Raw genomic sequence first — 115,343 nt, forward strand, 5'->3', positions numbered from 1 at the left:
GCCATGGAAAGTAAGACGGTGGTCTTTAATTTGAAAGTTCCAGCGTTTTTCTACAATACTTTCTACATCTTCCAGCAAGTCTTCCTGTATTTCATCCACTGCCCCACATTCCAGGCACACAAGGTGGTGATGGAAATGCGCGGCACCTTCCTGGCGCAAATCATAGCGTGATACGCCATCACCAAAATTTATTTTATCGACAATTTTTAATTCAGTTAATAGCTCCAATGTCCGATAGACCGTAGCCAGCCCGATTTCCGGTGCGATATCCTTCACTAATAGATAGACGTCTTCTGCACTTAGATGGTCCTCTTCATGGTCTAACAAAACTCGAACTGTCGCTTCGCGCTGTGGCGTCAACTTATAGCTCGCAGCATGTAGTTGCTTTTTGATCCGATCAATCCTGGTTTCCATGCGACGCCCTCCCTCAAACTGACTCCATTATATCAAATGTCAGTTCTCAATTACAAGGATACATGCCGCGATTAATTATAATCATTATAAAGTGCAAATCATACTAATTCTCATTTGATAATCGTTGTTTAGCCCACAAGACTGCAAACGCGGTCTTAGCGTCATAGATCCGGTTGTCCTGCATCATTTTTTCCGCTTCTTCAATTGATACTTCCATCAATTCGACGAACTCATCCTCATCAAGTGCAGCTCCTGACTCAGCCTTTCGCAACCCTTCAGCAAAAAAGAGGTGCACAACTTCATCCGCAAATCCCGGAGAAGTCGAAAACGACTGAATCAATTCGAGTGAATCCGCGGTATATCCGGTTTCTTCTTCCAATTCCCGCATCGCAGTCGTTTCAGGAGACTCCCCTTTTTCAAGTTTGCCAGCAGGAACTTCAATGATTGAACGCTCTAAAGCTTTTCTATATTGCTCCACCATGATGATTTTCTTTTCGGGAGTAATTGCGAGTATTGCTACTGCGCCCGGGTGTTCAATTAATTCGCGTTTGGATGTATGTCCATTCGGCAATGTTACTTCATCCACTTTAAGGTTAATGATTTTTCCTTCATAGATCCGTTTTGAACTGATTGATTTCTCTTCAAATTTTTTCATGAGGCGCCTCGTTTCATTTGTGGTTTTTCTACCGCAAAGTATACCATAGAAGGAACATGATTCTAAAATGAGGTGAGGCAAATTGAAGAAGAGAAAATTAGGTAAAAGCAGTCTTAACGTAAGTGAAATAGCGCTCGGATGCATGTCTTTGCCGAAGGATCCAAAAGAAGCTCAAGCCATCGTAGACCAAGCGCTTGATTTCGGGATAAATTATTTTGACACCGCCGATCTGTACGGCAAAGGACAAAACGAAGAAATTGTGGGGCATTGTCTCGGCAGCAAAAGGAAGGACATAATTTTAGCAACCAAGGTCGGTAATCAGTGGGATCCCCACACAGATGAGGTCACATGGAATCCGTCTGCTGATTATATCAAAGACCAAGTGCATAACAGCCTCCGAAGACTGAAGACTGATTACATCGATTTATATCAGCTGCACGGCGGAATGATTTCAGACCCTTCCGATGAAACAATCGACGCATTTGAATCACTGAAAAAAGAAGGCTTAATCCGGGAGTACGGCATTTCTTCCATCCGGCCAAACGTCATTAAACGATTTTTGAAAAAAAGCGCAATTGCTTCCATCATGATGCAATACAGTCTTCTTGATCGACGGCCGGAGGAATTACTTGAAGAGATCGGTGCTGCAGGCGTATCAGTGGTGACTCGAGGAACACTGGCGAAAGGTTTACTGACTTCTGAAGCTTTAATCCGCACTGAAAATACTGATGGTTATATGGATTATAGCCAGTCGGAACTGGTAACGGTCCTCAAAGAACTCCTTTCTGTTGAAACCAACTTAAACGCACTTGCCCTTCATGCGGTGCTGCAAAATAGAACTGTGGCTTCAGTAGCGGCAGGCGCGAGTTCACCCGATCAAATCCGCGGTACCATCGACGCTTATAATACTGCCGTCTCACTCGAGCAAATTGAAGCTGCAAAAAATATCACTAAAGAGTCTCAATATAAAGAACATCGGGAGTAAGTTAAATAAATTATTTTTCAAACCAAATAAATGCAGAGGGCAGATACGATTTTAATTGTATTTGCCCTCTTTTTATAATAGACTGAATAGTAAGAATTATCCGAATAATAGAAAAGTAGTAGTTCGAAAGTTACTTGGTTTCAATTCATATGCATGTTGTAATGGTATTAGTCCCTGCCTCTCAATAATTAAAGCACGATGTATACATACAACCAGAAAATATCCAGCCACCCCAGATAAGCTGAGTGTAAAAAATTATCGATAGAAAGGTCAGCATATCTAATGAAACTAACCCAACTTATTGAAGGACTTATAATCCAAAACAACATAGCAGATGATTTAAATGACCTAGTTATAGAAGGTTTAGCTGACAGCTCCCAGGAGGTCGAAGAGGGGTTTGTTTTTATTGCCATAAAAGGCTACAAAGATGACGGCCACAACCATATTCCACATGCCATCCAAAAAGGTGCGGCACTGATAGTCGGCGAACAGCCGCTGCAAGATTTGCCGGTCCCCTACCTCCAGGTTGAAAATGCGCGGATAGCATTGGGGATCCTTTCCAAAAACTTTTACGGCAACCCTTCAAACCGCAAGTTGATGATCGGCATTACCGGTACAAACGGCAAGACAACAACCAGTTATCTTGTAAAACATCTTCTTGAGAAAAATGGTATTTCATGCTCTGTCATGGGTACAATCCAAAATATCGTCAATGGAGCTTCGATAAAAAGTGCCAATACCACTCCCAGTTCGCTGATTCTTCAAAAATTGCTCGCAAAAAGCACAGACGATGCGGTCGTGATGGAAGTTTCTTCACACGGACTAATCCAACATCGCATTGAAGGAATTGAATTTGATGTCTGTCTGTTTACGAATCTTCACCACGAACACCTCGATTATCACGGGTCTATGGAAAGTTATTATGAAGCTAAAGCGATTCTGTTCGAACATTTGAAGCCAGAAGGAACAGCAATCATCAATATTGATGATGAATGGGGTGAAAAGCTGGACGGTGAGCTTAGGGCAAAAGGCAGAGATGTCTGGAGCATCGGTGAGAATCATGGCAGTAAACTCCGCATAGAATCTTTTGACACGGAACATTCTACCCTGCGTTTGGCAGACGGGAAGGAAACCATAATCCAGTCGCCTATGGCAGGCATCCATAACATTTATAATTCCTTAATGGCATATGCAGCCGCCTTGTCTGTCGGCATAGACAAAGAAGCCATCCTATCCACTATCAAAGAATTCCCGGGTGTTGAAGGAAGATTTGAAACGTCAAAAACAGAAAACGGGGTTATTATTATCGTTGACTATGCGCACACTCCTGATGCTGTATACCATTGTCTTACGACCGCTCAAGAAGCGGGTGCCAACCGGATCACACATATTTTCGGTTTCAGGGGCGACCGGGATTCTTCAAAAAGGCGGGAAATGATTGAAATCACTTCAAAGATGAGTGATCGGTACATTATCACCACTGATGATTTGAATTCCGTGCCTGCTGCCGAAATGCGTTTACATTATGATGAACTGAATGACCGGTACGGCAACGAAAAAGGGATCATTCAGATGGACCGCACAAGAGCGATTAAAGATGCGATAGACAGCAGTTCAGAAGGCGATTGGGTCGTCATTACCGGCAAAGGGCATGAAAAATACAGTCATCAATTTGAAATGCCAACTGAATCCGACAAAGAAACGGTAAAGTTAATGGTCGAGCCACCAAAGGCTGATTGAAAGCTTGTACAACTAAAAAACCGCCGCGGCAAGAGGAGTCAACCTGCTCTTGCCGCGGCGGTTTATTCATTTCTCCTGGATTCCACCAATCAATACACCTTATCGCCATTGAAAATCGAATTTTTAACGATTACATAATCAACATAGCGGATGGCTTCCAATTTGTCGCCCCCCGCATACGAGATGGATGATTGCAGATCCTGCTCCATTTCAGTCAATGTGTCCTGCAGCGATCCTCTGTATTCCACATACATCCTCTTACCTTCCACATTCTTCTTTTCCCCTTTTTGGAATTCAGAAGCGGATCCAAAATATTCTTTGAATAAAACACCATCTTTTTCCACTGTTTCTCCTGGAGATTCTTCATGTCCCGCAAACAGTGACCCAATCATCACCATAGAGGCTCCGAAGCGTACAGATTTTGCGATATCACCATGCGTACGGATTCCTCCATCGGCGATAATCGGCTTGCTGGCCGCTTTAGAACATAGTCTCAATGCAGCCAGTTGCCAGCCTCCGGTTCCAAAGCCTGTCTTGATTTTTGTAATACACACTTTCCCAGGTCCAATCCCGACTTTCGTGGCATCAGCCCCGGCATGTTCCAACTCTCTGACTGCCTCCGGCGTACCAACGTTACCTGCAATCAGGAAACTATTCGGCAGCAGTTCTTTTATGTGTTTGATCATATTGATGACCGAATCGGAATGGCCGTGCGCCACATCAATCGTAATATATTCCGGCACCAATCCTTCTTCAGCTAACTGTTTGACGAAGCTGTATTCTTCCTCTTTTACGCCTACACTTATTGACGCAAAAAGATTCCGATTCTGCATTTCCTTTACAAAATCAATGCGCTGTTCAGGCTTGAACCGGTGAAGTATATAAAAATAATCATTTTCCGCAAGGTAAATCGCTATTTTTTCATCAATGATCGTCTGCATATTGGCGGGCACAACCGGCAGTTTAAAACTGCGGCCACCAAACTTTACTGATGTGTCACATTCTGAACGACTATTAACAATCGCTTTTGCAGGAACTAACTGAATATCTTCGTAATCAAATACATTTTCCATCATTAACACTCCTATACACGAACATTTGATTTAAATCCATTGGTAATCGTACGTTATTTAGAAATACTTTGCAAGTGTTCTATGCCGAAAATTTTTAGTCATCAAAAAAATCCCGGAGCTGCAGATGCATACTCCGGGACAATGGATTGATTATTAATATTTACCGCCTTGGTCGCCGTGCTTTTCTAAAAGTTCAGCGAAAGACATATTTTTCTCACGCTGTTTCTTTTCAAAAAGTCGTTTGGCATCCTCTTCTTCCCGTCGCTGCTGTTCTTCAGCCTGCAACGCTTTTTTAGTATCTTTCAGTTTCGCCAGTACTTCATCATTAAACAATAGGTTGTCCTGACTTTCCTTTTTTGCCAATAGAACCAACTCCTTAAGGGCGTTTTACGATTGTTGCAACTCCTTGGCCCCCGCCGATGCACAAGGTCGCTAATCCCGTTTTTGCGTCACGTTTCTGCATTTCGTGCAAAAGTGTAACAAAAATGCGCGTTCCACTTGCTCCAATCGGATGTCCAATTGCAATAGCCCCACCGTTGACATTCAATATATCGTGATTGAATTTCAATTCGCGGTCAACTGCTATTGATTGAGCGGCAAATGCTTCATTCGCCTCGATCAATTCGATGTCTTCCAGTGCCATATCTGCTTTTGCCAAAGCATTTTTGACAGCCTGAACCGGTCCAATACCCATAATTGCCGGATCTACTCCCGCATTGCCATTTGCCACAATAGTTGCGAGAGGTGTCAAACCAAGTTCATCCGCTTTCGCTTTTGTCATTACGACAACTGCGGCAGCACCATCATTAATGCCAGAAGCGTTTCCAGCTGTCACACTGCCATCCTTTTTAAATGCCGGGCGTAATTTGCCGAGTTTTTCTTCTGTAGAAGAAGCTTTGATATATTCATCTTCCGCAAAAACAATAGGATCCCCTTTGCGCTGCGGAATTTCCACAGGTACTATTTCATCCTGGAACCTGCCCGCTTCAACCGCTGCAGCTGCTCTAGCCTGCGAACGCGCTGCGAATTTGTCCTGCTCTTCTCGTGAAATTTCGTACATATCACAAAGATTTTCAGCAGTATTGCCCATATGGTAATCGTTAAACGCACATGTCAGTCCATCTGAAATCATACTGTCGACAACTTTCTGATCGCCCATGCGGAAGCCGCCGCGCGCGTTTTCAAGCAGATAAGGTGCACGGCTCATATTCTCCATCCCGCCGGCTACAACGATTTCCGCATCGCCGGCAAAAATTGCCTGGTAAGCCAAGTGGATCGATTTCAGGCCGGAACCACAAACTTTATTGATTGTCATCGATGGGACCGTTTGCGGCAAACCGGCATTGATGGCCGCCTGGCGCGCAGGGTTTTGGCCTAAGCCCGCCTGCAGAACGTTACCCATGATTACTTCTGATATTTGATCAGGTTTCAAACCTGCACGATTTACTGCTTCTTTTATAACGATAGCCCCGAGTTCCGTGGCCGATACATCTTTCAAACTCCCCTGGAATGCTCCAACAGCAGTTCTCACTGCACTTACTATAACGATTTCCTGTGACATTTTCCTTTTCCCCCTTGTTTGATTGAAACTGGTTGCTCTTTTATCCCCCGCATAGATACAATGGAATCAGGGGGGATACTATGTTAAGTTTACCAAAAAAAGTTACGATTATCGAGGTCGGACCGCGTGACGGTTTACAGAATGAAAAGCAGCTTGTGGCCACTGAAGATAAATTGCAGTTTATCGAAGGACTTCAGCAAGCCGGCGTGGAAGAAATGGAATTGACTTCTTTTGTGTCACCTAAATGGGTGCCGCAAATGGCGGATTCAAAAGAAATCGTGGCCGGCACCAAAAAAATGGGCCGTCAATTTGTGCTGACACCGAACGAACGCGGCATCGACGCTGCCCGTGAAGCTGGTGCCGACGCACTTGCCGTTTTTGTCGGCGTATCCGATTCTTTCAATAAGAAAAATATCAATAAATCCACAGCAGAAAGCATGGAAGCGTTAAAACCGCTGATCCTTAAATTAAAAGAGGAGGGTATTTTTGTCAGAGCCTGTATATCTACCGCGTTTTACTGTCCGTTCGAAGGCGCCGTAAAGCCGGAAGATACCATCCGTTTATGCCGTCAGTTCGTTGACTGGGGTGTCGATGAATTGAGTGTTGCCGATACGATCGGCATGGCGAACCCGTCTGAGAGCTATTTTTTGTTCAAAAAGCTGAACGAAGAATTTCCGACAACATTGATTACTGCCCATTTCCACGACACACGTAAAATGGCATTGGCCAATATTTTCGCCGCGCTGCAATCAGGTGTCGACCGCTTCGATACATCAGCCGGAGGTTTAGGCGGCTGCCCATTTGCGCCAGGCGCAACCGGCAATGTCGCCACAGAAGATGTAGTCAATATGCTTCACCGCATGGGTATTGAAACCGGAATAGACTTAGATCTGTTGTCTAAAGCGATTAAAAAAATCGAACCCCATGTGTCAAATCCGGTTAATACGGGAATGTATACTTTATACAAAAACCGGACTTAAAGGAGCTTTGGCTATGAGAAAACGAATTCTTCAGGTATCAGCTGCAATTTCAAGCACGTTTACAATATTGGCGACTGCTGCAGGAATCCTTGCCAGCAATCGGCTTATGTATGTAAAGAAAAAGGATGAAGAGCTGATACTGGAGCGTGAAACCTCAGCCAAGCGTTACGATGAAGTTTGGTATGCCAATGTAAAAAAAGAAGAACGCTGGATTGAATCAGAAAACGGCTACAATGTACATGCTATTTTCCTCGAACCTCATGACACCAAGCATTATGTCATCATCTGCCATGGTGTGACTGAAACAAAAGTGAACTCATTCAAATACGCTCGCATGTTTGAGGAAATGGGCTTCAATTCGGTGGTCTATGATCATAGGCGCCACGGCGGTTCAGGCGGCAAAACGACCAGTTTTGGACATTACGAAAAGTTTGACCTGAAAGCGGTGGCCGATATGCTGAAAGAGCATGTAGGTCCTGACTTGGTCTTTGGCATTCACGGGGAATCCATGGGAGCCGCAACCACTCTGCTTTATGCGGGAATGCGGGATGATGCAGCGTTTTACATTTCCGATTGCGGCTACTCGGATATATCAGAACAGGTGCTCCACGTCATGCAAACGACAACACCGTTGAAGACACCGCTCGCTTTAAAGCTGGCCGGATTTTTCATGAAATTGCGGGACGGCTATCATATCAGTACCGTTTCTCCGCGTGAAGCAGTCAAACTAATCGAAAAGCCTGTTCTTTTCATCCATAGTTTGCCTGACGATTTCGTCCTTCCGGAAATGAGCATCGAGATGCACGAGATAAAAGAAGGTCCGAAAGCTTTGAAGTTGTTCGAAAAAGGCGCACATGCCCAATCGTTCAATGAAAACCCTGCCGAATATAAGGAAACTGTTTCTGAATTTCTCCGTGACCATGGCATCAACCCTGCCGGAAAAATCTCGGAAACTATCATTCCTACCACAGTGGAATAGCTTAATAAAATGATAAAAGAAAACTTCTGAGAGCAGGAAGTTTTCTTTTAAATCATTTATAAGTAGACATAATATTATTATATATAAATATTCCATACAAAAAAAGCACTCGGCTGAGTGCTTTTATTTTTTAGCCGTTTTAACTTTTTTATCAGGCTTAGTAGATGCTTTATTCATTTGAGTCATCATTTGATTGATTTTCTTTTGTGATGGTTTTTGTCCCATTTGCATCATCATGATGCGGAGCATTTCTTCGTTAATCGGTGGATTGTCTTGCAGATATTTCATCATGTAACGGCGTGCGATGAAGAATCCAAGAGCAACACCTGCGAGCAAAGCGAAAATCACGATTACGATCCAGATCCATGTATCCAAATTTATTACCTCCCTCGTGTTGCTTAAATATAATAGTACACCCAGAAAATTATACTATAAAAAAAGCTTACTGACCATAACAAGAAAAAAAGAAAAAGCGGGAGCAATATCGCTCCCGCAACTTATTATTCATTGATTAACTTTTTGACTTTAGCTGCCACATTTTCCGGAGTAAATCCGAACTCTTCCATAATGCGCTGCCCTGGAGCACTTGCTCCGAAACGATCGATTGCAAGGACATCACCTTCATCTCCGGTATAACGATCCCAGCCGAAAGACGAGCCCATTTCAATAGCAAGACGTTTCTTGACAGTTGGTGGAATAACGGATTGCTTGTATTCCTTATCCTGCTTCTCGAAGCGGTCCCATGATGGCATGGAAACAACAGATACGGAAATACCTTCTTCCGCCAATTGTTTTTGCGCTTCAACAGCAAGGCTCACTTCAGAACCTGTCGCAAGCAATAAAGCTTGTGGATTCTCAACGCCTGAAATCACATAAGCGCCTTTTTCAACGCCTGACGCCGAAAGTTCCCCAGTCTGTTCCAGTACAGGAAGATCCTGACGGGAAAGAACCAGTAATGTAGGGTGGGATTTAGCTGTAAGAGCCAATTTCCATGCCTGTTTTGTTTCGTTGGCATCAGCTGGACGAATTACATTCAGATTCGGCATTGCGCGAAGCGATGCCAATTGCTCAACAGGTTCGTGAGTCGGACCGTCTTCACCAACAGCCACGCTGTCATGCGTAAATACATATGTGACAGGCAAGCCCATTAAAGCTGACAAACGGATTGCCGGTCGAACGTAGTCGCTGAATACGAAGAACGTTCCGCCGAATACGTGCAATCCTCCGTGAAGCGCCATACCATTCAATGCTGTTCCCATTGCAAATTCACGGACACCGAACCAAATATTGCGTCCTGATGGGTTTTCCGCATCAAAATCGCCGCCGCCTTTGATATTCGTTTTGTTCGAACCAGCCAAATCGGCACTTCCTCCGAAGAAGGATGGCACAGTTTTAGCGATCGCGTTGACCATATCACCTGATGAAGAACGAGTCGCTTGTTTCTTCCCGACTTCATATTCAGGGAATTCCGCTTCAAAGTTTTCAGGAAGATCTCCTTGAATGGCCGCTTTCAACTGTGCAGCCAATTCCGGATGCTCTGATTCGTATTGTTCGAATAATTTATTCCATTCAGCTTCCGCTTTGCCGCCAAGTTCATCTGTGGCTTTTTCGAAAGTTTCATATACTTCTTCCGGTACATGGAAGTCCTGGTCGAAAGTCCACTCGTAATATTCCTTAACAAGTTTCATCTCGTCTTCGCCCAGCGGAGCTCCGTGAACATCCGCTTTACCGGATTTATTAGGTGCACCATAACCGATTACAGTTTTCACTTCAATCAATGTCGGTTTGTCGGAAGATTGTTTAGCTTTCGCAATGTTCTCTGACAAGTCGTCCAATTCATTGCCATCTTCCACTCGAAGATAATTCCATCCGTATGATTCGAAACGTTTACGGATATCTTCTGAAAAGCTCATGCTGAGGTCTCCATCAAGTGAAATGTCGTTGCTGTCATAGAGAACAACTAATTTGTTAAGCTTCAAGTGGCCCGCTAGTGAAATCGCTTCACCTGCGACGCCTTCCATCAAATCTCCATCTCCGCATAAAGCGAACGTATGGTGATCGACTACATTCATATTACCTTTATTATAAGTAGCGGCTAAATGTTTTTCTGCCATAGCCATACCAACAGCCATGCCGATTCCCTGTCCAAGTGGACCTGTAGTCGCTTCTACCCCGACAGTATGGTGATACTCCGGATGTCCTGGAGTTTTAGAATCCCATTGACGGAAATTCTTGATTTCATCCATTTCAAGACCGTACCCGCTTAAATGAAGCAGGCTGTATAGTAGCATTGAGCCGTGTCCTGCTGATAAGACAAAACGGTCACGGTTGAACCAATCCGGGTTTTTCGGATTATGGTTCATGTGTTTCGTCCATAATGTATATGCCATTGGTGCTGCGCCCATCGGCAAGCCAGGATGGCCAGAATTTGCTTTTTCAATCGCATCAATAGATAGTGTGCGAATTGTTGTTACTGCTAGTTGATCTGTATGGTTCGACATCGTAACATCCTCTCTGATACAAAAATTTACTCCCTTTCTAGTTTAGTCAACAATAGAAAAGAATACAACGAAAAAGAGAATAAGTATTAATTCAAATACTTATTCTCCCGGCTATTTTTGACCTTTTCCGGAGTTACATCGTTTCCGTTAGGATCTATTACTGTTACGTTTTCAATTGTGCCTCTCATCGTCTTACGGAATGTTTGAAGATATTCCTGTCTTAAAGCACTTTGTTCTTTGGCTTCTTCTATTGATAAGCCGTCAGTTTTCGACTTTTTGGCAAGTTCATTGATTCGGTTCATTTTTTCAGGTATTAACATATACATCCGCCTTTCTTCTTTCATAATGGTATAAAAATTGAAAGGCAGTTGCAAGAAATTAGTTTTGGGAGATTTTCTGAAACTCCCTGTAACGTCTGTGGACAGTAGCTTTACTGGCCTTATAGCCAAATCCCTCAAGAGTCACCGCAATTTCATGGAAAGTCAGACCGCTGTTCTTCAGGCTGACAATCTGGTCCAACGGAAGTTCGAGCCTCTCCCTTCCCTGGGGATTGCCCTTGCCTTTCAGATTCTTCTCAGGCTTGTAGCCGTTTTCGACCGCCCGCCTCATACCACGTTTAATCTTGGCGTTATGTATCTTCCGTTGGTATTCTTCGACGATGGCCAGTATTTCCAGCACCATATCATCCATATCATTCAAAGCAATCTGCCCTTTATCTGATAAGGTATAAACTTCGACGCCATACTTTTTCATGACATGAAGCAATGCGATTCTGGCATGGCCTCTGCCAAGGCGTGTTTCATCCTGTACAAATACAGCATCCAATTTTTCTGTTTTGATGCTGTTCAGCATTTCCAGCAAACCATCCCTGTCCATTTCATATCCACTGTGCTGATCGCGGAAAACCCTTTCCACTAAATAGCCTTGTTCGAACGCAAATGTAAGCAATTCCTCTTCTTGCCGGTCAAGCGAGGTTTCCTGTGCTTCTTTATCCGTGCTCACACGGCAATAAATAAAAGCTTTTTTTGTCATTCGGAATCACTCGCCAGTTTATAGGTGCCGTCCGGCGCATAATCCAGCTGCCCATCAGGAATTTTTATTGTTTGTCCTGCTGTGATGACCGGTGCACTCAATTTATTCTCTTTCATTATTTCATCAATCCATTCGTGATGTGGTATATTGCCGCTGTATTCATCGGCAAGCGTCCATAAGGTGTCCCCTTGTTCGATTTTAAGCTGGACCATATGGGCTTCTTCACTATTATGGGAGAGTGCGGAATAAAATGAAAGGATAAGTACCAAAGTGAAAAATAGGAAAACAAATGAATTTCTACGAATGTAAGCCATTAAAATCTCCTCCTAGAATATGTGTTCGGAATGTATGTTCTTATAATAATGCGAACACGTGTTTTTGTCAAGGCAAAATTCGAACCTATGTTTGCATTTCATTACCCAAGTTGATATAATAAAATTAGAAAAATAAGAAGTTCAAATAAAAGAGGTGAAACTGTTGAAGAAAGTATCGAAACGCCAGGAAGATATCTTGACTTTCATTAAAGATGAAGTGCGTGAAAAGGGTTATCCACCCTCCGTCCGTGAAATCGGCGAGGCAGTTGGACTGGCATCAAGTTCTACAGTCCATGGCCATTTGGCCCGGCTGGAAAGCAAAGGACTGATCCGCCGTGATCCGACAAAACCAAGAGCTATTGAAGTTATATCCACTGATGAGGCGCTTATCGACAAAAGCCCGGTGCTGCACGTTCCATTAATTGGTAAAGTAACTGCCGGCCAGCCAATCACAGCAATTGAAAATGTTGAGGAATATTTCCCCTTGCCTCAGTCCTACGGCACCGATGACGATCATATCTTCATGCTTGAAATCATGGGTGAAAGTATGATTGAAGCCGGCATTCTCAACGGTGACTATGTAATCGTCAAGCAGCAGCAAACTGCTAACAATGGTGATATCGTTGTTGCGATGACTGAAGAAGATGAAGCAACAGTCAAACGCTTCTTCCGGGAAGAAAATTATTTCCGCCTGCAGCCTGAAAACTCTTCTATGGATCCAATCATCGTTGAAACTGTATCCATCCTTGGAAAAGTTGTAGGCGTCTACCGCCAGATTCAGTAGTCTAATTGAAACACTAATGATTAATCCATAGCCATTAAAAAGGAGCCAGAGGCATTTGCCCTGGCTCCTTTTCTGTGTATAGAGTTATTGAAAGCAGCTTTATCCTTTCACGCATGAAAAGACCAGAATGATTGGAATACGTTTACGGCGTTCGTATTCCTTTTCTTCAACAAAGTTCGCTCTTTCAGGATTTCCTTCCTCTAATGCTTCAATCCTAAATCCCGCAGCTGTCAAAGCTCTAAAGTATATTTCGATTGTACGGTGATATTTTACAACCGTTTTTCCAATCCACGGTTCCTGTCTCGCACCTTGTTCGAAGTAATCATCCACAATCCAGTCGCTCCGACGTTCACCGCCGCTTTTACTTTTAAATGAAGCTGTGGTTAAGGGATGCTGAACACTGAATAGAAATTTCGCTCCGGCTTTCATTGCACGGCTGACTGATTTGAACAAAGAATCAATGTCTTCTATATAATGAAGCGCCATCCTGGAGACCACTATGTCGTACTCATTTTCCGGAAAATCAAAGTTTTCCATAGTTGAATGGATAAGAGCCGTATCGGTGCCAGTTAAATTTTGAATAGCCAAATCGATCATTGCAGAAGACCCTTCTACGCCTGTGTAACCTGTCGCCCCTTTTTTCATAAGCTCTTTACCGAATTGTCCATCACCACACCCTAAATCCAGTATATGCGCAAATTCGGGATCGCCAAGAAGCCGATTGATTATGGGCTCTTCTATCGCATTATTCGGGCTGTCCGGACGAGAACGCCTCTTCAAATAACTATCCAAAAAATCCTGTTCCTCGTAAGCAAGTGAACCCTTAAATTCCATTCTGCATCCCTCTTTCAATATTCATAGTAGTATATACAAATTTCAGCCATAAAAAAGCGCTGCAAGCAGCAGCGCTCCACCAGAAAATATTATAATTCTGAAACAATAATATATTTCACCAGATTAATAGTAATGCGGTACACATTTTTGTCTTCTTCATCACGGAATTCATATGTGCCATTCGTAGGTATGCCGCTCAACGCGGAATCTTTGCTGGTAGCTTTAACGGTATGGGTTAATGTGTTTCCCTGGTCAAAATAGAAGTCGATTTGGAAATTTTTCATGGTATTGCCTCCCTGTCATCTGTATCCTTCTCACTATAACAGTTTATCATAAGTCGTCTGAGGAACCGAACTTTGACCGGCAACCTCAGATTAAAGACAAGAAACCCCGCTGCCAGCCTGCATTGCAGGCAACTGCGGAGTTTCAAGTATAACCCTATTGAATTTATGAATCTGTTTTCCTTTGCATTTCCACCCACCATTTAATATGGGCGCAGTCAAACACAATCACATTGCCATATGGCTTACTATGAGGGATTTTTCTTGCCAGTAAAAAATCATTGATCTGCTGTTCAGACAGCGGGTATCCCACTGAATCCAAGTAAACGAGCAGATTTTGTATCCCTTGAATTTTGCCCATTTAATCACCTCCCACAAAATCCTCCTGCTTCTAAAAGAAGATTCAGTACGAGTTACTAAAATTTATAGCATATATCATTATACCCAAATTTTATTTATTCTTAACCACCAATGGAAAGAATTAATTTATAACCCTTCTTATATCCATTAACAATAGGATGCTCACGTAAGCATTTATAACCAATTTATGGTATAATATTAGTAGTAGCAAGTATGAATATGGATTCCTAGAGACTTTACTTAGTCACTTTCCATACAAGGAAAGGGGCTTATTTATTGTCAATTGATTATATTGTAAAGACACTTGAAACCATGCGCTTTTTTGAGAAAGCTTCCATTTCCGAAACCTTCAGCAACGGAGGCCCGGAAACATATACAGTCCGTTTTGTGACCGGTAAGCATCAATTCGAAGTGATGTCATCCGCAAACACAGACATTAAAATATTCAACTCTTCTGAAACCGCGGCAGAATGGCTTCACCAAAAAGTTAATTCTTCAATACCACAAATATAAATCCATTGAAAAAGCCTGGCAAATTGAAGCCAGGCTTTTATTTATATAATGTTATATCGTCAATTTAACTCCAGTTCCCTGTATTCCATCTTTTTTTGCTTGCCACAATTCTTACAAATAAAAATCGCCGATAAAGAGTCATCCTCAGCTTTCTCTTTGCATAATAGGTCGAAGTCTTCCAACCCACACGCTTCACAGGCATTTGAAGCATCGTCGCCACGGTTGAACATCGCCTTAAATTCTTTCCAGCTCTCGAACACGATCTATTCCCCCTATAATCTCCTTAAATCTTCTCTACCGATTACTGAATTCTATTTCACTTTAAAGCTTGCGGCAATGTGCTATACACTTGGATGTCTTTAAAATCAATCCCTAATTCTACAGCTGTTTTCGCAATGACAGGACTTATGCCGGATAACGCTGTTTCAACCCCGATCAACTTCAACCCACTGATCATCTGAAATATTTGGTTTGCAACCATAGTATCGATAACAGCTACCCCGGAAATATCGATAAAGAGTTTCTGGATCGAATAATCAGTTGCCTGGGCCATGGCGTTTTCAAACATCGCTTCTGCCCGGGAAGAATTGATTTCACCTACAAGAGGAAGCAGCGCTGTATCTTCAGAAATACGGATGACCGGAGCACTGATTTGATCCATTAGAGCTTCCTGCTTCATCCAGCGACGGCTTGCGGCTTCATTGCTCTTCACTGTATAGTCCTGAATAATTTTACTGATGATCTCTACAATCGCTTTATACCACACTGCTGTTTGTTCGTGGGTAATCGTATGTTGATTTTCCACCGCAAATTTACCTACTAAATCAATATACTGGATCTGTGTACGGAAAAATTCTTCTATGACTGAGGGTAAGGGGGTATCAAGATGCGCATCGTCATTTGTCACCTCAGCGATCCACCCTTCAAATTCCTTCAAGAAATCTTCCTGCTCCTTCTCAAACATAGAACAAAAATGCAAATGGAATCCGCGATTCTGTTCCTTCAACTTTTCTATCTCACCAGGATCCGTCTTACCGTAGACCCCATCTTTGCTTTTATCGAGTGTTGCATACCATTCTTCTGTAAGTTCGTCAGTCTTGCTGCAAAGATATTGATGCAGTTCTTTATTTATCAGCATATTTTTACTCCTTTTCATGCACTCAATTCTATTTCAGGTTGGAGAATAAGCGGTAATAAAGCCTTCTCCATATAAAATACAATACAATAATTTTCTGAAAATAGCATTAAAATTTATTTTAGTTATATTTTTGTAATTTTTTTCTATTATTATTTTCCATCAAAAGTTTTATAACAGTTTTGAACTGATACAGTTTTCTCTTTACTGTAAACATTTATACCCTTCCAGACCAAATAAAAACCGCTAAAGCAAAATGCTTTAGCGGTTTTCATCTGTTCTATTAATACATCTTCAAATATTGCTCACGTTCCCACGGATGTACAGTGGTACGGAACATATCCCATTCGATTTCCTTCGCTTCAACGAAGTTTTTAAGAATATGTTCTCCTAAAGAATTCACCATTACTTCATCAGCCTGCAATTCCTGCAACGCTGCATATAAAGTGCCCGGCAAATCTTCAATACCTACAGCCTGGCGCTCTTTTTTGTTCATCGCATAGATGTTGCGGTCGACTGGTTTTGGAGGAGTCAATTTACGTCTGATTCCATCAAGACCGGCTCCCAAAAGGACAGCCATTGCCAAGTATGGGTTAGCTGCAGGATCGACTGATCTCACTTCAACACGAGTCGAAAGACCACGTGAAGCTGGGATACGGATAAGCGGGCTGCGGTTCTGACCTGACCATGCTACGTAGCATGGCGCTTCATATCCTGGCACCAATCGCTTATAGGAGTTTACTGTCGGATTCGTTACAGCTGTAAATCCTTGAGCGTGTTCAAGGATTCCCGCCATGAACTGGAATGCCGTATCGCTAAGTTTCATATCGCCATCTTCATCAAGGAAAGCATTTTCCTTGCCGTTGAACAATGAAACGTTCATGTGCATACCGGAGCCATTGACACCGAATAATGGTTTCGGCATGAATGTAGCATGTAGACCGTGTTTTCTTGCGATCGTTTTAACAACCAGTTTGAATGTCTGGATATCGTCACAAGCTTTGATGGCATCGGCATATTTAAAATCGATTTCGTGCTGGCCTGGCGCCACTTCGTGGTGGGAAGCCTCAATTTCAAAGCCCATTTCCTCAAGTTCAAGAACGATATCGCGACGGCAGTTTTCACCAAGGTCCATCGGAGCAAGGTCAAAGTATCCACCGTGGTCATTCAGTTCAAGAGAAGGTTCTCCTCTTTCATCCAATTTGAACAAGAAGAATTCCGGTTCTGGCCCAAGATTGAAATGAGTGAACCCAAGTTCTTCCATCTCTTTCAGAATGCGTTTAAGATTCGTGCGGGGATCTCCGGCAAATGGAGTTCCATCTGCATTATAAATATCACAGATTAAACGTGCTACTTTCCCTTTACCTGTAATCCACGGGAATACTACCCATGTATCGAGATCCGGGAAAAGATACATATCCGATTCTTCTATACGGACAAAGCCGTCGATTGAAGATCCGTCGAACATCATTTTATTATCCAGCGCTTTTTCAAGCTGGGAAGTCGGAATTTCTACGTTTTTAATAACTCCTAGAATATCTGTGAATTGAAGGCGGATAAAGTTTACATCCTCTTCTTTTACTAACCTTTGAATGTCTTCTTTTGAATACTTGCCCATGCTCTTTTCACTCTCCTATAAGTTTTATATGACCCGCTTTTAATGATAGAAACGGGATAAATCACCTTGTCTGAGGCCATGTCTGTCATGCGGTTTCCCAGGCATCATTTCTTCTCTGAAAATCCTTCGCAAGTCATCGTCGCTGATGGTTTTGGGTTCAGCCATGACATTCTGCGGCTGGTTTTTCAGTTCAAACATTTTTTTGATGCCTGCAATGTTAAGGCCCTGATCCAGGAAATCTTTGATTTCAAGAAGGACATCGACATCATTCAGCGAAAACATGCGCTTATTGCCATCTGTCCGGGCAGGGCTGATCAATCCGTGTTCTTCGTAATAACGGATTTGACGAGCAGTTAAATCTGTCAGCTGCATAACTATGCTGATCGGCAAAATCGGCATAGTCCGTCGGACGCGATTCGTCATATTGTTCACCCTTTAACTTGTACTTCATTTATAAGTATAAGACATGTTAGGTTTCCTGTCAAACTAATGTTATATAATCTTACATAAAAATTCCACTTAAAGTAATTGTTTCTTTTTCAAATATTCTACTGCGTTCAGCACGGCGATTTTAACATGCTCATACGTTAATCCACCTTGTATAAACGCGGTATATGGCGGACGGACTGGACCGTCTGCGGTCAATTCAATGCTCGAGCCCTGAACAAAGGTGCCTGCAGCCATAATGACATCATCTTCATAGCCTGGCATATAGGCGGCTTCCGGAAGGAATTGAGCGTTAACTGGTGAGTTCGCCTGTATGGTGCGGCAGAAGGTGATCATCTGCTCAGCTGTCTCAAATGAAACGGATTGGATCAAGTCTGTTCGATTATCCTTATAATGAGGTGCCGTTATCATTCCCGCCTCTTCAAGGAGCGCTGCTGTAAAAACCGCACCTTTCAGTGCTTGAGAAACGATATGCGGTGCCATGAAAAATCCTTGATACATATCCGGCAAGGTATTAAGAGACGCACCTGCCTCTCCCCCTATACCCGGAGAAGTCATACGATAAGCGCATTTTTCCACTAAATCATGACGCCCGGCAATATAACCGCCGATTTTTGCCATACCACCACCTGGATTTTTGATAAGTGAGCCGGCTATCAGGTCTGCTCCTGCTTCAATAGGTTCCCGCTCCTCGACAAATTCTCCATAGCAATTATCGACAAAAATTATCGCATCTTGCTTAAAGCCACGAACTTTCTTTATCATTCCTTCGATTTCATCCACTGTAAATGAAGGACGGGTATCATAGCCTCTGGAACGTTGGATGGCAATCACTTTCGTTTTGGACGTGACCGCATCTTTAATTTCATTCCAGTCAGGCTGATTGTTCGCATCCAAGTCGATATGGCTGTATCCGATGCCGAAATCGCGCAAAGATCCAGTGTCTTTTTCACCGCCGCTGACGATCGACTCGAGAGTGTCATAGGGTTTCCCTGTAATATAGAGGAGTTCATCTCCCGGCCGCAGGATACCGAATAATGAAATAGTGATGGCGTGCGTTCCTGAGATAATCTGCGAGCGTACAAGTGCAGCTTCAGCTTTAAAAACTTCCGCATAGACTTTCTCTAACGTATCCCTTCCTTCGTCATCATAGCCATAGCCAGTGGAAGGGTTGAAATGGTGGTCGCTCACTTTCTGGCTGTGAAAAGCCGCCAGCACTTTCTGCTGGTTGAGCAGTGCGATATCATCAGCAAGACTAATTTGATCTTGTATTTTCTGTTCGATCTGTTTTATGTAATTCAGCATGGTAATCCCCATTCTTTCTTTTATTTATTCTATTATTGCCGTTAGCTTGAAATTGCGTCAAATTCTGCTACAATTCATAGAGTTGAACATTGCGGGAGGGAATTTGAATGGCTTGGGAAGTATTAAGTGCGATTGGTACCATCGCTTTTGCTATATCCGGTGCAATCATCGCTATGGAAGAGGAATACGATATATTCGGAGTCTATCTTCTGGGCGTGGTTACAGCATTTGGCGGAGGCGCCGTCCGCAACCTTTTAATCGGGGTGCCTGTTTCGGCTTTATGGGAACAGGAAATGATGTTCCAGCTCGCGTTGGTGTCAATCACGCTGGTGTTTCTATTCCCTCATCGCCTTTTAGGGCAATGGAACCGCTGGGGCCATTTTTTTGATGCGATCGGTTTGTCGGCTTTCGCAGTACAAGGCGCTTTATACGCCGTTGAACTTAATCTGCCAGTTTACGCAGTAGTAGTGGCCGCGGTGCTTACAGGATCAGGCGGAGGCATCATTCGCGATATGCTGGCGGGCAGAAAGCCGCTCGTGTTAAAAGCGGAAATTTATGCCGTATGGGCAGCAATGGCCGGACTGCTGATCAGTGTTGATCTGATTAGAAACGACTTGATTCTTTATATTTTATTTACCGTTATAACGGCGCTGAGAATTTTATCTTACACTTATAAATGGCGCTTGCCTTCCAGAAAAATTACATCTGCATGAAAAATGCCGCCCGGTTTTTATAACCGGGCGGCATTTTTGATAGAACCCACATCTTAAGCCTGTGTTTCGCCATTCCAGTTTAACATGCCGCCTTCAACATTCGTGACGTCGACTCCCTGTTGCTCCAGAAATTCTGACGCCCGTCCACTGCGCGCTCCTGAACGGCATACCATATAATATGGCTGGTTGCTTTCAAATTCACCTGCTCTATCTGCAATTTCCCCCAAAGGAATATGCTCAGCTCCCGGAATCATGCCAGCAGCAACTTCATCCGCTTCACGAACATCGATGATGCGCAATTGCTCACCGGATTCGATGCGGTTCTGTAATTCATCAGTCGTAATCTTTTTCATAATTCGCTCCTCCAAATCATTAGTTTCCTAATAAAATCCTATAGGGTAGATAAGTTGCTGTCAATTAAAAAGCCGGCCATTTGTATGGCCGGCTTCCCGTATCAATTCACTCTTGGTGTTCAATCGAAACCGCTTTTGCGGGTGAAAATGTGGAGATTGCATGTTTGTAGATCAATTGCTGTTTGCCGTCTGTTTCGACCAGCACCGTAAAATTATCATAAGATTTAATGGTCCCCTTCAATTGGAAGCCATTTAGTAAAAAGACAGTAACAAAAATATTATTTTTACGAAGCTGATTCAAATAGACATCCTGGATATTTACTGGTTTCATGATAATCCCCCTATTTCCCCTATTCTGGTTTTTGTTCACCAATTAACTCAATTCGACGTCCACGATTGTTTTCCTGCATGATTTGTCGAATGTTTTCAATATTATCCCCTAAGTCACTCCGGCCGTCAATCCAGAATACCGGAAGTTTATTGCGAAAGTATGTCAGTTGCCGTTTCGCGTAGTTGCGGGAATTCTTTTTCAATAACTCGATTGCTCTTTCAAATTCCACTTTTCCGTCCAGATAAGCGTATATTTCTTTGTAGCCGATTGCCTGTATAGATTGAACATCTTTGATTCCCCGTTCGCGCAGGGCTTTGACTTCCTCTATCAAGCCTTCCTCCATCATTCCATCAACTCTTCTGTCGATCCGCTCATATAAGAGTGGCCTCGGCATATCGATGCCCACAATCAATTCATTGTACATCGGCTTCAGCGCCAATGTCCGGTCAACTTTTTGTTCGCTGCCAAGAATGATTTCCAGCGCACGAATCACCCGCCGGGTATTGTTTGGATGAATATCGATTTCAGGATCCAGCTCAAGCAGCTTGTCATGCATGTGTTCCGGACCGAATTTCTCCAGCTCCGCGTAGAGTCTATTCCTTAGCTTTTCATCCACCTGCGATTCGGAAAAACGGTAATCGAATAAAACTGCCTGAATATACAAGCCTGTGCCTCCGACGATAATCGGCAATTTACCGGTTTGTTGTATTTCTAAAATTTTATCACGCACCAGCTGCTGATATTCAGCAACTGAAAACGGCTCTTCCGGATCTTTAATATCCAGCAAGTGGTGAGGCACTCCCGCCATTTCTTCCTCTTTCACTTTTGCGGTGCCAATCGACATGTCCCGGTAAATCTGCATGGAATCCCCATTGATGATTTCACCGTTAAAAGCTTTAGCAAGCTCAATGCCAAGTGCGGTTTTTCCGGACGCCGTCGGACCGACGATGGCCATTACATCAATCATGAACAGCCATCCAATCAGCAAACACATTAAAATAACGCTTCTTATCCACTTCATGGAGAAGTTCATGGCGTGCTTCTTCCCCTAAATAGACCTGCACTTCCTGAATGCCTGCTTTTTTATATTGTTCAGCTGCAGCGAACAGGTCTTTTCCTTTATGCCCCACCGGATCATTTGAGCCGCTGATTAACAGAATCGGCAAATCATGACGGATTTTAGCGATTTCCTCTTTTTTATTGATCAGCAGCATTCCTTTAAATAAATCGGCGAAAAACTGATTGGTGGAAACAAATCCACTCATCGGATCGGCTTCGTACTTCGCGACTTCAGATGAATCACTGCTAAGCCAGGCAAAAGCTGAGCCTTCATCTTTGAAATCCTTGATGAAAGGACCAAATACAAGCGAACCGATCGTCTTGCTCTTTTCGTCTTTGCCGTTCAGTTTGCCATTCAGCCTTGCCAGAAGAATCCCCAATTTCCCAGCAACGCCTGGATTTCCGCCTGTGCCGGAGAAAACAGCACGGGAAACTTTATCGCTGTGCAGCTGGACATAGCGTCGCCCGACAAATGAACCCATACTGTGTCCAAGAAGTACAAGCGGCATGTCATCGATTTGATGCTGGATTTCTGTAATAACTTCATCGACATCTTCCACCACTCGATTGAAGCCATCTTCTTTCGCGAAGAAACCTTCCACCCCATTCCTTTCCGCCGTGCGTCCGTGCCCTCTTTGATCATGGCCCGATACAATAAATCCGCGATTTGTCAAAAACCGGATGAATTCTTCATAGCGGGCTATATGTTCCGCCATTCCATGAATAATATGGACGTGGGCTGTCGGATTTTCCGGAACATATACTTCATAATAAATTTCATGTTTATCCGAAGCTCTTATAAAATTTTTTGTGATCTTCACTGCGGCATTCCCCTTCCAAAGCGGGTAGCTTTATCGATTTCGTCGAGCAGCTCCTTGCGGTATTGCTCTTTTTGCTCCTCACTGTAATTCAAATGCTTGCCCATATAGTCCAAAACCTGTTCCTTATATTTCATCACATCGGCTATATGAAAATAAAGATCTCCAGTACGCCTGATGAAGAAATCAGCCGGTGTCATGGCCATTTCGTCTTCCATAGCATAAGAGACGACTGCCGCCAAAACATCCGGCAGACCATCCCTATGCGGTTCTGCTGACCGGTTCCAATAATGTTCGAATACTTTCCCGGCATTTGTTCCGAAGAATTGCGCAAACATCCGTCCCTCTTCCGGTGCCAGTCCAAATTGTTCAGATTGAAGCGCCATTGAACTAACAAATCGAGGGTAGTTTTTGGAACCCCCAAAATCACCGCCGGACAGCGGTAATTTTTTGGTGACCGATTTACCATATTTTTTCTGGCCGTCTTTTTCCAATGATTTTATTACCCGATCTGTGATGGCTTCAGCCATTTTCCGGTAACCGGTCAGTTTGCCGCCAGCGATTGAAATCAACCCATTTTCCGATTCCCACACTTCATCTTTCCGGGATATTTCCGATGGGTCCTTGCCTTCCTCGTAAATCAGCGGTCTTACCCCCGCCCATGTCGATTCCACATCGGAATGCTCAAGACGGGACGAGGGGAACATGTGGCTGATCGCTTTTAACAGGTACGCCACATCTTCTTCCGAAGCCGAAGCCTCTGAAGGATTTCCTTCATAAAATGTATCCGTCGTGCCAATATAGGCTTTGTCGTCCCTTGGAATCGCAAATATCATACGGCCATCGGGTGCATCAAAATAAACCGGCTGGCGCAGTGGAAATGTTCTGCGGTCGACGACAATATGAACGCCTTTTGTCAAACGGATCTGCTTTTGGGCAGCTGTTGAATCGATGTCACGTATATCATCCACCCACGGACCGGCGGCATTGACTACTTTTCTCGCTTCGATTTGCACTTTAGTTCCGTTAACAGTATCTAATGCTTCCACTCCGGAAACCTTGCCATTTTTATAGCAGAAATCCTCCGCTTTTACATAGTTCAGACATAGAGCACCCAGTTCATCGGCTTTTTTCAGGATCTCCAATGTGAGCCGCGCATCATCTGTGCGGTATTCCACGTAATATCCTCCACCTTGAAGCCCTTCACTTTTAAGGAGAGGCTCTTTTTCCAAGGCCTCATCGGCTGACAGCATCTTGCGGCGCTCCCCTTTTTTGACGCCCGCCAGGTAATCGTAAACCCGCAGTGCGACTGAAGTGGTCAATGGCCCGAAAGTGCCTCCTTTATGAAATGGCAAAAGCATCCACTGCGGTTCTGTAACATGTACCGCATTTTCATAGACAACTTCACGCTCCCTGCCGACATCACGCACCATTTTCACTTCAAATTGCTTCAGGTAGCGAAGCCCGCCATGGATTAATTTAGTGGATCTGCTTGATGTGCCTGATGCGAAATCATTCTTTTCGATCAATGCAACCGATAAACCGCGCGACACAGCATCCAGTGCGATTCCCGCTCCCGTAATACCGCCGCCGATTACCACCAAGTCGAATTGATAAGTACGCAGCTGTTCAAGTTTTTGCTGTCGAAGTTTGGCTGAAAACATTTAATACACCCCTTATCTACTAAACTCCCGGGTAGCGGCTACCGCCTTTTTCCACCCTTTGTATAGATCGTTTCTGTTTTCTTCTTCCATTTTCGGCTTATATACTTTCTGCGTCGAATCCAGCTCTTTAATATCGTTTAAATCTTCCCAAAAGCCTGTCGCTAGGCCAGCAAGATATGCTGTACCAAGCGCAGTGGTTTCATTAAGCCGTGCAAGTTCCACATTTTTTTGCAGAACATCACTTTGGAATTGCATCAAAAAGTCATTGGAAACCGCACCGCCGTCAGCTCGGAGCATTTGGATCTCTATTCCTGAATCCTGTTCCATACAATCGAGCACATCCTTCGTCTGATAGGCGAGCGATTCCAAAGTCGCACGGATGAAATGTTCTTTCTCTGTACCCCTTGTCAATCCAAAAACGGCTCCGCGGGCTTCGGAATCCCAATAAGGCGTCCCCATGCCGACAAAAGCAGGAACTATATATACCCCGTCGGTTGATGGCACCCTTTTTGCATATGCCTCCGAATCCGCAGCGTTTTTCAGCATGCGCATACCGTCCCGCAGCCATTGAATAGCAGAACCGGCGACGAACACACTGCCTTCAAGCGCATAGACCACTTTACCGTCCAGTCCCCATGCAATAGTCGTCAACAGCCCATTGGCAGACTTTACCGCTTCTTCTCCTGTATTCATCAGCATAAAACAGCCAGTGCCATATGTATTTTTGGCCATTCCTTTTTCTACGCAGTGCTGGCCGAAAAGCGCGGCTTGCTGATCACCTGCGATGCCTGCAATCGGCACTTTCTGTCCGAAGAAAACGCTGGGATCTGTTTCACCGTAAATTTCAGAAGACGATTTCACTTCCGGCAGCATCTCCATGGGAATACCGAGTTTTTCGCATATTTCCTCATCCCATTTTAAATCGAAGATATTATAGAGCAAAGTTCTTGAAGCGTTTGAATAATCGGTTACATGCACTTTGCCGTCTGTCATCTTCCAGATCAGCCACGTATCGATTGTGCCAAACAGCAAATCACCCTGTTCGGCTGCTTCTCGTGCGCCTTCCACATTATCGAGTATCCATTTAACTTTCGTTCCCGAAAAATACGGATCAAGCAACAGCCCCGTTTTTTCACGGAACCATTCCTCTAGCCCTTCATTTTTCAAACCATCAATAATTGATTGCGTCTGGCGCGACTGCCAGACAATCGCAGGGTAGACCGGCTGGCCGGTGTTTTTATTCCATACCACAGTCGTTTCCCTTTGATTTGTGATGCCGATGCCTGAAATCTGGGTCTGTAAAATCCCGCTTTCGGTCAATGCAGCGGCAAGGACCGATAAGACCGTCCCCCAAATCTCATTGGCATTGTGCTCGACCCAGCCTGGCTTAGGATAGGATTGCTTGAATTCTTTTTGCGAACTGTGGACCAATTCCCCCTGCTTGTTGAAAAGAATCGCTCGCGAGCTGGTCGTCCCTTGATCAATGGATAGGATATAGCTTTCCAAAACAGCATACCTCCTCTAATTCATAACTCTTTTGAACATCTTTTCGACATCATAAGTTCTGAAATGGATGATTACCGGACGCCCATGCGGACATGTAAAAGGCTGTTCCGCATTCTTCAAATCTGCCAGCAATTGTTCCATGTCTTGTTTTTGAAGATAATGATTCGCTTTTATCGACCTTTTGCAGCTCATCATAATGGCTGCTTCTTCGCGCAGTTTCTTGACGTCCGCGCGGTTTCCCCTCAATACCTGTTCAATCAGTTCTTCGACAATTTCCTGTTCAAAACCTTTCGGAAACCATGTCGGGTGCTCACGCACAATAAAAGTTGAATCACCGAAAACTTCTAAAAAGACACCTGTTTCTGCAAGGCTGTCCAGATTATCCTGCAGTCTCAGCGCTTCATCCCGGCTGTAATGGAATGTCAGCGGCAACAGCAATGACTGCCTTTCCATCGCATCCGCCTGTCCGACTCTTTCACGAAAATATTCATACTTGATACGTTCCTGTGCAGCGTGCTGGTCAATCAGATAAAAGCCATCTGAACTTTGAGCCACGATATAAGTGCCGTGAATCTGGCCGACCACTTCCAATTCAGGAAATTGCGGACTTTCTTCTATTCCCTCAACTTCATGGGAATATTCCTTTTGCGCGGCAATCTGCTGTGGAAATTCTTCCCTTTCCGTCGCCAGTGTATTATCGATTACTGGTTCGGGTTTATTGAAGACCGGTTTTTCAACTGGTCTATGTTCATTCACTGTTGTGGAAGTCTTCCAAAGATCCATCTGCATTGAAGGAGCAGAAACCTGTTTTTTCGGTTTCGGTTCATCGATGACAGGTGCCCGCACCGCAGTGCTCACAGCACGACGGATAGTCTGATAAATAAGTTCCATCAATTCTTTTTCCTTGCTGAGGCGTATCTGCTGTTTCGCCGGATGGACGTTAACATCCGTTAAATAGGGATCCCCTTCAATATTCAGTACGGTTATCGGCTGGCGTTCCAGCGGCAGGAATGTATGGTAGGCCCGGTGGACAGTCGTAGCGATTGCATAATGTTTTACCCACCGCCCATTCACGAATAAAGAAATGTAATTTTTATTGGCACGTGTGATTTCCGGCAAAGATGTATAGCCGGAAATTTTATAATCCTGAGATTCCCCTTCAAATGGAATCATCTTTTTCGCGATGGCTACCCCGTAGATATCCGCCAAGACCCGGCGAATCTCTCCGCTGCCGGAAGTCTGCAGGATCGTTTTGCCGTCGTGTACCAATTTAAATGCGACTGACGGGTAGCTGAGTGCAAAACGGTTCATCAGATCAATTGTATGCCCGAGTTCCGTCTGCAGGGTTTTCATGTATTTGAGACGCGCTGGAGTATTGAAAAATAATTGTTCAATTTTTATATCAGTTCCCTGACGGAGGGCATTTGGCCGGCTTTCAATCATTCGTCCGCCTTCTAAGTGGACATAAGTTCCGTCCGCACCGTCGGAAGTCTGCAATGTCACTTTTGATACTGAGGCAATACTCGCAAGGGCCTCTCCGCGGAACCCAAGGGTCCGGATCCGGAACAGGTCATGCTCATTTGCAATTTTGCTGGTGGCATGACGGGAAAAAGACAGTAAAGCATCTTCACTGTCCATTCCCGCTCCGTTATCGATTATGTGTATCGATGTCAGTCCTGCTTCTTCAAGGAGGACCTCTACCGCATTGCTGCCGGCATCGATGGCGTTTTCCACCAATTCCTTAACTACTGAAGTCGGCCGTTCAACAACTTCACCCGCAGCAATCTTATTTGATAAGGGTTCATCCATCAATCGGATTTTTCCCATAGAATCACTCCTTCCGGCTTAGCTTTAATTGCAGATCATTAATCATCTGCAAGGCTTCAAGCGGGGTCATCGTAGATATTTTAGCGTCTGCGATGGCTTGAACCACTTCTTCAGAATCTGTATCGCGTTCATCAAAAAATGATAATTGTTCGATATGCTGTGTCTGCTGCTTCTTCTCTGCTTCAAAATTCTTCAGCAATTCGCGGGCACGCATGAGGATTTGCTGCGGCAGATTGGCCAGTTCCGCTACATGTATGCCGTAACTTTTATCCGCCGGCCCTTGTTTTACTTTATGAAGAAAGACAACTTTTCCGGATTGCTCCATCGCGGCGACATGTACATTATTCAAGCGTTCAAGTGATTGGTCAAGCGCAGTCAACTCGTGATAATGCGTTGAAAACAATGTGTTCGCTCCGATGTTTTTATGGATGTATTCAATCATTGATTGTGCCAGTGCCATGCCATCGTAAGTGGAAGTGCCCCGGCCGATTTCATCGAACAGCAACAGGCTTCGTTCTGTCGCATGGGTAATGGCGTATTGGGATTCGAGCATCTCGACCATGAATGTACTTTGACCTGAAACAAGATCATCCGCCGCTCCTATACGTGTGAAAATCTGATCAACGATCGGCAATTTCGCGGACTCCGCCGGCACATAACTGCCGACTTGTGCAAGTACGATCGTCAACGCCACCTGGCGCATATATGTACTTTTACCCGACATATTTGGACCGGTGATCAGGAGCATATTACTGTCTTCAGTCATTACGCAATCATTAGGCACATAATGCTGCCTGTTCAGCATCTTCTCCACAACCGGATGCCGGCCTTCAAGAATTTGGATTTCACGGCTGTCGGTAAACTCAGGCTTGGTAAAGCGGTATTTTTCCGCAACATCCGCAAAGCTGAGAAAAACATCAAGCGCACTGAGAGATGAAGCAAGTTGCTGTATACGGGAAATATATTGTTTCACTTCATCACGGATCACTGTAAACAAACGGTATTCAAGGTCCAGACTTTCTTCTTCGGCTGTCAGGATCAAGGTTTCCTTCTCTTTTAATTCTGGAGTGATATAGCGTTCGGCATTCGCTAATGTCTGTTTGCGTTCATAACGTTCCAAATCGGCCAGATGCATATTGGCCTTTGAAATTTCGATATAATAGCCAAAAATACGATTGTATCCGATTTTCAAGGATTTGATGCCTGTTTTCTGGCGCTCCTGCTGTTCCAGCTGCGCAATCCAGTCTTTGCCGTTCCGGGAGGCATCCCGGAATTCATCCAATTGCTTATTGAAGCCTTCACGGATGACACCGCCTTCTTTCGCTGACAACGGCGGGTTGTCACTGATCGCTTCAAGCAGTTCACAAACTTCGCCGCAGCGATCCAGTTTTTCGGCAAATTCAATCAGATGCACATTGCCGGATCCGTTTAGTTCATCAATGATTGCCGGTACTTTCTCAAGTGAACTTCTCAATTGCGCAAGATCTCGGCCGCTGGCGCTGCCAAATGCTACGCGGCCGCTCAGCCGCTCCAGGTCATAAACTTCCTTCAGCGCATTCTGCAGCTCGACACGGGTAAAATAATGTTCGATAAGCGATTCGACCATCTGCTGGCGCAGTTCGATGCGGCTTCTGTTGGCCAGTGGCTGGTGCAGCCATTGTTTCAACTTGCGGCTCCCCATTGCCGTGACCGTTTCATCCAGCAGCCATAGCAGTGTTCCTTTCGTTTCGCCGCCGCGGATTGATTGGAGCAACTCCAGATTCCGCTTCGAATGGAAATCGATGCTGAGCAATTGCCCCTCTTCGCTGTATACAAAAGGCTGAATGTGTTCAAGCGATTGTTTTTGGGTGCGGGCAATATACGTCAGCAAAAGATGGCTGCTGCCTGTAAGATCCGACGGGCAGTCCTTCACAAGGGATGTATCCAGTTCATACATAAATTCCATCGGTTCGATGGATAACAGCAGCTCCTGTGCATCCTCATTCAGCAACAGAAACAGTGAATCCGATACTACCAATTCACGGATCCCAAGTGACTGCAATTCTTGAAGCAATGCTTTTCCCTGGTCCATTATATATGTGGCTGTCGATTCGCCTGTTGAGATGTCTATATAGGACAATGAAAAACCGCCCGGCAATTCCTCGGCTGCAGCGATAAAATGATTCGACTTCGAATCCACACTCTTGCCTTCCGTGTGGGTGCCGGGTGTTATAAGCCTGACTACTTCACGTTTGACGACACCTTTGGTTAATTTCGGATCTTCCACTTGCTCACAGATAGCCACTTTATGGCCTTTAGCAATCAATTGATCTATGTAATTTTTCGCTGCGTGATGCGGTACGCCGCACATTGGAATGCGTTCATCCCCATTGCCGCCCCGGCTCGTCAACGTGATTTCGAGCAATTGGGAAGCCTGCAAAGCGTCATCAAAAAACATTTCATAAAAATCGCCAAGCCGGAAAAAAAGGAATGCGTCCTGATAATCCGCTTTTACTTGTAGATATTGCTGCATCATTGGTGTGGTTGCCATTTTAAAACCTCTTTCGGAATCAATTCTTCGTTTCTCCATTATAGCAAAAATAAGAGAATAAAAGAAAAAACCGAAAGAGCATTCAGCTCTTCCAGTTTTTCCTATATCGCTTTTCAATTAAATTGTTTATGAACAGCTGCTGCCGCCTTTGTTAGCATCTGCTTTCACTTTTGATCCTGTTTCACCGCGCAGCAGGTCACCTTCTGTATCAGTGATGATATTGTTCGTCACCTGGTTGGCGATTGCAGTCGATACCATTTGAAGCAATGAATTGACGTCGCTTTGAGATTGTTTGAATTCCTGGACAATCGGCACAGAATCAATTTCTTCTTCAATTTTTTGGATTTTTCCTTCAATCAATGCCAGGGCGCGTTCTTTGCCGTAATGCTGGAAATTGACCGCTTGTTTCTGAAGGCTTTTCAGACTTGCGATTTTTTCGCGGATCTGCTGGTTTTCATTGATCTGTGCTTCCGCACGCTTGAAAAAATCCACTTCTTCGGTTTCGGCGATCATGTCCGCCACTTCACGCGCTTTTGCTACGATTTCATCTTTTGAATAAGTCATCTATTGGACACCCACTTCTTGGCCGGCGGCAACTTCAATCAGTTCTCCGTTCAGCGACCATGTTTTAGTTTCAGTTATCTTCACTTTGACGAGTTGGCCGACGATCGTCTTCGGCCCGGCAAAATTGACCAGTTTGTTTTTTGCTGTGTAACCGGATAAGACATCGGGATTTTTCTTGCTTTCCCCTTCAACCAGCACTTCCACCACTTGCCCCTGGTAAGACTGCATAGCGGCCAGCGCCTGCTCCTTGACCAGCTCATTGAGACGCTGCAGGCGTTCTTTTTTCACTTCCATCGGAATATTGTCCTCCATCTTCGCAGCCGGAGTCCCTTCACGCGGAGAATAAATATAAGTGAACGCCATCTCGTACCCGATTTCCCGGAATAACGACATCGTCTCCTCGAACTGTTCATCGGTTTCATTTGGAAAGCCGACAATTATATCGGTTGTTAATGACACTGTCGGAATTGCAGTCCGTATTTTTCGGACCAATTCGATATATTGTTCCCGCGTATACTTGCGGGCCATAATCTTCAGCATACCCGTCGAACCTGATTGTACAGGTAAATGGATATGGTCGACAAGATTTCCGCCTCGAGCCAGCACTTCAATCAGATGATCGTCAAAATCACGTGGATGGCTCGTGGTGAAGCGTATGCGCGGAATATCAATCTTGCGCAATTCTTCCATCAAGTCACCCAGCCGGTATTCGAGGTCTTCAAAGTCTTTGCCATATGCATTGACGTTCTGCCCCAGCAATGTAACTTCCTTATATCCTTGCGCAGCCAAATGGCGCACTTCCTGGATAATATCCTCCGGCCGCCTGGAGCGTTCCTTGCCTCTCGTATAAGGCACGATGCAATACGTACAGAACTTATCACAGCCATACATGATATTGACCCATGCTTTGATATTGCCTTTGCGCACTTTCGGCAGATTCTCGATGACGTCCCCTTCTTTGGACCAGACATCCACGACAATCTCTTTTGATTTGTAGGCATTATCCAGAATTTCCGGAAGACGATGGATATTATGGGTCCCAAAAATCATATCGACTTGATCGTAAGTTTTCAGGATTTTATTGACCACTGATTCTTCCTGCGACATGCAGCCGCAAACACCGATCAACAAATCGGGATTTTCGAGTTTTAAAGGCTTGAAATGGCCAAGTTCGCCGAACACCTTATTTTCCGCATTTTCCCTGATGGCACAAGTGTTCAGCAGGATGATATTCGCATCCTTCACCGAGTCGGTGATTTCGTAGCCCAGTTCCATCAGAATACCGGCGATTACCTCGGTATCATGCTCATTCATCTGGCAGCCGTATGTGCGGATGTAGAATTTGCGGCCGCGGCCCATGTTTTCAAAAAGTGGATCGATCGCAAAGTTATCTACATAGGATACCTGCTCTTTTCCTCGCTTTTTTGCGTCTTTCAATGAAGGCGCGGTATAGACATTTTGAAAGTATTGGCTGTAATCCTTTTCGGATTTTCTTCCCGAACCGGAAGCCGATATTTGGCTTGAAAGTAAACGCTGGTCTTCATTCATGGAAAAACCCCTTTCAATCATACCGCTATTATACTGAAATCAAAGACAATCCTACAACCCGATTGGAGGAATTGTCGGAGAATCGTCACCAACTGGCAATTTAACCACGGAATGGGTAATCTTCATTGATGTAAATCCGTTCGCAGGATATGGCTTTGCCTGTTTCATCATCAATTTCTGTGAAAAAACCGCTGACCACAGACCGCCCGCGTTTTGGCACTTCAAAACGGGTCGGCATATTGGTCTTAAATCGGTAAAGCACCGAATCTTTGCTCATCCCAAGAACTTCGTCATAGGGCCCGGTCATCCCGACATCCGAGATATAGGCAGTGCCGCCCGGCAGGATACGTGAATCCGCTGTTTGGACATGCGTATGTGTACCGACCACTACAGATGCCCGGCCATCAAGATGCCAGCCCATCGCAATTTTTTCACTCGTTGCTTCCGCATGAAAATCTACGAATACAAGTGGTGAAACAGCTTTAGCTTCTGCCAGAAGTTCGTCCGCTTTGTGGAATGGATCGTCGTGCGGCGGAAGGAATACACGGCCGTGTAAATTGATCACTGACAGCGTTTTGCCGTTTTTCGTCAAGGTTGCCATTCCGCGTCCAGGGGCTTCCGGCGAGAAATTCGCAGGGCGGATCAAGTAATCCACTTCATCAATAAAATCAAAAATCTCTTTTTGGTCCCAAGTATGATTGCCCATCGTTACCATATCAACGCCCATGAAGAGGAGATCTTGATAAATTGCTTTTGTGATCCCTCTGCCTGCAGCAGCGTTTTCGCCATTCGCAATTACTGCGTCTGGCTTATATTTCTTTTTCAGTCGCGGCAAATACGATTCCAATGCATCACGTCCAATAGACCCTACAATATCTCCAATAAATAAAACTTTCATGCTCTCACCTTTTTCCATAAGAAAAAGGCTTCTTTGAATAGACATTCATCGAAGCCTTTATCCTATTATTTTGCGTATTCAACTGCTCGAGTTTCTCTGATTACGGTCACTTTGATATGTCCCGGATAATCAAGCTCTTCTTCAATCCGTTTACGGATGTCGCGAGCTAAACGGTGTGCAGTCATATCATCAATCTGTTCCGGTCTGACCATGATGCGAATTTCACGTCCTGCTTGGATGGCGAATGATTTCTCAACGCCTTCGTAGGACTCTGAAATCTCTTCAAGTTTTTCCAGACGGCGGATATAATTTTCCAATGTCTCACTTCTCGCTCCCGGACGTGCCGCTGATAGGGCATCCGCTGCTGCAACGATTACTGAAATAATCGATGTCGCTTCGGTGTCGCCGTGGTGGGAAGCGATACTGTTGATAACTACTGGATGCTCTTTATATTTGGTTCCAAGTTCAACCCCGATTTCAACATGGCTGCCTTCCACTTCATGGTCGATCGCTTTACCGATATCATGAAGCAATCCCGCGCGCCTTGCCAAGGTGACATCTTCGCCAAGTTCCGCTGCCATCAAGCCGGAGAGGAATGCAACTTCCACTGAGTGCTTGAGGACGTTCTGTCCGTAACTTGTACGATAACGCAGACGGCCAAGAATTTTGATCAAATCGGGATGCAGATTATGTACCCCAACGTCAAATGTGGTTTGTTCCCCAATTTCACGGATTTGCTCATCTACTTCGCGTCTGGACTTTTCAACCATTTCTTCGATCCGTGCCGGGTGAATACGGCCATCTGACACTAATTTTTCAAGTGCCAGTCTCGCTGTTTCACGTCTGATCGGATCGAACCCTGACAGAATTACCGCTTCCGGTGTATCATCGATGATCAAATCGATGCCTGTCAATGTTTCAAGCGTCCGGATATTACGGCCTTCACGGCCAATAATACGGCCTTTCATCTCATCGTTAGGCAAGTTGACAACAGATACAGTTGTCTCTGCCACATGGTCCGCCGCAAAACGCTGCATCGCCAACGATAAAATGTTTTTCGCTTTCTTATCGGATTCCTCTTTGGCACGGGCTTCGGTCTCTTTTACCATCACTGCAATATCAGTTGAAAGTTCGTTTTCAACTTGCTGCAGGATGATTGACTTGGCTTCTTCGCGCGTCAAGGAAGAAATCCGTTCCATTTCGGATTGCTGCTGTCGAACCAATTCTTCAGCTTTGCTCTCCATCTGTTCAATATGCTGTTGTTTTTCAGCGAGGGCTTCATCTTTTCGTTCAAGTCCCGCTTCTCTTTTGTTTAATGCATCATCCTTGCGATCTAAATTTTCTTCTCTCTGCAACAACCGATTCTCCTGTTTTTGAAGTTCTGATCGGCGTTCCCGAATTTCAGATTCTGTTTCAGTACGCAATTTGTGATTTTCGTCTTTTGCTTCCAAAAGTGCTTCTTTTTTCAGTGCTTCTGCTTCTCTCTTCGCATCTTCTATTACTTGCTCTGCAGAGTTTCTCGCACCTGCCATTTTGGACTCATTTGATTTTTTCATTACAAAATAACCAACAAACACACCGACGAGGATACCAAGCAAAGCGAAGATGATCACGTATTCCATTCGGACACCTCCTCTTGCTATTCGTTTTAATGTTTCAAAAATAAATTAAATTTTCGTGCTTCTCAAACACTGTAAAAAATATAAAATTATACAGTTTTAATTGTATAGATGGACGTTTAAAGTGTCAACCCGGTGACAAGCCTTTAAAATAGCTTTGCCAGTGGATAAGACATAGTTTTTCGATGCCATTTCTGTGACAGAAACCCGCAAAATATTAAGAGCCGTTGGAACAAAGCACATGCTTTGTTCCAACGGCTCTCCTATTCAGACTTATTCGTCGTCCTCATCGATCAAAAGGTTGAACTCTTCCGGCTCCTCTTTAGAAGCAGCAATTGTATAGGATGCAGCGGCCATACCGTATTGTTCACGGATTTTCCCTGCAATCTCATTGCGGATGTCTTCGTGGTCACGAAGAAATTGCTTCGCGTTTTCACGGCCTTGTCCGATACGCTCTTCTTTATAAGAATACCAAGAACCGCTCTTTTGGATGATTTCAAGTTCTGCACCAATATCGACGATTTCACCTTCACGTGAAATCCCTTTACCGTACATGATATCAACTTCAGCTGTGCGGAATGGCGGCGCAACTTTGTTTTTCACGATTTTGATCTTCGTTCTGTTACCGATGATATCGTTGCCGGACTTCAAAGCTTCGGCACGGCGCACTTCCATACGGATAGATGAATAGAATTTCAATGCGCGACCACCAGTTGTTGTTTCAGGGTTACCGAACATAACACCGATTTTTTCACGGACCTGGTTGATGAAAATGACAATCGAATTCGATTTATTGATGATACCGGATAATTTGCGGAGAGCCTGAGACATCAGACGGGCTTGAAGACCCATGTGTGAATCGCCCATTTCCCCTTCAATTTCCGCTTTTGGAACAAGTGCTGCTACTGAGTCGATTACAACGATATCAACCGCTCCGCTTCGTACTAATGCTTCAGCAATTTCCAAAGCTTGTTCACCTGTGTCCGGCTGGGATAACAGCAATTCATCGATGTTCACGCCAAGGTTCTGCGCATAGACAGGATCCAATGCATGCTCAGCATCGATAAATGCCGCTGTTCCGCCAGTAGCCTGGACTTCCGCAATGGCATGCAAAGAAACAGTCGTTTTACCTGAACTTTCAGGACCATAAATTTCGATTACACGGCCACGTGGATATCCGCCTATACCAAGTGCAGAGTCAACTGCCAGTGAACCACTGGAAACAGATGAAATATTCCGGTCACTCTTTTCACCCAATTTCATAACTGAACCTTTACCAAATTGTTTTTCAATTTGTTTTAACGCAACATCTAACGCTGCTTTACGATCGCTCAAAAGAAATCCTCCTCTTAATAAAAACCAATTTTTCTACCTGTTTCTAGTATACTAGGTTAATGAGAAATACACAAGAAAAAAGCGAACGTTTATTCGTGTTCGCATTTAAAATTATAATTTTGAAGCCTCTATATTGAGCATATCCGTTTTTTGAAAAGGAAAAACACGCAAAAATAAATTTTGCGTGTTTTTTTTATCGTGAAAGTGTTCGTATTAAATAATGCAATGCCAATTTTACAGTGCGGATCCGATTTGTATTTCGCATCCCCGATAATTGCAGTCTGTAGGCATCGCTGCCTGACTCCGAAGAGATGCCGATCCACACTGTGCCAGCCGGTTGGCCCCCGTGCGCATCAGGGCCGGCGACTCCTGTCAATCCGATGCCGAAATCAGTGCCGAATTTACTGCGTACATTTTCCGCCATTGCCAATGCCGTCTGTTCGCTGACAACTCCATAAGTTTTCAGAAGTTCAGCGTTGATATCAAGCTGGCTGATTTTGATTTCTTCATTATAAGCAATGACGCCACCCGCAAGAACGGCGCTGGCCCCAGGCACAGAAGCCAGTTCTGACTGAAACAGGCCAGCGGTGAGGCTTTCTGCGGCTGAAATAGTCATGTTCTGTGCTTTCAGCAAATCAACTGCACGGGAAGTCAGTGAATCATCGTCGTAGCCATAGAGATATTCGCCGACAACATCCAGAATCTCTTCCTTCGTTTCATCGATCAATTTCCAGGCTTCTACCGCTGTATCCGTTTTTGCTGTAATCCGCAAAGTCACTTCGCTGGCGGATGCAAGAGGTGCGATTGTAGGATTGGTCTGTTTCACAAGTATATGATCCAACCGGTCTTCGAGTTCCGCTTCCCCGATACCGTAGAAACGCAGGACATGTGAAATGATCACATTTTCCTTGTTTAGCATCCGGATTAACTTCGGTTTTGCTTCAAACTGGAACATCGGCTCTATTTCATGCGGCGGTCCCGGCAACAATATATAGACTCTTCCTTCATGCTTATACATCATACCGGGGGCCATTCCGTTGTCGTTGACCAGAACATCACTGCCTTTAAGAATCAAAGCCTGTTTCCTGTTATTTTCAGTCATCGGCCGTTTAGCCCGCTCGAAAAAAGCTTCTATCGACTCCATCGCCAAGTCGTCCATTTCAAGTGTCGTGCCGAGATGCCTGGCAATGGTTTCTTTTGTCAGATCATCTTTTGTAGGACCCAATCCCCCGGAGAAAATTATAAGATCAGCACGGTTTTCCGCAATTCTGATGGCCTGTTCAAGACGTTCAGGATTGTCACCGACAACTGTATGATAGTAAACATTAATGCCGATTTCAGCCAAATGCCCAGATACAAAACGTGCATTTGTATTCGTTATTTGTCCGAGCAGCAATTCTGAACCGACTGCTATGATTTCTGCATTCATCAGCGCAACCACCTTTCAACTTTTAAAGAAAGTTTATTTAGAAGCCAGCAAGCCTTTCCGGTTTGCGTAAAAATAGTCCCAACCGGACCATACGGTGAAGATCAACGCGATGTAGAGCATGATCATTCCAAACGGAAGTCCGATCAGCGTGAAAATCATATCATATAGAAGCAATGCGGATATCGCCAAAATTTGAGCTGTAGTCTTGATTTTGCCAAGGCCGCCAGCTGCAACCACTTCTCCTTCACCTGCCAACACTAGGCGCAGCCCAGTCACCGCAAATTCACGGCTGATGATGATGATGACGATCCATGCTGGGGCAAAACCAAGTTCCACAAGAATGATCAAAGCTGCCGAAACAAGCAATTTATCAGCAAGCGGATCAAGGAATTTTCCAAATGTCGTTACAAGATTGTATTTCCGGGCATAATAGCCGTCAACCCAATCCGTCAATGATGCGAATATAAAAATCAAACCGCCGATAAAATGGCTGATGGGCAATGTTGCTCCAAAAAGAGTCATTTCTCCCCAGCCGAAATCAATCAGCATAAATATCATAAATACCGGTATTAAAAGAATGCGTGAAACTGTTATTTTATTTGGTATGTTCATAATGTTTCCCCTTCCTGGCTTTCAATAAAAATAGCCATCTGTATAGATGGCTATTCAGCGTCTGTAAAATCGATAACGATGTTCTGGGTTGTCAGATCCTGCTCATACTCGATTGGTTCACCATTCAGTGAAAGCACCACGTTCGGCGTTGCACCAAGGCGGATCCGCACTTGTGAGGCTTCTGACACATCCAGTGTTTCACTTTGCCCAGACTGCATCGTAGCAGCTGTCATCAGGTTCTCGCCGTTTTCATCCGTGGCGGCAACCCATGACGGACCTGAAACTTCGATAAGAAGCTCCCGCTCTGCCGGGCCTGTCCACTGATAATTAGTAGTTTGGCCGTCTGTTCCGGCAACGGAAATCTCAGTTTCCGGTTCAGCCGGTTCTTCTTCTTCAGGCTGTTCTTCTGCAGATTCATCTTCTGCAGGTTCATCTTCCTCGGTTGCTGGAGGGGAGTTTTCAGAAGGGGCTTCATATTGCACGCCATCGTCATTTTCGGCTACTTCATCGGTTGGATCGTTCTGTGCCAGCATATTATAGAAGAACCACATCACGAATATAATCAAGACAATGAATAATGCAACAAGAATCATCGGCATCTTTTCATTTATTCTGTTGGATGACGATTTTGACATCGACTGTCTGCGTGACCGGGCTGGCGCAGCCATCGGTTTGCTGACTTGCTCTTTCGTTGTCTCCGGCATTTCAGCTTTATGCTGTTCAAGCAGTTCATCAGCATTCAGCCCGACTGCATCGGCATATTGTTTTATAAAAGCACGAACATAGAATTGACCCGGCATCATGCTGTAATTGCCTTCTTCTATTCCCGCCAGATAACGTTTCTGTATTTTGGTTACATCCTGTAAATCTTCCAGGCTGTAGCCTTTAGCGATTCTCGCTTCTTTCAGGCGAGTACCCATTTCATTCAACACGATCACCTGCCTGCCTAAAAATTAAATCCTCCGCCAAACATATCATCCACTTGGCTCTTATCATTCACAAAATTATTTTTCTCCATCACTTCATAAGTGATTTCCTCATCCGGGTGATGGCGCAATTCGATAATATAATCAAAGTCTTCAATGCTGTATTCGGATTGCTGGATGAACATATCCGGATGCTCCACCACTTTAATAGTAGGCATTCGCATCATTTCCCGGACCAGCTGCATATGGCGCTCATCATGTGCGCGCCTTGTAACGATGCCATCAAGGATGAAAATATTATTCTCATTGAATTCGTCACCCATAAGCTGGTTTCTGACAGTCTGCTTGATCATAGTCGAGGAAAGGAAAATCCACTTTTTATTGGCACTGACGCTCGCAGCTACAATAGATTCCGTCTTTCCAACCCTTGGCATGCCGCGCAGTCCGACGAGTTTATGGCCTTCCTGCTTAAAAATCTCGGCCATGAAATCGACCAGCAAGCCCAGTTCATCTCTGACAAACCGGAACGTATTCCGGTCATCCGCATCCCTTTGGATATATCGTCCGTGGCGAACCGCGAGGATATCACGCAATTTGGGTTCACGGAATTTAGTCACGGCTATCGTTTCAATCGTGGAAACGATTTGTACGAAACGTTCAAGCTGCACATCGTGCTCCGCTCGCAGCAGCATACCGCGGCGTCCCTGGTCTACACCATTGATCGTGACGATGTTGACACGCAGCATCCCAAGCAGAGAAGCTATATCACCCAGCAAACCCGGTCGGTTCACTTGGATTTCGTATTCAAAATACCATTCTCTCATTAAGCGTCCGACCTTTCGCTGTCAATTTCTTATTAATTCCCTACTCTCTATAATAGCTGATTTAATGCTGCAAGAAAAGGGTTCCTCAAAAGAATAAACTTAAAAGCGCTACATATGCCAGCCGCCATTTACACGCAATGTCTGCCCGGTCATATAATCCGCTTTGCCGCTGACCAGAAATTCCACCATATCCGCCACATCCTGAGGCTTGCCAAGTCCCAACGGAATTTCCTCACGCAGCGAGTCTAACTCCTCTACTGAAAAATCATTGTTCATTTTAGTCATGATAAACCCGGGTGCAACAGCGTTGACCCGGGTGCCGGAATAGGCCATTTCTTTGGCATAGGCTTTAACAAAAGCCAATTGTGCGCCTTTTACTGCTGAATAGGCCGTTTCCATGGAAGCACCTATTTCACCCCAGATGGAAGAAATGAAAACAATATAGGAATGAGAATGGCGCCGGAACTTCGGTGACAGCTGCCGAATGACCGATAGCGGATTTTTGACGTGGACCAGCCATAGCTTATCCATTTCTTCGTCTCGGGTATCCTCCAGCATTTCCACCAATGCATGCCCGCTTGCCACAATTACACAAGATACATCAAAAAGCTGTTCAGTAAGTCGATCAGCGGCATTCGGCAAAGAAAGATCAGCGTGGACTTCGATAAATTCCGATTGCGGATAAGCCTCTCTTAAGTGGGACGCCAAAGTGTCCGCCGGGTTCGTATTCCAATGAAGATAAAGTGACCAGCCAGAAGCCGCAAGTGTCCGAGAAATGCTTTCACCAAGTTCTCCGGAAGCCCCCATTACAAGGGCGAATTTCTTCACTGCGCTTCCTTCTTGTCAGGAGACAGAATTGAGAACACGGATTGCTGGCTTTCCGCACTGACCAGCGAAAACGCTGCTTGCAGATCAGCTACTTCGATTCCTTCGAGAGTCGGTACAACATCAAAAAGATTCATGCCATTGAATGTATAGCGCGTAAACTGATTGGCGATATACTCAGGTGAATTCAATGCCCGAAGGAAAAAGCCGATTTTTTTACGGCGCATGCGGTCTAAATCCGCCTGCCCAAATGGCCATTTCTCAACAGCATTCGCGATCGTGTGTTTTATTTCAGCGGCAAGCGTTTCAGGCTGTGCTGTATCCGAGCCGATGATCGCATAGCCGAAGCCATTTTCCAAGGAATAATCGAATGAATAGGATTCGTCGATCCAATTCTTTTCGTATGCATGGTGATAGAAATCGGAAGTACGGCCAAACAGCAACTCAAATGCCAGCTCCGCTGCAAGTTCATGCTTCAGCATTTCTTCACCTTGCAGATCCATTTTCTCAGGTTTAATGCCGACAAAGACTTTAGGCTTTTGCACACTCATATTCAAAACACGTTCCTTGATGGCCACTTCCAATGGCTCTTCAGGAAAAATGCGTTCGATTTCCTGTGCGTCTTCAAACGTTTTCCGGTCCTGGTTTTCTTTAATGAATTTCATCATCCCATCCGGATCGACAGCCCCCACTACAAAGAGCACCATATTGGAAGGATGGTAGAACGTGTTGTAGCAAGTATATAAATGCTCGGCTGTTATATCCTGTATCGAATCCACTGTGCCAGCGATATCGATTTTAACCGGATGATTTTTGTACATGTTTTCGATAATGCCGAAATACAAACGCCAATCGGGCTGATCATCATACATCGTGATTTCCTGAGCGATGATTCCTTTTTCTTTTTCCACCGTTTGTTCAGTGAAATAAGGTTCCTGGACAAAATCCAACAGCGTTTCGATGTTTTCATTTATTTGGCCGGTTGCTGAAAACAGGTACGCTGTGCGTGTAAATGAAGTATACGCATTTGCGGACGCACCTTGCTTGCTGAACTGCTGGAAAATGTCCCCTTCTTCTTTCTCGAACATCTTATGCTCAATGAAGTGCGCGATGCCATCCGGCACTTTAATCGCGTCTTTTTCGCCGCGCGGAACAAAATGATTATCGATTGATCCGTATTTAGTCGTGAATGTGGCAAAGGTCTTGGAAAAACCTTTTTTTGGCAAAATAAAGACTTGCAGTCCGTTTTCCAGTTTTTCATGGTATAAGGTTTCATCCAATTGTTCGAATTCCACTTTATGCATCAATTTCACTTTCCTTTCCTGACAGGAAATAAGTCATTTCCAGGCTTAGTTGTTTAGCTGCATCAGCTATGTCATCTTTAGTGATTTTATTCCATCTGCTGATCAGGTAATCAGGTTCAAAATCCTCCGTCAGCTCCATGTATTGATCGTAAATATCGATTTGTCCGCGCGCGGAATCAAGCGCTTCGGTCAATTGGTTGGTTAAAAGTGCCTTAGTCTGTCCGAACTCGACATCCGTAATATTTCCTTTTTTGACTTCTTCGAGCTGTTCAAGAATCAGCTTAACCGCTTTTTCTTCAAGTTTGCCATCAATACCCGCCAGGACAAACATCAAGCCGAATTGGGATGAGTAGGAACTTGATACATAATAAGCCATGCTCTCTTTTTCACGAATATTCACGAAGAGTTTCGAATGGGCATAGCCGCCGAAAACTCCGTTAAGCAATTGCATTACCGGGAATTTTTCATCTCGGAAAGTGACAGGACTGAAAAAAGCCATGTGCAGTTTCCCTTGTTTCATATCTTCGAATTCGGCAACGCGCTGCTGAGCAGGTTTTTTCAGCTCCATAGAAGGTGCTGCAACCGGTTTCTCACGATCAGTGAAATGGAAATAATCACGAATGTAATCCGCAATCATGTCAGGTTTCACATCGCCTACGGCATAGATTTCCACTTCATTGGATTCGATCATTGTGCGGTATTCTTCTATCAGCTTCTCGTTAGTAATCTTTTCTACTTCTTCAATTGAACCATTAGCCGGAATAGACGCAGGATGTTCCGGCAAAGCCAGATCCATCATCCGCTGCTGGGCATAACGGGTTTTATCATCAAAAATCGATTCGATTCTTTCTTTGACCGCATTTTTTTCACGCAGGAAAATGGATTCTTTGAAAAGTCCATGTTCGGTATTCGGCTTAAACAGCACAAGGTACATCAGATTCAGGACTTTTTCGAGAACGCCTTCTTCTGATAAATACTGATCGTTGACTGTTTCAACATTTAAGCTGACGATATGCTCGTTGCCGCGCTTGGAAGAATCCATATACAAAGATGTGCCGTAAAGATCATCCAGCACCATTCGAAGCGCTGTATGGGAAGGGTAAACTTCATTACTGTGCTGCAAAACATTCGCAAGAATCGAGCGGGCAGAAGCTTTCTCTTTTGATAATTTATCTTTAAACTTTATTGAAATATTAATAGTTTTGAACTGTGTTGTTTCATTGACGTGAACATTCACGCCTTTCGCGAGCCTGATAGTTTCAAACATTGATGAATCCCCTCTCATTGTTCATTCTTTTACTATACCGAACCTTTTCCTTTAAATGCAAATAAAGAAAAGCGACGGCGCCCGTTTAGCCCCGACAAGCGCTGGAGGATTTGGCCGCCATGGCGTTCTTTGCCATGAAGGGCAAATCCGAAGCGACTCGAGGGGCTGGGCCGCCGGAGTCTGGACAATAAAGAAAAGCGGAAGCGCACGTCCAGATTCGACGGGCATAAGACGATCTGGCGAAGTGGCGCACTTTGCCACACAGCCAGAGTGGCTTATGACACTAGAATCTGTGCGCTGGAGTCTGGACAATAAGAAAAGCGTCGGCGCCCATTTAATATTTATAAGAAAAAAAGCCGTCGCAATGACGGCTCTTTTAACTTTAAGGTTTAACGTTCACCTTTAATATATGGTTTACCATTCGCTTTCGGCGCGTTCGCCTTACCGATAAAGCCTGCAAGCGCAAGAATTGTCAGCAGGTATGGAAGGATAAGCAGAATTACACTTGGTATTTCTTTAATGTAATCAATCGATGATCCTGCGATACTCAAGGATTGAGCAAGACCGAAGAACAAAGCTGCTCCCATCGCACCCAGTGGATGCCATTTCCCGAATATCATTGCAGCAAGAGCCATGAACCCTTGACCGTTGATCGTAGCGTGACCAAAATCATTAGTGATGGTCTGTGCATAGATTGCACCGCCGATTCCTGCAAGTGCACCGGAAATCATTACCGCGATATAACGCATTCTTGTAACATTGATCCCCATTGTGTCAGCCGCCATCGGGTGTTCACCAACAGCTCTCAAGCGAAGGCCGAATGGTGTTTTATAGATGACGAACCAAGCAACGATGGCTACAGCAATTGCAAAGAATGAAGTGTTATAAATTGATTTAAAGAACAGATCCCCGATAAACGGAATATCCGATAAAACCGGTACATTATACCGAGCAAACCGCTCGGTGATAAAATCCGTCTGTCCTTTACCGAAGATTTTTTTAACGAGATACAAAGATAAAGCGATGGCCAGCAAGTTGATGGCAACACCTGATACTACCTGATCCGCACGGAATGAGATTGAAGCGACTGCGTGAAGCAAAGACAGCAATAATGCAGCTACCATAGCCGCTATCAGCGCAAGCCAAGGTGTCGCACCGCCAAATGTATCGGCAAAGAACAAGTTGAACAGGATACCTGTAAAGGCACCAATTACCATCAGACCTTCAAGACCGATATTGACAACACCGGATCTCTCGGAAAATACGCCGCCGATTGCGACGAGAATTAGCGGCGCAGCATAGAATATCGCTGAAGGAATGATGAAATACAAAACTTCCAGGAAAGTCATATTACTTCGCCTCCTTCTTCTTATTTGCTGCCCGCAGCAACAGCAGGCGGATGATGTAGCCTGAAGCTACGAAGAAAATAATGACAGCAATTACAATTTCAACGATTTCCAATGGAATTCCGGCTTCGTTCGGCATATTTAAAGCGCCGTATTTCAGTGAACCGAATAGTGTGGCACCGAAAATAACGCCGAGCGGAGTGTTCATACCCAGTAAGGCAACAGCAATTCCGTCAAACCCGATTCCAGTGAAGCCGCCTTTTGATGATACATATTCAAATGTACCCAGTGCTTCCATTGCTCCGGCCAATCCTGCAAATGCACCTGAAATGACCATCGCCAGAATAATGTTTTTGTTGACGTTCATACCAGCATATTCAGAAGCATTCTGGTTGAAGCCAACTGCTTTCAATTCGTAACCCAAAGTAGTCTTTTCAAGAATCAGCCACATCACCCCGACCATGATCAGCGCCAGCAGGATTCCGTAATGCAATCGTGAGAATTCTGTAAGGTTTTGAAAGAACTCTGAACGGAGAGATGCGCTTGTAAAGATTTTTTCAGTACGGTCTCCGCCGTCAGATACTGTTTTGATCAAAGCATTTGTTACATGCAATGCGATATAGTTCATCATGATTGTTACGATTACTTCGTGTACGCGGAATTTCGCTTTCAAAAGACCCGGCACAAAGCCCCATAGCGCTCCTGCAACTGCCGCTGCCAAAATCGCAAGCGGCAAGTGGATGATTTTCGGCAGTTCAACAGCCACACCTACATACGCCGCTGCAAACCATCCTACGATCAATTGGCCTTCAACACCGATATTGAAAAGTCCTGAGCGGAATGCAAATGCCACCGCCAGACCAGCCAATAAATAAGGTGTTATTTGGCGAAGAGTTTCTCCTATTGTATATAAGTCCCCAAAGATTCCATTCCATAAAGCTGTATAGCCGATTACAGGATTATATCCGCTGACAAGCATGATAACAGCTCCGACCAGCAAACCTAGAATAACGGAAACAAGGGGGACCAGAATATTGGTCGCTCTATTCGACATGCTGATCCTCACCTTCCTTCAACTTACCTTTTTCATTATCATCAAGTTTATGTCCCGCCATCAACAGACCAAGCTGCTGCTCTGTCGTCGTTTCCGGAGTAACAATATCAACAATTTCACCATCGTGAATAACAGCAATCCGATCCGATACATTCATGACTTCATCCAATTCAAATGAAATCAATAAGACGGCTTTGCCATTATCACGCTGTTCTATAAGACGGCTGTGTATAAATTCGATTGCCCCAACATCCAGACCGCGTGTCGGTAAAGCGGCAATCAGAAGATCTGGATCCCGGTCAACTTCACGTCCGATGATCGCCTTCTGCTGGTTACCACCCGAAAGTGAACGCGCCAGCTCATGCGGCCCTTGAGTACGGACATCAAAATCAGCAATGATCTGTTTTGCTTTTTCATTAATTTTGTCATAATCAATAAATCCGTTTTTGGAAATAGGTTTTGTGTAATACGTCTGAAGCGCAATATTATGCCCAATCGGGAAATCCAAAACCAAACCGTGTTTATGGCGATCCTGAGGAATGTGCCCTACTCCGGCTTCAGTCACTTTGCGCGGTTTCAAACCTGTAACATCTTTTTCATTGATAAAGATTGTACCGCTTTTCACTTTTCTAAGACCCGTAATCGCTTCGATAAGTTCCGACTGCCCGTTGCCGTCGATTCCAGCAATCCCGACGATTTCACCCTTACGGACATTTAAGTTCAGGTTCTTGACTTTTGCGACGCCGCGGTAATCCAGAACCACAAGATCACGAATATCGAGAACTTCGTCTTTAGGAAAAGCAGGGCCTTTCTCTGTCTTGAATTCAACCTGTCGGCCAACCATCAATGAAGCGAGTTCATTCGGATTCGTTTCAGCAGTTATGACTGTGCCGATACCCTGTCCTTTTCTGATTACAGTGACACGGTCGGATACATCCATGATTTCCTTAAGTTTGTGGGTAATCAAAATGATCGATTTACCTTCAGCGATCAGGCGTTTCATAATTTGAACCAATTCAATGATCTCCTGCGGAGTCAAAGAAGCAGTCGGTTCATCAAAAATCAGGATTTCCGCCCCACGGTAAAGCGTTTTCAAAATTTCCACACGCTGCTGCATACCAACTGAAATGTCTTCAATGATTGCATAGGGATCCACATTCAATCCGTATTTTTCGGATAAAGCCTGAACTTTATCTGCAGCATCTTTCTTGTTCGTTATACCTAACTTGGTCGGTTCTGATCCAAGGATGATGTTTTCTGTAACGGAAAAATTCTCAACCAGCATAAAATGCTGGTGCACCATCCCAATGCCCAGGTCATTGGCAACGTTCGGATTCGTAATGTCCACTTTTTTTCCGCGGACTCGTATTTCTCCGCCTTCTGGCTGATAAAGTCCGAAAAGAACGTTCATCAATGTCGATTTTCCAGCACCATTTTCACCCAACAAGGCATGAATTTCACCTTTTTGTAATTGCAGGGTGATGTTGTCATTGGCGACAAAGTTTCCGAATTCTTTTCGGATGTTCAGCATTTCAACAACATATTCCACTGTTTTCACTCCCTCGAAAACTGTTAAATTCTCTTTTATTAATTAATACAGGAAAGGTTTCCATCTATAAAAACCTTTCATCTATTAATTTTTCTGTAAATTTAGGCGAAAAAAAATCATAAAGACCGGTTAAACCGGTCTTTATGAGAATGACCGTGAGCATCGAAGATTATTCCACAGTTTCTGGAACTGTAATATCGCCATCAACGATCTGTTGCTTGAATTCTTCGATTTGAGACATGATGTCCTCTGGAATAGCTCCGCGCGAATCAGCAAGGCCGATACCGTCGTCAGCAAGACCATAAACAACTGTTTCGCCACCTGGGAATTCTCCGTTCATTGCTTGTTCAGAGATGTTGTAAACTGCATTGTCAACACGTTTAAGAACTGAAGTCAAAGTGATGTTAGAATCGCCAACTTGTCCTTCGTCGTATTGGTCAGAGTCAACTCCGATTACCCATACGTTTGCATCTGCATCTGCTTCTTTGCGTTCTTTAGCTTCAGTGAAGACACCGTTGCCAGTTCCGCCAGCAGCGTGGAAAATGATATCAGCTCCGCCTTGATACATACGGTTAGCTGTAGTTTTACCTAATTCCGCTTTATCAAAAGCACCTGTGTATTGAACATCAACTTCAACGTCTGGGTTAGCAGCTTCAACGCCAGCAAGGAACCCAGCTTCGAAACGCTCGATTACAGGAATTTCCATGCCGCCGACAAATCCGACTTTACCTGTTTCAGACATAAGAGCAGCCGCAACACCTGCAAGGAATGCACCTTCTTGTTCTTTGAACAATACGCTTGCAACGTTATCAGCTTCAACTACAGCATCAATGATAGCGATTTGTGCATCCGGCTGTTGTGCAGCGATTTCAGCTACTGCGCCTTCCATCAAGAATCCGATACCGAAAACGACATCGAAGTCACGGCGGATCAAGTTGTTCAAGTTAGTGTTGTAATCTGCATCACTTTGTGACTGAAGGTAATCGAATCCACCGTCACCTTTTTCAAGTCCATTGTCTTCACCGAATTTCTGTAGACCTTCCCAAGCTGACTGGTTGAAAGATTTATCATCGACGCCGCCGACGTCAGTAACCATTGCTACTGCAATATCACTTGATTCTTCTGTGCCTTCTCCTTCGCCGCCAGTTGTTGTGTCGGTTGAAGTGTCTTCATCACTGCTGCAAGCAGCAAGCATAGTACCAGCAGCAAGCATTAATGAAAGACCTAGACCAAATTTACGTTTTGTCAATGTAATAACCCCCAAGGTTTTTTTGATATTAGCAGGAATAGTTTGTTTTACACACGTTTTCGAACTACATGGAAACTGAATTTATCAGCTCTGAAATAGTTCTTTGAGTAAAGCACCACTTGATCGTCTGTATCATAATGGAGCTGTTTTAATACCAACAATGCAGTTTCAGGATCGGTTTCCAGAATTGGAGACGCGTCTTCATGGTATCCAATGGGATCGATATATGTCACTGCATAACTAATATGTGTTTCTCCACTTTCCTCTATTGCTGAGAAAATGGAGCTTTCGGCGCGGCCCAGAAAATCTTCCGGCAAAAAGCTGGAAAGAACTTTGTCGATGCAATAAACGACAGGTTCACCATTTGCTGTCCGAACTCTTTCAATTGTAATTACTGAATCTTCAGGATTGCAATGTAAGCGTTTTATATCATCCTCAGAAGCAAGGCTTTCGGAAGTACTCAGATAAATCGAACCAGGTTCCATACCGGCCTGCCTGATTGTCTCTGAGACACTTGTTAATTGTTCGATCCCTGATGTAAATAGGGGTTTCGGATTAACAAATGTTCCGACGCCATGTCTCCTTACTATAATATTATCCTCTTCCAGCAGCCTGAGCGCTTCCCGCAAGGTGGCGCGGCTGACTCCAAGTGTTTTCGCCAATTCGAATTCGGAAGGCAACTTTTCTTTCTCTTTGTATATTCCGGCAGCAATATCCTGCTTCATCCGATCGATCACTTGAAGATACAATGCCCGATGATCCGATTTAATTGTCATACGATTCACCACCAATGACAGAGATCAGACATCTGATGTAAAACATTCCTACTAATCAAAATTACTATAACACTTATTTCCACCGAAATAAATAGTGTTTTGTCGAATTTCGCGAATTTTTCAGTCAGAAGCCTTTAACGATGTGCGTAATATGTCACGAAATTTTCTTTTTAATTTAATATTCTTCCTGCTTTTGAACTAAAACAGTCCGGGGTTTACTTCCTTCATACGGTCCAACGACTCCGCGCTGCTCCATTTGGTCGATGATTCGTGCGGCACGGGAATAACCTACCCGGAACCTGCGCTGCAGCATGGAAACTGAAGCTGTCTGCATTTCGGTGACCAACTGAACCGCCTCATCATAAATCTCATCCGTTTCTTCATCAATACTGGTCTCTTCTACATCGGAAGGAATCATATCTTCCTGGTACTGTGCTTTTTGCTGCTCAATGGCAAAGTCGACGATTTTCTCCACTTCACTGTCAGATAGAAACGCACCTTGCACTCGGACCGGCTTGGATTGTCCGGCGCCTAGGAAGAGCATATCCCCCCGGCCGAGCAATTTCTCTGCACCGCCCATATCCAAAATCGTACGCGAATCGATCGCAGATGAAACGGCGAAAGCAATCCGTGATGGAATATTTGCTTTAATGACACCGGTAATAACGTTTACACTTGGACGCTGTGTCGCGATGATCAGGTGTATTCCCGCTGCGCGTGCCATTTGCGCCAGACGGGTGATGGCATCTTCCACTTCGTTCGAAGCAACCATCATCAGATCCGCAAGTTCATCCACAATCACGACGATAAACGGCAATTTAGGATGCTTGTCTTCATTTTCTTCGTTAAATACTCTCACATATTCGTTATATCCTTCGATGTTTCTAGTTCCTGTATGAGAAAACAATTCATAGCGCCGCTCCATTTCAGAAACGATTTTCTTCAAAGCCTGCGCTGCTTTCCTCGGATCGGTTACAACCGGTGCCAGTAAATGAGGGATGCCGTTATAGACATTCAGCTCCACCATTTTCGGATCAATCATCATCATTTTCACTTCATGCGGTTTTGCCCGCATGATTATACTGGTGATGATGCCGTTGATACACACCGATTTCCCGCTTCCGGTCGATCCGGCCACAAGCAGATGGGGCATTTTGTTCAATTCAGTCATGACCGCTTGTCCTGTAACATCGCGTCCCAGGCCAAACAGCAGTTTTGAATCAGGCTTATTGTTTTCTTCGGATTCAAGAACTTCACGCAGGCTGACAATGGCAACTTCCGAGTTCGGAACTTCGATGCCGATGGCAGATTTCCCTGGAATCGGCGCTTCAATCCGTATATCCCTGGCCGCAAGCGCCAATGCCAAATCATCGTGAAGGCTGACGATTTTACTGACTTTAACGCCGGTATCAGGCAAGACTTCGTATTTCGTTACAGCAGGTCCAAGATGCACTTGCGTCACTTTTGCGCGCACACCAAAACTCTGGAATGTTTTCTCCAATTTTTTAGCATTTTTCTGGATGCCGGAATATTCCCCGCTTTGGTCGCTGTGCGGCGGCAAGGTCAGAAGATCGATTGGAGGCAATTGATATTCCTCATTTTCCATTTCTTCCGCTGTTGTCAGCAATTGAACATCTCCTGCTGTCTCTTCTTCCGCTTTCGGCTTCGTTTCTTTTGGAGGCTCTGCCTGTTTTGGTTTCACATTTTCAGTAAACGCGGAAATGATTGGTTCTTCCGGCGCATCCATATAAACCGAATCATCTGTATATCCATAAGTACCAGCAGCTGGCTCCTCATCATGCGAATGGATCGTCTCTTGATCCTCTCCAGTTTCCACTGTTCTATTATTAGGTTTATCCTTCTTGCTTTTATTCGCTGGACGATTGAAGCGCTGTCCGATGGACTGCAATACCGGACGGAAACTCGGAACTTTTTCAGCGATGAAAGGTGCTGCTGCTCGGCCTGTAAGAATAATTGTCCCAATGGATAGTAGAATGAGAGCAATAATCCAGGTGCCGGCCGTTTCGAACAGCACATGCATCATCGCATACAGCATTGCACCGATAATTCCTCCGCCAATGGCCTTATACTCGGTCCAGATAGTGCCACTGATCTGAATGGATTTTACGGTTTCACCCATCACATTTGCGGAAGTGATCGGCAAAATCGAACTCGCTGCCCAGATTAAATGACAAACGAGGAAGATACCGGTCAATAAAAATAAGGTGCCCACTGTTTTGCGGAATTGCGGTTTTGGCCACGTCCGTTTGACCATGATGTAAACTGCTAAGGCGATTAATGTCAGAGGTATCAAGAAAGCCAGAAAACCTGTCAGGTATTCCGCCGAATTATAAAACAAACGCCCGACTCTGCCTAATTGGAAAGCCATCAATACTGCGATGCCAATCATCACAATTCCCAATATTTCAAAAAGGATCGTCGGCATCGCCTGGTTATTTTTTTTATTGGACTTTGTTTTTACGTTCTTTTTCTTTTTCTTATTCTGACCACTGCGAGGCATTTCGTTCCCCCATTTCCTATGTAATCGAAAAAGGATTTCCCCCGATAGTTCGGTATGGAAATCCTTCTCCTTTTTCTCTATCTTAATATTCCATAATAATCGGGATGATCATTGGACGGCGCTTCGTTTGCTGGAACAGATAGGAATTCAATGTGTCCCGAATTTCCTGTTTTATGTTATTCCATTCAAATGTATCACGCGCTACATATTTTTCAACAACTTTTGTAACCAGTTTCGCCGATTCATCCATCAGCTCTTCCGACTCACGGACATAAACGAATCCACGGGAAATCATTTCCGGACCGGAAGCAATCTTCTTCTGCTTGCGGTTCAAGGTTACCACGACAATGAAAATGCCGTCTTGTGAAAGCAATTTCCGGTCGCGCAGAACGATATTTCCAACGTCGCCAATTCCGATTCCGTCGATTAATACATTCCCTGCTGTCACTCGTCCGCTCATACGGACTTTCCCTGCTTTATATTCTACAATATCCCCTTTATCGGCGATAAAGATTTCAGATTTGTGCAATCCGACCTGCTGAGCCAATTTCGAGTGGGCAATCAGCATTTTGTATTCTCCCTGGATAGGGATGAAATACTTAGGTCTCATCATATTCAGCATCATTTTCAAGTCTTCCTGGCTGCCATGCCCGGATACGTGCACTTTTTTGCTGGATGTCAGCACATGCGCCCCCGCTTTTGCCAGTTTGTTCATTGTTTGATACATCGGAACTTCCATTCCCGGTGAAGGGGTGAAAGTGATCAGCACAGTATCCGTCTCTTTGATGCGAACGTCTTTATGCTGTTTGCGCACCATCTTATCCAAAGCTTCCAGAGGTTCCCCCTGGTTGCCTGTAACGATGATGACAATTTCTTCATCACGGTAGTCATCCAGTTCTTTCAAAGAAATGACCGTATCTTCCCCGGCGTCCAAATAGCCGAGACGAACTCCCACTTCATAGCTGCTTTCTAGGCTTTTCCCTACCACAGCAACTTTTTTGCCGGTTGCCCGGGCAATATCGAAAACCTGCTGGATGCGGATGAAGTTTGATGAATAAAGCGATACAAGAATTCTTCCTTCAGCTTTACGGAATTCAGATTGAAGGTGGTCGGCAACGACTATTTCAGAAGTTGTGTAGCCCGGACGTTCTGCTTCAGTGGAATCGGATAACAGCATAAGTACGCCGTCTTCTCCCAATTTAGCCATTTTAGCGATATCCGGACGGTAACTGCCTTTAGCCGACTGGTCGAATTTAAATTCACCTGTGTGGACAATCGCACCTTCTGAAGTATGGAAAACGATTCCAAGCGCATCAGGGATGCTGTGTGTCGTATGGAAGAACGTCACATGCGTTGTATCAAAATTCATACGGCTCTTGTTTGTCACTTCGAAAAACTTCACTTGCTTCAAAGAACCTTGTTCTTTAACATGTTCTTTTGCAAGGCCGATCGTCAATTTCGAACCATAGACAGGAGCCTGCACTTTCTTCAGCAAATAGGCGATGGAGCCAATTGCGTCTTCGTGGCCGTGCGTAAGGAATATTCCTTTGACACGATCCTTATTTTCTTCCAGGTAAGTAACATCCGGAATTACGATATCCACTCCCAGCATTTCATCTTCCGGGAACATCAATCCACTGTCGACGACAAAAATATCTTCGTCGATTTCAATCACATACATTGCTTTGCCGATTTCTCCGACGCCGCCTAACGGTATTACTCTGATAAGTTCATTTTTAATTTTACTCAATTTATTTCCTCCTAAAAAAATTCGCCCGTACACATCCATAAAATTCATTATACGGGAATTGAACTTAACAGTCCAAAGAAAAAAATAAACCGGCGGGAAGGCCGGTTTGTTTTTTAAAGGTCAGATTATTTTTTCTTCAATCAGCGCTTCGGCAATTTGAACGGAGTTCAGTGCTGCGCCTTTCACTAAGTTGTCCGAAACTACCCATAAATGGAAGCCTTGCGGGTTATCAAGATCCAGACGCACCCGGCCTACAAACACTTCATCCAGTCCGGCAGCCATTAATGGCATCGGATAAATCTGGTGTGATGGATCATCCATCAATTCAACGCCAGGTGCTGCCGCAATCGACGCTTTCACTTCTTCAAGCGTCGGAGCTGCCTGCAACTCAACATAGACCGATTCTGAATGGCCGGTAACCACCGGCAGCCGGACGCATGTCGCTGCTACAGAAAGACTGTCGTCATGCATGATTTTTTTCGTTTCATTGATCATTTTCATTTCTTCCAGTGTATATCCGTTATCAGCGAACACATCAATCTGCGGAATCGCGTTGTAAGCGATCGGATAATGTTTCTCCGCTGATTTTACCGGCAGCATTTTGGCATCCGCATTCGCCGCCTGATCGAACCCTGCGTCTGCCTGGCTTTTCAACTCATTGATCGCATCGATCCCGGCACCCGAAACAGCCTGGTATGTAGAGACGACGATTTTCGTCAACCCAAATTGCTCTTTTAAAGGCTGCAGCGTGCAGACCATTTGGATCGTCGAACAGTTTGGATTGGAGATGATCCCTTTGTGCAATGCTAAGTCGCCTTTATTGACCTCGGGCACAACCAGCGGCACGTCGGCGTTCATACGGAACGCACTTGTATTATCGATGACAATCGCTCCCCGCTGGACAGCTTCAGGAGCAAACTTCTCGGATACGCTGCCCCCTGCGCTGAACAGCGCAATATCAATCCCTTCAAATGATTCCGGCACCGCTTCTTGCACTGTATAGGTATTGCCTTTAAAATCGATTTTACTGCCCGCAGAACGGCTGGATGACAGGAAACGGATTTCGTTAATAGGAAACTCGCGTTTTTCCAATTGATCCTTCATTTGCTGACCAACGGCCCCTGTTGCCCCCATGATTGCTACGTTATAGGTTTTCACTCGACTCTCTCCTTCAATGATAATTTGGATTATTGTATCATAATTCAGCGTACTGCCGCATTAAAACATTGAAAAAGCACCCTCGATTTATGAGGATGCTTCTTTCGAACGTATGATTGATAATGCCGGCCCCTGCTGGAGCAGTTCCAATGTATATTGAACATTATCCAGTGAAACTTCATCAATTTTCTTCAGCACATCATCAAATGAAATATGCCGGCCCATAAGCAATTCATGCTTGCCGTTTCGGCTCATGCGTGAACTGGTACTTTCCATTCCAAGCAGCAGATTGCCTTTGAACTGCTCTTTGGAATCATCCACCTCCAGCTGCGTCAATCCGTCTGCGTGCATTTGGTGGATTGATTCCATTATTTTCTCCTGAAGTTCCGGCAACTGCTCGTTTGACGTGCCGCCGTAGATTGCCAGTGTCCCGTGGTCCGAATACGCTGAGTGATAGGAATAGATCGAATAGGCGAGTCCCCGCTCTTCCCTGATTTCCTGAAACAGCCTGGAAGACATCGTGCCCCCAAGAATATTATTCATCACAGCCAAATCATAGAGATGGGGATCATTTATCGACATGCCTGGAAATCCTAAGCAAAGATGCCCTTGTTCAATATCTTTATATTTAACCGAATTTCCTGATGTGAATTCTGGTTCTGTATAATCTTTTTGTTTCTGGACTTTTCTGAAGCCGCCAAATAGTTCTTTGATTCTTTCAATCAATTCCGGCTTAATATTACCTGCCACCGACACAACGGTATTTGAAGGAATATAATAGTTGTCCATGAAATCTCTGATTTTACCAGCATCGAAAGTCTGCAATGTCTCCTCTACACCCAGGATCGGCGCACCGATCGAATGCTTGGGATACATCACCCGCCAAAGCTGCTCATGTACATCATCATCCGCCATATCTTCGGTCATGCTTATTTCTTCAAGTACCACTTGCCGTTCGCGCTCGATTTCAACAGATTCCATATTGGAATTGAAAAACATGTCCGCCAGTATGTCGACTGCGTGATTCGCATGATCATCGACAACTTTCGCATAATAACAGGTATATTCTTTCGATGTATAGGCATTGATATCCCCGCCTATACGGTCGAACTCTCTGGCAATATCCTTGGCGCTCCGGGTTGGTGTGCCCTTGAACAGCATATGCTCGATAAAATGGGTGATGCCGTTTTCTTCCGGTTTTTCATCGCGTGATCCCACTTTGACAAAAATTCCGACAGCCACGGATCTGAAATGCGGAATCTGCTCCGAGACGATTCGCAATCCGTTATCACAAATAAAAGTATTTGCCACTATTTAAATCCCTCCATTAAGAAATGCGTAAGCGCCCGTTAAGCTCTGAAAGGCATAAGACGATCTGGCGAAGTGGCGTCTTTCCAGCCGCGCAGCCAGATTGGCTTATGACCCGAAGAGCTGGGCCGCTGAAGTCTAGACAAAACTCCGCTCTTCAATAATTCTAAAAAATTTAATACATCTATTTTCTTTTAATAAATAAGAAAAAATTGCCAACTTTCGTTGGCAATTTTCATTTACTCTTGATTAGCTTTTTCAGCTTGTTCTTTTTCTTCTTTCAGGACAATCTTGCGTGACAGGTTGACTCGGCCTTGACGGTCGATTTCAATGACTTTCACTTTTACAACTTGATCCATTTTGAGGACATCTTCAACTTCCTTCGTCCGTTCTTCCTGGATTTCAGAAATATGAAGCAAGCCGTCTTTGCCTGGGAAAAGTTCAACGAATGCCCCGAATTTCTCGATCCGTTTCACTTTACCTTCATAGTATTCCCCAACTTTCGCTTCGCGTACGATGTTTTCAATCATCGCTTTCGCTTTCGCGTTCATTTCTTCATCAACAGAAGAAATAAAGATGGTGCCATCTTGTTCTGTATCAATTTTGACGCCTGTTTCGTCAATGATCTTATTGATCACTTTACCGCCAGGTCCGATTACGTCGCGGATCTTATCAGGATTGATCTTAACCATGATGATCTTCGGCGCAAATTTGGACAATTGCTCTCTTGGTTCAGAAATTGTCGCCAGCATTGATTCAAGGATGTGAATACGTCCGATTTTCGCTTGTGTCAAAGCCTCTTCAAGGATTTGACGGGATAAACCGTCGATTTTGATGTCCATTTGAAGTGCTGTGATGCCTTCTGCAGTCCCGGCAACTTTAAAGTCCATATCTCCCAGGTGATCTTCCATTCCCTGAATATCAGACAATACTGTATAATTTTCGCCTTTTTTAACAAGCCCCATCGCAATACCGGCTACAGGCGCTTTCAAAGGAACACCTGCATCCATCATAGCAAGAGTTGAAGCACAGATACTTGCCTGTGAAGTTGAGCCGTTTGATTCCAAAACTTCTGCTACCAGACGGATTGTATATGGGAATTCTTTTTCATTTGGTATAACCGCTTCAAGGGCGCGCTCGCCAAGAGCTCCGTGTCCAATCTCGCGGCGGCCCGGTCCACGAAGGAATCCAGTTTCACCTACAGAGAACAACGGGAAGTTGTAATGATGCATAAAACGTTTTGTGTCTTCGATGCCAAGGCCATCGATAATCTGTACATCGCCAAGTGCCCCAAGCGTACAAATGCTCATCGCCTGTGTTTGTCCACGTGTAAACAAACCAGAACCGTGCGTGCGTGCCAGCAATCCGACTTCTGATGACAATGGACGGATCTCTGATGGTCCGCGCCCGTCAGGACGGATTTTTTCATCGGTAATCAAACGGCGAACTTCATCTTTGACCATCTTATCAAGAATTTGTCCCGCTTGTTTTTTAACATCATCAGCTGATTCTTCGTATTGTGCCATAACACGTTTTTTGATTTCGTCGATTGCTTCGTTGCGCGCCTGCTTTTCATTGATCTGAACAGCAGTGTTCAACTCTGCTTCCACTTCGCCTTTGATCGTTGAAGAAAGCTCTGCATCCAATTCGTATAATTGGATTTCAGATTTTTCTTTCCCGACTTCAGCTGCAATCTCTTCCTGGAACGAGATCAATTTCTTGATCTCTTCGTGGCCGAACATGATTGCTTCAAGAATGATTTCTTCCGATACTTCTTTCGCTCCCGCTTCAACCATATTGATGGCGTCTTTAGTTCCCGCCACAGTCAGGTTGATGGAACTTTTCTCAAGCTGATCGTTTGTCGGATTGATAATGTATTCACCGTCGATCAAACCAACGATAACTCCAGCAATCGGACCGTCGAATGGAATATCCGAAATCATCAATGACAATGAAGATCCGAACATTGCAGCCATTTCAGAAGGGCAATCCTGATCAACGGACATAACCATTGAAATTACCTGCACTTCATTACGGAAGCCATCCGGGAATAAAGGACGGATCGGACGATCAATCAGGCGGCTCGTCAAAGTCGCTTTTTCAGAAGGACGTCCTTCACGTTTGATGAAGCCTCCTGGTATTTTACCGACAGCATAAAGCCGTTCTTCGTAGTTGACAGTCAACGGGAAGAAATCCAAAGGCTTCGGTGTTTTTGAAGCTGTGGATGTAGACAAGACTGCTGTATCGCCATAACGGATCAATGCAGCTCCGTTTGCTTGTTTAGCCAATTGGCCAACTTCGACCTGCAATTCGCGGCCTGCCCAATCGAATTTGTAAACCTTTTTAGTTTGCTCCATAATCGAGCTCCTCTCTCTTTCAAGATATAGACAATTTTATGTATCCATTACTAGTAGTGTATCAAAAAAGCATACGCTGTGCATGCAAGCGGAAAATTTTATCCATAAAGAAAAAGCGGGACGAATCCCGCTTTCACTGATTGCTATTATCGGCGTAGGCCAAGTCTTGCGATTAATTCGCGGTAACGAGCTACGTCGTTTTCACGAAGATATTTCAACAAGTTACGACGGCGTCCAACCATTTTGAATAGACCACGACGTGAGTGATGATCTTTTTTGTGAGTACGTAAGTGCTCATTCAAGTTGTTGATGTCTTCTGTAAGAATGGCGATTTGAATTTCTGCAGACCCAGTATCTGTGTCATGCACTTTGTATTCATTGATCAATTCATTTTTACGTTCTTGAGTAATTGCCATACTGTTTCCACCTCCTAATTTCTGATAGCCCCAATTACCGAGCAAACGTTGGTGATTCGATTGCCAAGCAACGGTTAGTACATTTAGTACTTATAAATCATAGCACACGCCAATTTGAAAATCAACTGAACATCCCGCTTCAAAATTACTCAGCAAAAAATGTGATCGCTTCCTGTTTATCTTTTTCAATTTGCGCTTTCAATTCATCAATGCCGGAAAATTTTGATTCATCCCGTATCCTTTTGTGCCAATCGACTGTTACCCGCTCTCCGTAGATATCTTTATCAAAATTAAAGATATGCACTTCGATTACGAGTTTCTTATGGTCCGGATCATTGAAGGTCGGTTTGTAACCAACATTGCAGACGCCGTCATACACTTCGTCCTGTACATGAAGGCGAACAGCATAGACTCCCCTGCCGGGAACGAATGTCCCCAAGTCAGGTTCCACATTAGCCGTCGGAAACCCAATCGTGCGGCCCCTCTTATCACCGTTCACAACTGTTCCCGAAACTTTAAATGGACGGCCAGATAAACGGGATACTTCTTCAATTTCCCCGGATTTCAAGTGATTGCGAATTCTCGTGGAACTGATTTTTTCCTGTCCGTCTTCCAGCTTGCCAATGACACTGACACCAAATCGTCCATCCGCATAGCTCTGCATCAGATCCATTGATCCCTGCCCCTTTGCGCCAAACGAAAAATCGAAACCGGCTGTTACATGGACAACCCCAAGATCTTCGATAAAGTGGCTGATGAACTGTTCCGGCTGCAATTGCGCGAAGTCGGAAGTAAAGCGCACGATGAAACAAACGTCGATCTCCATGTCATTAAGTATTTCCATTTTCTGCTGCATCGGTGTTATGTAAAACACTTCTTCTTTTCGACCGCCTAAAACCAATGAAGGATGGGGATCGAAGGTCATTACTGCAGATTGCGCGCCTAATTCCCGCGCTTTTTCGACAGCTTCTCCTATTACTTTCTGATGCCCTTTGTGGACGCCGTCAAAAAAACCAAGCGCCATGGATAACGGTCCCAACTCTTCTTCCGGTTTCATATGATTTGGATAATTCAAATGGAAAATCTTCATTTTACACCTCGTCTTCTGTCGGCAGACCGAACATTTTTTCCGGTTTCATTTTACCCTTTTTCTCCGGATGCTTCTTATATAACGCAAACGGATTTCCCTTTACGGTAAAAACCAGCAGCTCATTTTCCTCCAATAAAGGATGCATCTCGATGACCTGGCCATTTTTCATCGCAAACAGCATTTTTGGATCGACTTCCACTGAAGGGAAAGCGCTCAGGCCATAAATCAGCGGTTTTAAATAATGATCGATAGTTCCATTTTGAGCAATCTCTTCCACCTCTGCAAGTGTTAAGCAATCTTCTTTTTTGAACTTGCCCGATTCCGTTCTTGTCAATTTCGACATATGCGCCGGGTAGCCAAGAGCTTCTCCGATTTGTACTGCAAGCGTACGGATATAGGTGCCTTTGCCGCATTGGATGCGAATACGGAAATGGATATCAGTACCGGTCCATTCTTCTGCGCTGTCCAACAGCTCAATCGAATCGATCCGCGCTTTTCTGACCGGCCGCTCGACCGCTATACCGGCTCTTGCGTATTCATACAGTTTTTTGCCATTCACTTTCACCGCCGAATACATTGGTGGAATTTGGTTGATCTCACCCGTCAACCCTTCTAGGGCGGCAAGCAGTTCCTGCCTGGTAATTTTCTTCTCCCGCTGGTCCCGATTCACTACTTCACCGGTAGCATCTTCTGTTTCAGTCGAAAAGCCGATCGCCACTTCCGCTTCGTAGGTTTTTCCTTGATTGGTGATATATTCTGCCACTTTTGTCGTGTTGCCAATGCATATCGGCAATACACCGTCCACTTCAGGATCGAGAGTGCCCGTATGGCCAACTTTTTTTGTTTTCAATATTTTGCGCAGTTTAAAAACGCAATCGTGGGAAGTCATGCCTTTTTCTTTCCATAAAGGAAGTATTCCGTTAATGGCCATTTCTTTCAACCCCTTACAATATAATCCTCTTTCAACACCTTTAGACGCTTTGGACAGGGAAACATCGTCTCCTGTGCAAAGCTCGTCGCAAAGGAGCCCTTACGTATTATTGCTCCGCTCACTCCATGAGAGCACCTTTACTATGAGAAATTGCTAACGATATGTAGCAAAAAAGCGAAGAAAGTGTTTGATTCTGGCCTAGCAATATTAAAGTCGTGCTCCTGCATCGCTGCGCTGCTTCGTCGCAAAGAATTAGCCTCGCAGACGTCGGCTAATTCTTCGAAGCTGTTTTGCGGAATATCGGTAATCAAAGTTCAGCTAATTATGTAAAAAAACCTGCAATCTAAGAAATAGACAGCAGGCTTGGTTTTATTGTTCGTCTTTCGGTTCTTTGATATCCCGCAGCAGACTGTCGATCCGGTTTCCGTATGCCACTGAAGTATCGAATTCAAATGATAATTCAGGTGTTTTGCGCAAACGGATACGCTGGCCGATTTCTGAACGGATAAATCCTTTGGATTTCGATAAGCCGAGCAATGTCTGCTCTTTTGCAGCATCATCACCCAATACGCTGATGTATACTGTCGCTTGTTGGAGATCTCCGGTAACTTCTACATCTGTTACCGTGACAAATCCGATTCGCGGATCCTTCAGCTTGCGGCTGATGATATCGCTGAGCTCTTTTTTCATTTGTTCGCCTACACGATTCGAGCGCATTGTCATTGCTTATTCACCTCGTTCTTACAGATATTCTTGATGATGTTCAAGACATTCCCACATCGGATTGCTCTCCAGATAATACAACACTTGCGCCATTTCCTTTTCAGCCATTTCTTTTGAAGAAGAAACAGTGACAAAGGCAAGGCGCGTGCGTTGCCATACATTCTGGTGGTCAATTTCCGCTGCGGAAATATTGAACTTTTGTTTTGAACGGGTCAGCATGCTTTTCAGCACTGCCCTTTTTTCCTTCAATGAATGCGCTGACGGTATAAAGAATTCGCATTCCATGTAAAGGATCATTTCCGTTCGATTTCTTCCATAACATAAGCTTCAATGATGTCGCCTTCTTTGACGTCATTGAAATTTTTGATGGTAATACCACATTCATAGCCTTTAGCCACTTCTTTGGCATCGTCTTTAAAGCGTTTCAATGTATCCATTTCGCCTTCAAAAACAACAATTCCTTCACGAATGACACGAACTCCGCTGTCACGTGTGATTTTACCTTCAGTTACATAACTTCCGGCAATTGTTCCGACTTTAGATACCTTGAATGTACTGCGGACTTCCGCCTGGCCGATAACTTTCTCCTCAAATTCAGGATCAAGCAAGCCTTTCATTGCAAATTCAATTTCTTCGATTACTTTATAGATGATGCGGTGTAAACGGATATCCACGCCTTCAGCTTCTGCTGCGCGTTTGGCATTGGCATCCGGGCGAACGTTAAATCCGATTACGATGGCATTGGATGCCGCAGCAAGGGAAATATCCGACTCTGTGATGGCACCTGCACCAGTGTGGATAATTTTGACGTTAACGCCTTCCACATCGATTTTCAGAAGTGAAGCAGCCATTGCTTCAACTGCGCCTTGAACGTCAGCTTTGACGATCAAGTTCAATTCTTTCATCTCACCCTGTTTCAGTTGATCAAAAAGATTATCAAGTGTTACACGGGTTTTCTCTGAACGCTGTACCTGCAATGCTGAAGTAGCACGGCTTTCACCAACAGAACGAGCTGTTTTCTCGTCTTCAAACACTACAAAACGATCGCCTGCCTGTGGTACATCATTCAAACCGGTAATTTCAACCGGCATTGATGGACCGGCTTCTTTCACACGGCGGCCTGTATCAGAAACCATTGCTCTTACACGGCCGAATGTGTTGCCGACAACAATCGGATCACCGACATTCAAAGTGCCGTCCTGTACTAGAAGTGTAGCAACTGAACCGCGGCCTTTATCAAGCTCTGCTTCAATAACTGTACCAATAGCGCGGCGTGAAGGGTTCGCTTTCAATTCTCCTACTTCAGAAACAAGCAGAATCATTTCAAGTAACGTATCGATGCCTTCACCTTTCAACGCTGAAAGAGGAACAAAGATTGTATCTCCGCCCCATGCTTCCGGAACAAGACCATGTTCAGTCAATTCCTGCATAACGCGATCCGGGTTGGCACTTGGCTTATCCATTTTGTTGACTGCAATAATAATCGGAACTTCAGCAGCTTTGGCATGGTTGATCGCTTCAACTGTCTGCGGCATTACACCGTCGTCAGCTGCAACTACAATAATAGCCAAATCTGTCACTTTCGCTCCGCGTGCACGCATTGTTGTAAAAGCTGCGTGACCAGGCGTATCCAGGAAAGTGATTTTCTTGCCGTCTTCATCTACTTGATAAGCACCGATATGCTGCGTAATACCGCCAGCTTCTCCTGCCGTCACTTTCGTGTGGCGGATCGAGTCAAGCAGAGTTGTTTTACCATGGTCAACGTGGCCCATGATTGTGACTACCGGTGGACGTTCTTCGTTCAACGTTTCATCTTCCGGTTCGAAGTAAACTTCCAGGTCGGTTTTATCAACCAGGATTTCTTCTTCCACTTCCACTTCATATTCAGCGCAGATCAATTCAATCGCATCTTTATCAAGTTCCTGGTTAATGGTAGCCATTACACCAAGCATGAATAATTTTTTGATGATTTCAGATGGCTCGCGGCCTAATTTTTTCGCCAATTCGCCAACTGTCAAAGATTCTGTAAAAGTGATTTTTGCTGGCAGTTCTTTCTCTTTTTTCGGCATTGGCGGCAGTGGGTTCACTGGACGCTGCTGTTTGCCTTTTCTGTTGCGGTTCTGGCCACCGCGGCCCGGACCTCCGCCACCTGGACGGTTGGAGTTGCGCTGTCCTGGTCCTGCTGTCGGTTTTGCGGCTTTAGGTGTAAAGTTCGAACCTGTTTTTGCCGGAGCTGCATTTCTCTGGCCATTGCCTTGTGAACGTGATTGTCCTTGGCTTGGTGCTGCTGCTGGACGCGATTGGCCTGGACGCTGCCCTTGTCCAGATGGACGCGAACCGCTTTGACCGCTTTGCGGGCGTGATTGGCCCTGGCCTGACGGACGGGAAGCTTGTCCTTGCGAACGGTTCTGCCCTTGGTTCTGTGGTTTAGTTGGAGCTGGTGCTGTTGAAGCGGATGAAGATTTTTTGTAAATGCCGTCCAATTTTGAAACAGCGTTATCCTCTAATGTCGACATATGGTTTGTAACCGAAATATCCATTTTTGATAATTGCTGGATGATCTCTTTACTTGGTTTATCTACTTTTTTCGCGTATTCATGTACTCGAATTTTGGTCATCTGCTCACCCCCGGTTATTTTCATCGAACAAGCTTATCAGTTTTTTGGCGAAACCTGCGTCGGTAATCGCCATAACTACACGCTCTTCTTTGCCGACTGCATGCCCAATTTCGAAACGGGTTCCGAAAATTTGCATGTCGACTTTATAATAGCTGCATTTATCCTGCAGTTTTTTCATTGTGTTTTCAGAAGCGTCTTCCGCGAGCAATACTAATTTCGCATTGCCTCTGCGAACTTCATTGATTGTCAGTTCTTCCCCTGTTATCGTCATTCTTGCTCTTGTCGCAAGTCCAAGAATTTGGAGGATCTTTTGTTTTGTATCCATTTTACTTCAACTGCTCTCTTAGTACGACCCGCAGCAATTCTTCATATATTTCCTCAGGCACTTTGACTTCCAATTGGTTGTCTAGCACCTTTTTCTTTTTGGCCGCTGCAACAGCTTCCTCAGATTTGGAAACATAGGCTCCTCGCCCTGATTTTTTCCCAGTCAGATCAACGCTCACTTCGCCTTCCTTGGAACGCACGACACGGATCATTTCTTTTTTAGGATGCATCTCGCCTGTAGCTACACACTTTCGAAGTGGAATTTTCTTTTGCAGAGCCAACGGACATCACCTTATCTTTCTTATTCTTTTTCGTCGTAGAAATCGAAGTCATCCGCATCTTCACCGGATTCCACAAGTTCGATGTCAGCGTCGGGATTCGGATAAATACCCAGCTCACGCGCATCTGTCTCACTCTTGATATCAATTTTCCATCCAGTCAATTTAGCAGCGAGACGGGCATTCTGCCCACGCTTGCCGATTGCCAATGATAATTGATAATCAGGCACGACAACTGTAGTTGATTTTTCCTCTTCATTTACCTGGACATCAAGCACCTTAGATGGGCTTAGGGCATTGGCAACAAATATTACCGGCTCCTCCGACCATTCAACGATGTCGATTTTTTCACCGCTGAGTTCGTTGACGATAGTCTGGACACGGGCGCCTTTTGAACCGACACATGAACCTACTGGATCAATGTCTTCGCGATGGGCCATAACAGAAATCTTCGAACGATCTCCTGCTTCGCGGGCAATCGATTTGATTTCAACAATGCCGTCATAGATTTCAGGCACTTCAGTTTCAAACAATCTGCGCAGTAAACCTGGATGTGTTCTCGATACAAACACCTGCGGTCCGCGTGTAGTCCGCTCAACCTTCGTGATATAGACCTTGATGCGGTCATGCGGCTGATACGACTCATTCGGCATTTGCTCTGTCTGCGGCAGCACCGCTTCGACTTTGCCAAGACCGACATACAAATTGCGGGCATCCATGCGTTCAACAATACCGTTGACGATATCATCCGCGCGATCGACAAACTCTTCAAAAACAAGACCGCGTTCCGCTTCGCGTACACGCTGTGTTACAACTTGTTTAGCTGTTTGAGCAGCGATACGGCCGAAGTTGCGTGGCGTCACTTCTTCTTCCACTACATCTCCGATTTCATATGCAGGATTAATGGCATGAGCGTCTTCCAAAGAAATCTGCAAGCGGTCGTCTTCGACTTCCTCAACAACATCTTTTCTGGAATAGACAAGCATTGTTCCCGTATTAAGATTCAAATCCACACGGACGTTCTGTGCTTGATTGAAATTGCGTTTGTAGGCAGTCACTAATGCTGCTTCTATCGCTTCGATCAAGACATCACGCGAAATACCTTTTTGTTTCTCCAATGCCTCTAAAGCATTCAATAACTCACTGCTCATTTTTTATTCACTCCTAGGTTCATCGATCAGGTTTTGCTGAAAAATCAATTGCGAGACGGATTAAAGCAATTTTCTGTCTTGGAATCACGATTGTTTTTCTGCGGGTTTTGATTTTGACTTCAATTTGGACTTCTTCATCAGTATACGATTGCAGATAACCTTCAAATTCCTTTGCATCCAAAATCGGTTCGTAAGTTTTGATATAGATAAATTTACTGATAGCATTCTCAAAATCTTTTTCTTTCTTCAACGGGCGCTCTGCTCCCGGCGAAGATACTTCAAGGAAATAGTTCTGCTCAATTGGATCAAGTTCATCCAGGATTTCACTCAATCGTTCACTGACTAACGCACATTGGTCAATATCGATCGGCGCATCCGGATTATCTACATAGACACGCAAAAACCAGCTGCGTCCTTCTTTTACAAATTCCACATCAACCAGTTCAAGTTGCAGCTCATCTGTGATGGGCTTTGTGATTTCTTCTATTTGTTCTGTAATTTTGCTCATACATGCCTCCCGCTAATCAAAGTTTCACTTATGTCTTTACAAACAGAAAAGAGCGGGAGAACCCACTCTTCTGCGACAGAGCTATCAGTAAATGTTACTACAATAATACCACGATTGGCACACCAGTGCAACTGACTAGAACAGCGACAACTGGTTGGCTTCAGGCATTCCTTCAAGACAACCATGGTCGTCCATGTACTCAATGATGGTTTTGGAAACCCGGCCGCGCTGCTGAAGGTCTTCTTTCGAAAGGAAAGTTCCCTGCTGGCGTGCAGCGACAATCGATTTGGCGGCGTTCGTTCCAAGTCCAGGGATGGCATTGAACGGGGGAATCAGCGTATTGCCGTCGATGATGAATTCATCAGCCTCCGATTTATAGAGGTCCACTTTCTGGAACTTGTATCCGCGTTCCGTCATCTCAAGCGCCAGTTCCATGACCGTCAATAAGTTTTTCTCTTTCGTTGATGCTTCCAGCCCTTTGGCATTGATGTCCACTATCACTGAACGGATTGCATGGGAACCTTTCGCCATGGCATTGACATCGAAATCTTCTGCACGGACTGTGAAGTAAGCCGCGTAATAAAGAATCGGGAAATGCACTTTGAAATAAGCGATTCTGACTGCCATCAAAACGTAAGCGGCAGCGTGGGCTTTCGGGAACATGTATTTGATCTTTTTACATGATTCGATATACCAGTTCGGAACGCCTTCTTCTTTCATCGCTGCTTCAAACTCCGGTGTCAGTCCTTTACCTTTACGGACTGCTTCCATGATCTTAAACGCCATGGATGATTCAAGTCCCTGGTAAATCAGGTAAACCATAATATCGTCACGGCAGCCGATTACATCAGATAGCTGACAAGTCCCATTTTTGATTAACTCCTGGGCATTGCTCAGCCATACGTCCGTCCCGTGGGAAAGACCGGAAATCTGTACCAGTTCCGAAAAAGTCGTCGGTTTCGTTTCTTCAAGCATTTGACGAACGAATCGTGTACCAAACTCTGGTATTCCATAAGTCGCTGTTTTACAGCCGATCTGTTCTTCTGTTACACCGAGCGATTCTGTGCCGGAGAAAATTTTCATCACTTCCGGGTCGTCAGTCGGAATCGTTTTGGGGTCGATGCCTGATAAATCCTGCAGCATACGAATAACTGTTGGATCATCGTGTCCAAGAATATCCAGTTTCAATAAATTATCGTGGATCGAATGGAAATCAAAATGCGTCGTTTTCCATTCCGAGTCCTGTGCATCCGCAGGAAATTGTATCGGGGAGAAATCGTAGATATCCATATAATCCGGCACTACGATAATCCCGCCCGGATGCTGTCCAGTGCTTCGTTTTACACCTGTGCAGCCTTGGACGAGACGGTCGATTTCCGCTCCCCTTATAGTCATATCCCGGTCATTGGCATATCCGCGGACATAACCATAAGCTGTTTTCTCGGCAACTGTCCCGATTGTTCCCGCGCGGAAAACATTGTCTTCACCGAATAATTCCTTGGTGTAGTTGTGCGCTTTTGCTTGATATTCGCCACTGAAGTTCAAATCGATATCCGGTACCTTGTCGCCTTTAAAGCCTAGGAACGTTTCAAATGGAATATCCTGCCCCTCTTTCTTATAAGGAACATCGCAATCCGGACAATTTTTATCTTCAAGGTCAAATCCTGAGCCGACAGAGCCGTCATCAAAGAACTCCGACTTTTGGCATTTAGTGCAGATATAATGAGGCGGCAACGGATTCACTTCTGTGATCTCCGTAAGTGTCGCAACTAATGAGGACCCTACAGACCCCCGGGAACCGACGAGATAGCCATCGTCCAAAGACTTTTTAACAAGTTTATGCGAAATTAAATAAATAACCGCAAACCCGTGGCCGATAATAGATTTTAATTCTTTTTCAATACGGGCTTCGACAATTTCAGGCAGCTGTTCACCATAGATGCTTCGCGCCATATTATAGCTAAGCTCTCTGACTTCCTCATCTGCACCTTCAATTTTAGGTGTGTAAAGATCGTCTTTAATCGGTTTGACAGTGTCGATCATATCCGCAATTTTATTGGAATTTTCCACGACAATCTGTTTAGCCGTTTCTTCTCCCAAAAAGTCGAAGGCGTCGAGCATTTCATTAGTTGTACGGAAATGGACTTTCGGCAGCTTCGTCCGGTTCAATGGATTGGCCCCGCCTTGAGAACCGATCAACACCTGCCGGTAGATCGCGTCGTTTTCATCCAGGTAATGGACGTTGCCGGTAGCAACCAAAGGAATCTCCAGTTTTTTGCTGACTTTCACAAGTTTTCGGATGATATCTTCAAGATTCCATTCATCACGGATCATTTCACGTTCTATTAGCGGTGCATAAATATCTTTCGGATGTACTTCCAGATAATCATAAAACTGTGCGGTACGCTCTACTTCTTCCATCGACTTCTGCATGACCGCTTCAAAAACTTCCCCTTTATCGCAGCCTGAGCCGACAAGAAGCCCATCACGGTGTTTCTGCAGAAGCGAACGCGGAATCCGTGGAACCCGGTAGAAGTAATTTATGTGAGAAGCGGATACCAGCTTGAACAGATTTTTCAATCCCGCGTCATTTTGCGCAAGTAAAGTTACATGAGTCGGACGTGAGCGCTTATACGCATCGCCGGCTCCGACATAATTGTTCAGTTCATCATGATAATGAATTCCTTTTTGATGAGCCTCTTTCAAAAGATGCGTCAGCAAATAAGATGTAGCTTCCGTGTCATAGATTGCCCGGTGATGCTGGGTGAGTTCTATGCCGAATTTTTTCGCCAGCGTGTTCAAACGATGATTCTTCAATTCGGGATGGAGCATCCGCGCTAATTCCAGCGTATCGATTGTGGCGTGTTTTTTGTCGATGCCGTATTTCTTATAGGCGACATACAGGAAGCCCATATCGAACGATGCATTGTGGGCAACCATGATATGATCTCCAGCCCATTCATAGTAATTGCGGATCACTTCTTCCACTTCCGGAGCATCTTTGACCATATCATCAGTGATGCCGGTCAAATCGATGGTCGTATCCGATAACGGATGATGCGGATTCGCGAAGCTTTCAAATTTATCGATAATCTGTCCGCCTTTGATCTTGACAGCGGCAAGTTCAATAATCGTATCGTATACCGCGGATAATCCCGTCGTCTCCAAGTCAAACACCACAAAAGTTTCTTCTTCAAGCAGCGCATGCCGTTCTTCAAATGCAATCGGCACACCATCATCCACTAGGTTCGCTTCCAGGCCGAATATCGCTTTGATGCCATGTTTTTTGCTGGCAGCATATGCATCCGGGAAAGATTGCACTCCGGCATGGTCTGTAATGGCAATAGCGGGATGGCCCCATTTTGCGGCTTGGCCCACGAGTGCATCAACAGATGACACTGCATCCATCTGGCTCATAGGTGTATGAAGATGCAATTCCACTCGCTTCTCTAAAGCTGTATCCTGCCGCAATTGTGGTTTCACTTCCACCATATCCTGCGCCATCATCACAAGGTCACGGACAAATGTATCCATCTGGATTGAGCCGCGGGCTTTCAGCCACATGCCCTTTTTGATGTTCTTCATCAATTCCGCATCTTCTTTGTCACGGGAGAACATTTTCACAAGCAGTGAATCTGTATAATCCGTAATTTTAACTGTCAAAAGGGAACGGCCGCTGCGCAATTCGCGCACTTCAGCATCAAACACGTAACCTTCGACAGTGATCCGCCGTTCTTCATCTATAATGGATTGGATTTCAGCGATTGGTTCATCTGGCTTAATATTGCTGCCCATTTGGAACGGCCCTGCCGGAACACCGTTTTCTTTCCGGTCCGTCTCTCTCTTCTTCATATCAGACAAAGCTTTCTTGGCCATTTCCTCTTCTTCAGCACGACGTTCTTCCATGAATGCTTCATGTGCGGCCTGCTGATCGTCTTCTGTCAATTGGAAATCGATGGCTATTCTCGGAAAACCAAATTGTTGATAGACATTTGCAAGTTTATCCGTATATTTGGCTTTGAGTGCCATCATTTCATGTTCATGGCCGCAATTCAGCATCATTTTATTGCCATTCCATTGCGGTGCTTGTCCCAATAACCGTTCACGGAGCGGCGGTGCCATATCGGCCAATTCATCCACTGCATAACGCCAATAGGCCGAAATCAATTCAGTATCAGCTTGGGCATCATCCGTAACAATTGTCAGCTGGACAGCCGCAATGGGAGAAAATGTGGAATGCAAACGTTCCTTTAATAACAGGAACAGCTTTATCGGCAGTACTTTTTGAAGTTTTACCGTAAAACGCCAGGTCCGTTCTTTTTTATGGACCGTCATCCGGGTCAATTCAGCCTCCTCGAAAAAAGGCATATGTACATCGTCTGTCAAATCGAGATGCTGAAGAAGTAGCTTTAAACGCATCTTAGGATCTTGCTGGTTTGTCATAACTATCCCCTTCGCTCTTATATTAATAAAACCGGTTATACCGGATGTCTAGAAACTGTCGACTTCTTCAATCATTGCGCTCTAGGCGGAAGCTTTCCGCGGGGAGCGGCCTGAGCCTCCTCGTGCGCTTCGCTCCCTGCGGGGTCTCAGGACTCGCTCTTTTTCCCGCAGGAGTCACCGCCTAGCGCTCCATTCTGGTTTCATGTAGAAGCATTATGAATATCTTTTTACCTGTTATAAATTAATTATGCAACTCCATTTAGAGAAGGCTAACAGAGATATGAAGCAAAACAGCGAAGACTCCCAGGTGACTAAGCGAAGTGCTGAGATCCACTCGAGCGAAGTGGAACGAGCTCGAGTTAGCTCAGCGCGAGCCACCAGGAAAGCGGAGCTGTTTTGTGGAATATCGGTTTCCTAGCTTTCTTTCTCAACAAACTATTTATAACCGGCTGTCTATTTATCTTTTATCTGCAATTTCTTTTCCGATTCCCTCGAAGGAAAAGAAGAAAAAGAAAGGAAAGCACAGCTTGTGCTTTCCTTTCATTCTATCAGATTTTGCGGTTTATTTTTGAAAAAATTGCTGTAATTGATCGAGCAGTTCGTCTTTATTCCACTCAAACGTCTCACCGGTGCTGCGGATTTTCACTTCCAAAATTCCTTCCGCCGCTTTCTTCCCGACTGTCAGTCTAACAGGCAGGCCGATCAGATCGGCATCTGTGAATTTAACACCCGCGCGTTCATTGCGGTCATCAATCAGTACTTCGTAGCGGTTGGATTTCAATAAATTATAAATTTCGTCAGCGGTTTCTCGCTGCACATCATCTTTGACATTGACCGGCACCACATGTATATCGTAAGGTGCGGCAACAGGCGGCCACGTAAAGCCGTCATCGTCATTGAATTGTTCAGCAACAGCAGCAACTACACGGGAAACCCCGATGCCGTAGCACCCCATTATATAAGGTACCGCACGGCCCTGATCGTTAAGAATTGTCGCTTTCATATCTTCACTGTAGCGTGTGCCCAATTTGAAAATATGGCCTACTTCAATGCCTTCAGCGAATTTGATAGTGCCCTGGCCATCCGGTGAAGGATCGCCTTCTTTGATGAATCGCAGGTCCGCGTATTTTTCGACTTCAAAATCCTGTCCAGGGGTGACATTTTTGTAATGCTGCCCTTCTTCATTAGCGCCAGCGATTCCGTTGGCAATTGTTTTGACAGCATTATCGGCAAATACACGGATTCCATCCGGCAAAGCTACAGGACCGATCGAGCCGATTTCACAGCCGATCAATTGCTTCACTTCTTCCGGTGTCGCCATTTCAACCACTTTCGCATCAGCTGCGTGTTTTACTTTGACATCGTTGATCTCATGGTCCCCTCTGGATAAAACGACGACGAATTCATCATCCGCTTTAAAGACGAGGGTCTTGATGCAATTATCAGTGCTTGTACCGAAGAACTCCGCCACCTGAGCGATTGTTTTTTGATCAGGTGTAGCCACTTTTTCAATTTCTTCCGGTGCTTCTTCCGGCATTTTATAGTCAACGTTCACTTGAGCCATTTCAATGTTCGCCGCGTAAGAAGATGTATCTGAATAGGCGATCGTATCTTCTCCGATTTCAGACAACACCATAAATTCGTGGTTGTCTTTTCCGCCTATTGCACCGGAATCAGCGATTACCATTCGGAAATCAAGGCCGAGTCTAGAGAAGATATTCGTATAAGCCTGCATCATGACATCATAAGTCTCATCGAGGCTCTCAGTTGTAGCATGGAATGAATAGGCATCTTTCATCAGGAATTCGCGTCCGCGAAGCAAACCGAAACGCGGGCGTTTCTCATCGCGGAACTTCGACTGGATCTGGTAAAGATTCAAAGGAAGCTTTTTATACGATTTGATTTCGTCGCGCAAAAGATCCGTGATGACTTCTTCGTGTGTTGCTCCGAGAGCAAATTCGCGGCCATTGCGGTCTTTTAATCTCATCAATTCGTCGCCATATGAATACCAGCGGCCAGTTTCCTGCCAAAGCTCAGCTTGCTGCATTGCCGGAAGGAAAACTTCCACACTGTTCGCGGCTTCCATTTCTTCACGGATAATCGCTTCCACTTTATTCAATACACGTTTGCCTAGCGGCAGAAAAGAATAGATTCCGCTCGTGTTCTGGCGGATAAACCCTGCACGAAGTAATAATTGATGTGATCTTACTTCTGCATCTGCAGGCGTTTCACGTAATGTCGGGATAAAAGTTGCTGATTGTTTCATTCCAAAATACACCTCAACTGACTGATAAATTTTTAAATACATATATTAATCTAGATACAAAACTACCTTATGCCTTTCAGAGCTTAGCGGCCGTTTCCGCTTTTCTTTAATCAAAAGAAAAACTTCTGTATATCGTTCCAGGTGACGACGATCATCAGCAGCATAAGCAGCATGATGCCGACAAAATGGACCATGCCTTCTTTCTGGCGATCCACCGGCTTGCCTCTCAGCGCTTCTAGTATGAAGAACATCAGACGCCCGCCGTCAAGTGCCGGAAGAGGCAACAAGTTCATAATCCCTAAGTTGATGCTCAGCATACCTGCCCAGCTCATCAAAGTGAAAATACCATATTGCGCTACCTCTTCTGTTGTTTTATAAATGCCGACAGGGCCGGATAACGCATCAATTGTAAATTGTCCCGTCACCAGCATGCCCAGCAAACGGAAAATTTCTTTGAACCAGAAGACGGTCGTTTCAGCACCGTAGACGAATGATCCGAAGAAATCCTGTTCCCTCGGACTTTCATAAAGAACGCCGATAACTCCGACATCTCCCTGCTCCTGCTCTACCAATTCCGGTGTAATCGTGAATTCCACTGTTTCACCCTGGCGTTCAACAACAAAATCCAACGCATTCCCTGCTTCATCCTGGACGGAGTCTACAAGGTCATTCCAGCTAGCAATATTTGTGCCATCAACTTCTGTAATTAAATCGCCGGCCTGCATACCCGCTTCCTCAGCCGGACTGTCATCCGTCACTTCAGAAATAACAGGTTCATTTGTTGGAACTCCTTGCAGGAGACCGATTGCCGTAAAAATAAAGAACGCAAGAATAAAGTTAAACAGCGGCCCTGCAAAAATTGTCATAAAACGGTGGCCGATGCTTTTTGAATCGAATTGGCGATTATGAGGAGCCAATACCGTTTCAGCGCCATTCTCTTCAACTACCGCGTCTCTTGCAACTTGCAGGCGGACAAGCTGATCTTCTTCATCATACCCTTTAATATAAAGTTCCTTTTCGAGATCCGCTTCTTCAACTTCAAGAAACATGATATCGGGATACATGGTTTTTTGATTCAGAATGATTTTTTTGGCAAGACCATCTTCATCCAGCAATACACCGATGCGATGTCCCGCCTGCAATACAATACGGTCCATTTCTTCACCGGCCATTCGGACATAACCGCCAATTGGCAGCAGCCGGACAGTGTATAAAGTTTCCCCTTTTGTAATGCCAAGAATTTTCGGACCCATGCCGATCGCAAATTCGCGGACCAAAATTCCAGCTCTCTTTGCAAACAGGAAATGGCCCAATTCATGGAAAAAAACTAAAGCGCCGAAAATTATGATAAACGATATGACTGTTTCCATTTGAACCCATCCTTATAAACCTTTTCGGTTTTAATCTTTAGTTATTTTAGCATGTTCCGGACTGATTTTCTTGTTTCAGAATCGACGTGCAGAATCGACTCCAAATCCGGAGAAGAGATCGGATCGTGCGCATTCATTGCACGTTCAATCATTTCCTCGATCTGCAAAAATTTAATTTCTTCATTTAAAAACATGGCTACGGCTTGTTCGTTGGCCGCGTTTAATACAGTGGTCATGGTTCCGCCGATACGCCCGGCATCAAACGCCAATTGTAAAGCACGGAAACGTTCATAATCCATCTGCTGAAAATGCAGTTTGCCGATTTCAGCCAAATTCAGCCGCTTGGCGTTCGGACGTTCCAGCCGTTCCGGGTAAGTCAGCGCGTATTGGATTGGTACCCGCATATCCGGGGTGCCGAGTTGCGCCATTACACTAGTGTCCCGGAATTCGACCATCGAATGGATGATGCTTTCCCGGTGCAGCAGCACTTCAATATCATCGTATTCAAAATTGAAAAGCACATTTGCTTCTATTACTTCCAGCCCTTTATTCACCATCGTCGCCGAGTCGATCGTAATTTTTGCTCCCATCGACCAATTAGGATGGTTCAGCGCTTCTTTAACAGTGACATTTTTCAGTTCTTCTCTTGTAGAATCCCTGAAACTTCCGCCGGACGCTGTGAGAATCAGTTTTGTCGCCTGTTCAATCTTCTCACCGTTCAGCGATTGGAATAAAGCCGAATGTTCACTGTCTACGGGAAGAATAGCCGCGCCGTATCGCTTGGCACTTTCCATCACCAGGTGGCCTGCTGTAACCAGCGTTTCTTTATTGGCAATGGCAATTGTGCGGCCAAGTTTAATCGCTTCAAGCGTCGGCTCAAGTCCCACACTGCCGATAACTGCATTGACCAGTACGTCAGCATCATAAACTGCTGTATCGATTAATCCGGTATTTCCTGATACAAATTCAGTCGCGGAAAATTCACCGCGAAGAACAATCGCATCCTGTTCATTTTGAACACATACGATTTCGGGGTGGAATTCCTTGATGAATTTTTTAGCCAATTCCATATTGCGGCCGGCTGAAAATCCGACCAGCTTAAATTCTTCAGGATGCTCACGGATAATATCTGTTGTTTGGACGCCGATTGAACCGGTCGCTCCAAGTAATATAATCTTTTTAACCATTCAGGATGTCCTCCTTAGATGAAATGTAAAAAATGCAGCAATGGCATGACGAAAAGAATGCTGTCAAAGCGGTCTAGAATACCGCCATGACCGGGCAGGACTTTTCCTGAATCTTTAACGTTGAAATGACGTTTCAAAGCGGACTCGACTAAATCACCCATCTGCCCGAAAACCGATGCGACGATTGTAACGAGGACGATAATATATATTGGTTTGTTCAAGTCTACAAAATAATTGAAAACCAATGCGGCAACGACAGCATAAATGATGCCCCCTACAAAACCTTCAATGGTTTTATTGGGAGAAATCTCGGGCCATAGCTTCCGTTTACCGAATTTCCGGCCAGTAAAATAAGCGCCGGAATCTGTGAACCAGACAACTAATAATGCATAAATTAGTACAGCGAGGCCTTCTTCTCTGGTTTCAATTAGATACAGGAAGCCCATCCCTACATATAGAGTGCCAAGGATTGCAAAAGCCGCATCATCGAACGTAAAGCTGTTTTTAACAATTACAGTATGTATTAATAGCAAAATGACCGCGATAAAAGCGAATTCAACTTTTGTGTATCCGGTCCACCCTGAAACCTGGAGTGTCCAGTCACCCGGCATCATAAATGCATATAACGCCAAAAGGGAAATAAGGCCGGGAACACTCCAAAGTGTGCGGCCTTTCATCTTCAATAATTCCTGGAAACCAATGGTTCCCAGGATTAACACTAAAATAGTAAAAGGAGTACCGCCCCAAATTACAAATGGGATGAATAATGCCATGGCGATTGCTCCGGTTATGAGACGCTGTTTCACTGTGCTTCTTCCCCTTTCAATCCTCCAAATCGGCGATTTCTCTTTTGATAATTTTCAACCGCATCGATCAGAGAATCTTCGTTGAAATCCGGCCACAATGTATCAGTGAACCAAAATTCGGTATAGGCAAGCTGCCAAAGCATAAAGTTGCTCAAGCGTACTTCCCCGCTCGTTCTAATCAATAAATCAGGTTCCGGCAATGACTTCGTCATTAATCCAGAACTGATATGTTCTTCTGTAATGTCTGCAGGATCCAGGGTTCCTGCCGCTACCTGAGCAGCAAGCTCTTTTACCGAGTCCACTATTTCGGAACGGCTTCCGTAATTCAATGCGAAATTTAAAATAAGACCGGTATTATCCTTTGTAGCTTCTTTTGCTTTCGAAATTGCTTTCAATGTATGTGCAGGCAGATTTGTATGGTCGCCCATCATTTCCACTTTTACGTTTTCAGCGACTAATTCCGGCAGAAACGTTGAAAGAAATTCTTCCGGGAGCCTCATCAGAAAATCCACTTCCATTTTTGGACGTTTCCAATTTTCCGTGGAAAATGCATATAATGTCAATACGTCAACACCGAGATTATTGGCCAGACGGGTAATTTTCCGCACAGTTTTCATTCCTTCGTGATGCCCTGCAACACGTGGAAGTGAACGCTTCTTCGCCCAACGGCCGTTGCCATCCATAATAATGGCGATATGTGAAGGGATAATCCCATCTCGGACCAGCGACAGGCGATCCAAATCACCAATCACAGTTTCCGTATTTCGTTTTAATAATTTATTTATCATAATTAATCCTCCACCTATTACAAATCGGCATGTCTATTGCTTATCATATCAAAAAAAACGCTATCGTGCTTTATCTTTCTCGATCACATTTTTTTTGGCATGAAAAAGCGCCCTGCTATACAGGACGCGTTAAAGCTTATGAAGTTCGATTTATACTTCCATAATCTCTTTTTCTTTATCTTTCGCCATATCGTCGATCTTCGCGATATTTGAATCAGTCAATTTCTGGACATCATCGGAATAGCTGCGCAAGTCATCTTCTGTGATCTCGCTCTTCTTCTGAAGCTTTTTAAAATCATCATTAGCATCACGGCGGATATTACGAACGTTGACTTTAGCAACTTCCGCTTCTTTTTTGACATCTTTCACGAGCTCTTTGCGGCGCTCTTCAGTCAAAGCAGGTACAGCCAGTCTGATTACCGAACCATCATTCGAGGGGTTCAAGCCGATATCCGATTTAAGAATCGCTTTCTCGATATCACCCAGCACAGACTTATCGTATGGCTGGATCATAATCATGCGAGCTTCCGGAACCGATACACCAGCTACCTGGTTAATCGGCGTTGGTGCTCCGTAATAATCGACTGTAACTCTGTCTAGGATAGACGGAGTTGCGCGGCCCGCACGGATTGAAGAAAGTTCACGTGAATAAGCTTGAATGGCATTCGTCATTTTTTCTTTGGTTTCATTCATCACAGATTTCGGCATTATATGTCTCTCCTCACAACTGTTCCGATTTTTTCACCTTGAACAGCCCGTTTTATATTACCATTTTCCATAATTGAGAATACTACGAGTGGGATATCATTGTCCATACATAGTGTGGAAGCAGTAGAATCCATTACTTGCAGGCCTTGTTGAATCACTTCCAAATATGATAATTCTTCATATTTAACAGCTGTTGCATCAGTTTTCGGATCGGCTGAATAAACGCCATCCACATTGTTTTTCGCCATCAGGATGACATCCGCCTCAATTTCAGCAGCCCGTAGTGCAGCTGTTGTATCAGTAGAGAAATACGGATTACCGGTTCCTGCTGCGAAAATGACAACCCGCTTTTTCTCTAGATGGCGAATTGCCCGTCTGCGAATATACGGCTCAGCGACCTGGCGCATTTCTATAGAAGAAAGAACACGCGTTTCAACGTCCTGCTTTTCAAGGGAATCCTGCAAAGCCAGTGAATTCATCACGGTTGCAAGCATGCCCATATAATCGGCAGTCGCTCGGTCCATGCCCATTTCAGAACCGACTTTTCCTCTCCAGATATTGCCTCCGCCTACTACTACGGCAACTTCAACGCCAAGTTCTACGACGTCTTTTACTTGAGCAGCTACAGATTTAATGATTTCAGGAGATAATCCGAAACCTTGTCCACCTGCCATCGCTTCTCCACTAAGTTTTAATACAATGCGTTTATACTGCTGAACACTCATCGGTACCCTCCATTTTAACTATTTATTGAAAAATAGGGAACACCTTTCAGTGTTCCCTAAGGTAATGCTATGAAAATGATTTATTTTTTGTTTACTTGGCTCATAACTTCATCAGCAAAGTTGTCTTCGCGTTTTTCGATTCCTTCTCCAACTTCGTAGCGGATAAATTCTTTTACACTGCCGCCAGTTGAAGCTGCGAAATCGCGAACTTTTTGATCTGAGTTTTTAACGAAAGCCTGGTCAAGCAAGCAAACGTCTTCGAAATATTTACCAAGACGGCCTTCAACCATTTTTTCAACGATTTTTTCTGGTTTGCCTTCGTTCAATGCTTGTTCAGTCAATACTTTACGCTCTTTTTCCACTTCTTCTGCAGAAACTTCTTCACGTGATACATATTGAGGGTTCAATGCTGCGATGTGCATAGCGATGTCGCGTGCTGCATCTGAATCAGTCGTGTTTTCAAGCAATACCAATACTGAAATGCGGCCACCCATGTGCAGGTAAGGACCGAAAGCGTCAGCATCTGTTTTAGTGCGGATTTCAAAGCGGCGCAAAGTGATTTTTTCACCGATCTTAGCGATAGCGTTTGAAATGTGGTCCGCTACTGTCAAACCGTTAGACATTGTAGAAGAATTTGCTTCTTCGACTGTAGCTGGTTTAGTAGCCAAAAGGTGTTCGCCCAATTCTTTAACAAGTGTTTGGAAACCGTCGTTTTTAGCAACAAAATCAGTTTCAGCGTTTACTTCGTAGATAACTGCTTCGTTTCCTTCAACCATGATTGAAGTAGTACCCTCAGCAGCGATACGATCCGCTTTTTTAGAAGCGCTTGAAAGGCCTTTTTCGCGAAGGAAATCCAATGCCGCTTCCATATCACCGTTTGTTTCTACAAGTGCTTTTTTGCAGTCCATCATACCTGCACCAGTTTTTTCACGCAATTCTTTTACCATTTGAGCTGTAACTGCCATGATTAAATTCCTCCTTAGGATATACGTTTTCTCAAAAAAAGGTGATAAGAGGGTTTGTGGCCGCTTATCACCTGTGCTTCATTGTGAATTACTCTGCAGCTTCAGCTGGAGTTTCTTCTTCTTCTTCCGGTTTAGACTCTAGCAAAGCATCAGCCATTTTACCAGTCAAAAGTTTTACTGCGCGGATTGCATCATCGTTTGCAGGAATTACATAATCGATTTCATCTGGATCACAGTTAGTATCAACGATACCTACGATCGGGATGTTCAATTTCATAGCTTCTGCTACTGCAATGCGTTCTTTGCGCGGGTCAACTACGAACATTACGTCCGGAAGACCGTTCATATCACGGATACCGCCAAGGAATTTAACAAGACGATCGTGTTCTTTATTCAATTGAACAACTTCTTTCTTCGGAAGAACTTCAAAAGTTCCATCTTCAGACATGCGCTCGATTTGTTTCATACGATTCACACGTTTTTGGATTGTACCGAAGTTAGTAAGTGTTCCACCCAACCAACGCTGGTTGATGTAGTAGTTGCCAGAACGTTCTGCTTCTTCTTTGATAGCGTCCTGAGCTTGTTTTTTCGTACCAACGAAAAGTACCTTGCCGCCATCTTCGCCCACTTGTTTCATGAAGCTATAAGCCTCTTCCAATTTGCGGACTGTTTTTTGTAGATCGATGATGTAGATACCGTTACGCTCAACGAAAATATATTTTTTCATTTTCGGGTTCCAACGGCGAGTCTGGTGGCCAAAGTGTACACCAGCTTCAAGCAATTGTTTCATAGAAATTACTGACATGTGTGTTTCCTCCTGATAGGTTATTTTTTCCCTCCGCATTCTTCTTCTTTGAACCGTTACCCAGTAAGGGCACCAGCGGAACAAATCCGAATGCGTGTGTATTTAACACCATTTGAAATTATACCACGGGACTGATCCATTCCGCAACAGGTTTCTCCTGAAAATAAAAAATGACACCAATAACCGATATTCCGCAAAACAGCTTCGCTTTCCTGGTGGCTTGCGCTGAGCTAACTCGGTCTCGTTCCACTTCGTCCGAGTGGATCTCAGCACTTCGCTTACTCACCTGGGAGTTTTCGCTGTTTTGCTACATATCTAAGAGAGCTTTCAATAAATCGGTATTTATTATTAATGAGAAAGTCAAGATTTTATTTCTACACAAAATTAAAATGAAGCGGCAGGCGGTGACTCCTGCGGGAATAGGGGCTAGGCCTGAGACCCCACAGTGAGCGCAGCGAGTGAGGAGGCTCAGACCGCTCCCCGAGGAAAGCGTCCCCCTAGAGCGCAATGATTAAAGAAGCAGACAGTTTATTGAGAATAAAAAAAGACACCGGATATAAAATACCCGGTGTCTCCTGATTTATCTTAGTTCATTTTCAATTGCTCAAGCTCAGCAAGGAATTTCGTGTTAAGAACTTTGATGTAAGTCCCTTTCATCCCAAGTGAACGTGATTCGATAACGCCGGCACTTTCAAGTTTACGAAGTGCGTTGACGATTACTGAACGAGTGATTCCTACACGGTCAGCGATTTTTGAAGCGACAAGCAAACCTTCGTTGCCGTCAAGCTCTTCAAAAATGTGTTCAATTGCTTCAAGCTCACTGTATGAAAGTGAAGAAATCGCCATTTGAACAACAGCTTTGCTGCGTGCTTCTTCTTCGATGCGGTCGCCTTTTTCGCGCAGGATTTCCATCCCGACAACTGTTGCGCCGTATTCACCAAGGATCAAATCATCATCCTGGAATTCAGCGTTAACGCGTCCAAGCAAAAGTGTACCAAGACGTTCGCCGCCACCGATGATCGGCACGATTGTAGTCAAGCCGTTTTTGAACAATTCGCGTTCTTCCACAGGGAAGATTGTGTGTTCGCTGTTTACATCCAAGTTAGCAGATGTTTCGTTGATGTTCGAAAGGTTTTGCGTGTATTCGATCGGGAACTGGCGCTCTTCAAGCATGCCTTTCATCCGTTCGTTTTCGATCTGCTGGTTGATGGCATAGCCAAGTACTTTACCTTTGCGGCTGACAACGAATGCGTTACATTCGATAACTTCGCTCAAAGTTTCTGCCATGTCCTTAAAGTTTACCGGCTTGCCGGCTGCTGCTTGCAGCATAGAGTTAATACGTCGTGTTTTTCCTAATAAATTCATTATAATGAACCTCCTACATAATTCGTACCGTATTTATTCAATATTCTAAAGCTTTTTACTCTTTAAGGGAACTGATTTGACTTATTTATAGAATAAATTGTGACAAATCTTTGTTTTTTGCCACATTCTCAAGTTTATCGTTCACATATTGAGGTGTAATATCAATTTGCGCAGGGCTAATTTCAGAAGCTTCAAAAGACAGGTCTTCGAGCAGCCGCTCTAAAATGGTATGCAATCGGCGGGCTCCGATGTTATCGGTATCCTGATTCACTTCATACGCAATTTCCGCTAGTCTGACGATTGAGGCATCATTGAAGTTTACCACAACTCCCTCTGTTTCGAGAAGCGCTTTATATTGATTCAGCAAAGAATGTTTCGGTTCCGTCAATATTTTGACGAAATCACCAACTTCCAGCTTCTGCAATTCCACACGGATTGGGAAACGGCCCTGCAGTTCCGGAATCAGATCAGAAGGCTTGGACATATGAAATGCCCCCGCTGCAACGAACAGCATATAGTCTGTTTTCACGGCTCCGTATTTTGTTGATACGGTCGAGCCTTCAACAATCGGCAGTATATCCCGTTGCACACCTTCGCGCGATACATCTGCTGAAGATGAGTTGTTTTTACTGGCGATCTTATCCATCTCATCAATGAAAATGATACCGTGCTGTTCTGCACGGTCAATCGCTTCGCTTGCCACTTCTTCATCATCAACCAGTTTCGCTGCTTCTTCTGCAGCTAAAATGCGTCTTGCCTCTTTCACTTGCAGGCGGCGTTTTTTCTTTTTCTTCGGCATCAGAGAAGACAAAGCATCCTGCATATTCGCGCCCATCTGCTCCATTCCGGAACCTTGAAGAGCATCGAACATCGATGGCGTGTTTTCGAGCACTTCGACATTCAGCCATTCGTCCTCCAATTTCCCCGCTTTCAAATCTGCAGCGATTTCCCGTCTTTTCACGCGAACTTCCACTTCGGCAGTCGGCTCTTCTTCTTCCTGATCGAATTTTTGGCCGAACATCATCTCAAGCGGATTTTGGGTTGCCTGCTTTTTCTTCATCGAAGGAACGAGCAATTTGACGATTCGCTCATTGGCCGCTGCTTCCGCTTTGCCTTTAACCGCTTCGAATTTCTCGTCTTTGACGATTCTTACCGCAGCCTCAATCAAATCACGGACCATTGACTCCACATCGCGGCCCACATAGCCAACTTCGGTGAATTTAGTCGCTTCCACTTTAATGAACGGCGCACCTGTCAGTTTAGCGATGCGTCTAGCGATCTCTGTCTTTCCGACACCAGTTGGCCCGATCATCAGGATATTTTTCGGAATCACTTCGTCGCGCAGCTCTTCGTCCAGCCGGCTTCTTCTATAACGGTTGCGAAGTGCAATCGCAATTGACCGCTTGGCATCTTTCTGCCCAACAATGTAGCGGTCAAGATGTTCTGTAATTTGTCTGGGTGTTAGATCCGTTTGCGTTCTCATTTAGACAGCTCCTCCACTACGATTTGATGATTTGTATAAACACAAATATCCGCTGCGGTTTCAAGTGCCGATTGCGCAATTTCTTTGGCTGACATATTGTCACCAGCGTACTTTTTCAAAGCCCGGCCCGCTGCCAAAGCATAATTGCCGCCGGAACCGATTGCCAATATCCCGTCGTCTGGTTCTATAACTTCACCTGTTCCCGATACCAACAGCAACTCTTCTTTATTCATGACAATCAGCATCGCTTCCAGCTGGCGCAGCATTTTATCTCCCCGCCATTGTTTCGCGAGTTCCACTGCAGCCCGCTGAAGATTTCCGTTATATTCGGTCAGTTTGCCTTCAAACATTTCAAAAAGAGTAAAGGCATCAGCTACTGATCCGGCAAATCCTGTCAATACTTGGCCATTATACAAAGTCCGAACCTTTCTTGCAGTATGCTTCATGACAACAGCGTTGCCGAATGTCACTTGTCCATCACCGGACATTGCGCATTCGCCGTTGTGGCGCACAGCGAATATCGTGGTGGCATGAAATTGTTCCATTATAATTCCCCTCTCTATGCTCGCGGATGTGAATTCAAATATGTTTTTCGTAAATGCTCTTTTGTTACGTGCGTATAAACCTGAGTTGATGACAGATGGGAGTGGCCGAGCAATTCCTGAACCGTCCGAAGATCCGCTCCATTATTCAAAAGATGGGTGGCGAAGCTATGCCGGATCATATGGGGATAGATATTGGAATTGGCTGAGGCCTTTTTCATGCATTCAGTCAAGATATGCCGAATTCCCCGGGCTGTCACAAGGTCTCCCCGATTATTTACAAATAAACCATCGTGGTCCGTGTTTTTCATAAGCTTAGGACGAACTACATCGATATAATGTTCCAGCGCATCATGCGCGAACTGTCCGTAAGGTATGTAGCGCTCTTTTCTTCCTTTCCCCATCACCTTGACGATTTGCATACTGCGGTCAAGGTCTTTCATCCGTATGGAGACGCATTCACTGACACGCATGCCAGTCGCGTACAGGAGTTCCAATAAAGCCGTGTTGCGGATAGACAATTTATCATCGCCTTTGACTGATTCAAATAATACCGCCAGCTCTTCTTCATAAAAAAACTGGGGCAGCCGTTCTTCTTTTTTAGGATGATAAAGAGAACGGAATGCTTCTTCACTCAACCCATATTCACGGTTGCCATATTTAAAAAAGGATCGGATAGCAGAAATTTTGCGGGATACTGTCGGCCTCGACAATTTTTCTTCATATAGCTTCGTGACATAATTGCGGGCGTGAAGATACTCCACTTGTTCCAGATCATCTACGCCTTCGCTTTCCAAAAACAGAAAAAAACCGGCCAAATCGTATTCGTAATGATGGACGGTGTGTTCAGAATAATTTTTTTCCAGTTGAATATAACTTATAAAAGACCGGACCATTTCCTTCTTATCCATATGAGAGTCCGTCCTTTCCATCTAATAGAATCCTATGCTGACATTTTCACGGTCGCTCAGCACAATAATAAAAAGCCTCTAAATTATATCAAAATTTAGAGGCCTTTATCAATTAAACTGTTACTGTATTCATATAATTTCGAATTGATTCAAGCGCACGGTTAGCATGTTTTTCTGCGCGCTCCTGTTTCGAGCGGATGCGTTCACCCAGGTCCGGGAACAAACCGAAGTTGATGTTCATCGGCTGGAAGTTCTCACCGTCAGCTTCAGTGATGTAACGCGCCATGCTGCCAAGTGCTGTATCAGCAGGGAATATGACCAGCTCTTCGCCAAGAGCCAATTTCGCTGCATTGACGCCTGCCAGCAAGCCGCTTCCCGCTGATTCAACATAACCTTCTACACCAGTCATCTGGCCGGCAAAGAAGATATTCGGGTTGGCTTTCAACTGGTAAGTAGGTTTCAATACGCGCGGAGAGTTGATGAATGTGTTGCGGTGCATAACACCGTAACGGACAATTTCAACATTTTCCAAACCGGGAATGAGTTTCAAAACTTCTTTTTGAGGTCCCCATTTCAAGTGTGTCTGGAATCCGACAATATTATAAAGTGTACCCGCTGCATCATCCTGGCGAAGCTGAACAACCGCATACGGACGCTCGCCTGTTTTCGGATTTTCAAGGCCGACCGGTTTCATCGGGCCGAATGTCAACGTTTTTTCGCCTCTGGCAGCCATCACTTCGACTGGCATACAGCCTTCAAAATAAATCTCTTTTTCAAATTCTTTTAAAGGAACTACTTCCGCTTCGACCAACGCTGTGTGGAATCGTTTGAATTCCTCTTCAGTCATCGGGCAGTTCAGATATGCGGCTTCGCCTTTATCGTAACGCGATTTCAAATAGACTTTATCCATATCAATGCTGTCTTTTTCAACAATCGGTGCGGCAGCATCATAGAAATAAAGATAATCTTCACCAGTCAATTTACGGATCTTTTCAGCCAGCGCCGGTGATGTCAAAGGACCCGTCGCAATGATAGTGATGCCTTCCGGAATTTCCGTAACTTCTTCATTGATTACTTCAACCAGCGGGTGGTTGCGGACTTTGTCAGTCACCGCTCCCGCAAATTCATGGCGGTCTACCGCGAGCGCTCCCCCAGCAGGCACAGACGCTTTATCAGCAGACTCGATGATGACTGAATCCATCATCCGCATTTCTTCTTTAATAACGCCGACAGCATTAGTCAGCGAGTTTGCGCGCAATGAGTTGCTGCATACCAGTTCAGCGAATTTATCTGTATGGTGGGCTGGAGTTTGCTTGACCGGCCGCATTTCATATAAACGGACACTAACCCCTCTTTTAGCTATTTGCCAAGCAGCTTCACTGCCGGCGAGTCCTGCTCCGATTACATTGATGGTTTTTGTCATAGTTGAACACCTCGATTAATTATTGTACTTCTTCTTGATAGTCACAATTTACACAATTGATCTGTACGCCTTTTTTCACTTTCTTCTCAACAAGAAGATTGCTGCATTTCGGACACGGACGTTCAATCGGCTTATCCCACGATACGAATTCACACTCAGGATAACGTTCACAACCGTAGAAGATGCGTTTTTTCTTACTCTTGCGCTCGACGATTTCGCCTTCTTTACATGTCGGACATTTTACCCCCGTATGTTTGACGATCGCTTTCGTATTACGGCATTCTGGGAAATTGCTGCAAGCCATGAATTTTCCGTAACGGCCAAGTTTAAAGACCATCGGCGACCCGCAATGTTCACAATCTTCGCCTGCTGGTTCATCTTTGATCTGGACTTTCTCCATTTCATTTTCAGCGACTTCGACATCTTTCTCGAAGTCTTTGAAGAACTCGGCTATGATGCTCTTCCATTCCACATCACCATCCTCGACACTATCCAGATCGTGCTCCATTTTGGCGGTGAACTCGATATTCAGAATATCCGGGAAGAATTCGAGAACAAGACTGTGGACAATTTCTCCAAGTTCAGTCGGAATAAACCGTTTGGCGTCAAGAGTTACATAGCCGCGCTTTTGAATCGTGTCCAGTGTTGGCGCATAGGTTGACGGGCGGCCTATCCCCAATTCTTCAAGAGTTCTTACGAGACGCGCTTCAGTATAACGTGGAGGCGGCTGCGTAAAATGCTGTTTGGGTTCGATGGCGACAGCTTTGACTTTGTCGCCTTCTTCCATTTCCGGAAGAATATTGTCTTTGTCTTCCGTCTTGTCATCCGTACCTTCAACATAGACTTTCATGAATCCGGGGAATTTCACCTGAGACCCATTTGCGCGGAATACAGCTTCACCGTTCTGCAATTCCGCCATCACTGTGTCAAGGACTGCAGGACTCATCTGGCTTGCTACAAAACGATCCCAGATCAATTTATACAGACGGTATAAATCGCGAGATAAAATACTTTTCAACGATTCAGGCGTTCGCATCACACTCGTTGGACGAACCGCTTCGTGCGCGTCCTGGGATTTTGTGGACTGCTTTGCGGCAGCCGTTTTCGTTACAAACTCTGAACCGTATTTCTCTTCAATAAATTTGATGGTATCTTGCTTAGCCGTATTCGAAATGCGTGTTGAATCCGTACGCATATACGTAATCAAACCCGTAATCCCTTCTTTGCCGACAGCTATTCCTTCATAAAGCTGCTGTGCAAGCATCATGGTTTTCTTGGCGCGGAAGTTTAATTTCCGGGCTGCTTCCTGTTGCAGAGAGGATGTTGTGAAAGATGGGGATGGATTTCTCTTTCTCTCTTTTTTGACGACGCGGTTGACTGTGAAATTCTTGCCTTTCATCGTCGCCATGACCGCTTTGACATCGTCTTCGTTTTCCAATTTCATTTTTTCGGTTGCACTCCCATAAAACTGGGCTTCGAATTTCTTTTTCGCTTTTTCGAATTCACCGGTTATAGACCAATATTCTTCCGGTTCAAATTCTTTTATTTCGTTTTCGCGGTCGATGACCAGACGCAGCGCCACTGATTGCACACGGCCGGCTGATAATCCTTTTTTCACTTTTTTCCACAATAATGGGCTAATGCTGTAACCCACTAAACGGTCAAGAACCCGTCTTGCCTGCTGTGCATCGACAAGATCCATATCGATTTTGCGCGGTTGTTTGAAAGATTCTTTTATAGCATCTTTTGTAATTTCGTTGAATACAACACGGCAATCCGAGTCAAGATCTACGCCGAGTGCGTTGGCCAAATGCCATGCAATCGCTTCCCCTTCTCTGTCGGGGTCAGCCGCGAGAAAGACTTTCTTCGCTTTTTTTGCTTCCTTCTTCAAATCCTGAAGGATTGGGCCTTTTCCCCGTATCGTTATATAACGGGGTTCAAAATTATTTTCGACGTCTACTGCCATTTGGCTGCGGGGCAGATCGCGCAAATGTCCTAATGACGCACGGACTTTATACTTCTTTCCCAAATAACGCTCGATTGTTTTCGCCTTTGCTGGCGATTCCACAATCACTAAAAAATCCGACATAAAATTCCTCCTCATAGAGGTTTCTTAAACTTTTACAAAATGTATAAATAAGAAATACCTGTGCAAAATGTATAACAGTTTTTGTGTTAATGCAAGGCATTTCATTTTATCGACTTATTTAGAACATGAATTTCCCGGTATTCTTCCAGCACCTGAAGGGCGTTCCAGACCGGTTTTGCGCCTTCATAGATCAATTTATGCGGACCGGCTGAAAGGGGCGAACCGATGTTTCCCGGAACCGCAAATATATCCTTGCCGTGTTCCAAGGCATGCTCAATGGTGCTTAGCGTCCCGCTTTTCACTTCCGCTTCTGTCACCAAAACCCCTTTAACCAAACCACTGATTATGCGGTTCCGCATCGGAAAATTCCAGCGTTTCGGCTGCATATAAGGGGGATATTCGGTTAATGCCAATTGAGTTTCTTCTATTATAATATTCAATTCACCGTTCTCTTTCGGATACGGATTCATAAATCCGCTGCCGGTAACTGCAATCGTTTTGCCGCCGCAAGCAATAGCAGTTCGGTGGGCCATCGCATCGGCACCTTTAGCCAATCCGCTGACGATTGTAAAACCCGCTGCCATAAGGTCCGGGATTAACAGGTCCATCGCTTTTTGCGAGTAATCGGAAGCCTTTCTGGATCCGATAACACCGAGAAGGTCCTTATCCAATAAATAATCAATATTTCCCTTGGCGTAAAGAATGGCTGGTGGATCAATCAGGTGAAATAGGCTTTGTGGATAATTGGGATGGTTATAAGATATGGGGAGTATCTTATGCTTTTTGTACGTATCAGAATAGGGGGTGTTTAGTGACTTTCTGTAAGCGGTCTTCAAACGCGCCGCCGCTTCCGGTTTAATCTCAAGCAATTGGCTGATTTCCCAAGCCGGCCTGTTTTCCAGGCATTCCAATTTCGGATCATCGATCATCAGCCGTTTTAGGCGGTTAAGGGGTTGAGGGTATACGTAATGCAATGCCATCAGTCTTTGTTCAAACAATGAATCCATAAAGTTCCTCCATTCTTTTGGGTGCCTGACAAAGATGAAGTTCAACTTAAGCTTAATAGTAGCCTGACTGGCAGAACATGTAAATAGCTGTTTGAATATTATCTTTATTCAATCGAAGGTGTAAAAAATCAAAAACGCGAAACCAGTTAAGGTTCCGCGTTCAAAATTATTAATGTGTTTTACAAGCGTCGTAAAGACCTTTTTCTTTGATCACTTTGATCAAAGTTTCACCGATAACTGATGGTGTGTCTGCAACTTCGATTCCAGCAGCGTTCATTGCTTTGATCTTGTCTGCAGCAGTACCTTTACCTCCGGAAATGATCGCACCAGCGTGGCCCATGCGTTTTCCTTCTGGAGCAGTTTGTCCGCCGATAAAGCCGACAACAGGTTTAGTCATATTCGCTTTAACCCATTCTGCAGCTTCTTCTTCAGCAGTACCACCGATTTCACCGATCATTACTACAGCATAAGTGTCTTCATCTTCATTGAATTCTTTCAATACATCGATAAAGTTTGTGCCGTTTACCGGGTCTCCGCCGATACCGACAGCTGTCGATTGGCCGATTCCTTCTTCAGACAATTGGTGAGTCGCTTCGTACGTCAACGTACCAGAGCGTGATACAACACCGACATGTCCTTTTTTGTGAATGTATCCAGGCATGATGCCGATTTTACATTCGTCCGGAGTGATGACACCCGGGCAGTTAGGTCCGACAAGACGTGTTTTCTTGCCTTCCATATAACGCTTCACTTTTACCATATCCAATACTGGAATGTGCTCAGTGATGCAGATAGCCATGTCCAATTCAGCTTCCACTGCTTCAAGAATTGCATCAGCAGCAAAAGGAGCCGGTACATAAATTACAGATACATTGGCACCTGTAGCTTTTACGGCATCTTCAACTGTGTTGAAAACAGGTACGCCTTCAACTTCAGTTCCGCCTTTGCCTGGTGTTACACCCGCAACGATTTTCGTTCCGTATTCAAGCATTTGCTTTGTATGGAAAAGGGCAGTTGACCCTGTAATTCCCTGTACAAGCACTTTCGTGTCTTTATTAATGTATACACTCATTTTTGTCCCTGCCCTTCTTTAGCCTACAAGTTCTACGATCTGTTTCGCGCCATCCGCCATAGTGCCGGCAGCTACGATGTTCAGACCTGATTCGTTCAGCAGTTTTTTACCTAGTTCTACGTTTGTTCCTTCAAGACGGACTACTAATGGCACTTCAAGGCTAACTTCTTTAGCAGCTTGAATTACACCTTCCGCAATGATGTCACACTTCATGATACCGCCGAAAATGTTAACGAAGATCCCTTTAACATTCTTGTCAGAAAGAATGATTTTGAATGCTTCCGTTACTTTCTCAGCAGTGGCACCGCCCCCAACGTCAAGGAAGTTAGCGGGTGAGCCGCCGTAATAGTTAATCGTATCCATTGTTGCCATAGCAAGGCCGGCACCGTTAACCATACAGCCGATGTTTCCGTCCAATGAAATGTAGCTCAAGTCATACTTGGAAGCTTCGATTTCTTTGGCATCTTCTTCATCGTAATCGCGCATTTCCATAATGTCCTGATGACGGTATAGAGCGTTGGCATCGAAGTTGAACTTCGCATCCAAAGCGACTACCTGTCCGTCGCCAGTTACAACCAATGGGTTGATTTCGACGATTGCTGCGTCTTTTTCCACATAAGCCTGGTAAAGGCCCAGCATCAATTTGGCTGCTTTGTTTACAAGCTTAGCCGGGATGTTCATGTTGAACGCCATGCGGCGAGCCTGGAAACCAGTCAAACCGACAACAGGATCGATTTCTTCATAGAAGATACGCTCCGGTGTGTTTGCTGCTACTTCTTCGATGTCCATTCCGCCTTCTTCTGATCCCATCAAGTTGACTAGGGAAGTTTCACGGTCAAGAACCAATCCAAGATAGTACTCTTTTTCAATATTGCTGCCCGCTTCGATGTAAAGACGTTTAACTTCTTTACCTTCCGGACCTGTTTGGTGAGTCACAAGCACTTTGCCAAGAAGTTCTTTAGCGTACTCGCGCACTTCATCCAAGTTTTTAGCCAGCTTGACGCCGCCTGCTTTGCCTCGTCCACCTGCGTGGATTTGAGCTTTTACAACGACAACATCCGAACCAAGTTCTTTCGCTGCTTTGACTGCTTCTTCAGGTGAAAAAGCAACATGGCCTTCTGGAACTGATACGCCATATTGTTTCAGGACCTGTTTTCCCTGATATTCATGGATATTCATCTGTCATCCTCCAATCAAACATCTGTCTCTTAATTTTATTGCCTTTACCATTGTATTAAAGTTGCCACAAAATGTCCACAGTAGACAGCCAAGCTCACGAATACTTGAAATATTCAATTTCTTCATTCGTTTATTCTAAATGTATCCGCTTGCTTCAAAATCCCCTTTACAGGTTCGAAAGTACGCCTGTGAATCGGCGTTGGACCATGTTGCTGTATTGCTTCCACATGCGTTTTCGTTCCGTATCCGGCATGCTGAGCGAAACCATATTCGGGATATTGTGAGGCGTACGCATCCATAATCGCATCCCTGCCTGTTTTGGCCAAAATGGAAGCGGCTGCAATCGCCAGGCTTTTCGCATCCCCTTTGATGATGGAAACGCACGGAATACCGGTATCAAGCTGCATTGCATCGGCGAGAATAATCGACGGCGCGGGGTCAAGCGACATCGCAGCTACAGCCATTGACTGCTTCGTAGCCTGATAAATATTCAATCGGTCAATTTCTTCCGGCGGCTGGATATGTACGGCATAGCTCACAGCGATTTTTTTAATTTCTTCAGCAAAATAATCCCGTTTTGCTTTCGGGATTTTTTTCGAATCATCAAGGCCGATGAGTGTGGGACAATGGTCAGGAAGAATGACAGCGGCTGTCACAACCGGTCCGGCGAGCGGACCTCTCCCCGCTTCATCAATGCCGGCGACTGTCCACTCCGGAATTTCTTTAAATGAATCATCAAATTGCTGTTTGATTTCGAGATTTTTGAACAACTTTTCCTGAAGTGCCTGTTTGCGTTTCCATGAAGCCAATAATTTTTGGACTGCCTTTCTGTCATCAGATTCCAATTCATCGATCCAAGGCTCCCACTTCCCTGTTTCGCCAAGTTTCTCGCGTATCGATTTAATGGTATGCATTGTGTTGCTCCTTCCCATGGTTCGAAATTCACTCGAATATAAATAAAAGAGGCCGCCCGGAATCGGATCAGCCTCCTTCATTTGCCTGCAGCTTTTTAATCTTCTTCATCAACGATCATTTCATCTTTATAATCGAATGTGACTCGCCCAAGATATTGATTGCGGATGTCACGGACAATTGCTTCAGCGGTCATTTCATAATCGGCTTCACCTTCATGCGACACAAAACGGCGTTTTTTCGCGATGTGATCGAAGGTATGAACAATTTCTTCATCGACATGGTCGATGCCATAACGCTCTTTCAAGCGCTCCGGATAACGTTCTTCCAAAAATTTAAGCGCATAGATGGCCAGCTCCTGCATTTGGATGACCGAATCTTTGATGGCTCCGGTTACCGCCAATTTAAAACCAGTTTCAGGGTCCTCGAATTTAGGCCATAAAATACCTGGCGTATCCAGCAATTCAATTTCCTTGCCGACTTTAATCCATTGCTGCGCTTTTGTTACTCCGGGCATATTCCCGGTTTTTGCGAGGCTCTTTTTGGAAAGGCGGTTGATCAAAGTAGACTTCCCTACGTTCGGAATACCGACGATCATGGCGCGGATGGCGCGTGGTTTGATCCCTTTGGCAATCATGCGGTCCCACTTTTCAGCAAGAATCTCTTTTGACGCTTTTGTCACAAGCTGCAGTCCCTTGCCTTCCAGCGAGTTGATGGCTACTGCACGTGTGCCTTGCTCTTCAAAATAGCGGATCCATTTTTTTGTTTCTGCCTCATCCGCCATATCCATCTTATTTAAGATGATCAATCTCGGTTTCTGCTGAATCACCTGATCGATCATCGGGTTGCGTGATGATAAAGGAAGCCTTGCGTCGACCAGTTCAAATATGATGTCGACTAATTTCAGTTTTTCAGTTACTTCTCTCCGGGCTTTCGCCATATGCCCAGGAAACCATTGAATCGTCATAAAATCTCTCCTTACTTAACAAGTCCCACTTCTTCAAATGGCCAGAATACAAAACTCGTATTGCCGACAACTTCTTCCATTGGAACTACTCCGATAATCCGGCTGTCCTTGCTTGCCCGGCGATTATCGCCCATTACAAATACTGTTCCTTCCGGTACAGTACTGGAATTTATCTTTTCTTCAAGCGTAAAATCTTCTGTCAATGTGCCACTGACATCTTTTTTGTAGTCGTCCAGATACGGCTCATCCATTGGTTCACCGTTAATATATAACTGGTCATTTTCATAAGCGATATGATCACCCGGCAAGCCGATGATCCGCTTGATATAATCTTTTTCTTCAGGCGCATGAAAAACGATGATGTCAAACCGCTCCGGATTCCCAATATTATAGCCAATTTTATTGACAATCATGCGGTCGCCATGTTCTAGCGTCGGCATCATCGACTCCCCATCAACCACAATCGGCGTAAAAAGGAATATCCGGATAATTGCCGCGAGGCCAAATGCGATCAATAGAGCCTTTGACCATTCCCACACTTCGTTTTTCTTTTTCGCTTCTGTTTCCATGCGCGTTCCTCCCTAGGCTTTGTGCTTTAATTGTACAAGGATATGTGCATTTAAGCAAAAAAGAAAGAGGGCGCGGACGCCCTCTTTCTGCATTGCAATCTTATCGAATTTCTTTAATGCGCGCTGCTTTACCGCGAAGGTTACGCAAGTAGTACAGTTTCGCACGACGAACTTTACCGCGACGGGTAACTTCAAGTTGAGCAATTTTTGGTGTGTGTACAGGGAATGTACGTTCAACACCAACACCGTAAGAGATTTTGCGGACAGTGAATGATTCACTGATCCCGCCTCCGCGACGGCCGATGACAACTCCTTCGTATACCTGAATACGTTCGCGTGTACCCTCGACAACTTTAACGTGGACGCGAACAGTATCGCCAGGACGGAAATCTGGGAGATCCGTACGAAGCTGTTCTTTTGTGATTTCTGTAATAATGTTTTGCATGGTTTTCTCTCCTTCTACAGATGCTCTTGCAGTCAATCTGTCGCCGCAGCGGAACACCGTGATCCTGTACTTCACATAAAAGTACAGACTCCATGTTATCACTGTGCGCCTTCAGATGCAAGAGTTAATCTTCATTTAATCAGTATTTTTCAGGCCGTCTAAAATCTTCTGTTGAGCTGCTGTCAGTTCAATCTTTTCAAGCAGATCCGGACGGCGTTCGAGCGTTCTTTTCAGCGTTTGCTCTTCACGCCATTTATCGACTTTTCCGTGGTTTCCGGAAGTCAGCACATCCGGAACTTTCCATCCCCGGTAATCGGCAGGACGCGTGTATTGCGGATGTTCAAGAAAGCCGGTCGAGAATGAATCCTTCACCGGTGAATCGGCATTTCCAAGAACACCTGGAAGCAAGCGGACGATACTGTCTATGACCGTCATCGCCGCAAGCTCTCCGCCTGTCAAAACGAAATCACCGATGGAAATTTCATCAGTCACCAGATGCTCACGAATCCGCTCGTCGTATCCTTCGTAATGGCCGCAGATGAAAATCAGATCATCTTCCTGCGCAAGCTCTTCCGCTTTTTTCTGCGTAAAGCGCTCACCTTGCGGGCACATCAGAATGACGCGCGGCTTTCCTTCGCCGGAGAGCGCTTCTACAGCGTTGAATACCGGTTCCGGCTTCAATACCATACCAGCACCGCCGCCAAACGGATAATCGTCCACCTGGCGTTTATTGTCGGCGTAATCCCGGAAATCCGAAACAGCAAATGAGACTGCTCCTTTTTCCTGGGCTTTTTTCATCATCGACTGATTGAACACACCTTCGAACATGGCTGGGAATAATGAAAGAACATTTATCTTCATTCGTTCAACAAACCTTCCATGACTTCAATCGTTACTTTTTTGTCTTCGACATCAATGTCCTTTACGACATCTTCGATATAAGGAATATAATGCTTCTTACCGGTTTGAGGTGTAATTTCCCACACGTCATTCGCGCCGGTTTCAAGAATTTCCGTGATTTTGCCCAGCTCACGGCCTTCATCAGTGAAGACTGTGCAGCCCAGAATTTCATGGTGATAGAACGCGCCCTCTTCCAATTCCGTCAGGTCATGTTCTGCAATCCGCAGATATGAATCTTTGAACTCTTCCACCATATTGATATTCGGATAGCCTTCGAACGTCAGCAATTCAAAATTCTTATGCTGGCGATGGCTGGCTACTTGGACCATAATCGGCTTTTTTTCGCCTTTTTTAAAAAGGCCAAGTTTCGTTCCCACTGCAAAACGTTCCTCCGGAAAATCGGTGCGGGATAAAACCCGGACTTCTCCGCGAATTCCGTGAGTGTTGACGATTTTTCCTACGTTAAACCATTCCACACGCAAACATCCTTTCTGTTTCAGTATTTATATTATAAAAATTATTAAGTAATCGCGCCGGCGCTTAGGACAAAGCTCCCGCAATTAGCCGAGAAGTGCACTCGTCTTATTGCTTCGCTCAGTCCATTGGCGCGCCAGCGCTGAGAAAATAGCTTTTATTGAGAGATTATCTGAGATATGGAGCAAAACAGCGAAGACGCCATGGGGACCAAGCGAAGTGCTGAGATCCACTCGAGCGAAGTGAAACGAGCTCGAGTTAGCTCAGTGCGAGCCCCCAGGCAAGCGAAGTTGTTTTGCGGAATATCGGCTATAACGACAATCCCAAGAAAAAAGGAAGGAACCTGGGCTCCTTCCTTTTACTCAATCCACAATATCGAGGTAAGTTTTTTTCTTATGATGATTGCCTGCTGCTGAATACACGATAGCGCGGATGGCTTTCGCCACACGGCCTTGCTTACCGATCACTTTCCCTGTATCTTGCTGATGCACAGAAAGCTTGTAGACAATTCGGCTATTATTTTCGTCAATTTCAATACGAACTTCTTCCGGATGATCAACCAGCGGTTTCACAATGGTTTCAATCAGCTGCTTCATAAGAAAATCTCCCTTACTTGTTTAATTTGTCGTTATGGAATTTCTCCATAATGCCGTTTTGAGAAAACAAGTTACGAACAGTATCAGATGGTTTAGCGCCATCGTGAAGCCATTTCAACGCCAATTCTTCGTCGATTTTAACTTCAGCTGGAACTGTCAGCGGGTTGTAAGTACCTACTGTCTGGATTTGACGGCCGTCACGTGGAGCACGTGAGTCAGCTACAACAATACGATAGAAAGGAGATTTTTTAGCTCCCATACGTTTTAATCTAATTTTTACTGCCATTTCTTAAAGCACCTCCGAATAGTTTCACACAAGACATTATATTAGCAAGCTTTAAATAGTTTGTAAAGTATTTTTTCTTAACACCTTAAAAAATTATTTAAAAAGTGAGTCCAGGCCTGGCATTGACATCTTTTTCTTGCCTTTTTTCGAGTTCATGCCGGACATTTGTTTCATCATTTTCTTCATATCTTCAAATTGTTTCAACAGGCGATTGACATCCTGAATAGACGTTCCGGATCCGCGGGCGATCCGCTTTTTCCGGTTTGCATTGATGATTTCAGGCGTTGTTTTCTCCTGTTTTGTCATCGAGTAAATGATGGCTTCTACACGGCCCATTTGGCTTTCATCCACTTTAGCGTTTTCCAGCCCTTTGATTTTATTGGCGCCGGGCAGCATCTTCAGGATTTCATCCAATGGCCCCATCTGTTTGACTTGTGCCAATTGTTCCAGGAAGTCATCGAACGTAAATGAAGAAGTACGGAATTTCTCTTCGAGTTGTTTCGCTTTTTCTTCATCAACATTCGTCTGCGCTTTTTCAATCAGCGACAGCATATCTCCCATACCGAGGATTCGGGATGCCATGCGTTCCGGATGGAATACATCCAAAGCATCCAGTTTTTCGCCCATACCGATGAATTTGATCGGTTTTTGCGTTACGGTACGGATTGACAATGCCGCCCCGCCGCGTGTATCGCCGTCAAGCTTCGTCAGGACGACTCCTGTAATACCGATGGCTTCATCAAAGCTCTGCGCCACGTTAACAGCATCTTGTCCGGTCATGGCATCCACAACCAGGAAGATCTCATCAGGTTCTTTAAGCGCCCGGATATCCTTCAATTCCTGCATCAGCGTATCGTCTATATGCAAACGGCCAGCCGTATCAATAATGACTGTATCCAGATGCTCCGCTTTCGCGTGTTCGATCGCTTGACGGGCAATTTCAACCGGCGATATATCCGTCCCTTTTGAAAATACAGGAATGGTCAGCTGTTTGCCGACTGTTTCCAATTGCTGTACAGCCGCTGGACGGTATACGTCAGCCGCTACCAATAACGGTTTGCGGTTATGCTTTTTGCGCAGCAATCCCGCCAGTTTTCCGGTAGTGGTCGTTTTACCTGCACCTTGCAGACCCACCATCATAATGACGGTCGGCTGTTTGGTTGAAAATTCAATTTTGCTCTGCTCGCCGCCCATCAATTCCGTCAATTCATCCTTAACGATTTTGACGACCTGCTGGCCCGGTGTCAAGCTGTCCATTACATCTGAACCGGCAGCGCGTTCACTTACTTTTTTAACGAATTCTTTTACTACTTTTAAGTTAACATCCGCTTCGATTAAAGCGAAACGGACTTCACGCATCATATCTTTAACATCTGCTTCAGACACTTTACCTTTGCCTTTGATCTTAGTCATGGTGCCTTGCAGGCGTTCGGATAAACCTTCAAATGCCATTCGTTCCGCCTCCTAATCCCATTCTTTCAGTTCACTGAGGAATTTATGGATGTTTTCTTCAGTGAAAGGGTTTTTCTCGAATGTAGAAACCAGTTCCTGCCGACGCTGAAACTTATCGAACAGCTGGAGCTTCGCTTCGTATTCCTCGAGCATCGCTTCAGTGCGGCGTATATTATCGTAAACCGCCTGTCGCGTAATATCGTATTCTTCGGCTATTTCACCTAAAGAATGGTCATCCAAATAATACAGCATCATATAACTGCGCTGTTTTGGCGTCAGCAATTCCTGATAGAAATCGAATAGATAATTCATCCGTGTCGTTTTTTCCAAACCCATCATTTCTGCTCACCCCGTTCATACTACACACAACATTACTGAAAATGAAATCAACCGTCAAGTAATTTTACTTGTCTGCTGAGTCCTCTTCCATTTCTTCTTCCTTATCCAAACCTTCAGCAAACAGGCCATATACATATTTCTGTGGATCGAATGGCTGCAGATCATCCATTTTTTCTCCAAGACCGACAAATTTGACGGGGATTTTCAATTTATTGCGGATTGCCAGTACGATACCGCCTTTTGCGGTGCCGTCCAGTTTAGTCAGTACGATGCCAGTGACTTCCGTTACTTCTTTAAAAGTCTGTGCCTGGATCATTGCATTTTGCCCGGTTGTGGCATCAAGCGCCAAGAGCACTTCATGTGGAGCTCCGGGAATTTCACGCCCTAATACACGGTGAACTTTTTCCAATTCATTCATCAAATTGACTTTGTTTTGGAGACGGCCCGCAGTATCGCAGATCAAAACATCAACCCCTCGTGATTTCGCCGAACGCACAGCGTCATACATGACCGCTGCTGGATCTGAACCGGCGGCTTGCTTAATCACATCTACGCCGACCCGCTGTCCCCAGACATCCAATTGCTCGATTGCTCCAGCACGGAAAGTGTCACCGGCCGCCAGCATGACCGATTTGCCTTCATTTTTCAAGCGATGAGCCAATTTACCGATAGTCGTCGTCTTGCCGACACCGTTTACGCCAACCATTAAAATGACGGTCAAGCCATCGACAAATTTGATTTCGTTCAGTTCAGGTTCGCCTGCCTGATAAATTTCCACCAGTTTTTCAGAAATGACGGATTGCACGTTGGAAGTATCCCGCACATTTTTGCGCTGAACTTCATAACGCAATTCATCCATCAATTCGAGAACCGTTTCAAAGCCGACATCCGCCTGCAAGAGGACTTCTTCAAGCTCTTCGAAGAAATCTTCATCCACTTTGCGGTATTTCGCCACTAAGTCATTGATTCGTGATGTGAATCCCGTGCGGGTTTTTTCCAATCCTTCTTTATATTTTTCTGTCGATTGTTCCTGCTCGGCATTGCCGGCAAATTTATCTTTCAGCTTTTTGAAAAAACTCACCAGATCACTCCTCTATTTATAGTTGTTCCTGCAGTTTTACAGATACAAGTTTTGATATGCCCGATTCCTGCATCGTGATGCCGTAAAGGACATCCGCGCCTTCCATCGTCCCTTTTCGGTGTGTAATGACGATGAATTGCGTATCTTCACTGAATTTCTTGAGATATTGGCTATAGCGTACAACGTTCGATTCATCAAGCGCCGCTTCCACTTCATCAAGAATACAGAATGGCACCGGCCGGATATTCAGGATGGCAAATAAAAGCGCAATCGCTGTCAGCGCCCGTTCTCCTCCAGACAACAGGCTGAGAGCCTGCAATTTCTTGCCCGGCGGCTGCGCGATGATTTCCACTCCGGTCGCCAGCATGTCCTGCGGATTAGTCAGCACAAGATCCGCTGACCCTCCGCCGAACAATTCCTTGAAAACCCGCTGGAAATGAGTCCGGATGGCATGGAAGGTTTCATCAAAACGAGTCGTCATCTCTTCATCCATTTCGCGGATGACTGTCCGCAATGTTTCTTTGGCCTCGTTCAGATCGTTGCGCTGTTCAGTAAGGAAATTATGGCGTTCAGCCACATGTTCGAATTCTTCGATGGAGCCGATATTGACAGGTCCCAATTCTTCAATCGACTGTTTAAGCAATTTGACTTTCTTGCGCACAACATCTTCTTCATCCGCAAGTTCAAATTGCATCGCCTGTTCAAGTGTCAATTCGTAATTATTTTCCAATTGTCCAATCAGATTCTGTATCTGGACATCCAGGCGCGTAGCCTTCACTTCACATATACGGATGGCTTCGACAAAACCTTTATGAAGGCGATGGCGTTCTTTCAGCTCTCCTTCCAGTTCGGTCAATTGGCTTTGGTTTTGCGATCGATGTTCTTTTAACTCACTGATTTTTTGCATGCCCGTTTGCTTTTTATGGGACCATTTTGAAATTTCAGCTATGATTTCCTCATCAGAATAGACTTTCGCCGCTTCTTCGGATTGCAGCCATTCAAGTTCTGACTGAATTTCCTTCAGCTTGCGGTCGCTCTTTTCTTTGCGGACTAGCAATTCAGCTTCACTATCCGTTAATTGGCTGACCCTTTCCTTCATCACAGCGAGTTGGGATTTATGGTCAGCAAATTTTACAAGTACCGCATCCCGGGCACTTTCATTCTGCTGTTTGAACTGCGTCAGTTCTTCGATCCGGGCCGATGTACCGTCCAGTTCCGAGGTGATTTCATTAAGACGGCTGGAAGCAGTTTCTTTGCGGACCGTCACAGCATCCAAATCGGATCCTTTGTTTTTTTGCTCAGCCTGAAACACCTTGAAACGCTCTTTCGTGGTATTCAGGACTGCATTAATTTCCCGAAGTGTCATTGCGCGCTCTGACTCGAGGTCGCGATATTTTTCACCCTCAGAACGCAAATCGTTCAATTTCCGTTCTGTGCTATGGACTTCAGACTGTTCTTTCTGCACCGTTTTTTCTGCAACAGCAATCGTTTGTGCCAGCTCTTTTGACTGGACAAGCAATTGCTCAAGTTCCGCTTTACGCGTGAAAAACGATGCCTGGGTTTTATTGGCGCCGCCGGTCATCGATCCGCCGGCATTGACGATATCCCCTTCAAGCGTCACGACTCTATAGCGGTTGCCTGTAAGTTTAGCGATTGCAGTCGCGCCTTTCAGATCTTCAGCAATAATGACATTTCCGAGCAGATTTTCGATGATCATATTATAAGCGGGATCATAATCCACCAGCTCGAACGCAACTTTAATAAACGCCGGATGCTGGCGTATTGAAGATAAGGTGTGTTCCGGTATGGTTCTCGGTTTCATGACTGTCATCGGCAGGAAAGTTGATCGGCCCGCCCTTTTCTCACGTAGGAACTGGATTGCCTGCCGGGCGTTGTCTTCGTTTTCAACGACAATATGCTGACTGGAAGCGCCAAGCGCAGTTTCGATCGCTTTCGCATAATCCTGATCGACTTGTGCTATTTCAGCAACCGCTCCCACGATTCCGTTCAACCGGCCCTTTTCACGTGCTTGGAGAACTTCCCGCACACCTTGGAAAAATCCCGAGAAATCAGCTTCCAATTCCTGGAGAGTTTCAATTCTGGATTCCAGTTGTTTTTGGGATTGATAGGCTTGAAACAGCATATTTTGCTTTTTGTCGAAAGCTCCCTTAATTTGCTGGTAGCTGTTTTCTGTTTCACGGTACAATCTGCGTTTTTCTTCCAACAGCGCTTTGATCGCATCGTATTTCTTTTCAGCTTCTTCTTTTTCTTTTTCCAGCTTTTCGAGCTCACTGCTGAAATCCTTTTGCTGCAAAGCGATTCTGCTGGTGGATTCAGACAATTGCTGTTGCTGCAGATCGATATTTTTCAATTCGTTTCTGACAGAAGCCTGCTCATTCATCAATTCAATATAGAGCGACTTGAAGGATTCAATCTCGTTTTCAATATCCGCCGGCGTTCTGCTCAATTGTTCTTCCAATTGCCTGATGGCATTTTTGATTTTCTGCTGCTCCGCTTTTCTTGCTTCCAATAGCTCCGATTGCTCCTGGTGTTTGGCAGCCAGCACTTGATTCTCTGCCAATTCCGTTTCCAGGTTTTCTTTCAGCTGACTGGCCTGACGGTCCGCATTATGCTTTTTCTCGGACATCAATAATTTGCGGCCTTCCCATTTTTCGGTTTCGGAACTGGCTTCAATCAGACTGCTTTGTTCAGAATCTATCTCACTGTCGAGTTCCGCAATTTTCTTTCGGAGTCTGGCTACAGTTTCTTCTTTATTGCCAATTTCAGCCGCCAATTCCTGTTCTTTGGCGCTTTGCTCGTCAGCATCATTGCCAAGTTGTTCTAGCTCCTGTTTTAAACGGTTTGCGTCGAATGCCAATAAAGCGATATCCGCATCTTTGAGTTCAGCACTCATATCCAAATAATCCCTTGCGGCGGAAGCCTGGATTTGAAGCGGCTCCATCCTGCCATCGAGCTCATGGAGAATATCCAAAACCCTGTTGAGGTTTTCGTCCGTTTCATTTAATTTCAATTCAGCTTTTTTCTTACGCTGTTTATATTTCAATACACCGGCTGCTTCTTCGAATATCGAGCGGCGTTCTTCCGCTTTGCTGTTTAGGATTTCGTCAACGCGACCTTGTGAGATGATTGAAAACGCTTCTTTTCCAAGTCCGGAATCCATGAACAGATCGGTAATGTCTTTCAAACGGCAGTTCTGTTTATTCAAAAGATAGGCACTTTCGCCACTTCGAAAAACCCTTCTCGTTACGCTGACTTCGCTGTAATCGAGAGGGACCCGTCCATCCGTATTATCCAAGACCAAAGTAACTTCGGCGAAGTTCAAGGGCTTCCGTGAATCACTGCCGGCAAAAATGACATCTTCCATCTTTCCGCCGCGCAATGATTTCGCGGATTGTTCACCGAGGACCCAACGGATCGCGTCGGTAACATTACTCTTCCCGCTGCCATTCGGACCCACAACTGCTGTAACTCCGGGAACGAAATCGATGCCGATGCGATCAGCGAACGACTTGAATCCCATGACTTCCAATCTCTTCAAAAACATTCTCTAGTCCTCCATTGCTTCCTGCAATTTACGGATTGCCAGCTGAGCTGCCTGCTGTTCCGCTTCTTTTTTGGAACGTCCGTTTCCGACGCCCAATTCTTTATCGGCCAAAGTAACGCGTGTTACGAATATGCGGCTGTGCGCAGGCCCTTTTTCATCGATAATTTCGTAACTCAATGCACCTGAATTTTTCTGCTGCACAATTTCCTGCAATTGGCTCTTATAATCCATCACATGCGAAAAAGCACCGATTTCCACTTTAGGGAAAAGAATTACTTCCAGGAATGAAACAACCGGTTCAAGTCCTTGATCGAGATACAAAGCCCCGACGAATGATTCGAAGACATCAGCAAGGAGAGCCGGACGCGTTCTGCCGCCAGTCAATTCTTCGCCTTTGCCGAGCAAAATATATTTGCCGAAATTCAATTCATTCGCAAACAGTACAAGTGACGGTTCACAGACAATAGATGCCCGGAGTTTCGTCAATTCCCCTTCGCTCATGTCGGGATATTTCATATAAAGATAATGGGAAACCGATAATTCCAGAACGGCATCCCCCAAAAACTCGAGACGTTCGTTATCCGTGAATTTTTTTCTTCGATGCTCATTCACATAAGATGAATGAGTGAAAGCCTGATAAAGCAGTGCAGGATTGCGGAAGTTGACATCCAGCTCTTTTTGCAGCTGGTCAAAAGCATTTTTCACGCTTTCCTTCAGCACTCCCGGCTTTTGTTGGTTAAGGTTTTTTTTCATTGCCATTTTTATCTGCCTTCCTATGTTGTTCTTCCGTCAATTTTACCTTTTTTCCGGCTTTAACGCAAAAATAGAATTGACGCACAACCGCTTAAGCTGCAAGCGATTGTGCGTCAAGGTCATTTCATATTTTTGTGTCCAGACTCCAGCGCCTAGTCCCTCGAGGTCGCTTCGGCCTTACCGATAATGGCTAAAAACGCCATTATCTTTAAGCCCTCCAGCGCTTGTCGGGACTTAACAGGCGCTTTCGCTTTTCTAAATTAAGCTTGTTTTTTCTCAATGTAAGAAACTGCGTCTCCTACTGTAGACATGCCTTCTGCATCTTCATCAGAAATCTCCATGTCGAATTCGTCTTCAAGTTCCATAACCAATTCAACTACATCCAATGAATCCGCACCAAGGTCTCCTGTGAATGAAGCTTCAAGTTTCACTTCGTTCTCTTCTACACCTAGACGATCCACGATTACTTTAGTTACTCTTTCCAATACTGTTGCCAATGTCGTCACCTCCCCTCAATGCAGTATACAGAAATACAAATTACATGACCATCCCGCCGTCAAGGTGCAGTGTCTGCCCCGTCATATAGGACGCTTCATCGGAAGCCAGGAATAACGCGGCTTTCGCCACTTCTTCCGGTTTGCCGAAGCGGCCAAGCGGTATTTGCGACATCATCGATTGTTGTATTTCTTCATTCAATTGATCTGTCATATCTGTTGTAATAAAACCTGGAGCCACCGCGTTCGCAGTAATGCCACGGCTTGCAAGTTCCCGTGCTGTCGTCTTTGTAAGACCAATTACACCGGCTTTGGATGCGACATAATTCGCCTGACCGGCATTGCCCATTACCCCGACAATCGAAGCGATATTGACAATACGGCCAGAGCGCTGTTTCATCATTTGGCGTGTGACAGCTTTCGTGCAGACAAAAACACCTTTTAAATTGGTGTTGATCACATCGTCCCATTCATCGTCTTTCATTCGCATCATCAAGTTGTCGCGCGTAATCCCTGCATTATTTACAAGAATATCGACTGTTCCGAAAGTTGACATTGTCTCTTCAACCATCGCTTTCACAGCATCCGCATCTGCCACATTCGCTTTTACCGCAATGGCTTTTCCGCCATTTTCTTCTATCGCTTCTACGACTGCTTCCGCTTTTTGCTGACTGCCGCTGTAGTTGACTACGACATTCGCGCCCGCTAGCGCAAATCGTTTGGCGATTTCAGCTCCGATGCCTCTGGAAGCACCAGTGATGATGGCTGTCTTTCCAGTTAAGTCGCTCATTTTTTCAGCTCCTCTATCGCTTTTTCGCATGATTCCAAATCATTGACCGGCAATACGGTTACCAAACGATCAATTTTTTTGACTAATCCGCTCAGCACTTTACCGGGGCCAATTTCAACAAAGACTGTGACACCCAGTTCAATCATTTTGCGCACTGATTGCTCCCATAAAACCGGAGAATACAATTGGCGGACAAGAAGATCCTGTATTTGCGCAGCGTTCGTTTCCGCTTCTCCAGTGACATTGGCCACGACAGGTACATTTGCATTCATTAGAAATGCCTTACTCAAAACTTCAGATAAATCCTGTGATGCGGGACGCATTAATTCAGAATGGAATGGCCCACTGACATCGAGTGGAATCGCTCTTTTTGCACCGTTTTCCTTAGCCAGTCTGCACGCTTCTTCCACGCCTGCTTTTGTGCCTGAAATGACGATTTGCCCAGGGCTGTTCAAATTGGCTAGCTGAACAACGCCTACAGAATCAGTCACCTGATTCGTCACTTCTTCAAGTTCTTTTGCATCCATCCCAAGAATAGCTGCCATTGTGCCCTCGCCTGCTGGTACCGCGTCATTCATGAAAAGGCCGCGTTTGTGGACGATCTCCACTGCGTTTTCGAATTTCATGACTCCCGAAGCCACTAAAGCGCTGTATTCACCGAGACTGTGGCCCGCTGTATAAGAAGGCACTATTCCTTCACGCGCCAGACGTTCCGTAATCATTGCACTGACTGTCAGCAAAGCCGGCTGCGCATTGTATGTAAGTGTCAGCTCCTCGGAGGGCCCTTCGAGCATCAACGTGGAAAGTTTCATGCCAAGAGCTTTATCAGCTTCATCAAAAAAGTTCCGGCTTCTTTCATCGCTCAAAAAGGTTTCGCCCATTCCAACTGTCTGGGAACCTTGTCCCGGGTAGATAAATGCTATTTTCGTCATTCCGACTGCTCCTTTTTCAACGTGTTATAGATCGTGCCAGTCACATCGAATTCAATCATTGTACGTGTTTGGCGAATCGCATTAAAGAAAGCCGTGCTGTTCGATGACCCGTGCGCTTTAATCACAGGCGCCTTAAGGCCAAACAGCCCCGCTCCCCCGTATTCGCTGTAATCCAGCATTCCTTTCAATCCACGGATATCATCTTTAACAAGGGCGGCAGCCAATTTCGTTTTCATCGATGACATGAAAACATCTTTGATCATCGCGAATACGTTCATCGCTGTTCCTTCGATTGTTTTCAACACCATATTGCCGGTAAAGCCATCCGTTACAACGACATCAGCAACCCCGTTCAATAAATCACGGGATTCCACATTGCCGACAAAATTGATCGGAGCTTCCTTTAATAATGGGAAAGCGGCTTTCGTCAGGTCATTCCCCTTTTTCTCTTCTGTTCCGATATTCAGCAAGCCTACCGTAGGGTTCTCGATGCCGCGTACTTTTTCGGCATAGATGCTGCCCATAATAGCGTATTGGACAAGGTGTTCTGGACGGGCTTCCGCATTCGCCCCCATATCCAGCATAACGAAACCTTTGCCGTCAATAGTCGGCAATGTCGGTGCCAGAGCCGGCCGGTCAACGCCTTCGATGCGCCCGACGATGAATAAACCTGCGGACATTAATCCACCTGTGTTGCCTGCGGACACACAGGCATCAGCCGTTCCGTCTTTGACAGCCTGTGCCATGCGTACCATCGATGCGTCTTTTTTTCTTCTGACAGATCGCACCGGATCGTCCTCTGCTTCTATTATCTCTTCACAATGGAAAACCGTTAACCGATCATGATCTTTCAGGAATTCCCGCATTTTTTCCTGATGGCCATATAGCTGAACTTCCAGATCCTTAAATTCATCAAGCGCCTTATAGACGCCTTCGATAATTTCTTTCGGGGCGTTATCTCCGCCCATTCCATCTACTGCTATCTTCATCCTACTTCACCTTCACTTTGTTCCGTCATTCGATACATTTCAAATGTACCGATAAAAACTGTCACCTGGTCAACTGTTGAGACGACTTTTACAAAAGCCCTGTTCTTCTCAGGCTGTCTGTCGATGACCGTTGCTTTTGCCACGATGCGTTGACCAGCTTTTACCGGACGCAGAAACTGCAATTCGGATTTTACCGTCAATGCCAGTTCTTCGTTAATGATCGCTACTGCCAGTGAATTTGCCTGAGCAAATAAATGATGCCCCCTGGCAATCTGATTGCGCTGAAAAACGTGTTCCGGCTTGACATCAAAAATCGATATCGCTTTTTCGTCCAATTCAATATCAATAATTTCCCCTATCACTTCATCAATCGGCAGGGATTTTACTTCATCTTCAAAAGTCTTTACGGCCACATGCTTGATCCGCTCCCGCAGTTCAGGTATCGATAATTCCATCCGGTCGAGCCTGATTGTCTGGACGCTGACATTGAATTCAGCCGACAATTCCTCATCTGTCACGAACGGGTTTTCATGTATCGATTCCTGTAATGCTGTTTGCCGTTCTCTTTTTGTCTTTTTCACATTGTCACCGCCCGCTATTAGCACTTGGTACTAATATCAGTATATTGGCTATAAAAAAAGAATGCAAGGGCTAATGAAAGCCCCGCATCCTTAATCCAGCCGTGCCATAGATAAAGCACCCGAATCTTCGAGCATCCTTCGGAGGCATCCAGTTTCGGCACTTGTCCAAAATTCATCACTGTTCACAAGGCTTTCGGCATCTTTCCTTGCCGTCTCAAGCGCCCTGTAATCGTGGATCAGATCAGCCATTTTAAATTCAGGCAATCCACTTTGTTTTCGGCCAAAGAAATCTCCTGGACCGCGAAGTTTCAAATCCTTTTCTGCCAGCACGAATCCATCATTCGTTTCGGTCATCGATGTCATTCGTTCCTTGCCGATTTCAGTTTTCGGATCTGCCAGCAGCACACAATAGGATTGTTCACTTCCTCGGCCTACACGTCCCCGCAATTGATGCAGCTGAGATAAGCCGAAACGCTCGGCGTCATAGATCAGCATGAAGGAAGCGTTCGGCACATTGACCCCCACCTCGACGACAGTTGTTGAAACCAAAACTGCAATTTCTCCTTCGGTGAATGAACGCATCGTTTCTTCCTTTTCGTCAGAATGCAGCCGTCCGTGCATCAAACCGACGGTATATTTACCGTGGAAATAACTTGATAACTGGCTGTATAGTTCAATTGCATTTTGAAAATCGAGTTTATCGGATTCTTCAATCAGCGGACAGATGACATACGCTTGTCTGCCGGCTGCCAATTCTTTTTCCATCCGTCCAACAATTTTTCCGAACATATCTTTTTTCATCCAGAAGGTCTGGATTTCTTTTCGGCCGACCGGCATCTCATCGATTACAGAGACATCCATTTCCCCAAAAGCTGAGATGGCCAAAGTTCTTGGAATCGGTGTTGCCGTCATAAACAGCACATCCGGGTTATAGCCTTTGTCTTTTAATACGCGCCGCTGGTCGACACCGAAGCGGTGCTGCTCATCCGTGATTACAAGCCCGAGCTTTTTGAATTGAACATCCGGCTGGATGAGTGCGTGGGTGCCGATTAAGATATCGATTTTCCCCGCTGCCAGTTGCTCGAGAATCAGCAGGCGCTTCTTGCCTTTTACTGAACCCGTCAACAAAGCAATCGTCACAGGAAACGGTTCAAACCATTCCGCAAGCGTGTTGGCATGCTGCTCAGCCAATATCTCAGTCGGAGCCATCAGCGCTCCCTGCAGACCGGCAGTCACAGTCGCATATAAGGAAATGGCCGCGACCACCGTCTTGCCCGAGCCTACATCCCCTTGTAAGAGGCGGTTCATGCGTAACGGTTCTTTCATATCTTTGGAGATTTCATTGACGACGCGCTTTTGAGCCTCGGTCAATTCGTACGGCAGCGATTGAACGAAATTGCGGACTTTATCCACATCATAATCAATGAACGACCCGCCTTCTTCTTCTCGGTTCTTTTTGCGCAGGGCCTGCATTTTTAATTGGAACATCAACAGTTCCTCGTATACAAAGCGGCGGCGTGCCTGTTTCAACGATTCACCATCCGGCGGAAAATGAACCCACTCGAGCGCTTCTGAAAGTGGCGCCAATTTGTATTCCGCCAAAAATTTAGATGGGATGCATTCTTCGAGGTCGTCTTTTGCCAAATCGAGAGCCTGGCGCATCAATTTCCGGAATGTTTTCTGATGCATCGATCCTTTCAGGCTGTATACCGGTTCGAAATCGGCGCCATCTGTACGTGGTCCAAGCGAGTGATTGGACACGGTGATGATTTGCCGTCCACGGTCCCATTTCCCGGTCAATGTAACGATTTCCCCGATATGCAATTTCGTTTTGACGTAATGCTGGTTGAAAAAAACCGCTTTGATCAAGTGGCGCCCCACCATCACCTGGACAGTCGTACGCGATTTATTTTTCCCTAAAAAAAGGACGGAAGGCTCGCTTTCGACCCTTCCCTCCACAGTTACACGTTCATTATGCGGTGTATCCACCAGATCCTTCAGCTGAAAATCTTCATGGCGGTACGGAAATGTCATGATCAGATCGTGGATCGTTTCAATGTTCATTTCCTTCAAGGTTTCAGCTGCCTGTTTGCCGACGCCCTTCAGGACGGCGACAGAATCTTTACCTGCCACTGCCGACTACCGATCCGCCGAAAATTTTCGATTCCAGCCATTTGCCGGTAGGTGTAGCCGCGAGTCCGCCTTTCGCGGTTTCCTTCAACGCACTCGGCATAGACTGGCCGATTTCAAACATCGCACCGATGACTTCATCAGTTGGGATGCGGCTAGTTACGCCGGCCAAAGCCATATCTGCCGCTACAACGGCATTGGATGCACCCATTGCGTTTCGCTTCACACATGGTACTTCCACTAATCCTGCAACAGGATCGCAAACCAGTCCGAGCATGTTTTTCATCGTGATGGCGAATGCTTCTGCACTTTGCTGCGCTGTACCTCCACTCATTTCTACAATCGCAGCTGAAGCCATCGCCGCTGCTGAACCGACTTCCGCCTGGCATCCGCCTGCTGCACCTGAAATCGAGGCATTGTTCGCAACGACAAATCCAAATGCCCCGGAAGTGAATAAATAACGGATCATCTGTTCACGTGTCGGGTTCAATTGATTCTTGACCGCGAACAACGTACCCGGTACGACACCTGCAGAGCCTGCAGTCGGCGTAGCGCAGATTGTGCCCATCGCTGCATTCACTTCATTGGTTGCCACAGCTTTGCTGACAGCGTCAAGCATAAGTGGTCCTGACAGCGTATTGCCTTTTTCAATATACGCCTGCAGCAAGACAGCGTCTCCGCCGGTTAGGCCTGAAACGGAATGTACACCTTTCAACCCTTTGTCGACCGCTTCTTCCATCACAGTCAGATTGCGTTCCATCTGCACCATGATATCTTCACGGGAACGCTGGGTAATAAGCATTTCCTGTTCAATCATGATTTCAGAAATCAATTTATTTTCATTTTCTGCACGTTCAACCAATTCTTTAACGTTACGGAATAAAACATCCATTCGTATATCCTCCTGTTCAGTCAGCGATCCTTGTCACTTGCGTAATGTTCGGCAGCTGCCGTAATTCATCCATTATGGCACGGTCCACAGTTTGGTCCACTTCGATGACCATCAATGCCATTTCGCCTTTTTCGCGGCGGGACACTTCCATGTGGCCGATATTGATATCGTATTTATAGAGACAGTTGGAAACGTTTGCAATACAACCCGAGCGATCATCATGAACTACGAGGATTGCTGGATGATTTCCTGAAAGCCGGAGCGGAAAACCATTCAGCTCAGTGATTTCGATTTTGCCGCCGCCGATTGAAATTCCAACCATCGACATTTCAGAACGGCTGTCACCCACCACAACTCTCGCTGTGTTTGGATGGTCTGTGTGGCCGGTTTCCGGAATAAATTCAAATTCCATACCCGCTTCTGCCGCTTCATCAAAAGAAGTTTTGATTCGTTCGTCATCTGTATCGTAATCCAGAAGGCCGCCTACAATGGCGACGTCTGTGCTGTGTCCTTTATAAGTTTCGGCGAAAGAGCCATAGAGATGAATCTTTGCCCATTCCGGCTGTCGCCCGAATAAATCTCTTGCGACTCGGCCGATGCGGGCAGCTCCCGCAGTATGTGAAGATGAAGGACCGATCATGACCGGGCCGATTATATCAAAAACAGATTTGAACTTCATGGCTCAAACCCCTTTCTCTCAATTTGCGTATAGCTTCAGTTTACACGATTAAGGAGCTTTAGACAAAGATAATAAAGCATATGTTCTTATGGAATTTTAGTATGTGGAAAACTTTCAGCACATAAAAAGCCGATCAAGAAAAAGGCTGACCTTTTTCTTAATCGGCTTGTAAATCCATTCGCCTATTCGACGGAAATAATATAAGGATAAAGCGGCTGTTTGCCATTGTGGATTTCAACTTCCACTTCGTCATTCAGCGACTCGATGAATTCACCAAGTTTTTCCGCGTCGTCTTCCGTTGCGTCTTCTCCGTATAGAATTGTAACGATTTCAGAATCAGCGTCAATCAGTTTCTTGGCCAACTCTTCGGTTACACTCTCCAGGCTCTTATTGGAAACGACAATTTTACCTTCGGAGATGCCCATGAAATCATCTTTCTTAATCGTGATGCCATCGATTGATGTATCCCGGACTGCAAATGTCACCGATCCCGATTTTACATGCTGCGAAGCACCAGCCATTGTTTCGCGGTTCTCTTCGACAGACACTGAAGGATTGAACGCCAATAAAGCGGCCATTCCTTGAGGAACGTCTTTTGTCGGCACGACCGCAGCTTCAATCTCAAGAATTTCAGCTGCCTGTTCAGCAGCCATGATGATGTTTTTATTGTTCGGCAAAATCAATACGCGTTCAGCCGAAACCGAACGGATTGCGTTAACGATATCTTCTGTCGATGGGTTCATCGTCTGACCGCCTTCGATGACATAAGACGCACCGATGCTGCGCAATAATTCCGCAACGCCTTCGCCCATCGCTACAGTCACAACTGCATATGGATGAACAGCTTCTTGCTTTTTACCTTCTTTTTTGAAATCTTCTCCGACAATATCGATATGCTGCTGGCGCATATTTTCGATTTTCATACTGATCAGGCTTCCGTAATCCTGGCCATATGTAAGGACCTTACCTGGTTCTTCCGAGTGGATATGGATTTTCGCGACTTCATCGTCAGCGATGACAAGAAGTGAATCGCCATAAGAACTAAGATCGGTACGGAATTCTGCTTCATTGAATTCTTTTTTGCCGTCTTCGAATTTAACCATGAATTCTGTGCAATAACCGAATTCAATATCCGCAGTATCCATGAAACCGGCTATGTTCTTGTGATGCTCTGCACTGACAAGATCATTCATGGAATCATTGACGTGCTTCTCAGGCAGTTCTTCGCCTTTCAAAGATGCCAAAAACCCTTCATATACATAGACAAGCCCTTGGCCGCCACTGTCGACCACGCCCACTTCTTTCAAAACCGGCAACAGGTCCGGCGTCCGCTCAAGTGAAGCTTTGGCTTCTGTAACGATGCCTTCAAAAAGGACGATGATATCCGATTCATCTTTTGCCAGTTCCATTCCTTTAGCCGCTGAATCTTTGGCAACCGTCAGGATGGTCCCTTCAACCGGTTTCATCACCGCTTTATAGGCAGTTTCAACCCCATGCTGAAAAGCCTCAGCCAATTGCTTTGCCGATAACTCACTTTCGTTCGCAATCGATTTGCTGAAGCCTCTGAACAATTGGGACAGGATAACGCCAGAATTTCCGCGCGCTCCCATCAATAGGCCTTTTGACAAAGCGGAAGCCGTTTTGCCGATGTGCTCCTGCACATTCGCTTCCGTCTCTTTTGCCCCTGATGTCATGGATAAGTTCATGTTCGTTCCCGTATCGCCGTCAGGCACCGGAAAAACGTTTAATGCATCTACATAATCCGCGTTCTGGAACAAATGATGGGAACCCATCTGCACCATTTCCGCGAATTTAACTCCGTTTAATGACTTCATAACCGCTTCTTCCTCCTCCTACGGGTTCGTAACACGAACTCCTTGAACATAAATATTTACAGCCTTTACAGGCATACCGAGCGTTTTGGTAATCGTGTATTTCACTTTTGACTGAACCTGGTATGCGACTTCCGAGATTTTCGTGCCATAGCTGATGATCACGTACATATCGATGTTAAGATCAGAGCCTTCCTGGCGCACAATGACACCTTTGGCAAAATTCTCTTTTCTCAAAATATCAGTAAGGCCGTCGCGTATTTGATGTTTTGTTGCCATTCCGACAATGCCGTAACATTCGATTGCCGCTCCGCCAGCGATTTGAGCAATCACATCATTGGAAATATCGATTTGACCATAGTCATTTTTTATTTCAATCGACATTAAGAATTCCTCCTTGAGTCCTATTTCACTCTTTTCATTCTACAACAAACCCCTATATAAGAAAAGCGGACGTTTTCAGGTGTAAAGGTTTTTTTCTTTAAAGGGTGTCAAAATTAGTTGCAAACGCCAAATGTCTATGGTAAATTATTAAAGTATGTGAAATGAAAAACGAACTGAAATTCTATCATAATTTTCAGCTTCACTTGTGAGGAGGTACTTACATGGCTAAAGTATGTGCAGTAAGCGGACGTAAAGCTCGCGCCGGAAATGCTCGTTCACACGCAATGAATTCGACAAAACGTACATGGGGAGCAAACCTTCAAAAAGTTCGCATCCTTGTTGACGGCAAACCGAAGCGTGTTTGGGTTTCTGCAAGAGCATTGAAATCAGGAAAAGTTGAGCGCGTTTAATCGTTCTCATGATTAATGCCAGGTCTGACATATGTCAGCCTGGCATTTTTTCGTGGGGATTTTTCTTTCTATATAAGTTGAACTAAATATTCTCTATAAGTTAGGAGTAATTCTAAACGCTATATTCCGCAAAACAGCTTCGAAGACATTAGCCGAAGCATGCGAGGCTAAGTCTTTGCGACGAAGCAGCGCAGCGATGCAGGAGCACAATGTTTTTTCCTGGCTGCTCGCGCTGAGCTAACTCGTTCTCTGCAGAAGTTTACCCCAGCAAAGCCGCGGCTCAAGGACTGGATGGAGCAATAAGACGAGTGGCCTTCTCGGCTTATGGTGGGAATCAATGTAGCCATACGGAGACGGCTCACCTTTGCGACGAACGCAGCGGTGGAGCACAGTCTTTGCACTGTCCAAAGCGGCGAAGCGACTTGTCAATAATTAAATTAGATTTTTTCTCTTTCCAATCTCAACTCAGCCTATCGATCATCCGCACTCTCGATCATGATGCAGTTTCCTTCTATAAAAGAGACAACTCCTGCATGTTCGAGTTCGTTGCTGATGAAACGCGTGGATCCGAAGGAAATCGTTTCATCGGCTACTTCGTATTTAAAACCTGTTAAATTGAATCCTTTGATTTCCTTCTCGAACGGATAAAAGGAAATATAGCGGTAACGGCTGTTCCGCAGTATTTCATGGCTGCCCGCTTCCAGAAAGCGGATGCGGTTCTGTTTATTAATCAGGAAAAATTGTGTTCCCGGATACTTTAGATGGAATCCGTATATGGCGTGCAAAGCGCTCATATAATGATCCAGACGGCCGCCTGTGACACCTGTGATGATAACAGTTTCAGGGTCATAGGCCATCGCTTCCGCCAGCGCCATTTCGGTATCGGTTTCGTCTTTATCCGAAGAAGCCGGTTGAAGTTCCGGAAAGAACTTTCTGATCCTCTCAAATTCCTCTTTTGATACCGAATCAAAATCCCCAACTGCTGCAGAAGGCACAATGCCTTTGTCCAAAAGGGCAATCGTTCCTGCATCCACTCCGATAAAAGTGTCTTCCGGCCATATTGAAAAGTCCGGCAATTCGCTTGCCGGACCTCCTGCTAAAATAATGACCTTCACGAAATCGCCTCTTGACCAGCCTTTTTAATGCTCTGCAAGGCTTTTGTACGATCTTCTTTTCCATATATAGCC

At 45.0% G+C, this 115,343-nt stretch carries 110 protein-coding genes (2 of these 110 running past the window's edge); 8 read left to right on the forward strand and 102 right to left on the reverse strand.

Going from position 1 to position 115,343, the window contains the following annotated elements:
• On the reverse strand, positions 1 to 414 hold the 5' portion of the coding sequence (fur, locus tag AC2Q9J_RS01145) for a ferric iron uptake transcriptional regulator (protein ID WP_499036592.1). The gene continues 66 nt to the left of window position 1, outside the view; the window shows 414 of its 480 coding nt (coding positions 1-414); its start codon is at positions 412 to 414; its stop codon lies beyond the left edge, outside the window.
• Between the two features lie 103 nt (positions 415 to 517).
• Entirely contained in the window at positions 518 to 1,069 is a 552-nt protein-coding gene (locus AC2Q9J_RS01150) for an NUDIX hydrolase (protein ID WP_499036593.1), read from the reverse strand.
• A gap of 82 nt (positions 1,070 to 1,151) precedes the next feature.
• On the opposite strand from AC2Q9J_RS01150, the gene AC2Q9J_RS01155 reads away from it, so the two are divergent.
• Together AC2Q9J_RS01155 and AC2Q9J_RS01160 are read left to right on the forward strand one after the other, a co-directional pair.
• Positions 1,152 to 2,054 (forward strand): aldo/keto reductase, encoded by a 903-nt coding sequence (locus AC2Q9J_RS01155; RefSeq protein ID WP_499036595.1) that lies wholly within the window; start codon positions 1,152 to 1,154, stop codon positions 2,052 to 2,054.
• Between the two features lie 282 nt (positions 2,055 to 2,336).
• The gene (locus tag AC2Q9J_RS01160; protein ID WP_499036597.1) at positions 2,337 to 3,794 is read left to right on the forward strand and encodes a UDP-N-acetylmuramoyl-L-alanyl-D-glutamate--2,6-diaminopimelate ligase; all 1,458 of its coding nucleotides are present in this window, start codon (positions 2,337 to 2,339) and stop codon (positions 3,792 to 3,794) included.
• 89 nt (positions 3,795 to 3,883) lie between these two features.
• Here the strand turns inward: AC2Q9J_RS01160 and guaC are convergent, their stop codons facing one another.
• The 3 genes from guaC to AC2Q9J_RS01175 all read right to left on the reverse strand — a co-directional run bounded on the left by guaC (position 3,884) and on the right by AC2Q9J_RS01175 (position 6,428).
• Positions 3,884 to 4,867: a GMP reductase gene (guaC, locus tag AC2Q9J_RS01165; RefSeq protein WP_499036599.1), complete on the reverse strand. Its 984-nt coding sequence runs from the start codon at positions 4,865 to 4,867 to the stop codon at positions 3,884 to 3,886.
• A 153-nt stretch (positions 4,868 to 5,020) separates the two neighbouring features.
• Positions 5,021 to 5,230, reverse strand: a complete 210-nt coding sequence (locus AC2Q9J_RS01170; RefSeq protein WP_499036600.1) for a DUF3886 domain-containing protein — start codon at positions 5,228 to 5,230, stop codon at positions 5,021 to 5,023.
• A gap of 13 nt (positions 5,231 to 5,243) precedes the next feature.
• Entirely contained in the window at positions 5,244 to 6,428 is a 1,185-nt protein-coding gene (locus AC2Q9J_RS01175) for an acetyl-CoA C-acetyltransferase (RefSeq protein WP_499036602.1), read from the reverse strand.
• 80 nt (positions 6,429 to 6,508) lie between these two features.
• On the opposite strand from AC2Q9J_RS01175, the gene AC2Q9J_RS01180 reads away from it, so the two are divergent.
• Together AC2Q9J_RS01180 and AC2Q9J_RS01185 are read left to right on the forward strand one after the other, a co-directional pair.
• Positions 6,509 to 7,408 carry a hydroxymethylglutaryl-CoA lyase gene (locus AC2Q9J_RS01180; protein ID WP_499036603.1) on the forward strand — a complete coding sequence of 300 codons (900 nt, stop codon included), beginning with the start codon at positions 6,509 to 6,511 and terminating at the stop codon, positions 7,406 to 7,408.
• A gap of 13 nt (positions 7,409 to 7,421) precedes the next feature.
• Positions 7,422 to 8,387 carry an alpha/beta hydrolase gene (locus AC2Q9J_RS01185; protein WP_499036604.1) on the forward strand — a complete coding sequence of 322 codons (966 nt, stop codon included), beginning with the start codon at positions 7,422 to 7,424 and terminating at the stop codon, positions 8,385 to 8,387.
• Between the two features lie 123 nt (positions 8,388 to 8,510).
• Here the strand turns inward: AC2Q9J_RS01185 and AC2Q9J_RS01190 are convergent, their stop codons facing one another.
• The 5 genes from AC2Q9J_RS01190 to yneA all read right to left on the reverse strand — a co-directional run bounded on the left by AC2Q9J_RS01190 (position 8,511) and on the right by yneA (position 12,234).
• On the reverse strand, positions 8,511 to 8,762 hold the full coding sequence (locus tag AC2Q9J_RS01190) for a YneF family protein (protein WP_084245413.1): 252 nt from the start codon (positions 8,760 to 8,762) through the stop codon (positions 8,511 to 8,513).
• A 125-nt stretch (positions 8,763 to 8,887) separates the two neighbouring features.
• Positions 8,888 to 10,888: a transketolase gene (tkt, locus tag AC2Q9J_RS01195; protein ID WP_499036607.1), complete on the reverse strand. Its 2,001-nt coding sequence runs from the start codon at positions 10,886 to 10,888 to the stop codon at positions 8,888 to 8,890.
• 86 nt (positions 10,889 to 10,974) lie between these two features.
• Positions 10,975 to 11,208 carry a DUF896 domain-containing protein gene (locus tag AC2Q9J_RS01200; protein WP_499037322.1) on the reverse strand — a complete coding sequence of 78 codons (234 nt, stop codon included), beginning with the start codon at positions 11,206 to 11,208 and terminating at the stop codon, positions 10,975 to 10,977.
• A 58-nt stretch (positions 11,209 to 11,266) separates the two neighbouring features.
• The gene (locus AC2Q9J_RS01205) at positions 11,267 to 11,920 is read right to left on the reverse strand and encodes a YneB family resolvase-like protein (protein ID WP_499036608.1); all 654 of its coding nucleotides are present in this window, start codon (positions 11,918 to 11,920) and stop codon (positions 11,267 to 11,269) included.
• Complete coding sequence (yneA, locus tag AC2Q9J_RS01210; protein WP_499036610.1) at positions 11,917 to 12,234, reverse strand: cell division suppressor protein YneA; 318 nt, start codon at positions 12,232 to 12,234, stop codon at positions 11,917 to 11,919. Before yneA ends, AC2Q9J_RS01205 begins: the two co-directional genes overlap by 4 nt.
• 163 nt (positions 12,235 to 12,397) lie before the next feature.
• On the opposite strand from yneA, the gene lexA reads away from it, so the two are divergent.
• A complete protein-coding gene (lexA, locus tag AC2Q9J_RS01215) occupies positions 12,398 to 13,018 on the forward strand; it encodes a transcriptional repressor LexA (protein ID WP_499036612.1) in 621 nt (206 codons plus the stop codon).
• 99 nt (positions 13,019 to 13,117) lie between these two features.
• On the opposite strand, the gene AC2Q9J_RS01220 is transcribed toward lexA, so the two are convergent.
• From AC2Q9J_RS01220 to AC2Q9J_RS01230, 3 genes are all read right to left on the reverse strand, one after another.
• Positions 13,118 to 13,852, reverse strand: a complete 735-nt coding sequence (locus tag AC2Q9J_RS01220; protein WP_499036613.1) for a class I SAM-dependent DNA methyltransferase — start codon at positions 13,850 to 13,852, stop codon at positions 13,118 to 13,120.
• 89 nt (positions 13,853 to 13,941) lie between these two features.
• Complete coding sequence (locus AC2Q9J_RS01225; RefSeq protein ID WP_499036615.1) at positions 13,942 to 14,136, reverse strand: hypothetical protein; 195 nt, start codon at positions 14,134 to 14,136, stop codon at positions 13,942 to 13,944.
• Positions 14,137 to 14,299: 163 nt separating this feature from the next.
• Entirely contained in the window at positions 14,300 to 14,494 is a 195-nt protein-coding gene (locus tag AC2Q9J_RS01230) for a hypothetical protein (RefSeq protein ID WP_499036617.1), read from the reverse strand.
• Positions 14,495 to 14,769: 275 nt separating this feature from the next.
• On the opposite strand from AC2Q9J_RS01230, the gene AC2Q9J_RS01235 reads away from it, so the two are divergent.
• Positions 14,770 to 15,006: a hypothetical protein gene (locus AC2Q9J_RS01235; RefSeq protein WP_499036618.1), complete on the forward strand. Its 237-nt coding sequence runs from the start codon at positions 14,770 to 14,772 to the stop codon at positions 15,004 to 15,006.
• A 59-nt stretch (positions 15,007 to 15,065) separates the two neighbouring features.
• Here the strand turns inward: AC2Q9J_RS01235 and AC2Q9J_RS01240 are convergent, their stop codons facing one another.
• The 5 genes from AC2Q9J_RS01240 to AC2Q9J_RS01260 all read right to left on the reverse strand — a co-directional run bounded on the left by AC2Q9J_RS01240 (position 15,066) and on the right by AC2Q9J_RS01260 (position 19,511).
• Entirely contained in the window at positions 15,066 to 15,266 is a 201-nt protein-coding gene (locus AC2Q9J_RS01240) for a hypothetical protein (protein ID WP_499036619.1), read from the reverse strand.
• Positions 15,267 to 15,322: 56 nt separating this feature from the next.
• Entirely contained in the window at positions 15,323 to 16,144 is an 822-nt protein-coding gene (locus AC2Q9J_RS01245) for an STAS domain-containing protein (RefSeq protein WP_499036621.1), read from the reverse strand.
• 280 nt (positions 16,145 to 16,424) lie between these two features.
• Positions 16,425 to 17,759 (reverse strand): type I glutamate--ammonia ligase, encoded by a 1,335-nt coding sequence (gene glnA / locus AC2Q9J_RS01250; protein ID WP_499036623.1) that lies wholly within the window; start codon positions 17,757 to 17,759, stop codon positions 16,425 to 16,427.
• A gap of 39 nt (positions 17,760 to 17,798) precedes the next feature.
• The gene (locus AC2Q9J_RS01255) at positions 17,799 to 18,182 is read right to left on the reverse strand and encodes a MerR family transcriptional regulator (protein ID WP_499036625.1); all 384 of its coding nucleotides are present in this window, start codon (positions 18,180 to 18,182) and stop codon (positions 17,799 to 17,801) included.
• A gap of 96 nt (positions 18,183 to 18,278) precedes the next feature.
• The gene (locus AC2Q9J_RS01260) at positions 18,279 to 19,511 is read right to left on the reverse strand and encodes a methionine gamma-lyase family protein (protein WP_499036627.1); all 1,233 of its coding nucleotides are present in this window, start codon (positions 19,509 to 19,511) and stop codon (positions 18,279 to 18,281) included.
• A 107-nt stretch (positions 19,512 to 19,618) separates the two neighbouring features.
• On the opposite strand from AC2Q9J_RS01260, the gene AC2Q9J_RS01265 reads away from it, so the two are divergent.
• A complete protein-coding gene (locus AC2Q9J_RS01265; protein ID WP_499036629.1) occupies positions 19,619 to 20,224 on the forward strand; it encodes a trimeric intracellular cation channel family protein in 606 nt (201 codons plus the stop codon).
• Between the two features lie 53 nt (positions 20,225 to 20,277).
• Here AC2Q9J_RS01265 and AC2Q9J_RS01270 read toward each other — a convergent pair whose 3' ends face one another.
• The 82 genes from AC2Q9J_RS01270 to AC2Q9J_RS01675 all read right to left on the reverse strand — a co-directional run bounded on the left by AC2Q9J_RS01270 (position 20,278) and on the right by AC2Q9J_RS01675 (position 113,746).
• The gene (locus AC2Q9J_RS01270; protein WP_499036631.1) at positions 20,278 to 20,577 is read right to left on the reverse strand and encodes a rhodanese-like domain-containing protein; all 300 of its coding nucleotides are present in this window, start codon (positions 20,575 to 20,577) and stop codon (positions 20,278 to 20,280) included.
• A gap of 106 nt (positions 20,578 to 20,683) precedes the next feature.
• Entirely contained in the window at positions 20,684 to 20,908 is a 225-nt protein-coding gene (gene hfq / locus AC2Q9J_RS01275; RefSeq protein ID WP_033544068.1) for an RNA chaperone Hfq, read from the reverse strand.
• 19 nt (positions 20,909 to 20,927) lie between these two features.
• Positions 20,928 to 21,875, reverse strand: coding sequence for a tRNA (adenosine(37)-N6)-dimethylallyltransferase MiaA (gene miaA / locus AC2Q9J_RS01280; protein ID WP_499036633.1), 948 nt, complete (start codon positions 21,873 to 21,875; stop codon positions 20,928 to 20,930).
• Positions 21,868 to 22,788 (reverse strand): alpha/beta fold hydrolase, encoded by a 921-nt coding sequence (locus tag AC2Q9J_RS01285; RefSeq protein ID WP_499036635.1) that lies wholly within the window; start codon positions 22,786 to 22,788, stop codon positions 21,868 to 21,870. Before AC2Q9J_RS01285 ends, miaA begins: the two co-directional genes overlap by 8 nt.
• Entirely contained in the window at positions 22,785 to 24,449 is a 1,665-nt protein-coding gene (locus AC2Q9J_RS01290; protein WP_499036637.1) for a glycerol-3-phosphate dehydrogenase/oxidase, read from the reverse strand. Before AC2Q9J_RS01290 ends, AC2Q9J_RS01285 begins: the two co-directional genes overlap by 4 nt.
• A 12-nt stretch (positions 24,450 to 24,461) precedes the next feature.
• A complete protein-coding gene (glpK, locus tag AC2Q9J_RS01295) occupies positions 24,462 to 25,955 on the reverse strand; it encodes a glycerol kinase GlpK (protein ID WP_499036639.1) in 1,494 nt (497 codons plus the stop codon).
• Between the two features lie 15 nt (positions 25,956 to 25,970).
• On the reverse strand, positions 25,971 to 27,782 hold the full coding sequence (gene mutL / locus AC2Q9J_RS01300) for a DNA mismatch repair endonuclease MutL (RefSeq protein ID WP_499036641.1): 1,812 nt from the start codon (positions 27,780 to 27,782) through the stop codon (positions 25,971 to 25,973).
• A gap of 4 nt (positions 27,783 to 27,786) precedes the next feature.
• On the reverse strand, positions 27,787 to 30,312 hold the full coding sequence (mutS, locus tag AC2Q9J_RS01305) for a DNA mismatch repair protein MutS (protein ID WP_499036643.1): 2,526 nt from the start codon (positions 30,310 to 30,312) through the stop codon (positions 27,787 to 27,789).
• Between the two features lie 126 nt (positions 30,313 to 30,438).
• The gene (locus AC2Q9J_RS01310; RefSeq protein WP_499036645.1) at positions 30,439 to 30,876 is read right to left on the reverse strand and encodes a YlbF/YmcA family competence regulator; all 438 of its coding nucleotides are present in this window, start codon (positions 30,874 to 30,876) and stop codon (positions 30,439 to 30,441) included.
• Positions 30,877 to 32,424 carry a tRNA (N6-isopentenyl adenosine(37)-C2)-methylthiotransferase MiaB gene (miaB, locus tag AC2Q9J_RS01315; RefSeq protein WP_499036647.1) on the reverse strand — a complete coding sequence of 516 codons (1,548 nt, stop codon included), beginning with the start codon at positions 32,422 to 32,424 and terminating at the stop codon, positions 30,877 to 30,879.
• A gap of 100 nt (positions 32,425 to 32,524) precedes the next feature.
• On the reverse strand, positions 32,525 to 33,322 hold the full coding sequence (locus tag AC2Q9J_RS01320) for a TIGR00282 family metallophosphoesterase (protein WP_499036649.1): 798 nt from the start codon (positions 33,320 to 33,322) through the stop codon (positions 32,525 to 32,527).
• 65 nt (positions 33,323 to 33,387) lie between these two features.
• Positions 33,388 to 34,944 carry a ribonuclease Y gene (gene rny, locus AC2Q9J_RS01325; RefSeq protein ID WP_499036651.1) on the reverse strand — a complete coding sequence of 519 codons (1,557 nt, stop codon included), beginning with the start codon at positions 34,942 to 34,944 and terminating at the stop codon, positions 33,388 to 33,390.
• Positions 34,945 to 35,214: 270 nt separating this feature from the next.
• Positions 35,215 to 36,276 carry a recombinase RecA gene (gene recA, locus AC2Q9J_RS01330; protein WP_499036652.1) on the reverse strand — a complete coding sequence of 354 codons (1,062 nt, stop codon included), beginning with the start codon at positions 36,274 to 36,276 and terminating at the stop codon, positions 35,215 to 35,217.
• Positions 36,277 to 36,469: 193 nt separating this feature from the next.
• Positions 36,470 to 37,705: a competence/damage-inducible protein A gene (locus AC2Q9J_RS01335; protein WP_499036654.1), complete on the reverse strand. Its 1,236-nt coding sequence runs from the start codon at positions 37,703 to 37,705 to the stop codon at positions 36,470 to 36,472.
• A 33-nt stretch (positions 37,706 to 37,738) separates the two neighbouring features.
• Positions 37,739 to 38,317, reverse strand: a complete 579-nt coding sequence (pgsA, locus tag AC2Q9J_RS01340; protein WP_499036656.1) for a CDP-diacylglycerol--glycerol-3-phosphate 3-phosphatidyltransferase — start codon at positions 38,315 to 38,317, stop codon at positions 37,739 to 37,741.
• A gap of 50 nt (positions 38,318 to 38,367) precedes the next feature.
• The gene (locus AC2Q9J_RS01345) at positions 38,368 to 39,249 is read right to left on the reverse strand and encodes a helix-turn-helix domain-containing protein (protein ID WP_499036658.1); all 882 of its coding nucleotides are present in this window, start codon (positions 39,247 to 39,249) and stop codon (positions 38,368 to 38,370) included.
• A 14-nt stretch (positions 39,250 to 39,263) separates the two neighbouring features.
• Positions 39,264 to 40,067 (reverse strand): DUF3388 domain-containing protein, encoded by an 804-nt coding sequence (locus tag AC2Q9J_RS01350; protein ID WP_499036659.1) that lies wholly within the window; start codon positions 40,065 to 40,067, stop codon positions 39,264 to 39,266.
• Between the two features lie 108 nt (positions 40,068 to 40,175).
• Complete coding sequence (gene ymfI, locus AC2Q9J_RS01355) at positions 40,176 to 40,895, reverse strand: elongation factor P 5-aminopentanone reductase (protein WP_499036661.1); 720 nt, start codon at positions 40,893 to 40,895, stop codon at positions 40,176 to 40,178.
• Positions 40,892 to 42,196: an EF-P 5-aminopentanol modification-associated protein YfmH gene (yfmH, locus tag AC2Q9J_RS01360; protein WP_499036663.1), complete on the reverse strand. Its 1,305-nt coding sequence runs from the start codon at positions 42,194 to 42,196 to the stop codon at positions 40,892 to 40,894. Before yfmH ends, ymfI begins: the two co-directional genes overlap by 4 nt.
• Positions 42,189 to 43,463, reverse strand: a complete 1,275-nt coding sequence (yfmF, locus tag AC2Q9J_RS01365) for an EF-P 5-aminopentanol modification-associated protein YfmF (RefSeq protein WP_499036665.1) — start codon at positions 43,461 to 43,463, stop codon at positions 42,189 to 42,191. Before yfmF ends, yfmH begins: the two co-directional genes overlap by 8 nt.
• Positions 43,464 to 43,852: 389 nt before the next feature.
• Entirely contained in the window at positions 43,853 to 44,812 is a 960-nt protein-coding gene (locus AC2Q9J_RS01370; protein ID WP_499036667.1) for an ABC transporter permease, read from the reverse strand.
• A gap of 1 nt (position 44,813) precedes the next feature.
• Positions 44,814 to 45,863 (reverse strand): ABC transporter permease, encoded by a 1,050-nt coding sequence (locus AC2Q9J_RS01375; protein ID WP_499036669.1) that lies wholly within the window; start codon positions 45,861 to 45,863, stop codon positions 44,814 to 44,816.
• Positions 45,853 to 47,412: an ABC transporter ATP-binding protein gene (locus AC2Q9J_RS01380; RefSeq protein WP_499036671.1), complete on the reverse strand. Its 1,560-nt coding sequence runs from the start codon at positions 47,410 to 47,412 to the stop codon at positions 45,853 to 45,855. Before AC2Q9J_RS01380 ends, AC2Q9J_RS01375 begins: the two co-directional genes overlap by 11 nt.
• Before the next feature lie 169 nt (positions 47,413 to 47,581).
• Positions 47,582 to 48,661, reverse strand: a complete 1,080-nt coding sequence (locus tag AC2Q9J_RS01385; protein WP_499036673.1) for a BMP family lipoprotein — start codon at positions 48,659 to 48,661, stop codon at positions 47,582 to 47,584.
• 47 nt (positions 48,662 to 48,708) lie between these two features.
• Positions 48,709 to 49,437, reverse strand: coding sequence for a GntR family transcriptional regulator (locus AC2Q9J_RS01390; protein WP_499036675.1), 729 nt, complete (start codon positions 49,435 to 49,437; stop codon positions 48,709 to 48,711).
• Between the two features lie 175 nt (positions 49,438 to 49,612).
• The gene (locus AC2Q9J_RS01395; RefSeq protein ID WP_499036677.1) at positions 49,613 to 51,958 is read right to left on the reverse strand and encodes an FtsK/SpoIIIE family DNA translocase; all 2,346 of its coding nucleotides are present in this window, start codon (positions 51,956 to 51,958) and stop codon (positions 49,613 to 49,615) included.
• Positions 51,959 to 52,040: 82 nt separating this feature from the next.
• Positions 52,041 to 53,708 carry a ribonuclease J gene (locus tag AC2Q9J_RS01400; RefSeq protein WP_499036679.1) on the reverse strand — a complete coding sequence of 556 codons (1,668 nt, stop codon included), beginning with the start codon at positions 53,706 to 53,708 and terminating at the stop codon, positions 52,041 to 52,043.
• 120 nt (positions 53,709 to 53,828) lie between these two features.
• Entirely contained in the window at positions 53,829 to 54,842 is a 1,014-nt protein-coding gene (locus tag AC2Q9J_RS01405) for an aspartate-semialdehyde dehydrogenase (RefSeq protein ID WP_499037323.1), read from the reverse strand.
• 111 nt (positions 54,843 to 54,953) lie between these two features.
• The gene (locus AC2Q9J_RS01410) at positions 54,954 to 56,177 is read right to left on the reverse strand and encodes a M16 family metallopeptidase (protein WP_499036681.1); all 1,224 of its coding nucleotides are present in this window, start codon (positions 56,175 to 56,177) and stop codon (positions 54,954 to 54,956) included.
• Between the two features lie 236 nt (positions 56,178 to 56,413).
• A complete protein-coding gene (gene pnp, locus AC2Q9J_RS01415; RefSeq protein ID WP_499036683.1) occupies positions 56,414 to 58,531 on the reverse strand; it encodes a polyribonucleotide nucleotidyltransferase in 2,118 nt (705 codons plus the stop codon).
• 146 nt (positions 58,532 to 58,677) lie between these two features.
• Positions 58,678 to 58,947 (reverse strand): 30S ribosomal protein S15, encoded by a 270-nt coding sequence (rpsO, locus tag AC2Q9J_RS01420; RefSeq protein WP_084245326.1) that lies wholly within the window; start codon positions 58,945 to 58,947, stop codon positions 58,678 to 58,680.
• 145 nt (positions 58,948 to 59,092) lie between these two features.
• Positions 59,093 to 60,037: a bifunctional riboflavin kinase/FAD synthetase gene (locus tag AC2Q9J_RS01425; RefSeq protein ID WP_499036685.1), complete on the reverse strand. Its 945-nt coding sequence runs from the start codon at positions 60,035 to 60,037 to the stop codon at positions 59,093 to 59,095.
• A gap of 1 nt (position 60,038) precedes the next feature.
• On the reverse strand, positions 60,039 to 60,968 hold the full coding sequence (gene truB / locus AC2Q9J_RS01430) for a tRNA pseudouridine(55) synthase TruB (RefSeq protein ID WP_499036687.1): 930 nt from the start codon (positions 60,966 to 60,968) through the stop codon (positions 60,039 to 60,041).
• A gap of 369 nt (positions 60,969 to 61,337) precedes the next feature.
• The gene (gene rbfA, locus AC2Q9J_RS01435) at positions 61,338 to 61,691 is read right to left on the reverse strand and encodes a 30S ribosome-binding factor RbfA (RefSeq protein ID WP_084245320.1); all 354 of its coding nucleotides are present in this window, start codon (positions 61,689 to 61,691) and stop codon (positions 61,338 to 61,340) included.
• Positions 61,692 to 61,709: 18 nt separating this feature from the next.
• Positions 61,710 to 61,988: a DUF503 domain-containing protein gene (locus tag AC2Q9J_RS01440; protein ID WP_084245318.1), complete on the reverse strand. Its 279-nt coding sequence runs from the start codon at positions 61,986 to 61,988 to the stop codon at positions 61,710 to 61,712.
• A complete protein-coding gene (gene infB / locus AC2Q9J_RS01445; protein WP_499036690.1) occupies positions 61,985 to 64,309 on the reverse strand; it encodes a translation initiation factor IF-2 in 2,325 nt (774 codons plus the stop codon). The genes AC2Q9J_RS01440 and infB overlap by 4 nt, the downstream gene beginning before the upstream one ends.
• 4 nt (positions 64,310 to 64,313) lie before the next feature.
• Positions 64,314 to 64,634, reverse strand: a complete 321-nt coding sequence (locus AC2Q9J_RS01450; protein WP_499036692.1) for a YlxQ family RNA-binding protein — start codon at positions 64,632 to 64,634, stop codon at positions 64,314 to 64,316.
• Position 64,635: 1 nt separating this feature from the next.
• Complete coding sequence (gene rnpM, locus AC2Q9J_RS01455) at positions 64,636 to 64,914, reverse strand: RNase P modulator RnpM (protein ID WP_499036694.1); 279 nt, start codon at positions 64,912 to 64,914, stop codon at positions 64,636 to 64,638.
• 20 nt (positions 64,915 to 64,934) lie between these two features.
• Positions 64,935 to 66,062, reverse strand: a complete 1,128-nt coding sequence (nusA, locus tag AC2Q9J_RS01460; RefSeq protein ID WP_499036696.1) for a transcription termination factor NusA — start codon at positions 66,060 to 66,062, stop codon at positions 64,935 to 64,937.
• Between the two features lie 19 nt (positions 66,063 to 66,081).
• Entirely contained in the window at positions 66,082 to 66,570 is a 489-nt protein-coding gene (gene rimP / locus AC2Q9J_RS01465) for a ribosome maturation factor RimP (protein ID WP_499036698.1), read from the reverse strand.
• Between the two features lie 135 nt (positions 66,571 to 66,705).
• Positions 66,706 to 71,013 (reverse strand): PolC-type DNA polymerase III, encoded by a 4,308-nt coding sequence (locus AC2Q9J_RS01470; RefSeq protein WP_499036700.1) that lies wholly within the window; start codon positions 71,011 to 71,013, stop codon positions 66,706 to 66,708.
• A gap of 562 nt (positions 71,014 to 71,575) precedes the next feature.
• Positions 71,576 to 73,279, reverse strand: coding sequence for a proline--tRNA ligase (locus AC2Q9J_RS01475; protein ID WP_499036702.1), 1,704 nt, complete (start codon positions 73,277 to 73,279; stop codon positions 71,576 to 71,578).
• 110 nt (positions 73,280 to 73,389) lie between these two features.
• Complete coding sequence (rseP, locus tag AC2Q9J_RS01480) at positions 73,390 to 74,649, reverse strand: RIP metalloprotease RseP (protein WP_499036704.1); 1,260 nt, start codon at positions 74,647 to 74,649, stop codon at positions 73,390 to 73,392.
• Positions 74,650 to 74,690: 41 nt separating this feature from the next.
• Positions 74,691 to 75,836, reverse strand: coding sequence for a 1-deoxy-D-xylulose-5-phosphate reductoisomerase (locus tag AC2Q9J_RS01485; protein ID WP_499036706.1), 1,146 nt, complete (start codon positions 75,834 to 75,836; stop codon positions 74,691 to 74,693).
• A 14-nt stretch (positions 75,837 to 75,850) separates the two neighbouring features.
• Positions 75,851 to 76,642, reverse strand: coding sequence for a phosphatidate cytidylyltransferase (locus tag AC2Q9J_RS01490; RefSeq protein WP_499036708.1), 792 nt, complete (start codon positions 76,640 to 76,642; stop codon positions 75,851 to 75,853).
• Positions 76,639 to 77,430: an undecaprenyl pyrophosphate synthase gene (gene uppS / locus AC2Q9J_RS01495; protein WP_499036710.1), complete on the reverse strand. Its 792-nt coding sequence runs from the start codon at positions 77,428 to 77,430 to the stop codon at positions 76,639 to 76,641. The genes AC2Q9J_RS01490 and uppS overlap by 4 nt, the downstream gene beginning before the upstream one ends.
• Positions 77,431 to 77,580: 150 nt before the next feature.
• The gene (frr, locus tag AC2Q9J_RS01500) at positions 77,581 to 78,138 is read right to left on the reverse strand and encodes a ribosome recycling factor (RefSeq protein ID WP_499036712.1); all 558 of its coding nucleotides are present in this window, start codon (positions 78,136 to 78,138) and stop codon (positions 77,581 to 77,583) included.
• On the reverse strand, positions 78,138 to 78,863 hold the full coding sequence (gene pyrH / locus AC2Q9J_RS01505; RefSeq protein ID WP_121632412.1) for a UMP kinase: 726 nt from the start codon (positions 78,861 to 78,863) through the stop codon (positions 78,138 to 78,140). Before pyrH ends, frr begins: the two co-directional genes overlap by 1 nt.
• Positions 78,864 to 78,943: 80 nt before the next feature.
• Entirely contained in the window at positions 78,944 to 79,828 is an 885-nt protein-coding gene (tsf, locus tag AC2Q9J_RS01510; protein ID WP_499036715.1) for a translation elongation factor Ts, read from the reverse strand.
• A gap of 88 nt (positions 79,829 to 79,916) precedes the next feature.
• Positions 79,917 to 80,633, reverse strand: a complete 717-nt coding sequence (gene rpsB / locus AC2Q9J_RS01515; protein ID WP_084245286.1) for a 30S ribosomal protein S2 — start codon at positions 80,631 to 80,633, stop codon at positions 79,917 to 79,919.
• 585 nt (positions 80,634 to 81,218) lie between these two features.
• Positions 81,219 to 81,998: a GTP-sensing pleiotropic transcriptional regulator CodY gene (codY, locus tag AC2Q9J_RS01520; RefSeq protein ID WP_084245284.1), complete on the reverse strand. Its 780-nt coding sequence runs from the start codon at positions 81,996 to 81,998 to the stop codon at positions 81,219 to 81,221.
• 85 nt (positions 81,999 to 82,083) lie between these two features.
• Complete coding sequence (gene hslU, locus AC2Q9J_RS01525; protein ID WP_499036717.1) at positions 82,084 to 83,481, reverse strand: ATP-dependent protease ATPase subunit HslU; 1,398 nt, start codon at positions 83,479 to 83,481, stop codon at positions 82,084 to 82,086.
• Positions 83,478 to 84,026, reverse strand: a complete 549-nt coding sequence (hslV, locus tag AC2Q9J_RS01530; protein WP_121632422.1) for an ATP-dependent protease subunit HslV — start codon at positions 84,024 to 84,026, stop codon at positions 83,478 to 83,480. The genes hslU and hslV overlap by 4 nt, the downstream gene beginning before the upstream one ends.
• 14 nt (positions 84,027 to 84,040) lie before the next feature.
• Positions 84,041 to 84,934: a tyrosine recombinase XerC gene (xerC, locus tag AC2Q9J_RS01535; protein WP_499036720.1), complete on the reverse strand. Its 894-nt coding sequence runs from the start codon at positions 84,932 to 84,934 to the stop codon at positions 84,041 to 84,043.
• A gap of 112 nt (positions 84,935 to 85,046) precedes the next feature.
• Positions 85,047 to 86,357: an FADH(2)-oxidizing methylenetetrahydrofolate--tRNA-(uracil(54)-C(5))-methyltransferase TrmFO gene (gene trmFO / locus AC2Q9J_RS01540; protein ID WP_499036722.1), complete on the reverse strand. Its 1,311-nt coding sequence runs from the start codon at positions 86,355 to 86,357 to the stop codon at positions 85,047 to 85,049.
• 19 nt (positions 86,358 to 86,376) lie between these two features.
• On the reverse strand, positions 86,377 to 88,446 hold the full coding sequence (topA, locus tag AC2Q9J_RS01545) for a type I DNA topoisomerase (protein WP_499036724.1): 2,070 nt from the start codon (positions 88,444 to 88,446) through the stop codon (positions 86,377 to 86,379).
• A gap of 101 nt (positions 88,447 to 88,547) precedes the next feature.
• The gene (gene dprA, locus AC2Q9J_RS01550; protein WP_499036726.1) at positions 88,548 to 89,453 is read right to left on the reverse strand and encodes a DNA-processing protein DprA; all 906 of its coding nucleotides are present in this window, start codon (positions 89,451 to 89,453) and stop codon (positions 88,548 to 88,550) included.
• Between the two features lie 169 nt (positions 89,454 to 89,622).
• Entirely contained in the window at positions 89,623 to 90,525 is a 903-nt protein-coding gene (sucD, locus tag AC2Q9J_RS01555) for a succinate--CoA ligase subunit alpha (RefSeq protein ID WP_499036728.1), read from the reverse strand.
• Between the two features lie 18 nt (positions 90,526 to 90,543).
• Positions 90,544 to 91,704 carry a succinate--CoA ligase subunit beta gene (sucC, locus tag AC2Q9J_RS01560; protein WP_499036730.1) on the reverse strand — a complete coding sequence of 387 codons (1,161 nt, stop codon included), beginning with the start codon at positions 91,702 to 91,704 and terminating at the stop codon, positions 90,544 to 90,546.
• 122 nt (positions 91,705 to 91,826) lie between these two features.
• Complete coding sequence (gene rnhB, locus AC2Q9J_RS01565; protein WP_499036732.1) at positions 91,827 to 92,618, reverse strand: ribonuclease HII; 792 nt, start codon at positions 92,616 to 92,618, stop codon at positions 91,827 to 91,829.
• A 95-nt stretch (positions 92,619 to 92,713) separates the two neighbouring features.
• Positions 92,714 to 93,583, reverse strand: coding sequence for a ribosome biogenesis GTPase YlqF (ylqF, locus tag AC2Q9J_RS01570; protein ID WP_499036734.1), 870 nt, complete (start codon positions 93,581 to 93,583; stop codon positions 92,714 to 92,716).
• Positions 93,584 to 93,594: 11 nt separating this feature from the next.
• On the reverse strand, positions 93,595 to 94,152 hold the full coding sequence (gene lepB, locus AC2Q9J_RS01575; RefSeq protein ID WP_499036736.1) for a signal peptidase I: 558 nt from the start codon (positions 94,150 to 94,152) through the stop codon (positions 93,595 to 93,597).
• A 100-nt stretch (positions 94,153 to 94,252) separates the two neighbouring features.
• Positions 94,253 to 94,597, reverse strand: a complete 345-nt coding sequence (rplS, locus tag AC2Q9J_RS01580; protein ID WP_203332612.1) for a 50S ribosomal protein L19 — start codon at positions 94,595 to 94,597, stop codon at positions 94,253 to 94,255.
• 135 nt (positions 94,598 to 94,732) lie between these two features.
• Positions 94,733 to 95,458, reverse strand: a complete 726-nt coding sequence (trmD, locus tag AC2Q9J_RS01585; RefSeq protein ID WP_499036738.1) for a tRNA (guanosine(37)-N1)-methyltransferase TrmD — start codon at positions 95,456 to 95,458, stop codon at positions 94,733 to 94,735.
• Complete coding sequence (gene rimM / locus AC2Q9J_RS01590) at positions 95,455 to 95,973, reverse strand: ribosome maturation factor RimM (protein ID WP_499036740.1); 519 nt, start codon at positions 95,971 to 95,973, stop codon at positions 95,455 to 95,457. The genes trmD and rimM overlap by 4 nt, the downstream gene beginning before the upstream one ends.
• Positions 95,974 to 96,333: 360 nt before the next feature.
• Positions 96,334 to 96,567, reverse strand: coding sequence for a KH domain-containing protein (locus AC2Q9J_RS01595; protein WP_101802770.1), 234 nt, complete (start codon positions 96,565 to 96,567; stop codon positions 96,334 to 96,336).
• Between the two features lie 13 nt (positions 96,568 to 96,580).
• Complete coding sequence (gene rpsP / locus AC2Q9J_RS01600) at positions 96,581 to 96,853, reverse strand: 30S ribosomal protein S16 (protein WP_033543714.1); 273 nt, start codon at positions 96,851 to 96,853, stop codon at positions 96,581 to 96,583.
• Positions 96,854 to 96,946: 93 nt separating this feature from the next.
• Complete coding sequence (ffh, locus tag AC2Q9J_RS01605; RefSeq protein WP_499036743.1) at positions 96,947 to 98,305, reverse strand: signal recognition particle protein; 1,359 nt, start codon at positions 98,303 to 98,305, stop codon at positions 96,947 to 96,949.
• 12 nt (positions 98,306 to 98,317) lie between these two features.
• Entirely contained in the window at positions 98,318 to 98,641 is a 324-nt protein-coding gene (locus AC2Q9J_RS01610; RefSeq protein WP_499037324.1) for a putative DNA-binding protein, read from the reverse strand.
• Between the two features lie 67 nt (positions 98,642 to 98,708).
• Positions 98,709 to 99,725 carry a signal recognition particle-docking protein FtsY gene (gene ftsY, locus AC2Q9J_RS01615; RefSeq protein WP_499036745.1) on the reverse strand — a complete coding sequence of 339 codons (1,017 nt, stop codon included), beginning with the start codon at positions 99,723 to 99,725 and terminating at the stop codon, positions 98,709 to 98,711.
• A gap of 16 nt (positions 99,726 to 99,741) precedes the next feature.
• On the reverse strand, positions 99,742 to 103,290 hold the full coding sequence (smc, locus tag AC2Q9J_RS01620) for a chromosome segregation protein SMC (protein ID WP_499036747.1): 3,549 nt from the start codon (positions 103,288 to 103,290) through the stop codon (positions 99,742 to 99,744).
• A gap of 3 nt (positions 103,291 to 103,293) precedes the next feature.
• The gene (gene rnc, locus AC2Q9J_RS01625) at positions 103,294 to 104,049 is read right to left on the reverse strand and encodes a ribonuclease III (RefSeq protein WP_499036749.1); all 756 of its coding nucleotides are present in this window, start codon (positions 104,047 to 104,049) and stop codon (positions 103,294 to 103,296) included.
• Between the two features lie 254 nt (positions 104,050 to 104,303).
• Positions 104,304 to 104,540: an acyl carrier protein gene (locus tag AC2Q9J_RS01630; RefSeq protein WP_033543709.1), complete on the reverse strand. Its 237-nt coding sequence runs from the start codon at positions 104,538 to 104,540 to the stop codon at positions 104,304 to 104,306.
• A gap of 40 nt (positions 104,541 to 104,580) precedes the next feature.
• Complete coding sequence (gene fabG / locus AC2Q9J_RS01635) at positions 104,581 to 105,327, reverse strand: 3-oxoacyl-[acyl-carrier-protein] reductase (protein ID WP_499036751.1); 747 nt, start codon at positions 105,325 to 105,327, stop codon at positions 104,581 to 104,583.
• Entirely contained in the window at positions 105,324 to 106,259 is a 936-nt protein-coding gene (gene fabD, locus AC2Q9J_RS01640; RefSeq protein ID WP_499036753.1) for an ACP S-malonyltransferase, read from the reverse strand. The genes fabG and fabD overlap by 4 nt, the downstream gene beginning before the upstream one ends.
• Complete coding sequence (gene plsX, locus AC2Q9J_RS01645) at positions 106,256 to 107,248, reverse strand: phosphate acyltransferase PlsX (protein ID WP_499036755.1); 993 nt, start codon at positions 107,246 to 107,248, stop codon at positions 106,256 to 106,258. The genes fabD and plsX overlap by 4 nt, the downstream gene beginning before the upstream one ends.
• Positions 107,245 to 107,829 carry a transcription factor FapR gene (gene fapR, locus AC2Q9J_RS01650; protein WP_499036757.1) on the reverse strand — a complete coding sequence of 195 codons (585 nt, stop codon included), beginning with the start codon at positions 107,827 to 107,829 and terminating at the stop codon, positions 107,245 to 107,247. Before fapR ends, plsX begins: the two co-directional genes overlap by 4 nt.
• 90 nt (positions 107,830 to 107,919) lie before the next feature.
• Positions 107,920 to 109,962 carry an ATP-dependent DNA helicase RecG gene (recG, locus tag AC2Q9J_RS01655; protein ID WP_499036759.1) on the reverse strand — a complete coding sequence of 681 codons (2,043 nt, stop codon included), beginning with the start codon at positions 109,960 to 109,962 and terminating at the stop codon, positions 107,920 to 107,922.
• Positions 109,952 to 110,851: an L-serine ammonia-lyase, iron-sulfur-dependent, subunit alpha gene (gene sdaAA / locus AC2Q9J_RS01660; RefSeq protein ID WP_499036761.1), complete on the reverse strand. Its 900-nt coding sequence runs from the start codon at positions 110,849 to 110,851 to the stop codon at positions 109,952 to 109,954. The genes recG and sdaAA overlap by 11 nt, the downstream gene beginning before the upstream one ends.
• A 16-nt stretch (positions 110,852 to 110,867) precedes the next feature.
• On the reverse strand, positions 110,868 to 111,530 hold the full coding sequence (sdaAB, locus tag AC2Q9J_RS01665; protein WP_499036763.1) for an L-serine ammonia-lyase, iron-sulfur-dependent subunit beta: 663 nt from the start codon (positions 111,528 to 111,530) through the stop codon (positions 110,868 to 110,870).
• 182 nt (positions 111,531 to 111,712) lie between these two features.
• Entirely contained in the window at positions 111,713 to 113,365 is a 1,653-nt protein-coding gene (locus AC2Q9J_RS01670; protein WP_499036765.1) for a DAK2 domain-containing protein, read from the reverse strand.
• A gap of 18 nt (positions 113,366 to 113,383) precedes the next feature.
• Positions 113,384 to 113,746, reverse strand: coding sequence for an Asp23/Gls24 family envelope stress response protein (locus AC2Q9J_RS01675; protein ID WP_084245114.1), 363 nt, complete (start codon positions 113,744 to 113,746; stop codon positions 113,384 to 113,386).
• Positions 113,747 to 113,967: 221 nt separating this feature from the next.
• Here AC2Q9J_RS01675 and rpmB point away from each other — a divergent pair, with 221 nt between their 5' ends.
• On the forward strand, positions 113,968 to 114,156 hold the full coding sequence (gene rpmB / locus AC2Q9J_RS01680) for a 50S ribosomal protein L28 (RefSeq protein WP_084245112.1): 189 nt from the start codon (positions 113,968 to 113,970) through the stop codon (positions 114,154 to 114,156).
• A gap of 470 nt (positions 114,157 to 114,626) precedes the next feature.
• Here rpmB and AC2Q9J_RS01685 read toward each other — a convergent pair whose 3' ends face one another.
• Complete coding sequence (locus tag AC2Q9J_RS01685; RefSeq protein WP_499036768.1) at positions 114,627 to 115,271, reverse strand: thiamine diphosphokinase; 645 nt, start codon at positions 115,269 to 115,271, stop codon at positions 114,627 to 114,629.
• Positions 115,268 to 115,343, reverse strand: partial view of a ribulose-phosphate 3-epimerase gene (gene rpe / locus AC2Q9J_RS01690; protein ID WP_499036770.1) — the final stretch only. It continues 590 nt past the right edge of the window; the window shows 76 of its 666 coding nt (coding positions 591-666); its start codon lies beyond the right edge, outside the window — the gene reads right to left on this strand; its stop codon occupies positions 115,268 to 115,270. The genes AC2Q9J_RS01685 and rpe overlap by 4 nt, the downstream gene beginning before the upstream one ends.

This window comes from Planococcus sp. RAB007_Raresut, assembly GCF_057369535.1.

What these genes read in the sequence shown, in the direction of transcription:
- sdaAA (WP_499036761.1), bottom strand. Translation starts at nt 110,851, where the DNA reads ATGGATGTTTTATTCCGTAACGTTAAAGAATTGGTTGAACGTGCAGAA.
- AC2Q9J_RS01260 (WP_499036627.1), bottom strand. Translation starts at nt 19,511, where the DNA reads ATGCTGAATTACATAAAACAGATCGAACAGAAAATACAAGATCAAATT.
- AC2Q9J_RS01290 (WP_499036637.1), bottom strand. Translation starts at nt 24,449, where the DNA reads ATGTTTTCAGCCAAACTTCGACAGCAAAAACTTGAACAGCTGCGTACT.
- AC2Q9J_RS01310 (WP_499036645.1), bottom strand. Translation starts at nt 30,876, where the DNA reads ATGACTTATTCAAAAGATGAAATCGTAGCAAAAGCGCGTGAAGTGGCG.
- AC2Q9J_RS01610 (WP_499037324.1), bottom strand. Translation starts at nt 98,641, where the DNA reads ATGGGTTTGGAAAAAACGACACGGATGAATTATCTATTCGATTTCTAT.
- glnA (WP_499036623.1), bottom strand. Translation starts at nt 17,759, where the DNA reads ATGGGCAAGTATTCAAAAGAAGACATTCAAAGGTTAGTAAAAGAAGAG.
- AC2Q9J_RS01270 (WP_499036631.1), bottom strand. Translation starts at nt 20,577, where the DNA reads ATGAAAAAGATTACGACTGATGAATTACAGAACCGCATCGAATCCGGT.
- AC2Q9J_RS01440 (WP_084245318.1), bottom strand. Translation starts at nt 61,988, where the DNA reads ATGATCCTTTACATGGAATGCGAATTCTTTATACCGTCAGCGCATTCA.
- AC2Q9J_RS01450 (WP_499036692.1), bottom strand. Translation starts at nt 64,634, where the DNA reads ATGGATACAAAACAAAAGATCCTCCAAATTCTTGGACTTGCGACAAGA.
- mutL (WP_499036641.1), bottom strand. Translation starts at nt 27,782, where the DNA reads ATGGGAAAAATCCGATTGATGGATGAACCCTTATCAAATAAGATTGCT.
- AC2Q9J_RS01205 (WP_499036608.1), bottom strand. Translation starts at nt 11,920, where the DNA reads ATGACAAAAAAAGCTTTTATTTATTGCCGTGTGAGCACGGATAAAGAA.
- rny (WP_499036651.1), bottom strand. Translation starts at nt 34,944, where the DNA reads ATGGAATACGTGATCATCTTCGCTTTGCTTGGTATCCTCGTCGGTGTG.
- AC2Q9J_RS01595 (WP_101802770.1), bottom strand. Translation starts at nt 96,567, where the DNA reads ATGAAGCAGCTGATTGAAACCATTGTGAAACCGCTGGTTGATCATCCG.
- hslV (WP_121632422.1), bottom strand. Translation starts at nt 84,026, where the DNA reads ATGGAACAATTTCATGCCACCACGATATTCGCTGTGCGCCACAACGGC.
- infB (WP_499036690.1), bottom strand. Translation starts at nt 64,309, where the DNA reads ATGACCAAAATTCGAGTACATGAATACGCGAAAAAAGTAGATAAACCA.
- ffh (WP_499036743.1), bottom strand. Translation starts at nt 98,305, where the DNA reads ATGGCATTTGAAGGTTTATCCGAACGCCTGCAAGGCACCATGACTAAG.
- miaA (WP_499036633.1), bottom strand. Translation starts at nt 21,875, where the DNA reads ATGATTGATGTAATGGCCATCGTCGGTCCGACGGCGTCCGGAAAAACC.
- AC2Q9J_RS01320 (WP_499036649.1), bottom strand. Translation starts at nt 33,322, where the DNA reads ATGAAAGTTTTATTTATTGGAGATATTGTAGGGTCTATTGGACGTGAT.
- rseP (WP_499036704.1), bottom strand. Translation starts at nt 74,649, where the DNA reads ATGGAAACAGTCATATCGTTTATCATAATTTTCGGCGCTTTAGTTTTT.
- sdaAB (WP_499036763.1), bottom strand. Translation starts at nt 111,530, where the DNA reads ATGAAGTTCAAATCTGTTTTTGATATAATCGGCCCGGTCATGATCGGT.
- AC2Q9J_RS01375 (WP_499036669.1), bottom strand. Translation starts at nt 45,863, where the DNA reads ATGTCGAATAGAGCGACCAATATTCTGGTCCCCCTTGTTTCCGTTATT.
- AC2Q9J_RS01175 (WP_499036602.1), bottom strand. Translation starts at nt 6,428, where the DNA reads ATGTCACAGGAAATCGTTATAGTAAGTGCAGTGAGAACTGCTGTTGGA.
- AC2Q9J_RS01180 (WP_499036603.1), top strand. Translation starts at nt 6,509, where the DNA reads ATGTTAAGTTTACCAAAAAAAGTTACGATTATCGAGGTCGGACCGCGT.
- uppS (WP_499036710.1), bottom strand. Translation starts at nt 77,430, where the DNA reads ATGATAAATAAATTATTAAAACGAAATACGGAAACTGTGATTGGTGAT.
- pnp (WP_499036683.1), bottom strand. Translation starts at nt 58,531, where the DNA reads ATGGAGCAAACTAAAAAGGTTTACAAATTCGATTGGGCAGGCCGCGAA.
- AC2Q9J_RS01335 (WP_499036654.1), bottom strand. Translation starts at nt 37,705, where the DNA reads ATGAATGCAGAAATCATAGCAGTCGGTTCAGAATTGCTGCTCGGACAA.
- topA (WP_499036724.1), bottom strand. Translation starts at nt 88,446, where the DNA reads ATGTCGGATTTTTTAGTGATTGTGGAATCGCCAGCAAAGGCGAAAACA.
- AC2Q9J_RS01230 (WP_499036617.1), bottom strand. Translation starts at nt 14,494, where the DNA reads ATGGGCAAAATTCAAGGGATACAAAATCTGCTCGTTTACTTGGATTCA.
- AC2Q9J_RS01350 (WP_499036659.1), bottom strand. Translation starts at nt 40,067, where the DNA reads ATGAGAGAATGGTATTTTGAATACGAAATCCAAGTGAACCGACCGGGT.
- xerC (WP_499036720.1), bottom strand. Translation starts at nt 84,934, where the DNA reads ATGGATAAGAAGGAAATGGTCCGGTCTTTTATAAGTTATATTCAACTG.
- rpsB (WP_084245286.1), bottom strand. Translation starts at nt 80,633, where the DNA reads ATGTCAGTAATTTCTATGAAACAATTGCTTGAAGCTGGTGTACACTTT.
- rnc (WP_499036749.1), bottom strand. Translation starts at nt 104,049, where the DNA reads ATGGCAATGAAAAAAAACCTTAACCAACAAAAGCCGGGAGTGCTGAAG.
- fabD (WP_499036753.1), bottom strand. Translation starts at nt 106,259, where the DNA reads ATGACGAAAATAGCATTTATCTACCCGGGACAAGGTTCCCAGACAGTT.
- tkt (WP_499036607.1), bottom strand. Translation starts at nt 10,888, where the DNA reads ATGTCGAACCATACAGATCAACTAGCAGTAACAACAATTCGCACACTA.
- yneA (WP_499036610.1), bottom strand. Translation starts at nt 12,234, where the DNA reads ATGGCTTACATTCGTAGAAATTCATTTGTTTTCCTATTTTTCACTTTG.
- AC2Q9J_RS01265 (WP_499036629.1), top strand. Translation starts at nt 19,619, where the DNA reads ATGGCTTGGGAAGTATTAAGTGCGATTGGTACCATCGCTTTTGCTATA.
- rplS (WP_203332612.1), bottom strand. Translation starts at nt 94,597, where the DNA reads ATGCAAAACATTATTACAGAAATCACAAAAGAACAGCTTCGTACGGAT.
- nusA (WP_499036696.1), bottom strand. Translation starts at nt 66,062, where the DNA reads ATGAGCAGTGAGTTATTGAATGCTTTAGAGGCATTGGAGAAACAAAAA.
- AC2Q9J_RS01475 (WP_499036702.1), bottom strand. Translation starts at nt 73,279, where the DNA reads ATGAAACAATCAGCAACTTTTATCCCGACATTACGTGAAACGCCTGCA.
- AC2Q9J_RS01255 (WP_499036625.1), bottom strand. Translation starts at nt 18,182, where the DNA reads ATGACGAATCGCGTCCGACGGACTATGCCGATTTTGCCGATCAGCATA.
- trmFO (WP_499036722.1), bottom strand. Translation starts at nt 86,357, where the DNA reads ATGACAAAAACCATCAATGTAATCGGAGCAGGACTCGCCGGCAGTGAA.
- AC2Q9J_RS01245 (WP_499036621.1), bottom strand. Translation starts at nt 16,144, where the DNA reads ATGCTGATAAATAAAGAACTGCATCAATATCTTTGCAGCAAGACTGAC.
- yfmF (WP_499036665.1), bottom strand. Translation starts at nt 43,463, where the DNA reads ATGTTTGAAACTATCAGGCTCGCGAAAGGCGTGAATGTTCACGTCAAT.
- tsf (WP_499036715.1), bottom strand. Translation starts at nt 79,828, where the DNA reads ATGGCAGTTACAGCTCAAATGGTAAAAGAATTGCGTGAAAAAACTGGT.
- rnhB (WP_499036732.1), bottom strand. Translation starts at nt 92,618, where the DNA reads ATGCATACCATTAAATCGATACGCGAGAAACTTGGCGAAACAGGGAAG.
- mutS (WP_499036643.1), bottom strand. Translation starts at nt 30,312, where the DNA reads ATGGCAACCACACCAATGATGCAGCAATATCTACAAGTAAAAGCGGAT.
- rbfA (WP_084245320.1), bottom strand. Translation starts at nt 61,691, where the DNA reads ATGACAATGCGCTCGAATCGTGTAGGCGAACAAATGAAAAAAGAGCTC.
- sucC (WP_499036730.1), bottom strand. Translation starts at nt 91,704, where the DNA reads ATGAATATCCATGAATATCAGGGAAAACAGGTCCTGAAACAATATGGC.
- AC2Q9J_RS01220 (WP_499036613.1), bottom strand. Translation starts at nt 13,852, where the DNA reads ATGGAATTTAAGGGTTCACTTGCTTACGAGGAACAGGATTTTTTGGAT.
- miaB (WP_499036647.1), bottom strand. Translation starts at nt 32,424, where the DNA reads ATGAATGAAGACCAGCGTTTACTTTCAAGCCAAATATCGGCTTCCGGT.
- hfq (WP_033544068.1), bottom strand. Translation starts at nt 20,908, where the DNA reads ATGAAACCAGTAAATATCCAGGATGTCTATTTGAATCAGCTTCGTAAA.
- guaC (WP_499036599.1), bottom strand. Translation starts at nt 4,867, where the DNA reads ATGGAAAATGTATTTGATTACGAAGATATTCAGTTAGTTCCTGCAAAA.
- yfmH (WP_499036663.1), bottom strand. Translation starts at nt 42,196, where the DNA reads ATGCATAAAGTGGAATTCGAACAATTGGATGAAACCTTATACCATGAA.
- AC2Q9J_RS01395 (WP_499036677.1), bottom strand. Translation starts at nt 51,958, where the DNA reads ATGCCTCGCAGTGGTCAGAATAAGAAAAAGAAAAAGAACGTAAAAACA.
- AC2Q9J_RS01425 (WP_499036685.1), bottom strand. Translation starts at nt 60,037, where the DNA reads ATGAAGATTTTCCATTTGAATTATCCAAATCATATGAAACCGGAAGAA.
- fabG (WP_499036751.1), bottom strand. Translation starts at nt 105,327, where the DNA reads ATGAGCGACTTAACTGGAAAGACAGCCATCATCACTGGTGCTTCCAGA.
- rpsO (WP_084245326.1), bottom strand. Translation starts at nt 58,947, where the DNA reads ATGGCAATTACTCAAGAACGTAAAAATGAATTGATCAATGAATACAAA.
- rpmB (WP_084245112.1), top strand. Translation starts at nt 113,968, where the DNA reads ATGGCTAAAGTATGTGCAGTAAGCGGACGTAAAGCTCGCGCCGGAAAT.
- AC2Q9J_RS01485 (WP_499036706.1), bottom strand. Translation starts at nt 75,836, where the DNA reads ATGGTTAAAAAGATTATATTACTTGGAGCGACCGGTTCAATCGGCGTC.
- AC2Q9J_RS01200 (WP_499037322.1), bottom strand. Translation starts at nt 11,208, where the DNA reads ATGTTAATACCTGAAAAAATGAACCGAATCAATGAACTTGCCAAAAAG.
- ylqF (WP_499036734.1), bottom strand. Translation starts at nt 93,583, where the DNA reads ATGACGATTCAATGGTTTCCTGGGCATATGGCGAAAGCCCGGAGAGAA.
- AC2Q9J_RS01185 (WP_499036604.1), top strand. Translation starts at nt 7,422, where the DNA reads ATGAGAAAACGAATTCTTCAGGTATCAGCTGCAATTTCAAGCACGTTT.
- AC2Q9J_RS01470 (WP_499036700.1), bottom strand. Translation starts at nt 71,013, where the DNA reads ATGACAAACCAGCAAGATCCTAAGATGCGTTTAAAGCTACTTCTTCAG.
- AC2Q9J_RS01405 (WP_499037323.1), bottom strand. Translation starts at nt 54,842, where the DNA reads ATGGGGGCAACAGGGGCCGTTGGTCAGCAAATGAAGGATCAATTGGAA.
- AC2Q9J_RS01160 (WP_499036597.1), top strand. Translation starts at nt 2,337, where the DNA reads ATGAAACTAACCCAACTTATTGAAGGACTTATAATCCAAAACAACATA.
- AC2Q9J_RS01150 (WP_499036593.1), bottom strand. Translation starts at nt 1,069, where the DNA reads ATGAAAAAATTTGAAGAGAAATCAATCAGTTCAAAACGGATCTATGAA.
- lepB (WP_499036736.1), bottom strand. Translation starts at nt 94,152, where the DNA reads ATGGAAACAGAAGCGAAAAAGAAAAACGAAGTGTGGGAATGGTCAAAG.
- plsX (WP_499036755.1), bottom strand. Translation starts at nt 107,248, where the DNA reads ATGAAGATAGCAGTAGATGGAATGGGCGGAGATAACGCCCCGAAAGAA.
- rimP (WP_499036698.1), bottom strand. Translation starts at nt 66,570, where the DNA reads ATGAGCAAAATTACAGAACAAATAGAAGAAATCACAAAGCCCATCACA.
- AC2Q9J_RS01390 (WP_499036675.1), bottom strand. Translation starts at nt 49,437, where the DNA reads ATGACAATTAAATCGGATCATCGGGCATTGTATCTTCAAGTGATCGAT.
- frr (WP_499036712.1), bottom strand. Translation starts at nt 78,138, where the DNA reads ATGCCGAAATCTGTGATGAATGAAACCAAAGAAAAAATGACGAATGCC.
- sucD (WP_499036728.1), bottom strand. Translation starts at nt 90,525, where the DNA reads ATGAGTGTATACATTAATAAAGACACGAAAGTGCTTGTACAGGGAATT.
- hslU (WP_499036717.1), bottom strand. Translation starts at nt 83,481, where the DNA reads ATGAGAACGCAAACGGATCTAACACCCAGACAAATTACAGAACATCTT.
- trmD (WP_499036738.1), bottom strand. Translation starts at nt 95,458, where the DNA reads ATGAAGATAAATGTTCTTTCATTATTCCCAGCCATGTTCGAAGGTGTG.
- AC2Q9J_RS01670 (WP_499036765.1), bottom strand. Translation starts at nt 113,365, where the DNA reads ATGAAGTCATTAAACGGAGTTAAATTCGCGGAAATGGTGCAGATGGGT.
- AC2Q9J_RS01370 (WP_499036667.1), bottom strand. Translation starts at nt 44,812, where the DNA reads ATGACTTTCCTGGAAGTTTTGTATTTCATCATTCCTTCAGCGATATTC.
- AC2Q9J_RS01225 (WP_499036615.1), bottom strand. Translation starts at nt 14,136, where the DNA reads ATGAAAAATTTCCAAATCGACTTCTATTTTGACCAGGGAAACACATTA.
- smc (WP_499036747.1), bottom strand. Translation starts at nt 103,290, where the DNA reads ATGTTTTTGAAGAGATTGGAAGTCATGGGATTCAAGTCGTTCGCTGAT.
- rpsP (WP_033543714.1), bottom strand. Translation starts at nt 96,853, where the DNA reads ATGGCAGTAAAAATTAGATTAAAACGTATGGGAGCTAAAAAATCTCCT.
- AC2Q9J_RS01675 (WP_084245114.1), bottom strand. Translation starts at nt 113,746, where the DNA reads ATGTCGATTGAAATAAAAAATGACTATGGTCAAATCGATATTTCCAAT.
- pyrH (WP_121632412.1), bottom strand. Translation starts at nt 78,863, where the DNA reads ATGAGTGTTCAGCAGTATAAACGCATTGTATTAAAACTTAGTGGAGAA.
- truB (WP_499036687.1), bottom strand. Translation starts at nt 60,968, where the DNA reads ATGGCCATTAACGGAATACTTCCTTTATGGAAAGAAAAAGGCATGACT.
- pgsA (WP_499036656.1), bottom strand. Translation starts at nt 38,317, where the DNA reads ATGAACATACCAAATAAAATAACAGTTTCACGCATTCTTTTAATACCG.
- dprA (WP_499036726.1), bottom strand. Translation starts at nt 89,453, where the DNA reads ATGGATTCATTGTTTGAACAAAGACTGATGGCATTGCATTACGTATAC.
- codY (WP_084245284.1), bottom strand. Translation starts at nt 81,998, where the DNA reads ATGAATTTATTAGGAAAAACACGACGTATTAACTCTATGCTGCAAGCA.